Genomic DNA, 86,040 nt, shown 5'->3' with positions numbered 1-86,040 from the left:
GTCCTGAGAGATGAAGTGTCACCGAAGTCCTGAGGCAGAACTGTCACCAAACTCCTGAGACATCACAACCGGCCGTGCAGGGCGGCCGGTACGCAGACGTAACTTCCAGGAGAGGGCTCCAGGGGTGGGGCTCCAGGAGGGGGCTCCAGGGGTGGGAGCCCCCTCGAAGGCGGTGAGGGGTGGGCCGTGGAAGCTCCCACGTCCCGGGGACGCGGCGGAGAGGCGTCAGAGGGTGTCGAGGAGTGCTGCGCCGGGGTCCGCGGCTGCGGCTTTGAGCAGGGTCCGCATGCCCTGCTCGCGGGCCTCGAAGGCGGACATCCGACCCCCGGCCGGCAGGAACCTCACCGCGTACAGGACTGCCCAGAGGAAGCTCGCGAGCCACTCGGGGTCGACGGCGGGGTCGATGCTGCCGTCCGCCCGCCCACGGAGAAGCGCCGAGGAGATCGCGGCGTCCTCCGGATCCGGTGAGTCGCAGTCCCCGCTGGTCTCCTCGGCCAGATCCGGGGAGATCATCCACCAGGCGAGCACATCGAGCCGGCCCAGCACCTCCCCGCACAGGCGCCGGAACGCCTCCAGCCCCGTCCCCTCGTCGAGACGCGCGTCGTGCACCGCCGCCTGCCACTGCGCAGCGGCGAGCTCGTCGAGGGCCCCCTTGAGTGCGGACCTGTCCGCGAAGTAGCGGTGCAGCGTGCTGCGGGAGACGCCCGCGGCCTCGGCGATCTCCGTCATGGGCGCCTCCGGCCGGGTCGCCAGGAGTTCGATCGCGGCCGTCATGATCGCCGTACGCGTGCGCCTGGCGGTGGGGGTGAGGCCACGCGGCGCATCGCCTGTGGGCGGAGGTGTCTCGGACATGCCCCACAGAGTATTGGACGCCCGCGCAATCACTCAATACACTCCTTGACATAATTGGGACATCTATGTCCCAATTATGTCTATGCCTGACTCACCCCTCCCAGACACCCCCGAAGGCGCCGCATCCCTGAGTTCCTCCCCTGAGCCGGCCACCGCCTCGGGAGCCTCTCCTCCCGCCGACGACCAGCAGACCACTACCCGCGAACGGCTGCGGATCCTCTGGTCCTTCACCCGTCCGCAAGCTCCCCGCCTCGCGCTGGGGCTGCTGCTCTCTCTCGCGGTCTCCGCGATGGCGCTGACCTCGCCCATGGTCACCAAATGGGTGCTCGACTCCCTCGACGCGGGCGCCTCGCTCCGCGATCCGGTCCTGCTGCTGACCGCCCTCCTCGTGGTGGGCGCCGCAGTCGGATGGTTCCAGTGGACGCTCATGGGGCGGGTCGCCGAGGACATCGTCAGGGACGCGCGCCGCCGCATGATCGTGCGCTACCTGGGCGCCCGCGTCTTCGCCCTCCTCTCCCGAGGCCCGGGCGAGCTCGTCACCCGGGTCACCTCGGACACCGTGCTGCTGAACCAGGCGGCCTCCTCCGCGGTGATCGGACTCATCAACGGCTCGATCATGCTCGTGGGCTCGCTGCTCCTCATGGCCACCCTGGATCTCGTGCTGCTGGGGGCCACGCTCCTCGTCGTCGCCGTGGTCTTCCTGCTGTTCCTCGTCCTCATGCCGCGCATCGCCACCGTCGAGGAGCAGTCGCAGGCCGCGCTCTCCGATCTGGGCACCGAGCTCGAGGGCACCGTCCGCGCCATCAAGACGGTGAAGTCCTCCGGCGCGGAGACCCGGCGCCTCACCGCACTCATGAAGCACGTGGACGAGTCCCGCCGCCACGCACTGCGGTCCGTGCGCATCCAGGCCGGGGCATGGGCGATCGCCGGCACCGGGCTGGAGACCGCCGTCATCCTGGTGCTCGCCTTCGGCGCATTCCGCGTGAGCAGCGGCGAGATCACCGTCTCCACGCTGGTGGCCTTCCTGCTCTACGTCTGGGGACTGAGCGGACCGCTCATGGAGCTCACCCAGAACCTCAGCACGCTGCAGTCCGGGATGGCCGCCGCCGGGCGCATCAGCCAGATCGAGCAGCTGCCGCAGGAAGCGCGGGCGCGGGTGAGCGCGCCCGCAGCCCCTCGGACCACCTCCTCGGCCTCCCCCGGCTCCCGCACTCCGGGCAGCGACCGGCCGGGCGCTCCGGACACCGCCGGAGCCGCACCGGCTCCCGCCCCCTCCCCCACAGAGGCGCCGCCCGCCCTGGAGTTCGCCGGCGTCACCGCCGGCTACGACGGGGCGGCAGAACCGGCCGTGCGGAACCTCGACCTGCGCATCCCGGCACGCGGGCACATCGCACTGGTGGGCACCTCGGGGGCGGGGAAGACCACCGTCTTCAACCTGATGATGCGGTTCCTCGACCCGGAGGAGGGGTCCATCCGCCTGTTCGGGCAGGACTACCGGGAGCTCAGCCCCGCACGGGCTCGGGCCTCCTTCGCCTACGTGGAGCAGGAGACGCCCGTGGTCCCGGGCACCATCGGGGAGAACCTCCTGTTCACCAACCCGGAGGCGAGTCCCGAGCGTCTGCGCCGGGTGACGGAGCAGCTGGGGCTGGACACGCTCCTCGCCGGCCTGCCGAACGGGCTCGACACACCGCTGACGGACACCAGCACCTCCGGTGGGCAGAGACAGCGCATCAGCCTGGCACGCGCCCTGCTGGCGGACGCGCGCATCCTGCTCCTCGACGAGGCGACGGCACAGGTGGACGGGATCACCGAGGCCGCGGTGCAGCAGGCGATCGCCGGCGCGGCGGCGGAGCGGGCGGTCGTGACCATCGCCCACCGGCTCTCCACCGTGGCGGATGCGGACGAGATCCTCGTGATGGACGCAGGCAGGATCACCGCGCGCGGCACCCACGCGCAGCTCCTGCAGGGGAACGACCACTACCGCGGCCTGGTGGCCGCGCTCCGGATGAGCACCGAGGCCCCGGCTGTGTGAGACGAGGGCGGCTGCGACGGAGAGCGGTTCTCACGGAGGCAGACGGACCTCACGGAGGAACGGGAGGCATAGGCTGTGCGCATGCCGGCAGAGAAGCAGCCCACCACTGCGCCCACGGGCGCGGACCCGCTCGAGTACGTCCGCACACTGGAGGCGCCGCGCAGGCGCGCCCACGGCGAACTGCTGCTGGAGCTCTACGGCCGCGCCACCGGAGAGCCTCCGGTGATGTGGGGCGAGAGCATGGTGGGCTACGGCAGCTGTGACTACACCTATGCGAGCGGCTGGTCGGGCACCGTCTTCCGGGCCGGCTTCAGGCCCGGCAGGGCGAAGATCTCGCTCTACGGCCTGCCCTCGCACGAGGCCGCCCCGGAGCTCTGGGAGAAGCTGGGCAAGCACTCCCGCGGAGCCTCGTGCACGTATATCAACAAGCCGGAGGACATCGACCTCGACGTCCTCACCCAGCTCATCCGCGTGGGCTGGGAGGGCGGGGACGGCGGCTGCTGAGGCGGCCCCGGGCGGCGGGCAGCAGACGGGAACGCTCCCGTGGAGCTTCCCGTCTGCGGATCCGCCGTCTCTCCCCGCCGTTCGCGGCCGATCCGCAGACGCGAGCGGGCTCACCATCGGTTCCCGTCTGCGTAGCCGGCCGGACGGCCTCAGTGCCCAGCCGGCCGGTCCCTGGCGCAGCCGGCCTGCCGCATCACTCAGCCGGCGAGGGACGACGCCGCGGGTGCCTCGGCCGCCGACCCGTTGCGGCCGGAGGCGTACCTGCCCAGCACCCAGGCGAGCACGAGCGCCACGACGATGCCGTTGAGCGGCGCGATCCCCACGGCGTACTCGTTCGAGAACCATGCGACCACCGCGCCCAGTGCGTAGGGCACGAGCGCCTGCCAGCGCACCTTCTCCGTGAGCGTCTCCAGCGGCGGCTGCCCGTGCCGCCAGCGAGCGATCCAGTCGCCCACCAGCACTCCGCCCAGCGGCGGCACGAACACTCCCAGCAGGCTGAGGTAGCCCACGATGTGCCCCTCCACTCCGGTGAGCGCGAGGACCGTGCCGATCACCACGCCGCCGATGATGTAGGGGCCCTTCCGCTTGTCGCTGGCGATCTCCGCGCCTGCCACGCCGAAGGCGTAGGCCGCATCCGCATTGGACTTCCAGAGGTTGCCGAACAGGAAGAACAGACCCCAGCCGATCATCCCCATGCTGATGAGGAGCGTGGTGAAGTCGCCTTCACCGAAGGCCAGCGCCGCGACCGCGCCGAAGAACACCATGAGCCCGTTGCCCACCACGAAGCCGATCCCGCAGGCCACCACGGCGTGCCGGCCGCTGCGCGCGAACCGCGTCCAGTTGGCCGCCTGCGTGCCGGCGGAGGCGAAGGTGCCCACGATGGTCGTCACGGCCAGTGCCCAGCTCATGGACGTCGCCGGCTCCATCGCGAAGATGCCGGACAGGCCGCCCACCTCCGCGAACCCTCGGAAGGTCAGCCAGACCGCGAGGATGAGGATGAGCGGGGTGGAGATCATCGACACCCAGTACATGCCCTCGTAGCCGAACAGCGCCGTGAGCATCATGAGCCCGGACACCACGATCATGACGATCGCCGGAGCCCACCAGCCGGACCAGCCGAAGGCGAGCGCCGTCATCTGCCCGATCGTGCCGACCGCCACGCCGTACCAGCCCACCTGGGTGCCGCCCAGCAGCAGCGAGGCGAGCTTGGAGCCCACCGTGCCGAAGCTGTAGCGGGACATGACGACGGTGGTCAGCCCCGTGCGGGCGCCGAGGAAGCCGATCGCCGCGACATAGGCGCCCAGCACCAGCGATCCCACCGTGAGCACCAGGAGGAACTCGGAGAAGCGGAACGCCGCCCCCACGGAGGCACCGGCCATGAGGGTGGGGGCGAAGATCGTGAAGCCCACCAGCACCACGGTGATGGAGAAGGCCGAACGCCGGGCCGCCCGCGGCACCGGGGTGAGGGGGTAGTCCGGGTCGACCGGCGCCTCGGAGGCGAGCTGCGCCTCGGAGGCGACCGGCTCCTCGGGCGCGCTCTGCGGTTCGTGCTTCACCGCGCGGCCTTCGCGGTCTCGCCTGCCTCCACGCCGATGTCCTCGCTCCAGAGGGCGGGACGCTCTGCGAGCATCCGCTCCATGAGCGCGAGGCACGCAGGGTCGTCGAGGACGTCCACCTGGACGCCGCGCTCCGCAAGCAGGGCCTCGGACATCTCGAACGTGCGGTTCTCGCCCACGACGATGCGCGGGATCTCGTAGAGCAGAGCGGTGCCGGCGCACATGATGCAGGGCGAGAGGGTGGTGTAGAGGACGCTGCTGCGGTAGACGCTCGCAGGGAGGCGGCCGGCCTTCTCGATGGTGTCCGTCTCACCATGGAGGATGGCGCTGTCCTTCTGGAAGCGCTGATTGTGGCCGGCGGCCAGCACCTCACCGTCATGGACGAGCACGGCGCCGATGGGCACTCCGCCCTCGTCCCAGCTCTTGCGCGCCTGTGCGAGCGCGAGATCCATGAAGCGACGGTCGTCCTCGGGGGTGGGCGTCCAGGGCATGGCGGTTTCCTTCCGTTCGGTTCCGCGTGGATGGGCGCGCCGCGGCGAAGCGGGGCCACAGGTCTCCCGGATGCCGCGGCTCGGTCCACCGGTACGACCACGGACAAGGGTAAGCCCCCGCTCCCGGCGGCTCCTCCACCTGAGTGCCCGCGCTCCCCGGTGCGTCCCGCGCATTCCCGCGCGTCGCCGCCCACCCACCCGCAAGTTACGTCTGCGTAGCGGCCACCCGTCACGGCCGCTACGCAGACGTAACCTACGGAATCCACCACGCTCACCCCGCAGCGCGGAGTGCCCGTGCCACCTCCCGGCGCTGCGCCTGCTCCGCCGGGTCCGGCACCGGCAGCGAGGCGATGAGCCGCTTCGTGTAGTCGTGCCGGGGACTGCGCAGCACCTCCGTGCCCGGCCCCTGTTCCAGCAGCTGTCCGCGGTAGAGCACGCCCACCCTGTCGGAGAGCATGTCCACCACCGCGAGGTCGTGCGAGATGAACAGCGCGGCGAACCGGAACCTCTCCTGCAGCTCGCTGAACAGCTCCAGCACCGCCGCCTGCACGGAGACGTCGAGCGCGGAGGTGGGCTCGTCCGCCACCAGCAGCTCCGGATCCAGCGCCAGACCGCGCGCCAGCGAGCACCGCTGCCGCTGACCGCCGGAGAGCTCGTGCGGATACCGCCGGGCGTACTCCGCCGGCAGCTGCACCGCGTCCAGCAGTTCCGCGACCCGCTTGCGCCTCTCCGCCTCCCGCATCTGAGGGCGGTGCACCGTGAACGGCTCGCCCACGCAGTCCTCGATGGTGAGGTGCGGGTTGAAGGAGGCGGCCGGGTCCTGGAACACGAAGCCGATCCGCTTCCGCAGCGGCCGGAACGCCCTCTCACGGTAGCCCACCATCTCGTGGCCGAACACCGTGAGAGAACCACCCGTGGCCCTGTTCAGGCCCGCGATCGCCCGGCCGATCGTCGTCTTGCCGGAGCCGGACTCGCCCACGAGGCCGAACACCTCGCCCGCGGCGATGTCGAAGTCCACCCCGCGCACGGCGTGGAAGTCCGGCTTGCCTATTCCGCCGGGGAACACGATCTGCAGCCCGCGTGCACGCACCACGGGTTCGCCCCCGCCGGGAGCACCTGCGTCAGGCGCAGTCCCACCGGACTCAGATGAGCGCGGCCCGGCACCGGCCTCGGGCACATCCGCACCCGAGGCGCCGGTCGCCTCACGGGAGCCGGCACCCGCCCCGGTACCGACCTCGGGCGCACCTGCACCACCGGCACCGGCCGCCTCACGGGAGCCTGCCCCGGGCCCGGCACCGGTCCCGGGCGCGCCCTCGCCGGAGCCCGCCCCGGGCTCCCCCGCGCCCTCCACCAGGTCCGACACCTCGGTCACGGACAGGCGCGGCACGGCGGCGAGCAGCTGCTTCGTGTACTCCTCCCGCGGGGCGGAGAACAGCGTCTGCACGTCCGCCGTCTCCACGAGGTCGCCGCGGTACATGACCGCCACCCGGTCTGCGAGGTCCGCGACGACCCCCATGTTGTGCGTGATGAGCACGATCGCGGTGTCCGTCTTCTCCCGCAGCTCGCGCAGCAGGTCGAGGATCTCCGCCTGCACCGTGACGTCGAGCGCGGTGGTGGGCTCGTCCGCCACGATGACCTTGGCGCCCAGGGCGAGCGCCATCGCGATGACGATCCGCTGCTTCTGCCCGCCGGAGAACTGGTGCGGGTAGTAGTCGTACCGGCTCTCCGCATCCGGGATGCCCACCTGCTCCATCGCGGCGACGGCGGCGGCCCGCAGCTCCTTCTTCTTCGCGCCCGGCCGGTGCGCGCGCAGCCCCTCCGCGATCTGCCACCCCACCGTGTGCACGGGGTTGAGCGCGGTGGAGGGCTCCTGGAAGACCATCGAGACATCGGAGCCGCGCAGACTGCACAGTTCGTGGGCCGAGGCCGTGAGCACGTCCGTGCCCGTGAGCACCACCGCCCCACCCACCGTGGCGGTCTCCGGGATGAGGCCCAGGACAGTCCGGGCGGTCACGGTCTTGCCGGAGCCGGACTCACCCACGATGGCGAGCACCTCACCGGCGGCCACCTGCAGGGACAGATCCTTGACCGCGTGCACGTCGCCGCCGTCCGTGGCGAAGGTGACGTCCAGCCCGGAGATGTCCAGGACGGGCCCGTTCGCGTTGCGCCGCTCAGCCATTCGCAGTCTCCTTCTCCGTGCGGACCCTCCGCGAGCGCCGCCGGCGCAGGCGCGGGTCCGCGAGGTCGTTCATCGACTCGCCCACGAGCGTGATGCCCAGGACCGTGAGCACGATCGCCAGGCCGGGGAACACGGCGGTCCACCAGATGCCGCTGGTGACGTCCGCCAGAGCCTTGTTGAGGTCGTAGCCCCACTCCGCCGCCGAGGTGGGCTCGATGCCGAAGCCCAGGAACCCGAGTGCCGCGAGGGTGAGGATCGCCTCGGAGGCGTTGAGGGTGAAGACGAGCGGGATGTTGCGGGTGGCGTTGCGGTAGACGTGCCGCGTGATGATCTTCAGGGACGGCTCGCCCAGCACCTGGGCGGCCTCGACGAACGGCTCGGAGCGGAGACGGACCGCCTCGGAGCGCACCACGCGGAAGTACTGCGGGACGAACACCACGGTGATCGAGATGGCCGCCGCGAACACTCCGCCCACCACGTTGGACTGCCCGCCGGAGATCACGATCGTCATGACGATGGCCAGCAGCAGGGAGGGGAAGGCGTAGATCGCATCCGCGACGACCACGAGGATCCGGTCCAGCCACCCGCCGAAGTATCCGGACAGCAGTCCCAGCGCCACGCCGATGAAGAGGCTCATGACGACGGCCACGACGATGACGAAGACGGCGGTCTGCGTCCCCCAGATCACCCGGGAGAGCACGTCGAAGCCGCCCACCGTGGTGCCCCACGGGTGCTCCGCGCTGGGCGGCTGCTGCGCTCCGAAGTAGCCGTCCGCGTTCGCGAGCTGGTTGTACTTGTAGGGCGCGATGAGGGGCGCGAGCACGGCGCAGAGCACCACCGCTCCCACGATCACCACGCCCGTGAGCAGCATGCCGCGCTGCAGTCCCACCGAGCGGCGGATGTCCCGCACCACCGGCAGCCGCAGGAGGAGGGGCTCACGCCTCACCGCTGCGGCGGGGGCGAGCGCGTCCGTCTCCGCGGCGGAACCGGCACGCGGGTTCTCAGTCCTGTTCTCGTCTGCCATGTCAGTACCTCACTCGCGGGTCGATGAGCGCGGCGATGATGTCCACGATGAAGTTGGTGACGGCGACGACGACCGCCAGCAGCACCACGATGCCCTGCACCGCGACGAAGTCGCGCGCCGTGAGGTACTCCGCGAGCTGATAGCCCAGACCGTTCCATTCGAAGGTGGTCTCCGTGAGCACCGCGCCGGCGAGCATCATCGCCACCTGCATCCCCATGACCGTGATGATGGGGATGAGAGCCGGCCGCAGCGCGTGGCGGGTGACGAGGCGGAACTCGCTCACGCCTCGGGAGCGGCCGGACTCCACGTACTGGGACTCCAGCGTGCCGATCAGGTTGGTCCGCACCAGCCGCAGGAAGGTGCCGCCGGTGAGCAGGCCCAGTGCGACGGCCGGGAGCACGGCGTGGGACATGACGTCCGCGAACGCCGGCATGCTGCCGATCCGGAGTGCGTCGAGCGAGTAGATGCCGGTGGGGGCGACCACGCCGGACATCAGCAGCTCCGTGCTGGACGAACCGCGGCCGGAGACCGGCAGCACCGGCCAGAACGCGCCGAAGATCAGCTTGAGGACGAGGCCCGCGAAGAACACCGGCGTGGCGTAGCCGAGGATCGCGAGGATGCGCAGGACGGCGTCCGGCCAGCGGTCGCGGAACCGGGCTGCGAGCATGCCCAGCGGCACCCCGATCACGAGCGCGACGATCACGGCGTAGAAGACCAGCTCGAGCGTGGCGGTGCCGTGCTGGAGGAGGATCTGCGTGACCGGGCGGCCGTCGGAGATCGCGGTGCCGAAGTCACCGCGCAGCAGCCCGCCCATGTACTCGAAGTACTGGACGAGGAGCGGCCTGTCGTACCCGGCGGCCTCGATCCTCTCCGCCAGCTGCGCCGGGGTGAGGCGGCCGCCGAGCGCTGCGGTGATGGGGTCGCCCGTCACGCGCATGAGGAAGAAGACGAGGGTGGTGAGGATCCAGACGGTGGGGATGATGAGGAGGAACCGGATCACCAGGTAGCGCAGCAGTCCGGAACCGGCGGACTTCCCGGAGGAGACGGGGGCGCCGGGCTCCGGGGCGCCGCCGGCCGCCTCGGGAAGGGCGACTGTGGTTGACATGGGGGCTTCTTTCGGGAGGAGGAAGCGGGCTGGCGGGCGGGGCCGCACCGGCACGCCCGAGGCGGTGGTCCGCGGGGGACCACCGCCTCAGTCGGGTGGCAGACACCCGGTGGAGCACACGCTCAGCACCTCAGCGCCGTGCGGTTCCGGGGCCGGTGCCGCGCGCGGCGGGGCGCCTCACTTGCCCAGCAGCGCCAGGCGGAACTGGAAGGAGGGATCGAGCGCGTTGTCGACGCCCTGCACGTCCGTGCCGGACACCGCGATCTGCTCGCCCTGCAGGAGGGGCACGGTGGAGAGCTGCTCCGCCAGGTCCGTCTGCAGGTCCTCGATGAGGGCCGCGCGCTTCTCCGGGTCCTCCTCGGAGACCTGCTCCACCAGCTTCTCGTTGATCTCCTCGTCGCGGAAGTGGTTGCCGAGGAAGCTCGCGGAGTCCTCGGTGTCGTAGAAGAACGGCACCAGGTAGTTGTCCGCATCGGAGTAGTCCGGGAACCAACCCAGCTGGTAGGCCGGGTAGACGTCCTTGGTGCGGTCCTCCGCGTACTGCACCCACTCCGTCGACTGCAGATCCACGGTGAAGAGGCCGGAGTCCTCGAGCTGCTGCTTGATGAGGGCGTACTCGTCGCCGGAGGACGGGCCGTAGTGGTCCGGGTTGTACTGCAGCTTGAGGTCCACGGGCGTCTCCACGCCCGCGTCCTCGAGGCGCTTCTTCGCTCCCTCGACGTCCGCGCCGCCGTCGTCTGTGAGGTAGGCGTCGGCCACCGCATGGTTGGCACCGGCCAGGCCCTCCGGCACGTGCGAGAGCAGCGGCGTGTAGGTGCCCTTGTAGACCTGGTCCGCGATGCCCTGGCGGTCGATGCTGCCGGCCACCGCCTGCCGGACGGCCAGCGCCTTGTCCTCGTCCGCCTCGTCCGTCTTCGCACCGTAGGGCATGGTGTCGAAGTTGAAGACGATGTAGCGGATCTCGCCGCCGGGACCGTGGTGGACCTCCACCGCGTCGTCGCCCTCAAGGTCCTCGATGTCCGTGGCGGACAGCGAGCGGTAGGCCACGTCGATCGTGTTCTGCGAGATGTCGAGCTTCATGTTGTTGGCGTCGGAGTAGTACGTCATGTTGACGGTCTCCGACTTCGCCGGCTCCAGGCTGCCCTGGTAGACCTCGTTCTTCTTGTAGGAGACGAGGTTGTTGAAGTCGTAGCTGTCGATCCGGTAGGGGCCGGCGAAGGCGTCGCCGTCGACGATCTCCTGGTCCTCCGTGACCGCGTCCGCGGCGAACACGTCCTCATCGACGATCGGCCCGGCCGGCCCGGCGAGCACCTGCGGGAAGGTCTGGTCCGTGGGGCGGTTGAGGTTGAACACCACCGTGGTGTCGTCCGGGGTGTCGATCGAGTCGAGGGAGCCCAGCAGCGAGGAGGGACCGTTGGGGTCGGCGATCTCCTTCTGACGCTCGAACGAGAACTTCACGTCCGAGGAGGTGAGCTCGTTGCCGTTGGAGAAGGTGAGCCCCTCCTTGAGCTTGACCTCGTAGGCGGTGTCCGAGGTGTACTCAGCGGACTCCGCGATGCCGGGCGCCACATCGGCGGTGCCGGGCTGGTACTCCATGAGGAACGGGAAGACCTGCGTCATCACGAAGAAGGAACCGTTGTCGTAGGAGCCGGCGGGGTCGAGTTTGGTGACCTTGTCCGTGGTGCCGACGGTGAGTGTGCCGTCGTCTCCGCCTCCGCCGCCCTCACCCGTGGTCGAGGTGGAGCAGGCGGAGAGGATGAGCGCGCCCGCCAGTGCGGCGGCCGCGAGGGATGTGCGCTTCATACGTCCTTCTCGAGGTCTGCGCCGCACGTGTGTGCGGCGTCACTGTTCTGGAATGTGAGACAGACCATACCTGAGATGCCCCTTCGCGGACCATTCGAGTTCCCTGAATGCGTCACGGAAGCTACCCGCGGGTCACCCCGGGGCGCCGTCGTGAGCGCGACGAAGGCGGCAGCCTCCCGCACGCGCCGGGCCTTGAGCACCGCCCCGTGCTTCCCGTCTCCCGCGCCTCACACTTCACACCCCACACCCCACACGCCACACCCGGAGGTTACGTCTGCGTACCGGCCGTGGTGGGCGGCCGCTACGCAGACGTAACCTACGGAACCCGAGGCCGGGGCCAGGCCCGAGGCCGGGTACAGAGGAGACCGGAAGGGCTCGAGGTGGGGACGGGGGCAGGGGCCGAGGCTGGCCCGAGACTGGAGCTGGCCCGAGGTGGGCCAGGGCCCGAGGCGGGAGCTGGCCCGAGGTGGGGGCAGGGCGGGGCGGCCTCGGGTTCCTCCGCCTCGGGTCACTCGGCGGCGGTGTCGCCCTCGGCGAGACGGCGCCTGCGCTGGCCCGCCCCGCGGCCTCGGCGCGCCTCCTGCACCTTCCTGAACTCCCGGCGGACGGCGCGCTGCCGCTCCTTCACCGCGGTGAGGCGCGCCTTCTCCTCGCGCACCTGCACCCTGGTGGGCTCATGGTTCCGCATGCCCACCTGCAGGTCCTCGGGAATCTCCTCCAGCATCCCGGCACGGGCGCGGGTCCGGTAGCGCAGGATCTCCAGGCGCACGATCCGCGAGAGGAAGTAGATGCCCAGCAGGTTCGGCACCGCCATGAGGAACAGCATCGCGTCGGAGAAGGCGATGACGGAGCTGAGGGAGGCCGAGGCGCCCAGGACGATCGCCAGCACCCACGCCACCTGGAAGATCTTGTCCGCCCTCCGGCTCTCACCCGTGAGGAAGCCGACCGCGCGCTGCCCGTAGTAGGCATAGGCGAGGATCGTGGAGAAGCCGAACAGGATGACGCACACCGTGAGCAGCGTGCCGAACCACGGGGTGACGGAGGAGAAGGCGCTCGTGGCGAGCTGCACCCCGGCCTCGTCCGAACCGTCCGTCTCCACGTCGTAGAGGCCGGATGTGATGATGGCCAGAGCGGTGAGCATGCAGATGATCATGGAGTCGACGAGCGGCTCCCACATGGCCGTGTAGCCCTCCGTGGCCGGGTCGGTCGTCTTGGACGCCGAATGCGCCATCCCGGCGGTGCCGACGCCGGCGACGTTGGAGAACAGCGCGCGCTGGATGCCCACGATCGCCACGCCGACGATGCCGCCGGCGACCCCCTCACCGGTGAAGGCCCCCTCGAACATGAGGACGAACGCCCCCGGCAGATTCTCGATGTGCACGAGGATGACGGCGACGGCCCCCACGAAGTAGAGGACCGCCATGAGAGGGGTGATGGCCGAGGTCCAGTCCGCGATCTTCCTGATGCCGCCCAGGATCACGAACCCGGTGAGGACCGCGATGAGCACTCCGACGATCCAGAGCTTGTCCGCGAGCCAGCTGGAATCCCCTCCCGTGGCGCCTACGACGGCCGCGGTGACCTGGTTCGCCTGGAAGAGGTTGCCGGCGCCAAACACTCCGATGAGGGTGGCGACGGCGTAGAAGATCGCGAGGAACCTCCCCAGCCTGGGCCTGCCGATCTCCTTGAGACCATCTCGCAGGTAGTACATGGGACCACCGGCCACACGGCCGTCCGCCTCGATGCGCCGGTACTTCACGCCCAGCGTGGCCTCCGCCATCTTCATGCTCATGCCGAAGAAGCCGAACGCGAAGATCCAGAGCGCCGCACCGGGACCGCCGATCGTGATGGCGACCGCGACACCGGCGATGTTCCCCAGGCCCACGGTGCCGGAGAGCTCCGTGGCGAGGGCCTGGAAGGACGAGACCTCGCCGGGGTCCGTCTTGCGCGTGGCCTTCCCCCGGATCACCCGCAGGGAGTGCTTGAGGCCTGTGATGGGCTGGAAGCGCAGGTAGACGGTGATGAACACCGCAGCGACCATCAGCCAGAGGACGATGAGCGGGAGGCCGAAGCCGCCCGGCAGGGGGAGCTCGTAGAAGACGACGGCCGAGAGCGCATCCGCGACCGGTCCGAAGTAGGTGTCGATCGCGCCGTCGACGCCGCCGGCGAGGATCTGGTCGCCGGTGGCCGGATCTCCGGCGACCGGGCTGTCCCCGGCGGCCGGGCTGCCTCCAGCGACCGGGTTCACGGCGAGGGGAGCATCGGCCTGGGAAGTGGGAGCTGTGTCGGTATCCATCTGTATGGGCGCGGGGTAGCGATACGGCCGGAGTGTCGGTCCGGCATCGGCGCCTGTCCTGAACAGTAGCAATCCGCCTTGCGCTCAGCGCCCGCATGGCAGGACATCTAAGTCCGCAAAATGGGATGGGTCCACATATCCGCTGGTGAGAGGCACTGGGATCCCATGAGGAATTGAGTGCCTCAGGTCACTCCACCGTCACCCTCCTGTCACCCGCACGGACACACGAGCGAAGAGCGGACCCTGAGCCGGGAGGGCCTCGGGGACGAAGTCGAGGATCCGGGAGACACACGCGGGACGACTCGCCAGACCAGCACCCCTCGGGGCGGATGGCGGCACACAACCGTCCTCGGGGCGGATGGCGACGCACCCCTGCCGGAGACGCGAAGAAGGCCCCGGATTCCTCCGGGGCCTTCCGCTCACTGTGCGCGAGGGGGGACTTGAACCCCCACGACCTTGCGATCACTGGCACCTGAAGCCAGCGCGTCTACCAATTCCGCCACTCGCGCAAACAACGAGATTGAACATTACCAGCGCCCGGAACGGAGCGCCAACCGGAGAGCCGTGACCTCCCTCACATGCATGCGGGCGGGTTCGCTCACGGGCGCTCTCACCGGAAACACCGCCCACCGCAGCGCTTTCCACGCCCACGTGTCGCACCTTTGCACGGTGTGCATAGGCGTGCACATGCGCACAGCATGCAAAGGTGCGACACGTGCGGAGCAACGAACCCGCGAGGCGCCCTCCCACGCACTCAGCTCGCCTGGACCGCGCTCTCATAGTGAGGTCCTAGGCTCATCGCGTTAGCATGGAGTGCTGACGTGTCGCTCTTCCCGCGGTAGTGCGCTCGACATCCGGCCGTGGTCCGCCCAGGACCTGCCCCGCACGCGCCCTCCGGCGCCGGCGGCCCGGCCGCCTGTCGGACCTGCTCCGCGGCGAGGGGCGAGCGGCCCCGCTGGAGCTGAGGGAACGCACGCGCACACCGGCCACCCGCCGGCGGGCGCACCGGGCCTCCCGCTCCAGCGGAGACCGAGCCGGCAGGGAAGCGGATCGACGGACGGAGTTCGGCCCGCCCCGGCCTCGGAAGCATTGCACGGACGACAGCCCCCGGCTGTCCACAAGGTGAAGGAAGGAGGCCGCGTGGGAGTTTTCGACGCCTTCGAGAAGGGCATCGACCGCGTTGTGAACGGCGCCTTCGCCAAGGCCTTCCGCTCACAGGTGGAACCCGTCGAGCTCGCCTCGGCCATCCGCCGGGAAGCGGACAACCGCGCCGCCGTGGTCTCCCGCGGTCGCACCCTCACGGCCAACGCCTACGCGGTGGAGCTGTCGAACGCGGACTTCGAACGTCTGGAGCCGGTCTCCTCCGAACTCCGCCAGGACCTCCGGCAGGTCGTGGGCGAGCACGCCATCGAGCAGGGCTACAGCTTCGTGGGCCCCGTCTCCGTCACCTTCGAGGTGGCCGACGACCTGGACACCGGGATGTACCGCGTCCGCGCCGCCACCCGCCGACCCGACGGCTCACCCGCCGCACAGCCGGCCAACCGCGGCGGCTACGATCCGCCGTCCCGCTCCAACCCCGTCGTGCCGGAGGAGTACGCCGCTCAGTCCGGTCCCACACCGATCTCCAGCGGCGGCCACCCGGTCCAGCCCGCGGCGCCCGCCGTGCAGCCCTCCCCCGGCCGCCCCCGAGGCGCTGCCCCCGCCGCCCGCCCGGCACCGGCGCCCAGCGTCTGGGTGAACGGCGCTCAGCACAGGCTGCAGCCGGGCACCACCGTGTTCGGCCGCTCCGCCAACAGCGCGGACATCGTCATCGACGACCCCGGAATGTCCCGGCGGCACTTCGAGATCACCGTCTCCGGGCCTCGCGCCACCGCCACAGATCTGGGCTCCACCAACGGGACCCTCGTGGACGGCCGGCCCATCACCTCGATCGCCCTGTCCGACGGCATGGTGCTGACTGCCGGCGACACCCCTGTCACCTACTCCGAGGCGGTCACCTTCAGTGAGTGAGTTCACCGTCACAGTGCTGCGGTTCGCCCTGTTCGGGCTGCTCTGGCTCTTCGTCTTCCTCATCGCCGGAGTGCTGCGCCAGGACCTGTTCGGTCCCCGCGTCCCGCGCAACCGCAGCGCCCGCAGGAAGGGACGCGCCGCCGCGGAGTCGCCCGTCGCCGCGGCGATGTCCGGCGGCTCCCGCGCCTCCGCGCCGGTGCAGCCCGGTGCGCCTCCCGCCGGAGGCGGCTACACGGCCTCGCCCACGCTCGTCCTCACCTCCGGCGCGCAGGCCGGGATGTCCCTCATGCTCGGGACGGGCCAGCTCACGATAGGCAGAGCGGAGGACTGCGGCCTCATCATCGACGACGACTACGCCTCCTCCCATCACGCCCGGGTCTATCCCCAGGCCGGCTCCTGGGTCCTCGAGGACACGAACTCCACGAACGGCACCTACGTGAACGGCGCGCGTCTCACCGCGCCCGTCCGGCTGGGCCCCGGCAGCCGCTTCACCATCGGGAGCACGACGATGGAGCTGCGCGCGTGAGCGGCGCAAGTGGGCCCAGGCCTCCGGTGTTCCGCTTCGCAGCGCGCTCGGACACCGGTCTCGTCCGCAAGAACAACCAGGACTCCGGGTACGCCGGGGCGCACTTCCTGCTGATCGCGGACGGCATGGGCGGCCACGCCGGCGGCGACGTCGCCAGCGCCATCACGGTCTCCCGCCTCACGTTCCTCGACGAGCCGGATGCGCCCGCCGACGATCTCGAGACCCTGCGCAACGCAGTGCTCGCCGCCAACGAGCAGATCATCCGCGCCGTCCAGGAGCGGCCGGAGCTGGCCGGGATGGGCACCACCGTGTCCGCGCTCCTGCAGTCCGGGGACAGGCTGGCGCTGGCCCACATCGGCGATTCCCGCGGCTTCGTCATGCACAAGGGCGAACTCAAGCAGGTCACCCACGACCACACCTTCGTGCAGATGCTCGTGGACGAGGGGCGGATCTCCCCCGAGGAGGCGGAGACCCACCCGCAGCGCAGCGTCGTCATGCGGGTGCTGGGCGATGTGGGTGCTGCGCCGGAGCTCGACCTCTCCTTCCACGAAGCCATCCCCGGCGACCGCTGGATGCTCTGTTCCGACGGCCTCACCGGTTTCGCGAGCCTCGAGGACATCCACGAGGCCCTCGCCACCATCGAGGACCCGGGTGAGTGCTGCGAGAAGCTCATCTCCCTGGCCCTGGCCGGCGGCGGCGCGGACAACGTCACCGTCGTGGTGGGCGATGTCCTGGACCCGGCGGCGGACGTGGACATCGACGACTTCGGCGAGGCCGTGGGCAGCGTGCGGATCAACCCCGCCTACGCGCTGCTGGGCAGCACCGGCCCGGAGGAGTCGGACGTCGACACCGGCCAGTACGACGTCATCCTCGACAGCACCCACGACGTCCCGACCGCGGAGGTGCCGATCGAGGACGTCGCCACGCAGCCGCTCGACGCCCACCACATCACTGCGGGCTCCGCAGCCGCGGGCGCCTCACCCGAGGGCTCGGTGACGGCAGCGGGCGTGCCGGAGGACCTGCCGGCAGCCGCGGACGCCGGCACCGCGGAGGACACGGAGGCCGGCGAGGCCTCCACCCGTGAGCTGGCCCCCGCCGCCGGCGCGGCCGGGGACGAGACGGCGGACGCAGGGACGGACTCCGCCGGCACCGCCACGGAGTCCCGCCGCTCCCGCCGCCGGCGCAGGCGCTCCGCCGATCCGGACGACGACCTCGCCGACTGGGGCGAGGAGCCTCCGCGGCCCCGGCGACGCTGGGGCGGTGCCGTCATCACCCTCGTGGTGGTGCTGGCGGTGGCGGCAGCGGCCTTTGCCGGCTGGCGCTATGTCCAGTCGCAGTACTACGTGACGGAGAACGAGGGCCACGTGGCCGTCTACCAGGGCCTGCCGCAGACCCTGGGCCCGATCGAGCTCTCCAGCCTCGAGGAGGACACCGAGGTGTCCGTCTCCTCCCTCTCCACCTTCTCCCAGCAGCGCCTCACCGCGACGATCCCCGCGAACTCGCGTGACGCGGCCCTCGCCGTCGTGGACACCTTCCGCGCGGAGGCCGAGCGGAACGCGCTCTCCAGCGACGGACAGGCCTCCGAGGCGGAGTCCGAGGACCCGGCGCCCTCACCGTCGCCCACAGAATCGCCCGGAGGCGACGTGAGCGGCGGGGTCGCCGACGAATCGGGCAGCGGCACCCGCGGCGCCTCCTCCGCGATCTCCCCGGTGGAGGACGAGGGGGCGACCCGATGACGCTGAGCCCCTCGCAGACGGAGACCCCCGCTCCCTCCGCCGAGGCGACGCGGAGGCGCACACGGAGCCGGATGACGGAGCTGCTCCTCATCCTGCTCGCCGTCGTCATCTCCGCCGGCGCCTACATCCTCACGAGCATGGGCGCGGAGGGGGAGGTCCCCGCCAACGCCTACACCTACACCGCCTGGCTGGCCGTGCTGGGGCTCGGTCTGCACGCCGTGGTGTGGTGGCGGGCCTCGTACGCGGACCCCGTCCTCGTGCCCATCGCCGTGCTGCTCAACGGCGTGGGCCTGGCGATGATCTACCGGATCAACATCGCGAAGCCGGACAGCTCCTCCTCCGCGGACAACCAGCTCATCTGGATGACGCTGGGCACCGTGCTGGCGGCCCTCGTCCTCGTGTTCCTCCGGGACCACCGGCTCCTGCGCCGCTTCACGTACACGTGCGGCCTCGCCGCGCTCGTCCTCCTCCTGCTCCCCCTGGTCCCCGGTCTGGGCACCACCATCAACGGCGCCCGGATCTGGATCCGCCTCGCGGGCATGTCGTTCCAGCCCGGCGAGATCGCGAAGATCCTGCTCGCGATCTTCTTCGCCGGCTACCTCGTGAGCTTCCGCGACCAGCTGGTGCTCGCCGGCCCCAAGATCCTGGGCATCCGCTTCCCGCGCCTGCGGGACATGGGGCCCATCCTCATCGCCTGGATCGCCAGCGTGGGCATCCTCGTGTTCGAGCGCGACCTGGGCACCTCGCTCCTCTTCTTCGGCATGTTCGTCGCCATGCTCTACATCGCCACGGCCAAGAAGACCTGGATCTTCCTGGGGCTCGGCATGTTCGGCGTGGGCGCGTTCATCGCCTCGCGGATCTTCTCGCACGTGGGCCAGCGCATCGACGGCTGGTTGAATGCGCTCTCACCGGAGGAGTTCAACAAGTCCCCCGGCGGTTCGTACCAGCTGGTCCAGGGCCTCTTCGGCATGGCCGACGGCGGCATGCTGGGCAACGGCCTCGGCCAGGGCAGGCCGCAGGTGGTCCCGTACGCGGAGTCCGACTTCATCTACGCCTCGCTCGGCGAGGAGCTGGGGATGATCGGGCTGTTCGCCCTCCTCATGCTCTACGTCCTCCTCTTCGCCCGCGGGATGAAGATCGCGGATCAGACGCGCGACGGCTTCGGCACCCTGTTCGCCGCAGGCATCTCCTTCACGATCGGCCTGCAGTGCTTCATCGTGATCGGCGGGGTCACGCGGCTCATCCCGCTCACCGGTCTCACCACCCCGTTCATCGCCGCCGGCGGCAGCTCCCTCGTGGCGAACTGGATCATCATCGGCCTCCTTCTGCGCATCTCCGACAACGCCCGGCGTCCGCAGGAGGAGTTCCACACCGGCGTGCTCAGCTTCGTCGCGGACGATCTGGACAAGCCGGAGCCGGAGAAGCCCGCTGCCGAGGCGCCCTCCGGTGCCCAGCACCGGCAGGTCACCGCGCCGGCGGCCTGGGAGGGTTCCGAGGCCCTCACCGAAGCCCGCCCCGCAGTCCGCGGCCGCTTCCCCGCACCGGCCGACGACTCGCCCACCCAGGCCCGCCCCGCCGTCGGTGACGACGGCCCCCACCCGAACGGAGGAACGCGATGAGGAAGCCCCTTCGCCATGTGGCGCTGGTGGGTCTCGTGATGTTCGCCCTGCTGTTCGGCTCCACCAGCTACGTGCAGTTCTTCTCCGCGAAAGCGCTCAACGAGGACCCGCTCAACTCCCGGTCGTTCTATGCGGAGCTCACCCGCGAACGCGGCGCCATCCTCGTGGACGGCACGCCCATCGCCTCCTCCGTGCCCACGGACGACGCCTACAAGTTCCAGCGCACCTACGGGGGCGAGGGCCTGCCGGCGGAGCAGTACGCCTCGCTCACCGGCTACTTCTCGATCGCCTCCGGCAGCAGCGGGCTGGAGCGGACGGAGAACGGCCTGCTCAGCGGCACGGACGACGCACTGTTCTACGACCGCGTCCGCAGCGTGTTCACGGGCGAGGAGCCCATGGGCGCCGCCGTGGAGCTCACCATCGACCCTGAGGCGCAGCGGGCGGCCTGGGAGGGCCTCGGCGGACAGCGCGGCGCCGTCGCCGCGCTCAATCCCAAGACCGGTGAGATCCTCGCGATGGTCTCCACACCGGGCTGGGACCCCAACGCGCTGGCCTCCCATGACACGGAGACGGCCCAGAACGCCTACAACAGCCTCATCGACGACGAGGCGAACCCCGCGTTCAACCGCGCGATAGGCGGCAACCTCTACCCGCCCGGGTCCACCTTCAAGATGATCACCGCGGCGGCGGCCCTGGAGTCCGGCGACTACACGAAGGACTCCGAGCTGGACGCCCCGGACGTCCTCTCCCTCCCGCAGACCAGCGCCACCATCCGCAACGCGGGCGGAGCCTCCTGCGGCGGGGGCGGCAAGGCGACCCTGGAGCACTCCCTCGTCGTCTCCTGCAACACCTCCTTCGCCCAGCTGGGCATGGATCTGGGCGCGGACGCACTGGACGAGCAGGCCCGGAAGTTCGGGTTCGGCCAGGACATGGAGATCCCGCTGCGGGTGACCCCGTCCTCGTTCCCGGCGGACCCCAACCCGCCGCAGACGGCACAGTCCGCTCTGGGCCAGTTCGAGGTCCGTGCCACGCCCCTGCAGATGGCGATGGTCGCCTCCGGCATCGCCAACGACGGTGTCGTCATGCAGCCGCAGCTCATCGACAACGTCCGCAACTCGCGCACCCTGGACACCATCTCGGAGTCCCGCCCGCATGAGTTCTCCCGCGCGCTCAGCGGGGACAGCGCGGAGCAGATGCAGGAGATGATGGTGGAGCAGGTGCGCTCCGGCACGGGACAGGTCGCGCAGATCCCGGGTGTGGACGTGGGCGCCAAGACCGGCACCGCCCAGCATGCGGAGGGTGCTGCCCCGCATGCCTGGTTCACCTCCTTCGCCCCGGCCGACGATCCCGAGATCGCCGTGGCCGTGGTCGTGGAGAACGGCGGCAACGCCGGCAGCGAAGCGTCAGGTGCCCGCGTCGCAGGGCCCATTGCGAAATCGGTCATGGAAGCGGTGATAGGCGAATGAGGCCCCAGCCCGGCACGGTCCTAGGAAACAGGTACGAGCTCACCGCACGCATCGCCGTGGGCGGCATGGGCGAGGTGTGGCGCGGCCGCGACAGCGTCATCGACCGCGAGGTGGCCGCGAAGATCCTCAAGGAGGAGTACCTCACCGACCAGGGCTTCCTCGCGCGCTTCCGGGCCGAGGCCCGCAGCATGGGCGCGGTCTCCGATCCCGGCATCGCCGCCGTCTACGACTACGGCGAGGAGAACGGCTCCCCGTACCTCGTCATGGAGTACGTGCCCGGTGAGCCGCTGTCCGCGCTCATCGACCGCAACCGCGTGCTGCCGGAGAACGACGTCCTGGAGCTCGCCGCGCAGACGGCGCAGGCCCTCGACGCCGCGCACCGCGCCGGCGTGGTCCACCGCGACATCAAGCCGGGCAACATCCTCGTCACCCCGGACTTCCGGGCCAAGATCACGGACTTCGGGATCGCCCGGGTGGCGGACCAGGCGCCGCTGACCAAGACCGGTCAGGTCATGGGAACCGCGCAGTACCTCGCTCCGGAGCAGGCCACCGGCAAGGGCTCCACGCCCAAGTCCGATCTCTACTCGCTGGGCATCATCATGTACGAGGCGCTGGCCGGGCAGCGGCCCTTCACCGGCGACTCGCAGGTGGCGATCGCGATCGCCCAGGTGAACAAGCCGGCTCCGGACCTGCCGGACACCGTCTCCGAGCCCGTGCGCAGGCTCGTGTCCTCCCTCCTGCGGAAGAAGCAGGACGAGAGGCCGCCCTCCGGCGCCGCGCTGGCCACCGCCGCCCGCTGCCTCATCGCCGGTGACGTGGCCGGAGCGGAATCGGCGGTGCCGCAGATGGCCGCCCAGGCCGCCACCGCCTCGGAGGCCGTGACCCGGGTCTTCAGCGAGCCTGACACGGGCGCCACCCGCGTCATGGCTCCGCACCAGGCGCAGGCCGCTCCGGAGCCGTCCGGCGACACCCGCGCCCTCCCCGTCCAGCAGGACGGGGAGCTGGCGGAGGAGGAGAAGTCCTCCGGCTCCATGAGCACCGGCATGAAGTGGACGATCGGCGTCCTCGCCGTGCTCGTGGCCGCAGGTCTGATCTGGGTCCTCTTCCTGCTGTTCGGTCCGCGGGGAGAGGCGGAGCCGGAGCCCGCGCAGACCGGTACGCCCACGGCCGAGGCCACGCCGGAGACCATCACGCTGAGCCCGTCCGACTACATCGGGCTGTCCGAGGCGAGCGCCACGAGCAACCTCGAGCAGCTGGGCCTCGAGGTCCGGAGCGTGAACGTGGCGTCCGACCGTGCCGAGGGCACCGTCTCCGACGTGCGCGAGGGGAACAACGGCTACGAGTTCACCGAGGGCGAGACGGTGACGATCGAGGTCTCCGCCGGTCCCGCACAGGACGGGGGCTCGGGATCCGGCAGCGGTGACTCCGGCTCGGGGTCCGGTTCGGGCTCCGGCAGCGGTTCAGGAAGCGGCTCCGGAAGCGGCTCAGGCTCAGGCTCCGGGAACAACGGAGGCGGCTCCGGGAACGGCGGCGGGGGGTCCGACAACGGGAACACGCAGCCTGATCCGGAACCCAGCGCCCCCGACAACGGTGGGCAAGAGGGCAACGGTAACGGTAACGGTGATTCAGAAGACGACACCGGCAGCGAACAAGACCCCGACCTCGGCAGCGGGGGCGAGTGATGATGCGCCCCACCCGCCCCGGCCTCGGCGCGCCCGGCCCACAGCGGCCCGGCCTGCGCCGCCGTCTCGACCACACTTTCGATTTTCATACGCATTCTGCACACACGAGCGGCACACCGCCGCTCTGGGAGGTCCCCGATGAGTGACATCCGCATGCTGTCCAACCGCTATGAGGTGCGACGCCTCATAGGCCGGGGTGGGATGGCCGAGGTCCACGAGGGCGTCGACACGCGCCTGGGGCGCCGAGTGGCGATCAAGCTGCTCCGTTCGGACCTCGCACGGGACCCCAGCTTCCACATCCGCCTCGAGCGGGAGGCGAAGTCCGCGGCGTCCCTCAACCATCCGGGCATCGTCGCCGTCTACGACTCCGGCGAGGAGAAGTACACGGAGACCGGCGGCAGCGAGATCACCGTCCCCTTCATCGTCATGGAGTACGTGGAGGGGCAGACGCTGCGGCAGGTCCTGGGCGAGCACGGTCCGCTGAGCGTCACCGAGGCCCTCGACGTGGCCGCGGGCGTCCTGGCCCCGCTGGAGTACAGCCACCGGCACGGGATCGTCCACCGCGACATCAAGCCCGCCAACGTCATGCTCACGCCCGAGGGCGACATCAAGGTCATGGACTTCGGGATCGCCCGCGCGCTGGAGGACACCGGCTCGCTCACCCAGACGCAGTCCGTGGTGGGCACGGCGCAGTACCTCTCCCCGGAGCAGGCGCGCGGCGAGGTCGTCGACGCACGCTCCGACCTCTACTCGACCGCGTGCCTGCTCTACGAGCTGCTCACCGGACGCCCGCCGTTCGTGGGCGAGTCGCAGCTCGCGGTGGCCTACCAGCACGTGGGCGAACAGCCTGCTCCCCCGTCCTCCCTGGTGCCCGGCCTGCCCCGCGACGTGGACCGCGTCGTCCTGCACGCCCTCACGAAGGACCGCGACGAGCGCTATCAGGACGCCCACACCTTCCGCGAGGACGCGCTGGCCGCCCGCGACGGCCGCCCGCTCACCCTCGACGGGGACGCTGCGGCGACGCAGGTGATGGGCGCGGCCCCCTGGACCTCCGCGGAGCCCACCGTGGCCTTCCCCGCGGCCCCGCCTCCCACCGGGGCGATGGCGGCGGCACCGGGCCCCCACACGGAGATGCTGGGTCAGATCGAGGAGGGCCAGGACGAGGACAGGAAGAAGTCCAAGACCTGGATCTGGGTGGGCTCCGCCCTCCTGGCGATCGTCCTCGCGGGCCTGGGCCTGTGGATCTATGCCATGAACCGGGAACCGGAGATCGTCACCTTCGAACTCGCGGACGTCACGGACATGGAGGCCAACGAGGCCGAGGCGCAGCTGGAGGGCCTGGGCCTTCACGTGACCCGGGACGAACAGCCGGACGACGAGATCGACGAGGGCAATGTCGTCTCCACGGACCCGGCGGCGGGCACACAGGTGGAGGAGGGCTCCGACGTCACGATGATCGTCTCCACCGGCCCGGATTCCATCGAGGTGCCGGACGTCGAGGGGGACACGGAGTCGCTGGCCCGGCAGACGCTGGGCGACGCCGGCCTGACGGCCGGATCCAACATCGAACAGGACTCGCCGGACATCCCCGGGGGCCAGGTCATGGAGACCAAGCCCGAGGCCGGCACAAGCGTGCCGAAGGGCTCGAACGTGGACCTCGTGCTCTCCTCCGGCCGCGTGGAGGTCCCGGACGTCACCGGCCTCTCCGAGGCCGACGCCTGCTCGCGCCTGGAGAGCGACGACTACCAGCTCTCCTGCAGTGTGGAGAAAGTCGAGACCAATGACGAGACGGCCGGTGAGGTGTTCGAGCAGAACGCGCCGGCGGGCACCAAGGTGGACCAGCACTCGAGCGTCACCATCAAGGTCGCCGAGGAGGAGCCCACGCAGGAGCCCACCTTCGACCCGCCGTTCACCGTGAACCCGCCCAACCCCAGCCCGGACGACGAGGACGACGCGGACAACCAGGGCACCGGCCCCGGTTTCGGCAACGGAAACGGCCACGGGAACGGCAACGGCCGGGGCAACGGGTTCCGTGACAGCGCCGATGCATTCGGCGGTCTGCGGGAGTTCGCCTCACGCCTGTGGGACAGCTCCGCGAGCGCCCTGCGCTAGAACCGGCAGGCGCGCTGAGCTGAGGTGCCCGTCCCCGCGCCGGGAACCGCAGATGCCGAGCGCGAACGGCGCCGAGCGCCCACTGTGCCGCTGACACGGCCCCCGCCCTCCTTCCCGAGGAGGGCGGGGGCCGTTCGCGCAGACGATCGGGCCGGGGCTCAGCCGCGGAGGTCCCGGCTCCTCACCGCTCGGCTCCCGCAGAGGGGCCGTTCTGCTCTCCGCCGCTCCGCGCTCCCCCGCTCTGCTCCGGGAAGCGCGGCATCCAGTCGGGATAGTCGGCCGGAACCGTGAGGTCGAACTGCGGCGGGCGCTTCTCCAGGAAGGAGGTGACTCCCTCCGCCGCGTCCGCGCCGCGGCCCAGCTCGTAGATCGCACGGGAATCGAGCCGGTGCGCCTCCCAGGGCGAGGGTGCCGTGAGCATCGACCACAGCAGCTGGCGGCTCACCCCCAGGGACACCGCCGAGGTCCCCTCGGCGATCTCCTGTGCAAGGCCCACGGCCGTGTCCCTCAGCTCGGCGGCCGGGACCACCCGGGAGACCAGGCCCTTCTCCAGCGCCTCCTGTGCGGAGAAGACGCGGCCGGTGTAGATCCAGTCGAGGGCCTGCGAGATGCCCACGATCCGGGGCAGGAACCAGCTGGAGGCGGCCTCGGGCGCGATGCCCCGGCGCGCGAACACGAACCCGAACTTCGCCTCCTCGCTGGCGATCCGGATGTCCGTGGGCAGGGACATGGTGGCCCCCACGCCCACGGCCGCGCCGTTGAAGGCCGTGATGATGGGTTTGCGCATGCTCGCGAAGGTCAGCGCCACACGGCCGCCGCGGTCCCGGTGGATGCCGTCGATCGTCTCACCGTCCGCACGCTCCCCGGCCGTGACCCCTGCGGCCTCGCCGTCCGCGCCGCCGGCCGGTGTCGCATCGCCCCGGGCCTCCAGGTCGAAGGTGTCCGAACCCGCGGAGAGGTCCGCGCCGGGGCAGAAGAAGCGACCGGTGCCGGTGAGCACCACGACGCGCACGGCATCGTCGGAATCGGCACGACGCGCAGTGGCGATGAGCTCCTCGGACATCCGGGGAGTGAAGCCGTTGTTGTTCGTGGGGCTGTCGAGGGTGATGACGGCCACGCGGCCCTCCACCTCGTACCTCAGGGTCTGCAGGACTGGTTCTGCCATGGGGTCCGTCTCTCCTTCGTCAGCGCATCATTGCGGGAACTGCTCTGTCAGCATATGTCCGGGCCGTACCCCGGATTGGACACTGCGAGGCGCAGGCGGGACGCCGTCTTCAGCACCGCCACGATCCCCCGCACCTCCGCATTCTCCGCCGCGGTGTCCGGCAGGGCGCGGATGCGCTCGGCCAGCTCCTCCTCACCGGAGACGCCCAGCGCATGCAGCTGCGCGGCATACCACCGCTCCGCGGCAGGTCCCAGGCGGCGTTCGCGGCGCAGGAGGGCCACGACGTTCTTCGCCACACGGGCCTTGAAGCGGTTGGGCGCGCCCTCGCCGGCGACCAGATCCGCGGCGAGATAGCTCTCCAGTCCCGCGAGAAGCCGGTCCGCCGAGGGCTGGGAGAAGAGGCCGGGGGCGGACCCGGCCTCGGGCACGGGGACCTGTGCGGGGATACCCTCCCGTTCCCCGACGGGCAGGGGCACGACGGAGGGGTAGAGGAGGTCGAGGAGGTCGTACTCCTGCTCGGCCGCGCGCCTGCCGATCGCCAGCAGCTCGAGCTCGTTGTCGTGACCGGGCACGGAGCGCTGCATCTGCCGGAGGCAGCCCACTCCCCACCAGGCGGTGGCGCGCGCCTCCCACCAGAGCAGCTGCTCCGCGGTGGGCCGGGGCCCGCCTGCGGCCTCATAGGCGTCGAGGAGCTCCTCGACATCGCCCATGCCCGCCACGCGCCCGGCCCCGCCGAACCGCCAGGCGCGCATGCACAGGTAGCCCAGGTCCTCGAAGGGATCACCCGTGTGCGCCATCTCCCAGTCGAGGACCGCGACGAGGCCGCCCTCGTCCACCATGAGGTTGCCGAGGCGGAAGTCCCCGTGCACCAGGGTGCGGCGCGGGGCAGGAGGAGGGGTGCTCCGCTGCAGCTCGCGCAGCCCCAGGAGAAGGGCGGGTCGCTGCAGTCCCAGCCGGCCGTAGTCCGTGAGCAGCGTGCCGATGGGATCGTCGAGGCCTGTCAGCCCCAGACCGTCCGGCTCGACACCGGCGATCCGTGCGGCCGCCTCGCCCAGCTGGGCGGGGAGGAACGCCCGCGCCGCCGCGAAGCGGTCGTCGCGCAGGATCCGCCGGGCGATCGTCTCTCCCTCCACGAAGGCGAGCATGAGGAAGGGCGTGCCGAGCACCGCGGGGTCCGCGGAACTGTCCAGCACGGCCGGACAGAGGACGCCCGCAGCATGAGCCGCTGTGAGGACGGCGGCTTCACGCTCATTGCCCGCAGGATCCGGATCGCTCGGATGGTCCCGGCGGAGGACGAACACCGACCACGCGCCCCGGTCCGCTGTGCGCACCCGCCACATCTGCCGGCTCGCGCCGCCGGTGAGCAGCGTCAGTTCGGTGACGGCGGGCGACGCGCAGCCCAGTGCGGCCAGTCTGCGTTCGATCCCGGCCCGGAGGTCCTCATCCACGGGCTTCCCTCAATCGTGCCGGCTCCAGTCCCGGATGTCCCGGCCCGGATCCAGGCCCCGCGCCCCGCCCGGATCCGGGCCCCAGCTGCAGCCCCAGCCCCGGCCTCGGTCCGGCGGCCGTGCCCATGAGCGGGAGGCGCACGCCCATCAGGCCTCCTGCTGCGTGGCGTACGCGTCCGTGGTCACGCCCTTGGGCGTGCGCTGACTCATGAAGCCGAACATGTAGCCCGCGATGCGCCGCATCTGGATCTCGTCCGCACCCTCTGTGATCCGGTAGCGCCGGTGATGGCGGTAGATGTGCTCGAACGGCTTCTTCCGGGAGTAGCCCAGGCCGCCGTGCACCTGCATGGCCTGGTCCGCGGCGTCGCACGCCAGACGGTTGCCCTGGTAGTTGGCCATCGAGATCCGGTCAGAGACGGTGAAGGCGCCGTCCTCATCCATGAGCCACGCGGTCTCCCGCACGAACGCCCGCAGCATGGCCGCCCGCGCCTGCAGATCCACGAGGGGGAACTGCACCCCCTGATTCGTCGCCAGCGGCTCGCCGAAGGGCTTGCGCTCCTTCGCGTACCGGACGGACTCGTCGATGCAGTACTGTGCCGCACCGAGGCTGGAAGCCGCCTGCCGGATGCGGTTCTCGTTGAAGAAGTGCTGGACGATCTGCAGGCCGCGTCCGTACTCGCCGAACAGGTCCGCTTCCGGCACGCGCACGTCCGTGAAGCGGACGTGCGCGTGATCGGAGGGCATGTTGAAGGTCCAGGTGTACTCGAGCACCTCCACTCCGGGCGCGTCCATGGGGACCAGGAACGCCGTGATGCCCTCCGCGCTGCCGGGTTCACCGTGCGTGCGGGCGAAGACGATGTCGCGCTCCGCGATGTGCACGCCGGTGTTCCACATCTTCTCCCCGTTGAGCAGCCAGCCGCCCTCCGTCCGGGTGGCGGTGGTCTCCATGTAGGTGGCGTCCGAGCCGTGGTCCGGTTCCGTGACCGCGAAGGAGAAGTGCGCGTCCCCGGAGGCCACCTTCTCCTTCCACTGCGCGATCTGCGCCTCGGAGCCGTAGTTGGTCAGCAGCATGAGGCCCACGTTGTTGCCCACGATGCAGTGCTCGTTCTGCAGATCGCAGTGCAGACCCAGCCCCTGGGAGGCGAAGTGATCGCGGATGACGGCCATCTCCAGATTGCCCAGGCCGCGCCCGCCCAGGTGCGTCGGCAGCTGCGCCCGGTAGTGGCCCGCCCGGTCCGCCCTCCGGCACGCCTCCGCCAGCAGCGCCTCCCACTCCGCGGAGGGGATCCCGCCGCGATCCCAGTCCGTCCGGGCGAACTCGCGGCGGTGGTCGAAGAAGCGGGCGTTGTCGTCCTGCCTCTCCAGCGGACGGATCTCCTCCTCGATGAACGCATCGAGCTCACGGAGGTAGCTCTGCAGGCCGGCGGGTATGCGGAAATCCATGATGCGCCTCTCTGGTGGGGCCCCTTCGCCCAGGTGCAGTGGCTGTCGAACACTGACCGGCTCATCGACGTGCGTACGCATGGCACCCGCGCCACGAGCGCAGGAGAATGATCGATCGATCAGCGGTGGTGGCTGCGACGCTACCCGCTCGCCCACAGGACTGCAAGGGAGTGCGGGGGCGCCGGCGAGCCCTCACGTCGCGCGGCTGCCGCCGGGTCTCCTCAGCTGCCGGCGGAGACCAGCGGCGTGCGGCCTCGGGCGGCCTCCACGGCCTGCGGCATGCCCGCGGCGGCGAGGAAGTTGCCCACCATGAGGTAGCCGTCCTCCGTGAGCACGGACTCGGGGTGGAACTGGACACCGGCCAGCGGGGCGGTGCGGTGCTGGATGCCCATGACGATGCCCTCCGGCGTCTGCGCGGTCACCTCGAAGACGTCCGCGTCGATCGTCTCGTCCACGATCGCGAGCGAGTGGTAGCGGGTGGCGGTGAGCGGATTGCGGCAGCCGGCGAACACGCTGGTGCCGTGGTGCTCCACGACGGAGGTCTTGCCGTGCATGAGCTGCGGGGAGTGTCCCACCGTCGCGCCGAACACCTCGCCGAGCGCCTGATGGCCCAGACACACGCCGAACAGCGGCGTGGACGTGCGCGCGGCCTCGCGGATGAGCTCCGGGCAGACGCCGGACTCCGCGGGCACGCCCGGCCCGGGTGAGAGCAGGACGCCGTCGTGCTCGGCCAGCAGCGCACACGCCCGTGCGGCGTCGACGGCGTCGTTGCGGATGACCGTCGTCTCCGCCCCCAGCTCGCGCAGATAGCCCACGAGCGTGTAGACGAAGCTGTCGTAGTTGTCGATCACGAGGATCCGCGCCGCGCGGCCGTCCGTCGTCACCTCTGCGTCCATCGGCTCAGCCCTCTCCGTGCCTGTCGTCATCCGCCCTCCTCGACCGTCGCGTCGTTGAACGGCATGTACGGTGCGATCTCCGGGAACACGTACTCCATGAGGAGGTACACGGCGCCTGCGATCAGCAGGAGAGCCAGGATGAGCTTGACGAACCAGGGGCCGGGCAGCAGTCGCCAGATGAGTCCGTACATCACGCATCGCCTCCGACCTTCTCATAGGCGTCGAAGTCCCGGATGGACTCCGGCGCCCCGTCCGCCGCGGGCTGCCAGTCCGTGAGCTCCGAGTACGCCACGTAGCGCTCCCGCGCGGAGAACATGGGGTTGCAGGCGGTGAGCGTCATGATGCGGTCCTTGCCCTTGTACTCCGGCATCGCCGGAACCGCGGAGAGGACCTCCGTGGCGTCCGGCAGGACGATCTCGAAGTTGCGGAAGGTGTAGGTGTAGAAGCCCTCCGCCGTCTGGATGACGATCTCGTCGCCCGGCCGCAGCTGATGGATCTGGTTGAGCGGCTTGCCGTAGGTGACGCGGTGCCCGGCCATCGAGAAGTTCCCGACCTCGCCCGGCATCGCGGAGGTGGGGTAGCGGCCCATGCCCATCCGGTTGAGGACGGGCTCCAGGGACACGCCCTCCGCGATGGTGCGGTAGTAGTCCTGGCCGAACCTCGGCACGTACATGATGCCGAACGCCGAGTTCTCCTCCACCGGCTCCCCCACGACGGGGGTGTCCGGGTCGTCCGGGAGCTCGTTGGCCGGATTGTCGCGCCACTCCGTGATGAGCTGGTCCGCGAGCACCTCATTGTCCTTGTTGGCCGCGATGTCCGTCCACCACAGCTGCCACACGACGAAGAGGATGAGCACGAGCCCAGCGGTGATGCACAGCTCTCCGAAGGTCCGCACCGTCGCGCGCACAGGCCCCAGCGGCTGGTACTCCTTCTTGCGGTTCCGATCAGTGCGGTGCGGGCGACCGCCCGAGGCCGCGCGCCCGCGGGGAGGTTCCGCTCCGCCCGCACCGGAGCCGCCCTGCGCAGCCGCGGAGTGCGCCGTGGGCCCGGTCGCGCCCTCCGCCGAGGCCGCGAACACGGACTGCGCATCAGTCCGGAGACCCGCGCCTCCGGTCTGGGCGGGGTCCTGCACGGGCATGCCCTGTCCCCGCTGACCGAACGTCTGCTGCGCCGGGGCCTGCACGGGAATCTGCTGAGTGGGCTGGCCGGCGGTGAACCGCGGATCCGCCGCAGGCGAGGCCGGACGGGGCGAGCCCACTCCCTGCGCACCGGGCGCAGCACCGCTGGGGGCGGCGCGTCTGATGACGGGACGTCCCGCACCTCCTGAACCCGCAGGGGCGGCTCCGGGCACCCCTGAACCCCCGGCGCCTCCCGGCCATGCCGGAGGAGGGGGCGCGGAAGGGCTCGCCGGAGCCTGAGGACCCTGCTGTCCGTCAGGGTGCGGCTGTCCGGAAGGGTGCAGCCCCTGGGCGCGCGCGGCCGCCTCAGCGCGCTCGCGCTCTCTGCGCTCGCGCCTGGACATCGGCTGGTCCACTCATCCACCTCCGGTGCACGCCAAGCGGCGGCCTGTCTCCTGCGACCGGCGTCACGGGCTCTGCACCGGCTGACTCCGCACAATGATAAACGCACGCACACGCGGCGAAGGTCGCCTCAGCCTGAACAGACGCTGGGCATGGAAGCGGGCGACCGGCCTCCCGCGGGCCCGGCCGCCGGGATTCCCACCGCCTTCGCACGAGCCCCTCACCGCACGATGACGGTGCGACCGCCCTCGGACGCTAGACTGTCGTCGTTCACCAGCTTCAGCCCAGCAGCGCGGAAGGCCGCAAGGCCCGCCGCCCAAGGAGAGACGTGGCCAAGTCGAACCGCACCAACCGGGTCCGCCGGACGCAGCGCACCACCGCCGCTCCGTCGTCCGCTCCTCGTGAGGACGAGCTCGTCACCGACGACGAGAGCACACCCGCGGCCGCCGTCCGCGCAGAGGACGCCTCCGCCGAGGAGACCCCTGAGGGCGCCGCCGCTGGGACGGACGCCGCGGACACGACCGCCGGCGCCCTCGGCGAGTCCGATTCCGGCTCCGCGGATTCGGATCCCGCGTCGGACTCCACCGGTTCTCACGCGCAGGCCTCCGAGGAGGACACCGAGGCGGGCGCCGCATCGGCGACGAAGAGCTCCGGAACCAAGGCGAAGGCCGCCGAGGCCGGATCGGGGAAGAAATCCGGCAGGGCGGAGACCGGCAGGAAGGCCGCCCGGTCCGGCAACCCCGCGAAGCGCCAGGCGGCGCGCTCCTCCTCCCGCAAGACCTCCGCCTACACCTCGACGCCGGGCGCGCAGACCATCAAGCCCAACGGCCGCTGGTTCCTGCCCACCCTCCTCGCGCTCCTGCTGGTGGGGCTGGCATGGCTCGTCGTCTTCTACATCTCCGGCGCGCAGTACCCCGTCGCCGCCTGGGGGAACTGGAACCTGGGCGTGGGCTTCGCCTTCCTCGTGGTGGGCCTCATGATGTCCACCCGATGGCGCTGACCTCCGTCCCGATGCCATCGTCCACCCGGCCCTGACATGGCGGGGCCCTCGAACTTCCGGCTCCTCGCGGACCGGCCCCTCCCGCTCCGGCTCCTCTCCCTCTACGGCGGTCTCGCCCTCTTCGGCTTCTCCGGCGGCCTCGTCATCGAGTCGCGCCTGGGCAACTTCCCCTGGGACGTGCTGCACGAAGGAGTCGCGCTCCAGCTCGCGGACGCCGGATGGCCCGTCTCGATCGGCGCCATCGCGGTCGCGGTGTCCTTCCTGCTGCTGCTCGTGTGGATCCCCATGCGCCAGCGCCCCGGCCTCGGCACGATCTCGAACGCCCTGCTCGTGGGCGTCTTCATGGACCTCACCATGGCGGTGGTGCCGGACCTCGAATCCCTCTGGCTGCGGATTCCGGCTCTCGTCGCGGGAATCGTCCTCAACGGCATCGCCACGGTGCTGTACATCATCCCCAACTTCGGCCCCGGCCCCCGTGACGGCCTCATGACCGGGCTGGTGCAGGTCACCGGCCGGCCGGTCTGGGTGGTGCGGCTGGGCATCGAGATCCTCGTCCTCGCAGTGGGCTGGCTGCTGGGCGGCACCTTCGGCCTGGGGACCCTCGCCTACGCCGTGGGGATCGGCTACGTCACGCAGCTCTTCCTGGGACTCGCGGAGAAGCTCCTCGGCCGCCCGGATCCGCTCACCGGCGCCGCAGACTGAGCCGCAGCCCGGCCTCCCCCGCGATGAATGGCCACATCCGCGGGCGGCGCGCAAGCACCTACGGGCCGCCCACCTGTTCACAAAAGCCGCACGCCAGTGGAAACCCGCCTCCCCACGTCCACACACACCCGCGAATACTGCGTGAGACCCCACACTACGACAATCGTTACACCTCTCTCACCTGCGTAAACACACATGTGTAGTCTTATCCACCGCTGTGCATAACCCTGTGGAGAAAGATCTGTGGAAAACCTGTCACGCGGCCGGGCGCGCCGGATTTCCGCCGCGCGAGGACGGCGGGGGCGCACCATCCACAGTCAGTCCGGAAGGTGATCGGATCGACAGGAGAGCTCGTTTTCCGATTGCGAGAGAGCGGAGGAGACACCGCACGTCTGCGGCGGCGCGCCGCCGGGAGGGCAGGCGGAGGTTCGCAGGCCTGAGGAGAGGTCAGCCGAGCATCGCGGCAGCACGCAGATGCGGCCAGCAGGCGAGGAGGAGGGTGCCCGCGACGATCAGGGAGGCGGGCCAGAACCACAGACTCGCGACGCCGGCATGGGCACCGGCTCCGCCGCGGACACGGCCATCCGTCCCGGCATCCGCGTGAGCGGCGGCCGCGGCGGTCCTGCGCGGGCGCGGCAGCAGCGCCGCACACCCCAGGGCGAAGCCCACGACGAGGCCGCCCAGATGCGATTCCCAGGAGACCCCGGGAGTGACGAACGAGAACACGAGGTTGAGCACCAGGAAGGCGAGCGCGCCGCCCAGGTTCCGGTCCAGCCTGCGTGTGGGCGTGAGCACCACGCCCAGCAGGCCGAACAGCGCACCGGACGCTCCCACGTGAAGGGTGACCCACGAAGGGTCGAAAGGGGAGGCCAGCAGCAGGACGGCGGCGGAGCCGCCCAGCGCGGAGAGCGCGTAGACGACCAGAAACCGCCACGGGCCCAGTGCGCGCTCCAGGAAGCTCCCGAACACGAGGACGCCCACCATGTTGAACAGCAGGTGGAGAGGCGAGGGAGAGTCGTGCACGAGCACCACGGTGAGTGCCCGCCACGGTTCGGAGACGGAGACCGCCGGTGCGAAGCCCAGCCATGAGGCGAGCGGCACGCCGGGGATGAGCCCCACGAGCCAGCAGGCCACCGTCACGACGACGATGGCCTGCGTGGTCCGGGCACCGACCCAGCGACCGGGGCGCACGGTGCGCCGCGCTCCCGGCGCGGGGAAGCGCCCGGAACCAGCAGGGTCCTCAGGATCGCGACGATCCTGAGGACCCTGAGGGTCAGGCGGAGGGAGGGTCACGCCTCGACGATCTCCACGGACTCCATGACGATGGGCTCTGCCGGACGGTCCATGGGACCGGTCTTCACGGCCTCGATCTCGTCGACGACCTTGCGGGAGTCCTCGTCCACGACCTCGCCGAAGATGGTGTGCTTGCCGTTGAGCCACGGCGTGGGGACGGTGGAGATGAAGAACTGCGAACCGTTGGTGCCGTGCGGGCCGCGCTTGCCAGCATTGGCCATGGCGAGCAGGTAGGGGCGGTCGAACTGCAGCTCCGGGTGGATCTCGTCGTCGAAGGCGTAGCCGGGGCCGCCGGTGCCGGTGCCCTGGGGGCAGCCGCCCTGGATCATGAAGTCCTTGATGATGCGGTGGAAGCCCACCCCGTCGTAGAAGGGCTCCGTGATCGTCACGGTCTTCCCGGACTCGTTGTCCGTCGCCGTGTGGTCGCCCTTGGCGAGCCCGGTGAAGTTGGCGACGGTCTTGGGCGCGTGGTGCCCGAAGAGCTCGACGACGATGTCGCCCTTGTTGGTGTGCAGGATGGCCTTGCCAGTTGAAACGGTCATGGCCTCATTGTTCCACGGCCCACCGACGCACGCCCAGTTCAGAGGACACTCAGCAGAACGGGTGCCGCGTCCGCCCGGCCTACCCCATAGGATGGGGGACACGGCAGTCTCCGGGCCTGCCCCGGGTGCACACAACCGAGATCTTCGGAGGGTGACATGTTCAAGAAGAGGTCCAAGCCCCAGTCCGCCGGCTTCATCGACGAGGTCGGCGAGAAGCTGCATCTCGTGGGGGATGCGGTGCGCGAAGGCTCTGCCCATGCGCTGGAGGCCTCCGGCCCCTATCTGGAGCGCGCCAACGAATGGGTGGGAGAGGCCAGCGAGGCGGCCGCCCCCCGCCTCCGCGATGCCAGTGCACGTCTGTCCCAGGTCGCAGAGTCCGTCCGCCCGCAGGTCGAGGGTGCCCTGGACGAGGTCCGGGAGCGCTTCGCGGAGGGCCGGTCCAAGCTCGAGGAGGGCTTCCGCACGCAGGTTGCTCCCGCACTGGAGTCCGGCACCGCAGAGGCCAGGGTCCGTGCACGCGCCGCCGCAGAGCGCGCAGGCGACTCCGTCTCCAAGGCCGCGGGCCTGCTGGCCGCCGCGGAGACGTCCAAGGGCTTCGACGACGCCGTCACCCGGCTCACCGGTGACAAGAAGGCCGTGAAGAAGGCACGCAAGGCGCTGAAGAAGGCAGGCAAGGACGTGAAGGCCAGGACCTCGAGCAGCAACGGCAAGTCCGGCGGCAAGTGGTTCTGGATCATCCTGGGACTCGCCGGTCTGGGCGGCATCGTGTTCTACGCCGTGCGCCGTCTCGCGCCCGTCGAGGACCCCTGGTCGACCCCGCTGCAGGGCAACCGCCCGGCGGATGCACGCCCCGTGGGCTCCACGCCGCGCTCCGAACAGGCGGGCCCGGTGGCCTCGGTGACCTCCGAGGTCCCCGCCCCGGAAGAGGCCGCCGTCGAGGACGACGAGGATCCGGAGGGCACCGAGGGCGCCGGTACGGACAGGTGAGCACCTGCTCGCGGCCGTGAGTCCACGCGCCGCGGGCCCGTCGCAGGCGTGAGCGCACTGCAGGCGTGAGCCGAGGCGGGTCCGTCCCCATGGAGGGCGGGCCCGCCTCCCGCATACCCGGTGCCGATACGGCGAGCCCGCTGACGAAGGAGGCCGTACGGATCAGGAGACCCTGCGATCCGGATCGGAAGACCGTGCAGAAGGGAAGCGACCATGGCCGGGGAGACCTACAGGAGCGTCGACTACCACACGGGCGGCGAGCCCTTCCGCATCGTCACGGAGCTCCCGTTCGCACTCGAGGGCGCGGACGTAGCGGAGAAGCGGATCCGGGCGATGGCGTCCGCGGAGGTGGAGCGGGTCCGGCGGCTCCTGTGCCACGAGCCGCGCGGGCATGCGGACATGTACGGCGGCTTCGTCGTGGAGCCGAACGACGCGGGCGCCCACCTCGGCGTCCTGTTCTGGCACAAGGACGGGTTCTCCACCGCCTGCGGCCACGGCACCATCGCACTGGGCACCTGGGCGGTGGAGAGCGGCCTGGTGGCACCGGATCCCAGCGGGGTGACGGACGTCGTCATCGACGTGCCCTCCGGCAGGGTCACGGCACGTGTCCGCACGGATGCGCAGGCGCAGGTCACCGGCGTGGATTTCATCAACGTCCCCAGCTACGTCCTCGCCGTCGACGTGCCCGTGCGGACCTCGCGAGGAGAGCTGCGGGTGGACATCGCCTTCGGCGGTGCGATCTACGCGCAGCTCGACGCCGCGACCGCCGGCCTGACGGTGACACCGGGCGCGGTCGAGGAGATCATCGCGCTGGGACGGGAGATCAAGTGGCGCCTCGCTGACACGGAGTTCGCCCGCCACCCTTTCGACGACCGCCTCAGCGGGATCTACGGCACGATCGTCTTCGAGCGTCTGCCCGAGGCGGAGGCCGGGCCCGGCGCACGCGCGCTCCGGCAGCGCAATGCCACCGTCTTCGCCGACGGGGAGCTCGACCGCTCGCCCTGCGGATCCGGGACCTGTGCGCGGGTGGCGACACTGACCTCGGCCGGAGAGCTGGGGGACGGCCAGGAGCTGCACCATGAGTCCGTCGTCGGCTCGGGGTTCACCGCAGTCGCGCTCGAACGCACGCTGGTGGAGGGCATCCCCACCTCCCAGGCGGTCATTCCGCAGGTGACCGGCACGGCCCACCGCACCGGGGAGCACACGTTCGTCGTCGATCCGCGCGACGAGCTGGTCCCCGGCTTCGTCCTGCGCTGAGCGGTGACGCTCCGGCGAAGCCCGGAGGTGGGCCGGAGCACGTGCACAGAGTGCGCCGAACTGCCACTGGAGGAAGCTCTGGTGGGAATGCGCACCCCGGCCCTCACCCGAGCTCCTCCGTGCGCAGCCAGATGAGCGCGGCGTGCAGCGAGGTGCGTGACTCCGCATCCTCGAGCGAGACGCCCAGCCGCTCCTCCAGACGGCGGACGCGGGCGTAGACCGCCGGGCGGCTCAGATGCAGGGCCTCGGCGACCGCGGTCTTGTTCCCGCCCTCCTGCAGCAGCACCTCGAGGAACCGCAGCGCCTCGGGATCGCCGCCCTCCCCCACATCGCCCCGTCCGGAACCGCCCCGTCCGGAACCAGGACCGCTTCGTCGCGCGCTCGCGCCCCGCGCGCTCGTACCCCGTGCACCGCCGCCCCGCGGGGCGGACCGGGCGGGCAGCAGCGGCCCCAGCTCGGCCTCGGCGAAGGCTCGCAGCACAGGCACCTCCCGCAGCCGCGCGATCACTCCCCGCAGCCGCACGTCCGCGAACCGGTGGAACAGGCGCCGGTGCACCTGCATGGTCGCGACGATGCCCGCCACCTGGATCGCGCTCTCGAGCTCCGCCCCCGCCTCCGTGATCCGGTCCGAGGACCGCCCCACTCCCACGTCGAGCAGCTGTGAGGGCTGTCCGAAGGACGCGTTCACCCTCGTGAGGACCGCCGTGAGCACGGCATCGCAGTCCTGGTCCGCGGACAGCCCCAGGATCGCGACGAACACGCCGGACCGCAGCCCTCCGGAGAGCAGGGGCACACCCGCCTGCCGTGCGGCCGCTCCGAACTCCTCTCGCAGGGCGCGCTCCCGCAGCTGCGCGTCACGCGGCTCGGTGCCGCCGTGGTCGCCGAGGCGGATCGCGACGGGGACGTAGACCTCGCCGCGACGCATCCCCAGCGAGCCCGCACGCGCAAGGGCCCGCTCCTCACCCATGCTGCCGGGCGGCATGAGCTCGTGGAGGAACTCCACCGTGGCCTGCTGCAGCAGGTCCCGCTCGCCCTGGCTGGCCATCCGCGCCATCGTGATCGCCTGTCCCGCACGCTCGAGTACCTGCGCGGCGTCCGCATCCCCGGTCACCGCCCGGGGCGCGACGAGGCGGCCCCAGCGACGGCCCTGCACGCCCACGGGCACCTGGATTCCTGCGGCCTCACGCGGCCAGTCGGCCAGGAGCGCGTCCATCGGCACCCCGCCTCCGTCGAAGGCGAGCACGCGACGCCGCGCATCCTCGAGCACCACCGGCGTGTCCGCCAGTTCCGCCGTCACCGCCACGATGCGCTGCTCGTCCGCACCGTCCAGGGAGAGCGAGGTGAACACCTCGTGGATGCGGTGGGCGAACTCCACCCGCGCCAGCTGCGCCCCGATCAGCAGACGATGGGCGGCCTGAGTGATCCGCACGAAGCGGGTGCGCGCGGTGAGGACGATGACCGGCAGGGCGACCCCCTCGGCAGCCGCGGCGACGACGCCCCGGGCCTCCATGTCCGGCCGGCCCTCCGCGTCCACCACCTCGATGACGAAGGCCGCTGCACCGGCGGCGGCGAGCCTGCGCAGGAAGGTCCGCGTACGCGCCGGCGAGGACCGGAACATCTCACTGCTGGAGAGGATGACCTCGCCGCCCTCCAGCAGCGAGGCGACCTCCTCCGTCTCCGCGATGTGCACCCAGCTGACGGCCTCGCTCAGCCTCCGGGCACCGGTGAGCACCTCGGGACGCCCGCGGCGCACCTCCTCGAGGTCGAGCACCGCCTGCACCGTCACCGGGGCCACCGTCGCTGGTGTGTCTGCCATACCTCGGATGCTACAGAGTGTCAGCGCAACGCTGGTGAAAGTTACAGTCCGTCACTTCCGGGCCTCAGTGGGGACGGTCACACTGAGCGCAGCACCCCACCCTCGAAGACCCCGGAAGGGAGAACCCGTGACCGTCCTCAGCCACTGGATCGACGGAGCACCCGCCCCCGCACCTGCAGATTCGCGCCTCGCGGACATCGTCAACCCCGCCACCGGAGTCGTCTCCGGCCAGGTGCCGCTGGCGAGCGCGGAGCTCACCCGCAAGGCCGTCGCCTCCGCAGCCGCCGCCTTCCCCGGCTGGCGCGACACCTCGCTGTCCAGGCGCACCCAGATCGTCTTCCGCTTCCGCGAGCTCCTCAACGAGCGCAAGGAGGAACTCGCCGCCATCCTCACCGCAGAGCACGGCAAGGTCCTCCCCGACGCGCTCGGGGAGATCAGCCGCGGCCAGGAGGTCGTCGAGTTCGCCTGCGGTATGCCCCACCTCCTCAAGGGCGGGCACACCGAGAACGCCTCGACGGGCGTGGACGTGCACTCGGTCCGCCAGCCGCTGGGAGTCTCCGTCATCATCTCTCCCTTCAACTTCCCCGCGATGGTGCCCATGTGGTTCTTCCCCGTCGCGATCGCCGCCGGCAACACCGTCGTCCTCAAGCCCAGCGAGAAGGACCCCTCCGCCGCCAACTGGATGGCCGAGCTCTGGCGCGAGGCCGGCCTGCCGGAGGGCGTCTTCACGGTGGTCCACGGCGACAAGGAGGCCGTCGACGCCCTCCTCACGGATCCCCAGGTCTCCTCCGTCTCCTTCGTAGGCTCCACTCCCATCGCGCAGCACGTCTATGAGACGGCTGCGGCTCACGGCAAGCGGGTCCAGGCGCTCGGCGCCGCCAAGAACCACATGCTCGTGCTGCCCGACTCGGACCTCGACCTCGCCGCGGACTCCGCGGTCAACGCCGGCTACGGGGCCGCGGGCGAGCGCTGCATGGCGATCTCCGTCGTCGTGGCGGTGGATTCCATCGCCGATGAGCTCGTGGACAAGATCGCCGAGCGCACGCGCACCCTCAAGGTGGGCGACGGCACGCGCGGCACGGACATGGGTCCCCTCATCACCGCCGCGCACCGGGACAAGGTGGCCGGCTACATCGACGCGGGCGTCGAGGCCGGGGCGAAGCTCGTGCTCGACGGTCGTCAGGTGAGCGTCGACGCGGACAGCGAGCGCGCCTTCCTCAACCCCACCCTGTTCGACCGCGTCACCCCGGACATGTCGATCTACACGGACGAGATCTTCGGCCCCGTGCTCTGCGTGGTCCGCGTGGACAGCTACGACGAGGGTCTCGCGCTCATCAACGCCAACCCCTACGGCAACGGCACCGCGATCTTCACCAACGACGGAGGTGCGGCCCGCCGCTTCGAGAACGAGGTGCAGGTGGGCATGGTCGGCGTGAACGTGCCGATCCCCGTACCGATGGCCTACTACAGCTTCGGCGGCTGGAAGAACTCGCTGTTCGGCGACACCCACGCCCACGGCACGGAGGGCGTGCACTTCTTCACCCGGGGCAAGGTGGTCACCAAGCGCTGGCTGGATCCCAGCCACGGCGGCCTCAACCTCGGCTTCCCCACCAACGCCTGAACCGCCCCTGCCCACCGCACACGCCCGAGGAGGCGACATGACAGTCACACAGGAGGCACTCGCCCGGGGCCGGCGCGCCTACGAGCTGGACCGGAAGCACGTCTTCCACTCCTGGCAGGCGCAGGGGCCGTTCGACCCCATGACGATCACGCGCACGGCCGGCTCCAGGGTGTGGGACGGTGAGGGCCGCGAGCTGCTCGACCTCTCCTGCCAGCTCGTGAACACGAACATCGGCCACCAGCACCCCGCCGTGGTGAAGGCCATCCAGGACCAGGCCGCGGACATCTGCACGATCGCCCCGCAGCACGTCAACGACGCCCGCTCCGAGGCCGCCCGCCTCATCGCGGAGCTGGCGCCCGAGGGCCTGGACCGCGTGTTCTTCACCAACGGCGGCGCGGACGCCAATGAGCACGCGATCCGCATGGCGCGGCTGCACACCGGCAGGCAGAAGGTGCTCTCCGCCTACCGCAGCTACCACGGCGGGACGCAGCTGGCCGTGAATGTCACGGGGGATCCGCGGCGATTCCCCAACGACTCCCCCGGCGAGGGCGTCGTGCACTTCATGCCCGCCTACACCTACCGCTCGCACTTCGGCTCGGAGACCGAGGCCGAGGAGACCACGCGCGCGCTGCGCCACCTCGAGGACATGATCACGCTGGAGGGCCCGGCGAACATCGCCGCGGTCATCCTCGAGACCGTGCCCGGCACGGCGGGGATCTACGGGCCGCCGCCGGGATACCTCGCCGGAGTCCGCGAGCTGACCCGGAAGCACGGGATCATGTACATCGCGGACGAGGTGATGGCCGGCTTCGGGCGGACCGGGGCATGGTTCGCAGTGGACCACTGGGACGTCGCCCCGGACCTCCTCACCTTCGCCAAGGGAGTGAACTCCGGATACGTGCCGCTGGGCGGTGTGGTGATCTCCGAGCCGGTCTACGAGACCTTCGTGGACCGGCAGTACCCCGGCGGCCTCACCTACTCCGGGCATCCGCTCGCCTGCGCCGCCGCGGTCGCGACCATCACCGCGATGCGCGAGGAGGGCATGATCGAGAACGCAGCGCGACTGGGCCGCGAGGTGATCGGCCCGCGGCTGGAGGCGATGAAGGCCGCGCACCCCTCGGTGGGCGATGTGCGCGGGCTGGGCTGCTTCTGGGCGATCGAGCTGGTGAAGGACAGGGAGACCCGCGAGCCGCTGGCCCCCTACGGCGGGAGCTCGGACGCGATGAACGCCGTGCTGGGTGCGATCAGGGCCGGGGGCGTGCTGCCCTTCGCCAACTTCAACCGCATCCACGTGGTCCCGCCGCTCAACATCGCCGATGCGGACCTGCACACGGGCCTCGACGTCATCGACCGCGCGCTGAACGAAGCGGACGCACACGTGGGGTGAGGGGCTGGGGATGAGCCGCAGCTGATCAGGCCGCGACAGCAGCGCACTCGGTTCGGGGCCGGTTCCGCATCAGCGGGACCGGCCCGAGCCGCATCTCGCGAGCGGCACCCGGCTCTTGATTTAACGAGTCGAACAGTCTAGAAAAAGGGTATGACATCGTCGTCCGCCGTGCTCCCGCAGGAGAACAGCACTGTTCGCCGGAAGCGCGGCCGTCCGCCCAAGGACCAGAGCCTGCCCGGTGCCCCACGCCAGAGAATGCTGCGCGCCGGGAAGGCGATCCTCACGGAGAAGGGCCTGAGCACCGTGGGGATCGAAGAGATCCTCACCGCCGCAGGCGTTCCCAAGGGCTCCTTCTACCACTACTTCCCCAGCAAGGAGGCCTTCGGCCTCGCCGCCGTGGACTCCTATGCGGAGTACTTCGCCGCCAAGCTGGACCGCTGGTTCACAGATGCCTCGCTCAGCCCGCTGGAGCGGCTGCGCGGCTTCATCGCAGACGCCACCGCCGGCATGGCGAAGTACGACTACCGGCGGGGCTGCCTGGTGGGGAACCTGGGCCAGGAGATGGGCGCATTGCCCGCCTCCTTCCGCACGCGGATCATCGCCGCTCTGGAGGACTGGGAGGAACGGACCGCTGCCTGCCTGCGAGCCGCCGAGGCCGCAGGCCAGATCCGCGCGGGCGCGGACTGCCGGCAGCTCGCCCACATCTTCTGGGTCGGCTGGGAGGGCGCGGTGCTCCGCGCCAAGCTCGAAAGCCGCCCCGATGCCCTGCGCGCGTTCGAGGAGGGCTTTCTGACCATGATCGGCGCGGAGACGGCGTTGAGCACACCGCAACCCACACAGCGCGGCGACGACGCCGCAGAGAAGGAGGACGGAGCATGAGCGACAGCTTCAGGGCAGTGCTGATCAGCGAGGACGAGGGAGGCCAGCGGGTCGAGGTCGCGGACGTCCCCGTAGACCGGCTGCCGGCAGGGGACGTCACCGTGGCGGTGGAGTGCTCGACCCTCAACTACAAGGACGCCCTCGCCCTCACCGGCAGCGGCAAGATCGTCCGGAGCTTCCCGATGGTCCCCGGCATCGACTTCGCCGGCACCGTGACGGAATCCTCCAGCCCGGACTACGCACCGGGTGATCGCGTCGTCCTCAACGGCTGGGGCGTGGGCGAGCGCCACTGGGGCGGACTGGCCGAGCGTGCGCGGGTGAGCGCGGACTGGCTGGTGCCCCTGGAATCCGCGTTCACCCCGCAGCAGGCGATGAGCATCGGCACCGCCGGGTACACCGCGATGCTGTGCGTCATGGCCCTCGAACGCCACGGCGTCACCCCGGACAGCGGCGAGGTGCTCGTCACGGGAGCCTCGGGCGGTGTGGGCAGCATCGCCGTCGCCGTGCTCGCGAAGCTCGGGTACACGGTCGTCGCCGTCACGGGCAGGCCGGAGGAAGAGGAGTACCTCACCGGACTGGGCGCTTCCCGGATCCTCCCGCGCTCCGATTTCGAAGGACCCGGCAGGCCGCTGGCCAAGGAGCAGTGGGCCGGTGCCGTCGACGTCGCGGGCGGTCATGTGCTGGCCAACGTCTGTGCCTCGACCAGGTACCGGGGGACGGTGGCCGCCTGCGGTCTCGCCGCCGGCATGGACCTCCCCGCCACCGTGGCCCCCTTCATCCTCCGCGGCGTCACCCTGGCCGGGATCGACAGCGTCATGTGCCCGCAGGAGGACCGCCGGGAGGCGTGGCGCCGGCTCGCCCAGGACCTCGATCCCGCCGTGCTGGAGCCGATGACCGAGGCGATCTTCCTCGACGAGTGCGCCTCCACGGCGGAGAAGCTGCTGGCAGGCCGGGTGCGCGGCCGCGTGATCGTGCCGATCGCGGGCGACTGATCTGCACCCGGCCTGACCAGCACCCGGCCTGAGCCGCCTCGGCCTCCTGCCCGATCGACCTGCACCGGGCCTCCACCCGCAGTCCGCACACACCGGGACTCACCCACCGAATCAGCGCAAGGAGTCACGCCATGACCGAACAGACCGCACCCGCGCATCCCATCAGCCGCTTCCCCGTCCCCGAGCTCGCCGAGCTCCCCGAGGACATCCGCGAGCGGATCCTCGCCGTCCAGGAGAAGTCCGGCTTCGTCCCCAACGTCTTCCTGGCGCTCGCGCACCGCCCGGAGGAGTTCCGCGCATTCTTCGCCTACCACGACGCGCTCATGGAGAAGCCCGCCAACCTCACGAAGGCGGAGCGGGAGATGATCGTCGTCGCCACCTCGGGCCTCAACCAGTGCCAGTACTGCGTGGTGGCCCACGGCGCCATCCTCCGCATCCGGGCGAAGGATCCCCTCATCAGCGACCAGCTCGCGACCAACTACCGCAAGGCGGACATCACGGACCGCCAGCGGGCCATGCTCGACTTCGCAGTGAAGGTCTCGCAGGAGGCGTACGCCGTGGACGAATCCGACTACGCGGCGCTGCATGCGCACGGCTTCACGGACGAGGACGTCTGGGACATCGCCGGGATCTCCGCGTTCTTCGGCCTCTCCAACCGCCTGGCGAACGTCACGGGGATGCGCCCCAACCCCGAGTTCCACAGCATGGGCCGAGGCTGAGGCACCCACGGCCCCGCCGTCGCCCCCATCCGGCGACCTCGTGAAAGACCCGCCCGGCGGCAAGGGCCTGCGGGCCGAGGCCGATGCCCGCCTGCGATAGGAGGACCCCATGTCACTCGTCAGCGTCATCGATTCCGGAAACATGTGCACCGTCCGCCTCGAACGGCCCGAGCGGAAGAACGCCCTGAACTTCGATCTGGTCGAACAGCTCTGCGCCGCAGTGGAGGCAGCCGATGCCCGTCCCCGTATCCGCCTCATCGAGATCCGAGGAGCAGGCACAGGATTCTGTGCGGGCGATGACATCCGGGGCATGGGCACCGAGGAGCATCCCCTGCCGAGCGACCCCTTCGTGCGCGGCGGCAAAGGCTACGTGGCCGTCGTGAGGTGCATCCGCAGATGCAGGAAGCCGGTCATCGCGAACCTGCACGGATTCGCCATCGGCGCAGGCCTCCTCGTCGCACTCGCTGCCGACCTCATCACGGCCGAGCCGACGACGAAGGTGGCCGCACCGTTCGCCCGCCTCGGCATCGCGGCAGGCGCACTCATCGCGGAATCCGGCGTCCCGCACCGGGTCGCGAACGAGATGGTCCTGGGCGGGCGCCGGCTCGATGCGCGAAGGCTGTACGACCTCGGTGTGGTCAACCACATCGGTGAAGAGGAGCAGCGCGAGGGCTGGATACGGGAGATCGCGGAGTACCTCTCCACTGCGGCCGCACCGGCCGTCCGCGCCGTCAAGCATGCGGGGACGGCGAGCGGGCCGGCGGCCACCGAACGATCCTGCCAACTGGAGGAGTTCCTCCTCGCCGGCACGTACGGCAATCCGAACTACGCCGAGGGCAAGGCCGCGTATCTCGAGAAGCGGGAGCCGGACTTCACCGACACCGGCACGGAGATGCTGCGGTGATGAGGGCGCCCGGCCTCGATCGTGCTGACCGTCCTCCCTCCGCAGAGGTGAACCGGCGGGCTGAACCCTCACGGGTGCGGAGCGGATGCCGGCCGGCATCCGCTCCGCGCGCCCGTCACTCCGCGTCCGCGGCCTCCCGCTCCGGCAGGCGAGGATCGTCGAGCGCGGGAACCACCAGGACCGGCCCCTCCGCCTTGTAGAGGACGCCGCGGGAGGTGGAGCCGAGCAGAGCGCTCACGAACGCGCCGCGGCCGCGTGAACCCAGCACCGTGAGCTGCGCCTGGCTCGTCATCTGCTTGAGCAGCACGGAGGGCTCCCCCACCTCCACCGTTCCGCGGATCTCCACCGAGGGGAAATGGCCCTTCAGCCAGGCCACCTCCTCGTCGAGGTGCGCGCGGAGTTCCTCGGTCCGCTGCGTAGTGACGCGGTCGACGTCCGAGGCCAGCTCCGGATACCAGGCCATGTTGGTGTCCAGCGGCGGCAGCGCCATGAGCATGACGAGCGTCGTATCGCGTTCCTGCGCGGCGGCCGCCGCATAGAGCGCCGCCACCCGGCTGAGGTTCGACTGGTCCACACCCACGACGACCGGTGCATCGGAGCGCACGGGAGTGAAGTCGGGGCTCTCGAGGGACTCGCCCTTCCCGTAGTCATGCGGGACGACGACGGTGGGGCACTGCGTGTGCGAGGGCAGCGCCGAGGCCACGGAGCCGAGGATGCGTCCGAGGAACCCGCCGCGGCCCCGCGCACCCACGACGGCGAGCTGGGCCTGGGAGGTGAGTTCCGCGAGCGCCCCCACGGAGTCGCCCTCGACGGCGCGGTAGTAGACCTCACCGGGATAGTCCTTGAGGAACTCCGCAGCCGCATTCAGCAGAGTCTGCGCATCTGCCTTCTTGGCCTCGTCCTCCGGAACCTGCGGGAGTGCCGCATAGGTCGTGTAGATGGCGGTCGGCACCCGGTAGACCGTGATCACGTTGAGCACGGCCCCGCGCCGGCCGGCGGCCCGCGCGGCGTAGTGGAGCGCTCGTGTGGCGTTCTCGGATCCGTCGTAGCCGACGATGACGCCCAGCTCACGTGCGGCGGGGTCGAAGGGGATCAGGTGTGAGTCAGAGTGAGCTCCGCTGTTCATGGCTCGTCCTCTCACGGGGACTCGCGGTGAAGACGACGATGGCGCCCCCGTTCGAGTCCATCCTCGTCAGTACCCATGCTACTCCCCCTTCTACGGTCCGTAGAAGGGAAGAATGGCGCGGGACTCCCCTGCTCGGCCCGCGGACGGGGCGCCGCTACCGCACAGGGCTCGGTGCGGCGGGCCGGCGATCAACCACCCGAGCAGCCCACAGGACAGGGAAGCGCTGCGCCCCGCGGGACGCGTTCACTCACCGCTCAGCAGCTCATGGACGTCTGCGGCGGAGAGCGCATCCGAGAACGCGAGGTCCTCCCCCTCGCCCACGAGTGAGGAGAACAGCTGAGCCTTCCGCTCCTGCAGCGCCAGCACCTTCTCCTCGATCGTGTCCTCCGCAACCATCCGGTACACCATCACCCTCTTCGTCTGACCGATTCGGTGCACCCTGTCCACGGCCTGCGCCTCCGCCGCCGGGTTCCACCACGGGTCCAGGAGGAACACGTAGTCCGCCTCCGTGAGGGTGAGCCCGAAGCCGCCCGCCTTGAGGCTGATGAGGAACACCTGTGCCTCGCCCTCACGGAACTCCCGGATCACCGCATCGCGGTCACGCGTGGAGCCGTCCAGCTGCACGGAAGAGACGCCCCTCGCCTCCAGCTGCACTCCCACACGCGTGAGGAAGGTGGTGAACTGGCTGAACACCAGCACCTTGCTCCCGCCCTCCAGCACAGGGCCGAGGTTCTCCATGAGCGCCGTGAGCTTGGACCCGCGCACGTGCGCATGCGCCTCATCCACCAGCGAGGGTTCGAGCGCGAGCATCCGCAGCAGCGTGAGCGAGCGCAGCACGGCGAAGCGGTTGCCCTCGATCCCCTCGTCCAGCATCCCCATCACCTTGAGCCGTTCCTTCTGCAGCACGGCGTCGTAGAGCTTCCGATGGGCACCGGTGAGCGGGATCCGCGCCACCTGGTCCTGCTTGGGCGGAAGAGCGGACGCCACCTGGTCCTTGGTGCGCCGCAGCATGAACGGGCGCAGCCTGCGCCGCAGCAGTCCCAGCCGCTCTGCCGCCACGTCCGGGCCCTCCGCGTTCTTCTCGATGGCGGCGACGAACCGTTCCGAGAAGCTCGTGGGTGAGGGGAAGAGTCCGCCGGCCGTGAGTGAGAGCAGCGCCCAGAGGTCCCGCAGCGAGTTCTCCACGGGGGTGCCGGTGATGGCCAGCCGGAAGGGAGCACGCATCTTCGCGATGGCCCGGTTCCCCTTGGAGACGGGGTTCTTCACGAACTGCGCCTCGTCCATGATGAGGCCGTCCCACTCCGCCGCCTGGAACTCCTCGGAGTTCATGCGAGCGATCGCATAGGAGGTGACGACGATGTCCGCCTGCCGGCACTCGCCCCAGGAAGGTGCGTCCTTCCTGCCGGGTGCGGTGCGCAGCGCCCGGACGTCCAGGTCCGGAGCGAAGCGCTGTGCCTCCTGCACCCACACCCCCACGACGGACGACGGCGCGATGACGAGGAACGGCGGAGCCTGCGGGTCCTGCTGCCGGGCATGGGCGATGAGCGCCAGGGTCTGCACCGTCTTCCCCAGCCCCATGTCATCGGCGAGGATCCCGCCGAGTCCAGTGGCATGGAGCATGCTCAGCCACGCGTAGCCCTCCTGCTGATAGTCGCGCAGCTCCGCGCGGAAGCCCTCCGGCACCGGCGGAGGCGTGAAGGAGTCCAGGGCACGCAGCCGGTCCACGCCCGCCTGCCACTCCGGTGGGGCCTTCACGGTGTCTGCCAGTTCAGCGAGGTCGGAGAGCATCCCCAGCTGCATCTTCGAGACCTGCTGTCCGCCGGCCTCCCAGTCCGCCACTGCGAGACCCTCGCGGATCAGCACACGCAGCTCCTCGAACTCCGGCGTCGCCAGGGCGAGCAGGTTTCCATCCGGCAGGAGCAGCCATTCCTCTCCGACGGCGAGTGCGGCGAAGAGCTCCTTGAACGGAATGCGCTGGCCCGCCACGGCCACCTGGAAATCCAGACTGAACCAGTCAGGCTGCTCCGCCTGGTTCACCTGGAGATCGATCGCTGCCTCGCCCTCCAGCTTCCGGAAGTCCCGCACCTGGCCGGAGACTTCGACGCGCACCCCGTCCAGCTCCTCGATCCGCGGCAGCGCCTCCGTGCAGAAGCGCGCGGCCGGCACGCCGTGCAGGGAGTGGACCGGAGACGTGGCCGCGCCGGGCCATGCGGAGCGCACGTCCTCAAGGACCGTCCGCTCCAGCTCCGGGTGCCGGGGAAGCGCCGGAGCGGGCACCACGGGGACGTCCTCGTCGAATTCCACCACGTCCCACGACCAGTGCAGAACCACGGCGTCCCCCTGCCCGTGCACCACCCGCAGCCGCAGGCGGGGCGGCCGGGGCGCGGGCACCTCCACGGAACCGTCCGGGCTGTCCAGCCGGAGAGTGCGCAGCAGGCGTGGAACGTACTCCGTGAGGAACTCCGGGGCATCCTCACGCGGCACCAGGAGCTGCAGCGGTGCGGCCAGCGCCTGCCGCGCCGCCGCATCGAGCGGATGCGCGCTGGGTGCCAGCAGCAGGGTGGGGCGGTCCCGGTCCGGGCGGCGCCCGCGGGTTCGGGGGGACTGCGGAAGGGGCTCCAGGAGGGACTGTGCCTCGTGATGACCGTCATCGTCAGGAGTCACGAGAGCGGCGATACCGTTCTCCCCCACCGGGCGCGCTCCCTCCACGGGGGCCTCATCGACACGCACACCGCCCGTGAGCCGGAGCCCGCCCTCGCCCTCATCCGTGAGGTCTGCGGCGAGCTCCGCCTCCCGTCCCAGCTTCACAGCACCCAGGGCGCTTCCCGCCAGGAAAGCGACTCCGGCCTCCCTGAGGCGCTGCAGCACCTCCCAGACCAGACCGCCGGTGAAGGAGTCCAGCCGGATGTCCTCGCTGCCGCCGTAGACCTGCGACGGCAGGCGTTCGCTGCCGCTGAGCCGGTAGAGCTGAGCCATGAGCGCGGACTGGTGCGCGGCATATGGGAGGAACCCGGGTGCTGCGAAGCTCGACCAGGAGAGGTTTCCACGCCGCCAGGTCCCCGGCCGCGCACCCTCCTCCACCACACGCATGACGGGGGTCCACTCCACGCCGTGCGGCACCTCGTCGGCGATGTCCCAGATGGGGTAGCCGTAATGCGCCCGCTTCTGCACCATGAGGGAGAACTGGATGCCGAGCCTGCGCACCTGTGTCCCGTCCGCTCCCTGCCGGCCGCCGTCCCCTCGCTGCGCGGCAGCGCTGCGGCTTCCACCCGTGAACGTCCGCAGAACGGCCTTCCAGCCCGCTTCCGGCTCGTCCGCGCCTGCACCGCCGCACCCGGAAGTACCGTCCGTGCCGCCGTGAGAAGCATGGACGGCGTCTCCCTGTGCCGCTGCCGCCTGCCGCCCGTGCGTCCTGCTGTCCGCGGCCAGGAGTCTGCCGAGGGCATCAGAAGCCCCGAGGTCCGCCTCCGGCGGCGGACTGCCCGGCATGTCCAGCTGCTCCACGATGCACAGCATCGCCACGGCGTGCTTGCACGCCTCGCCCACCGGACAGGTGCAGATCGATCCCTCGTACAGGTAGGCGGGCTCATCAGGCGCCACGGTGCCGTCCGCGCCCGCGGTGCGGCTCACGTCCAGCATGAAATGGGCGAGGACGCTGTAGGTCTTCCCGCCCGATCCCGCGACGCGGCCGATGAGCACGCTCTGCTCCTCGTTCCAGACGATCGACTGCACACGACCGGCGACCGCATAGCCCTCACCGCGCTCCAGGGGCCCGTCGTCGAACCACTCCTCCATGGCACTGACGTCCAGGAGGGGCAGGAGTCCCGAGGAGGAACGCACCACGAGCTTCGTCATGGCCCCATCCTTCCACCCGCCGCCCCTTCCAGACGTTCCCAGGAGCCGTCCGCCCCCGGCCCCAGATCACGTGCTGCGAGATCGAACGCATGGAGGACTCCCGAGGCGTGCGCACAGTCGCTGCCCGTGCCGCAGGTGCAGATGCTCCCGGTCAGTTCGTACTCGAGCCCCTCCCCACACGGCACCGGGGTGAACTGCACGAGCACGCGGGCCTCGGGCTCCTCGCGGCGGGCCGGGGCACCCGCACCGCTCCGGGTCCCGCCCTCCGCATGTGCTCCCGGAGCTTCCCGCCCGGCCGCGGCGCGGACCGTGCCCGTGAGCGCCGCACGTGCCGCGTCCCAGGTGAGTGTGCTCACGTCCCCGCGGACCGCATGGCGTGCGCCGCCTTCCAGCGCTTCGTCGTCGAAGCGCTCCTCCATGCCGTGCAGTGCGAGTGAGGGGAGTGTCCCGGACGGTGAACGAACCACGATCTCTGTCATGGCGGAAAGTCTGGCACGAGGCACGGACACAGAAAGGGATACACTGCCCCCTTCCGGCATCCACGTGGAGGACTATACGAATATTCTCATCGAACACGATGGCCAGACGCGCAGATGCGACCCGGACACGCCGCGACACTCGTCACTCCTCCGCGAAGAGCCCCCGCATCTCCTCCGCCGTGAGCGGCCGGGAGAATCCGCCTCCGCCCTCGCCCTCCAGCAGGGACTCGGCCAGCCGCGCCTTCCTGCGCTGCAGCTCCAGCACCTTCTCCTCGATCGTCCCGCGCGCCACCATCCGGTACACCATGACGGATTCGGACTGCCCGATCCGGTGCGTGCGGTCGACGGCCTGCGCCTCTGCCGCGGGGTTCCACCAGGGGTCCATGAGGTAAACGTAGTCCGCCTCCGTGAGGGTGAGGCCGAAACCGCCGGCCTTGAGGCTGAGCAGGAAGACTCCCGCGTCCCCCTGCCGGAAGCGGTCCACCACCTCCTGCCGGCGGCGGGTCGCCCCGTCGAGCCGCACACAGCGGATGCCGCGCGCCTCCAGCGCCTCCTCGACCCTGTCCAGATAGGAGGTGAACTGACTGAAGACGAGCACCCGGTGCTTCTCGCCCAGCACCTGCTCCAGCTCCTCGAGCAGAGCGCGCAGCTTCGAGGACTCCACTCCCGCGTGCTGCTCCTCGTCCACGATGGAGGGATCGAGGGCGAGCATCCGCAGCAGCGTGAGGGAGCGGAACACGATGAAGCGCGTGCGCTCCATCCCCTGCTGCTCCAGATCCTCCAGCAGGCCCAGCACCTTCTTCCGCTCCCGCTGCAGCACGGCGTCGTAGAGCTTCCGGTGCTCCGGCAGCAGCTCCACCTCGCGGATCTGCTCCTGCTTGGCGGGCAGCTCCGCAGCCACGTCCTCCTTCGTCCTGCGCAGCACGAACGGGCGGATCCTGCGGCGCACCCGCTGCAACCGGTGCGCGGAGCCGCCCTTCTCCACCGGCAGCGTGTACTGCTGCCGGAAGGCCACCGGCGAGGGGAAAATGCCGGGCGCGGTGAGCGCCAGCAGCGCCCACAGGTCGTCGAGCGAGTTCTCCACCGGGGTGCCGGTGAGCGCCAGCCGGAAGGGAGCGCGGATGTCCCTGAGCGCCTGGTGGGCCTGGGTGCGGCGGTTCTTGGCGAACTGCGCCTCGTCGAGGACGAGACCGCTCCAGGAGCCACGGGCGTACTCCTCCGCGTCGAGGCGCAGCAGGGTGTACGAGGTGAGCACCACGTCCGCCCCGCGCGCCTCCTCGGCGAGTACCTCCCGCCGCCCGGCGGTGCGGGCGGCGGCACGCGTCTGCTCGATCACCCGCACGTCCAGACCGGGTGCGAACCGCTCCGCCTCGCCCTTCCAGACGCCTACCACCGAGGCCGGTGCGACCACGAGGAACGGTGCCTGTGGGTGCGCGAGGGACCCGGGTACCCCCTCCCCCGATGCCTCGGGCACGGGCTCCTGCGGGCTCACCGCAGGCGCAGCACCACCCTCGCGCGGACCGGCCGCGGACGGACCGCCGCCCTCCCGGGCCCGCACGATGAGCGCGAGCGTCTGCAGGGTCTTGCCCAGCCCCATGTCGTCGGCGAGGATGCCTCCCAGACCGTGGTCGTACAGCAGGCTCAGCCAGGCGAAGCCGTCGTGCTGGTAACCGCGCAGCTGCGCACGCAGACCCGCGGGCACCGGTGGACGCGGCACCTCCGCCAGCCGCTCCAGCGCTCCCACGGACCGCCGCCAGGCGAGCGCGGCCTCCGAGCTGTCCGCGAGGTCGACGAACTCCTCCCACAGGTCCACCTGATAGCGAGAGATCCTGGGGGCCTCCGGATCCCACTCCCCCAGCGCCTCCGCCTCCCGCAGCAGCGTGCGCAGCCCGTCGAAGGCCGGATGGTCGAGGCTCAGGTACGACTTGTCCGGCAGGAGCAGCCGCTTCTGTCCCCTCGCCAGCGCCCGGAAGAGCGAGGCGAAGGGCACCGTCCGCCCGGCCACCGTCACCTGGAAGGCCAGATCGAACCAGTCCCGGTCCTCCGTCTCCTCGCTCTTCACCGTCACCGCGGGAGGCTCCGTGAGTTCGCGGTAGTCCGCACGCCGCCCGCTGGTCGTCACCCGCACGCAGTCCAGGCGTTCGAGCTGCGGCAGGGCGCGCACCGTGAAGGCCGCGGTGTCCGTCCCCGTGAGGTCCTGCCTCTCCACGGTCCCCGCGCCCGCCCAAACGCGGCTCGCGCGGGCGGCGACGGCGGCCTCGGCGGCGGGATCCCTGGCCGCCCCCGCGCTCGAGGCCACCGAGTACTCCCGCCGCGGTCCCTCGTACAGCCACGACCAGTGGAGGGCGACGGTGTCCTCCTCGCCGTACACGGCCAGCAGGGACAGCCGAGGCGGAACGTCCGCCGGCAGCTCCACACTGCCGTCCTCGCTGGTGACGGGAACCGCGGAGCGGAGAACCGGGAAGTACTCCGCCGTGAACTCCTCCGCCTCCCGGGCAGGGACCACCACGGGCGCGCGCAGTCCGCGCACGGCCTCCGCGCCGGGAACCGCCGGCGCCTCCGCAGGGGCGAGCGTGAGGGTGAGCGCACCGCCCACGGCATCCAGCTCACCGCTGAGACCCGCGAACCCGTGATCGCCCACCACGCCCGAGGCCGCCATCGGCTCCCCGTCGATCCGCAGCCGGGGCTCGAGGTGGAGGCGACCGTGCGCATCGCGGTGCAGGTCCACCCGCTTCTCCGCGGCGCCGCCCACGCGCACCGCGGTGAGCAGGCCCGCACCTACGAAGGAGACCCCAGCGGCCCGGAGCCGCTCCAGCAGGGGCCAGAGCAGGGCCGAGGGATAGCGGTCGAGCCGCAGCAGGCCCGCCTCGCCCGGGTTGAGATTGCGCTCATCGCGGGAGAGACGGTGGAGCTGGTCCAGCAGGGAGCGGACCCGGCGCTGCGGGCCTGTCCCGGGGTGGGCGAAGGAGCGCCAGGTGAGCCCGCCCCGGCGCCAGGTGCCCGGCCTGCTCCCGGCCTCCACCGGACGGATGCCCACGAACCATGCGGCCCCGTCGGCCAGATGCGCGCGTTCCAGCGGGACGGGCGCGGAGTCGTAGAACCAGCCGCGGGAGTCCTCCGCGCACAGCTCGAAGGAGATGCCGAGCGCGGCGGGCGCCTCTGCCGCGGAGCGGGCACCGTCGTCCGCACGGGCCCTGGCCACAGGGGCGAGCAGCCGCTTCCATTCCGGGTCACGGGGACTCTCCGGGTCGCGAGCCGGCCGCTCCGATGCCGCGTGCTCCGGGTCGCGGGCCGGGCGCCCCCGGTCACCGCGTGCAGGGTCACTGGATGCCATGCGCCCATTCTCCGGCACGACACGGACACAGGACCGGTGAGCCGCGGCACGAGAGGCCCGGATGTCCGATCCTGCGGACACGATCTCCACAGCAGGCCTTGCGCAGAAGCTCCGGCGCAGCGCGGAAATGACACGAATTGACACACGCTCGCGTGACCTGCTTCACTTCCGAACGAAACGTGAGCGCCACCACCCCTGGTGGCGCTCCGCATATTTCTCTCATCGGAGCAGAAGTGACAGCATTCATCGATTGGCTCAACGGCGTCGTGTGGGCGCCCCCGCTCGTCTATCTGTGCCTGGGCGCGGGCGTGTTCTTCACGATCCGCACCCGGATGATCCAGATCCGCCAGATCCCGGCGATCTTCAAGCAGATGTTCACCGGGCAGAAGTCCGAGGACGGGGTCTCCTCCTTCCAGGCGCTCACCATGTCCCTGGCGGGGCGCGTCGGCACCGGGAACATCGCCGGCACCGTCACCGCCATCGCCTTCGGCGGACCCGGCGCCGTCATGTGGATGTGGATCTCCGCGCTGCTCGGCGCCTCGACGAGCTTCGTCGAGTCGACCCTGGGACAGCTCTACAAGGAGCGCGACAAGGACACCGGCGAGTACCGCGGCGGTCCTGCGTACTACATCGAGCGCGCCTACCGCCACACCAAGGCCCACGGCCTCTTCAAGGTCTACGGCACGGTGTTCGCCTTCGTCACGATCCTCTCGATGAGCTTCCTGCTCCCCGGCGTGCAGGCGCAGTCCATCGCGAGCGCTGCGGAGAACGCCTGGAGCATCCCCCACTGGGCCACCGCGATCGCCGTGGTCATCGCGCTCGGCTTCATCGTGATCGGCGGCGTCAAGCGCATCGCGACCTTCGCCAGCTACGTCGTCCCCTTCATGGCGATCCTCTACATCCTGGGCGCCATCGTCATCGCCTTCGTCAACATCGACCAGCTCTTCGACGTCATTGGCCTCGTCGTCTCCTCCGCCTTCACCACCACCTCCGCCGTGGGCGCCATGGTGGGTGCGGCCGTGGAGTGGGGCGTGAAGCGCGGCATCTACTCCAACGAGGCCGGGCAGGGCACGGGCCCCCACGCCGCCGCCGCGGCGGAGGTCTCCCACCCCGTCAAGCAGGGCCTCGTACAGGCCGGCTCGATCTACATCGACACCCTCTTCGTCTGCACCGCCACGGCCTTCATGGTCCTCTCCACCGGGATGTACCGGGTGTTCCCCAGCGGTGCGCAGTTCGACGCGGACGGCAACCCCGCGGAGACGCTCGAGCGCGTGGGCGGCGGAGTGAGCGCCCAGGTCGAGGTGGGCGTGCCCTACGCCCAGGCCGGATTCGACGCGGTCTTCCCCGGTTTCGGTGCGAGCTTCGTCGCGATCTCGCTGGCGTTCTTCGCCTTCACCACGATCGTCGCCTACTACTACATGGCGGAGACGAACCTCAAGTACGTCCTCCGCAATGTGCGCAACCGCCGCGTGAGCTCGGCGCTCACCCGCTTCCTGCAGCTGTTCATCCTCGTGGCCGTGGCCTACGGCTCCATGTCCACCGCTGGTGCGGCATGGGCGCTGGGCGACATCGGCGTGGGCCTCATGGCATGGCTCAACATCGTCGCGATCCTCATCATCCAGCAGCCGGTGTTCAAGGCGCTGCGAGACTACGAGCGGCAGAGGAAGCACGGCCTCGATCCGGAGTTCGTCCCCTCCGAGGCCGGCGTGGTCGGCGCGGACTTCTGGGACCAGCGTGCCACGGAGAAGGGCCTGGCCAAGGAAGGGGCCCCTGCTCAGTGAGACCGCGGTCGCCTCGCCGGCGCCCGCGCTGAGCTGAATGACGCAGAGGCAGGACACTCCCACCGGGGAGTGTCCTGCCTCTGCGTCAGTCCTTCTCCTCCGGCGCCTCCCCGTCGGTGGGCGCTTCCCCTGCGACAGGTGCTTCCCCTTCGGCCGGCTCGGCCCCGTCCGTGCCAGGCACAGCATCCTCCGCAGAGACCCGGTCGTCCGCAGAGACCTCGCTCTGCGCCGCATCGTCGCCGCGGTCCTCCGCCCACCGCATGGTGGAGACGACGGACTTCTGGCGCGTGGGATTGTCCACCGAGGTCGCCGCGCCCACGTAGGGCTCGATCGTCTGCAGCAGCTTCTGCGGGGTGGCCAGCACGAGGTGGAAGCCGAACTCCACGAACACGTCCAGCGCCATCCGCGTGTAGCGCGTGTCCGCCTTGTCGAAGGCCTCGTCCAGCACGATCGTGCCGTAGCGGGAGACCGTCTCCTCCGGCTCCGCCAGCTGGTACCGCAGCGCCGCCGCCAGGCAGAACACCACGAGCTTCTGCTGCTGTCCGCCGGAGAGCGCAGCCCCGGAGTCGTAGGCGACGTGGGCGCGCCCGTTGTCGTCGACCTCCTCGGCCAGGAACGTGACGTGCAGGCGGGTGTCCAGGCATGTGGTGCGCCACACCCGGTCCACGGCCTCGTTGGACCCCAGCCGGCGCATGAGCTCGGCGAGGACCTCGAACGCGGACTCCGCCGTCTGCAGGTCCGCTTCGTCCCAGCCGCCCTCGGCCACCGTCCGCAGGTCCGCGATGAAGCGGTTCACGGTCTCGCTGCGACGGACCTTGGGCTTGATCCGCAGATACCGGCCCTCGTCGAACTTGGACCGCCCCAGCGAGTCGTTGACCCGGTCCACCCGGTCCTCGATCTCCCGCGGAGCGCCCAGGATGTCGCTGAGCAGCTCACCGATGAGGTCCCGCGAACGCTCCTTGAGCATCGTGAGGAAGCGGGCCTCGTGATCCGGCAGGCCCTGCGTCTCGATGGCCTCCAGGATGGCGAGGTAGCCCGCCCGGTCCGCCGCGTCCGCCGTGAGATCCGCCGAGGCGCCGGGCCACCGCTCCTTGAACTGCACGGCCAGCCGGGTCACGGTGCTCTCCGCCCGCGCCGCGGCGTCCTGGGCGGCGTCCTGCTCGGCCCGCAGCCGGTCGGAGACGATCTGGCCGGTCTCCGCCAGCCCCGCCCGGCCGGAGCCCATCGGGCCCGCCGCACCGGCGGCCTCGGCGTGCCCCTCAGCTTCCGCCTGCTCGAGCTCCGCCCGGACCGCGGCGAAGCGCTGCGTGAGCGTCACCGCGGTGTGCTCCTCGAGCTCGGGGATGCGACCGGAGGCGATCCCGGTCTCGAGCCTGGTCCGCTCCGCGGCGAGGTCGTCGCGGCGGTCCTGCTCCGTGAGCAGCAGGTGACGGGCGTCCTCGGCCTCCTGCCGGGTGACGTCGCGCAGGTGGCGGGCGTCCGCCACGGCGTCCACGGCGGCCTGCAGATCCCCGTCGTCGTCCGTGAGCTCTGCGAGCCTGCGCTCCAGCTCTGCGACGATCCGGTCCGCGGACTCGCGGTCCACCGAGCTCCACGACAGCTCGCGCAGACCCGCCAGCACGCCGGAGCGGCGCTGCGCGGCATCGCGGGCGCGGTTGGCCGCGTCCACGACCTCGCGGGCGGCCTCGAGCTCCTCGGCCACCTGCCGGCGCCGCTCGAGGTAGGCCTCGAGCTTGGCCTCCCGGTCTCCCAGCACCCAGCTGCTCCGGTCGTCGATCGCCCGCCGGTCGTCCTTCTCGTACCGCGTGCGCGAGGACTTGAGCTGGCCCGCGCGGGTGACCGCACGGGAGTGCTCGGCGAGTTCCGCGGCGCTCTCCACGCAGGCCAGGTCGAAGCGCTCGGCGAGCGCGGCGCGCACCCACCGGCCGAACCTGCCGTCCTTCACGCGCACCCGGTGCACGAGGGAGAGCTCGCTGCGCGGCTGGCGCACGGCGGCGGGCTCGCTGCCCACCTCCTCGAACACGAGGCGCGCGCGGATCCGCTGCGCGTCCACCCAGGCGCGCACGGCCGGGAGGTGCTCGCTGCGCACGAGGACCGTGAGCGCCAGCGGTCGCAGCACCCGTTCGATCGCGCCGGTCCAGTCGCTGTGCTCCTCGCGGACATCGACCAGCTCAGCGACGAACGGCAGCGCGCTCTCGGGCAGGTCCGTGCCCGCGCAGATCTGGCGGCGCACCTCCAGCAGGGGCGAGGGCACGGTGGAGCCGCTGCGCCGCACCTCTGCGATGTCCGCATCCAGGCGGGCCAGCTCCTTCCGCGCGGAGAAGAACCGCTCGTGCTCCTCGTGGGAGGGACCTCGCCGGCCGTGCGCCTCACCGGAGGACTCCGCGGACTCGGCGGCGTCGAGGGTGCGGGCGATCTCCGCCTGGAGCTCGGCGAACTCCGCGGCCGAGGCCGGGGCCCGGTCGATGCCCGCCTGCGCCAGCTGCCGCTGCAGGGTCTCCCAGCGATCACGGGTGGCGAGCGCAGCCTCCTTCGCGTCGCGGATGCGCATCTGCAGGGCCTCTGCGTCCGCTCCGCCGGCGGCCATGCTCCGGCGCTGTGCGGCCTCGAAGTCGTCCTCGGCGGCACGGGCGGCCGCGAGCGCCTCCTCCGCGTCCGCGGCGAGACCGGCCAGCCGCTCCTCGGCCCGCGTCAGCTCCTCCCGGGTGAGCTCGAGGCCCCGGCGCTGGATGAACGGCTGGACGGCGGCGGCGAGCACCCGGGCCTGCTCCGCCGTCTCCTGCGAGGACTCGTAGGCGCGGGCGGCGGTGCGCAGCTGGGCGAGGTGGTCGCGCTGCATCCGCAGCTGGGAGACGTGCGAATGGGCGTCCGCGAGCTCGCCGAACTGCTCCACGGCGGTCTCCGCGAGCTCGAAGGTGCCCGGCCGCTCCAGCATGTGCTCGCGGAACAGCTGGTCGAGGCTCTCGAGGCTCTTGGCCGACTGCGTCTTGTGGAGCAGCTGCAGGGCGGACTCGTGGCGGATCCCGAAGACGCTGCGGAGCCGCGCGTAGAACTTGCCGTGCGTGCCCGCCGTCGTGACGACGGCGTCCGGGTACGCGGCCTTGACCCGGCGCGCCTCGATGCCGGAGCGCACGTGCTCCTGGAGGTCGGCGAGGTCCACGGCGGAGCGGTCCAGCAGGCAGAGATCCGAGACGTCGGAGCTCGAGGTGCCGGTGCCGCGGATGAAGAAGAGACGGACGAGCGAGACCGGCTTGTGCCCGGGGTTCTCGTAGCGCAGGACGATGCCGCTCCAGGTGGCCCCGGGACGCAGGTAGCGGCTGACCACGCGGTCTTCGGTCGAGTCCGCGGTACGCGACCACGCGCCGCGGACGTAGGACACGATGCTGCGCTGGTCCGCCCGCGCGCCCGCGGACTGCGCCGCGACGTTGAACCGCAGCCACTTGTCCGGGGTGAGGACGGCGGCGATCGCGTCGAGCAGCGAGGACTTGCCGGAGCCGGAGGGGCCGGTGATGAGGTGCCCCCGGCGGGCGATGGGCAGCCGGTGGATCTCCTTGTCGAAGGTGCCCCAGTTGGCCAGCTGCACCTCCGCCAGGCGCCACTGGTCGCCGGGCGCGGCCTCGGAGTACGCGGGGTTCTCCGGGGAGAGGTCGAACAGGGTCGCTGTGCTCACTTAGGCGTTCTCCTCTGCGGTCTGCTGGGCATCCTGCTCCTGCTGCTCCGCGGCCCGGGCCTGGACCCTCTCACCGGCGATCCGGCGGTACACCTCCGTGAGCTCGCGCACCCGGTCTTCGTCCACGAGGAAGCGGATCATGGGTGAGATCTGCGCGCGGTCGTCGTCGACGGTGTGGAGCACGCGGACCTTGTTGAGCATGCGGGACCAGGAGCCGTTGAGGTTGCGCTTGAAGGTGGCCTCGTCCCCGTCGCGGTAGACGCTGAGCAGGTCGTAGACCTCCTCCTGGCCCACGATCACACGGGATTCCCCCGGTGCGGCGAGGAGCAGCTGACGCAGCACGAGGAGCATGGCGGTGTCGAGGAAGGTGAGGCGCTCGGACCGCAGGGCGCTGGGCGCCTGGATCTCGTGCGTGTCGACCTTCCTGGTGAAGGCGAACTCGTCGACGGGATCGAGCACGAGCTCGAGGAAGAGATCGTGGAGGCGGGAGCGGATCGCGGTCTCGTCCGCGATGAGGGCGGCCCACAGGCCGGGGTTCTGGGCACCGGAGACGTAGGGGCCCTTGAGCAGCTCCAGCAGCACCCGGCGCGAGGCCTCGGCGAGGGTGCCGGTGTCACCGCGCCACAGACCCATGGTGGCCTCCGGATTCTGCAGTGCGGTGCCGACCGCCGAGGCCGAACCCACGCCGGCCGTGTCCTTGGTGCTCATACATCCACTTCCTTCGTGAAGACGTGCCGCTGGACGACGGCGCGGCGCAGCACCCCGTCCGTGCCGTGCCAGGAGAGCTCCTCCGCGGCGTCCATGTCGATCTCGCCCTGAGTGGCGGCCAGCGAGATGAGGCCGATCACGCTCGCCACGCCCTGGGTGGCGGGGTGGTGCTCCAGCACCTCCGCGACGGAGGCCGGTGTGCCGCCCCCGTCTCCCAGCACGGCGTTGACGTTGTCCGTGAGCTCGTCGAAGTCGATCTCCGACTCCCGGGCGATCGCGGAGAGCGCGGCGAAGTCCACCGTCACGGCCTCGGCCTCGTCGAGGGTCTGGCCGGTGTCGAAGTCCGCGGGATCGTGGAGGATGAGCGCACCCACGCTGCTCATCCGCATGGAGGAGAGCTCCATCTCCTCCCCCACCGGGGTGAAGGGCCGCACCTCCAGACGCGCGGGCACGGCCTGTGCGAGCGCCTCCTGCAGGAGGCTCCGCATGGCGCGGTCGCTCATGTACTCGTGGGAGTGCACGTAGCGGCGCAGACCGCGGGCGAACTCCGTGAGGACGCCCTGCACCACGCGGCTGCCGTCCTTCATGTCCCGCATGAGGCTGCGCAGGGCCTGGCGGGAGCGCAGCGGCAGGTCCTGGGCGAAGTCGCGGCTGAGGATCGCGGAGATGTCCTCCTCGAACGCCGCCGACTGCTCGGGATCGCGCACGAAGGAGGAGAACGCGGCGAAGGTGCGGCCCTCCTCGGAGTCCTCGATGAGGTCCATGCCGTGGAACACCTCGTCGAGGACGGAGCCGTGGAGTTCGTCCGCCTCGAGGATGCGGGTGCGCAGCTCGTGGTTGAGCTCCTCGAACCGCGCCCGCACACGGGCGAAGTCCGCCGGCATCCCCTGGGCCTGGTTGAGCACGTCGATGACCCGCTCCTTGGCGCGCTTGCCGCCCAGCACGCGGGCCTTCGCGTCCCCCTTGCGGATCCGGGCGATCTCCGCGTCGATACGGCGGCGCTGGCTCTCCAGTGCGCGCAGCCGGCGCCCCGTGTCCGGGTCCGTGTCGATCGCGAGCTGGTGCAGCGAGGTGGCGAGCGCCACCAGCCGGGACTCCGTGACGGTGGTCTGGGGCTCCTCCAGCTGTTCGAGGATGCGCAGCGCGTCGAATCCCGCGGCGGAGAGTTCGTAGGTCTCGCCGCGGGAGTCCGTGGCGGGGCGGCGGATGAGGATGCCGGCGCCCCGCCAGTCGTCGCAGTAGGCCTTGGCGGAGCGACCGGACAGGTCGAAGTGGTCGCGGAGCTCGAACAGGTCGTCGTCGACGAGTTCGTGGAGGTCGACCGTGTCGATGCGGGCCCCGGGGGCGCCCAGATGCTCGCCGAGGATCGCGGCCATCACCGCGACGTGGTCTGCGCGGAGCATCCGCAGCGTCGCGCTGGAGTCGACGAGGCGCCGGAACGAGAGCGCGGAGGCGAGTGCGGACATGCGAACCATTGTGCCGCGTACCTGCACCGGCGGTCGCGCTGAGCGCCCGCGGCGTGCGCGAGGTCACGTATGCGCTCCGCGTCCCACCTTTCGCACTTCTCAACGGTGTGCGCATGCGCAGCCCCGTGAACACCGGTGAGAAGTGCGAAAGGTTGCGCGGTGCGGAGATGCGTGACAGAACTGAGGTGCACGGCAACGACGAGGCGCACGCAGGGATTTCCTTCCCTCTCCGAAAGGACACGGAGCGGCGATGACGATGTTCACCGGCCTCAGCGCATTCCCGCTCACCCCGCTGGCGGACGATGCCGTGGATGAGGAGGCGTTCAGCGGCCTCGTGCGGAGGCTCGCAGCAGCCGGCGTCGATTCGATCACCGCACTGGGCTCCACCGGGTCCTACGCCTATCTCACGCGGGAGGAGCGCGCCAGGGTCGTCCGGCTGGCCGTGGACGGCGCCGGCGACACCCCGGTGTTCGCGGGTGTCGGAGCGCTGCGCACCTCGCAGGTGCGGGCGCACGTGGAGGACGCGGAGGCAGCCGGAGCACAGGCCGTGCTGCTGGCACCGCTCACCTACCAGCCGCTCACCCACGACGACGTCTTCGAATTGTTCCGCACCGTCACGGAGCACACGGACCTGCCGGTGATCGTGTACGACAACCCGGGCACCACGCACTTCACGTTCACCCCGGAGCTCTACAGCCGCATCGCGGAGCTGCCCGGCATCACCTCGATCAAGATCCCCGGCGTTCCGGCAGACCCCGCCGAGGCCCGGGATCACGTGACCGCGATCCGCGCCGTGGTGCCGGAGCATGTGACGATCGGCGTCTCCGGTGACGCGTATGCGGCCGCCGGGCTGAGCGCCGGATGCGAGGCCTGGTACTCGGTGGTGGGCGGAACACTGCCGGAGCTCGCGCTGGAGATCACACGGGCCGCGCAGCGCGGTGATGCCGCCGAGGCCGCGGCCGCCTCGGCGCGCATGTCGCCGCTGTGGGAGCTGTTCACGGAGTTCGGCGGGAGCATCCGGGTCATCGCCGCGATCGCCGAACATCTGGGGCTGGCCCCACGGAAGTGCCTGCCTCTCCCGCTCCAGGGCCTCACCGAGGCACAGCGCCGCAGGGTCGCCGAGGTGGTGGAGGCGCTCGGCCTCGGGCGCTGAACCTGCCGCCGACTTCTCTCTGTCCACCGTCCACTGCTCCCTGCACCCTGTTCCCCGCATCCCGCATCCCGCATCCCGCATCCCGCATCCCGCATCCCGCCAGGAGGCTCCCATGCCCGCCCGTACAACCAGATCGCGCACCTCTGCGAAGAACGGCTCGTTCGCCGCACCGCGGATCGACGCCCTGCGCCTGCCGGAGCTCGACGAGGCGGACGCGGCGGAGATCCGTGCGGGCGGCGTCTGCGATCTGCGCCGCTACGCGCACGCGGACCTGACGGAACGCGACCTCACCGGGGTCAGCTTCACGGAGTGCGAGTTCCTCGGCCTCGAGGCGCACGAGGCGCAGCTGCGCGGCTCTCGCCTGCTGCAGACCCGGGTGGAGCGGCTGAACGCGCCGGTCCTCGGCCTCGCCCGCTCCACTCTGCGGGAGGTGCGCATCGAGGATTCGCGTCTGGGTGCCGTGGAGCTGTTCGACGCCTCGCTGGAATCGGTGGAGATCAGGGGGAGCAAGCTGTCGTGGGTGAATCTGCGCGCGGCAGAGCTGACCGACGTCCTCTTCACCGACTGCGTGATCGAGGAGCTGGATCTCTCCCAGGCGACGGCGGAACGCGTCGCGTTCCGTGACTGCACCGTGCGCTCGCTGCAGCTCGAGGGGGCACGGCTGAGCAGTGTGGACCTGCGCGGAGTGGAGCTGCGGTCTGTGAGCGGAGTCGAGAGCATGCGCGGCACGGTCGTCTCCTCCGCGCAGGCTGCGGAGCTCGCCGCTCTGCTCGCCGCGCAGCTGGGCATCACGATCGCAGAGTGAGTGCACGCCGACAGACGCAGCGCTCCCTTCTTCAATTGGGGTCAATCGAGAGCAGGAGACGAAGCAATGACGTCGATGATCTGCTCAAGCCAGTGGCGCGCCGCCGCAACGTCGGGCAGCACTGATGTCCTGCCACCGACCTCGGTTTCTGCTCGTGCCTCGGCGTATGCGAGTTCCCAGCCATCCATCGGACGCAACGGGAGCGGGGGCCAAGCCTGCTGGCGCCGCCAACCGAACGTGCGCACGCACAACCCCTGCAGGACCGGCAGATCGGGGCCAGCGTTCCACAGCAGCTGCAGGTCGACCAGATCATGCGCTCGCACATAGGCAGGATCGCTGACGGCGTGAAGCTTCTGCGCGAGCTGGTACTCAAGATCGACCAGCTCGACTGGTTGCAGATCTCCGAAGCCGAAGTGGGCCCCGAACTGCACGAGTTCGCCGTCGATCTCCTTCCGCGTGTGCGCGTAAGGATCGATCTCTGGATCGGAGACTTCGACATCGAGCGCACCCCAGGCTGTGCCGAGGAACATGATCGATACCCGATACGGGTGCATCACATACTCCGGCCGAGCAAGCCCCGGATCATGGAGCCGCGCAGCCCGCACAGTCGCCGTGAACGCGACGCGTTCCGGCGCATCCGGGTCGCGACGCAGCTCACCCTTCGACGCCGGCAGCCTCCCCCAGCCCTCGGCCAGACGTGTGCGGAATTCCTGCTCGAACTCCTCACCGCGGGCGCGGGTGGAGACATCGAAGTCGGAGGTCGCGCGCGTGCCACGCTCACCGAACCGCAGCTTCACCCCCATGCCACCCTTGACAGCGACAGCCTCGGGGAGCATCTGCGACACGATCAACGTGCAGAGCATCACACGCGCACGCGCAATCGGAATGCTCAGCTCGGCAGCAGCCTGGGCGAGTCTGGCGTTGAGCTGAGTCACGTTCAGCGGCGGCATCACTTTGCTCATGCCGATGCCGCATCCCGCTCGCCTATCAGGTCTCGCCTGAGCGCCTCATCGACCACAGCCTTCCATCGATCGGGCGGCATCCGATCCCGCACGTCGTCCAGTGCCCGCCGAACCGTCGTCGCCGGGACGCCCTCGTAGCGAGTGAGATCCTCATCGGGCACGTCAGGCCGCCTCTCCAACTCCATCCACTCCGGCAGCCTGCGCCGCACACGGCGGCGCGTGCCCACACACACCTTCGGTGGATTGAACTGTCCGAGCCTGAGCAGACTGAGCACGGACTGACGGTGCAGGAACGCGCCTCCTCCAGCAAGGTCCACAGCGATCGTCGGCTCGGTGAACGAGGTCATCGGCACATCACCGTGTGTGTAGACGCCCTGCCCATACCCGCGGAGCGCACCACGGGCAGCAAGCTTCCGCACCTCGACGGCGGGCACGCCCGCATCCTCCGCCTCCGCGACGGTCACCACACCGTTGCGGGATGCAGCGATCTCCCATAGATCCTGCCGATAGCTCACCGGTACACCTCCTGGCAATACAGTACCAAAAATGGTACTCAGTTGACACGCTCCGTGTTGAGCCAATCCCGCATCCGGTTCACCCCAAGGGTGGGAAGGCGGGATGCAGACGACGGCTGAGTGAGAACCCTCCCTCCCGGCCGGGCACCCCCCAAGGAGCGACCATTTCGATCCGCACTCAGTCCCGCGGCCGGCTCCGCACCCGCACTGCCAGCAGCGCGCAGGCGATCACCGCCGCGCCTCCGAGGACGGTGACTCCGCTCAGGTACTCCCGCAGGAGGAGCGCCGCCCAGCCGAGGCTCATGATCGGCTGAGTGAGCTGGACCTGGCTCACCTGCGCCATCGGGCCGATCGCCAGGCCCCGGTACCACGCGAAGAACCCCAGGTACATGCTCACGACAGCGAGGTAGGCGAAGGCTCCCCACTGCGCACCCGAGACCACCGGCGGCTGCTGCACGAGAGCACACGCGGTGAGCACGGCCATGAGCGGTGACGCCAGCACGAGGGCCCAGGAGATGGTCTGCCAGGAGCCCAGGCTGCGGGAGAGCACACCGCCCTCCGCATAGCCCATCGCGCAGGCGAGCACGGCCGCGAACAGCAGCCAGTCCGCGCGGTGGAGCCCGCCGAGGCCCTCGCCCTGCACCGCGGCGAAGGCCACTGCCGCAGCAGCACCGCAGACCGCGGCGATCCAGAACCCCGCCCGAGGCCTCTCCCGCGTCCGCAGCACCGCGATCACCGCCGTCGCGGCAGGCAGGAGCGCGATGACCACCGCTCCATGGCTCGCCGGGGCTGTGGTGAGTGCGTACGAGGTCAGCAGCGGGAATCCGATGACCGCCCCTGCGGCCACGACCGCCACCTGCGCCCCCTGCCCGCCGCGGGGAAACGGCTGCCGGGTCAGCATCAGCACCGCTGCAGCGAGGACGGCCGCGATCACGGCCCGGCCGGCACCCACGAACAGCGGCGACATGTGCCCGCCGTCCACGGCGATGCGGGTGAGGGGGACGGTGAAGGAGAAGGCGGCGACGCCCAGGAGGCCCCAGAGGAGGCCGACGCGCGGAGAGTGTAGCGGAGTGGGTGTGCTGACAGTAGCGCTACTATGTGTCTTCATGAGCAATGGTAGCAGTGAGAGGATCGCCGAGGCCCTGCGCACCTGGATCTCCACGGCTCCCGCAGGGGCGAAGCTGCCGTCCACACGCGCTCTCGTCGCGCAGCACAGTGCGAGCCCGGTGACAGTGCAGCAGGCACTGCGCCTCCTCGCCGCGCAGGGTCTGGTGGAGACGCGGCCGGGTGCCGGAACCTTCGTCCTGGCGGCGCGCACGGCGAGACCCCACGACTACGGATGGCAGACCTCGGCACTGGGGACACCTCCCCGCCGGGTGCATGGCGGACCTGCCGCTCTGCGCACAACGCCTGTGGACACCATCGCCCTGCACGCCGGCTACCCCGACCGCGAACTGCTGCCTGAGCGCCTGGTGCGCCCCGCGCTCACCCGTGCCGCCCGCAGCGACGCCGCCGTGACGCGGCCACCGGCGGCGGGCACGGCTGAGCTGCGGGCCTGGTTCGCCGCAGAGCTGAGTGCGCTCGCTCTGCCTCACATCTCAGCTCCCACCGCGAACGACGTCGTGGTCCTGCCCGGCAGCCAGAGCGGGCTGAGCGCGGTGTTCCGTGCGCTGGTGGGCGAAGGCGGGACCCTGCTCATCGAATCGCCCACCTACTGGGGAGCGATCCTCGCCGCAGAGCAGACAGGCGTCCGGCTCATACCGATCACCAGCAGTCCGAACGGCCCGGACCCGGAGGAGCTGGACCGCGCATTCGCGCAGACCGGCGCCCGCGCCTTCTACGCCCAGCCCTCCTTCGCCAATCCCACCGGTGCCTGCTGGTCACCGGAGCTCAGCAGACAGGTGCTGGAGGTGGTGCGCGAGCGCCGGGCATTCCTCATCGAGGACGACTGGGCGCACGACTTCGGGATCACGGCAGACGCCTCGCCCCTGGCCGCGCAGGACGAGAACGGACACGTCGTCTGGCTGCGGTCGCTGACGAAGAGCGTCTCCCCCGCAGTCCGGGTGGCCGGGCTCATCGCGCGCGGGCCGGCGCGGGACCGCATCCGCGCCGAGGCGGAGGCGCAGTCCCTGTATATCAGCGGAGTCCTGCAGGCGGCGGCCCTCGACGTCGTGACGCAGCCTGCTTGGCGGACGCACCTGCGCGGCCTGCGGCGAGAGCTGCAGTCCCGCCGCGACCTCCTCGCAGGAGCGCTCCGGGAACATGCGTCGAGCGTCTGCCTCGACGCCCTCCCTCACGGCGGGCTCAACCTGTGGGTGCGGGTGCCCGACTCCACGGATCTGTCCGAGCTCACACGCGACTGCGGAGCCCGAGGCCTCCTCATCGCCGGCGGCGACGCCTGGTTCCCGGCAGAGCCCACCGGCCGATTCCTGCGCCTCAGCTTCGCGGGCCCTGATCCTGGCGCGTACCCCGAGGCCGCTCGCATCCTCGAAGCCGCGCTCAGTGAGCAGCGGGGCTGAGCACCCCGCTACGCCGTGAACTCCCGCACCGTGCGCTCCAGCACGCGGCTCAGCGTGACGAGGGAGTCGAGGCTCACCCATTCCTCCGCCGCATGCGCGCCGGCCCCCACGGGACCGAACAGCACCGCGTCGATCCCCGCCTCGGCCAGCAGGGCGCAGTCCGTCCACGCCTGCATACCGGTCACCTCGGCCTCACGCCCGGTGACCTGCGCGTACGCCTCTCTGACCACTGGCACCACAGCGGAGTCCTCCCCTGCGTCGAAGGGCGGCCGTTCGAACGTCACCCGCACCTCCGCAGAGAACTCAGGATCACGGGCGGCGAGTTCATCGACGATCTCCCGCAGCTCCGCCTCCACGAAGGCCGCGTCCTCGCCGGGAACGGTGCGCCGCTCCAGCGTCACGGTGCACGCGTCCGGATAGCTCGAGACCTCCGCTCCGCCGGAGATGAGCGAAGCATGGACGCTGCCGGTGCCCAGCAGCGGCGTGCGCGGCCCGGCGGCCAGCCGCTCGCCGAGTTCACCCAGCGCAGTGAGGAAGGCACCTGCCCTGACGATCGCGTCCACACCCAGGTCCGGCCGCGAACCGTGCGCCGCCACACCGCGCACAGTCACCTCGGCCCACACGAAGCCGCGGTGCGCGGGCATGACGACCTCATCCGTGGGCTCGGGGACCACTGCGGCATCGATGCGGATGCCCTCCGCACGCAGATGGTCGAGGACCTCCTCCGTCCCGCCGCTCACGTCCTCCTCGTCCGCCACGAGCGCCACCACGATGTCCCCGCGCCGCAGCTCGCCTTCTGCCGCCCGCGCAGCCGCGAGCATGACCGCCGCCACCCCGCCCTTCATGTCGTAGGCGCCCCGGCCGTACAGCCTTCCGTCCACTATGCGAGGCTGCAGACCCGCGCCATCCGCGTAGGTGGTGAGGGAGACGGTGTCGAGGTGCCCGTTGAGCATGAGGGTCCGGCCGCGGTCCTCGCCCGCCGCCGAGGCCGTGCCCGCCGCAACACTGCCCGTCCCCCGTGCAATGCCCACCACGGACGGACGACCCGCGTTCCGCTCCAGCCGCACGCACTGGAAGCCGCGCGCGCTCAGCCAGTCCGTCACGAAGTCCGCGATGTCACCCTCCCCCGCGCCTCCCGGCACCAGGCCCGCATTCACGGAATCGATGCGGATGAGATCCGCCGTCAGCGCCTCGAGGTCCGTGCGCATCCGGCCATCCCCGTGCTGGAGTTCCGGTGATCGAGTCTCTGGTGCCGTCATCGCCTCGCTCCTGCCTGTCGTCTCTGCCATCGTCATCCGTCCACCGCAGGACCCACGGCCTCCCGGCCCGCTGCAGCCTCAGCCTCCCGGCCTGCCGCAGGACCGGCCGCAAGCCCCGCCTCAGGCAGCCCCACCGCTTCACGCAGCTCCACCGGCAGCGGGTTCGCGCTCCGTCCCTCCGTGCTCAGCAGCAGGATACGCGCACCCTCCGGCAGCAGCCGGCGCGCATGGAGCAGCCTCACACCTGCGAGCGAGGCAGCACCGCACGGCCCGGCGTCCACACCCACAGCTTCCAGGTCCACCACCGCACGCGCGGTCTCCTCATCCGTGACCACTGCGGCGAGGTCCACACCGGCGTGCAGCATGGGCCAGGAGGCGGCCGCGGGCGTGCCGCAGTTGAGGCCGGCCATGATCGTCGTGCCCGTCTCCACCGTGACCGGCCTCCCGGCGAGCAGCGAGGCGGTGAGCGAGGGAGCTGCGGAGGGCTCGACCGCGAGCACATGCGGCGCCGCACCGTCCGTGAGCGAGCGACTGTGCCTCACCACAGCCTCGGCGAAGGCACCCACACCCGTGGGAGCCGTGACGAGGGTGGGAGCAGGAGCGCCCCTTTCGCTCAACTGGCCGTATGCCTCCGTGAGCACCGTCCCGTAACCGTCCACGATCCACGCCGGGATGTCCTCGTAGCCCTCCCAGGAGGTGTCCTGCACGAGCAGAGAGCCCCCGCCCTCCGCCTCCCGGGCGGCATGGGCGACCACCTCGTCGTAATCCGATTCCAGCTCCGCCACCTCCGCGCCCTCACCGCGGATGGCGGCCACGGCCTCGGCGGAGATGCCCACCGGGGTGAAGATCCGCGCAGCCAGCCCCAGCATCGCCGCGGTCCGGGCCACCGCCCGGCCGTGGTTGCCGTCCGTGGCCGCCACGAGCTCGCACACCCCGGTCTCGCTGATCCGCTCACGGATCTCCTCCAGGGACAGCACCGCGTCCGAGGCCTCGCGCAGGTCGGGTGCACCCGGAGCCCCCTCCAGGCGCGCGGTCAGTGCGCGGGCGATCGCATAGCCGGCACCCAGCATCTTGAAGGCGGGCAGCCCGTAGCGTGCGGCCTCCTCCTTCACCCACACACGTTCGGCGCCCAGCTCCTCAGCGAGCTGCGGGAGCTCGATCAGCCGAGTGGGTGCGTACCCGGGCACGGAGCGGTGGAAGCCGCGGAGGTCCGCGGGCGGGGCGGTGCGCCAGAGGCGAGCGCGCGGGCGGGAGTGCACAGTGCTGGTCATGCGGGTGCTCCTGTCGATTCGGGGGCGGAGGGACCGGCAGCCGAACCCTCCGGCAGCTCCTGTGCCAGTCGCAGCACGGTGCTGGCCAGCACCGAGGCCCCTGCGGCGCAGTCCTCGGGCGTGGAGTACTCGCGCGGGTTGTGGCTGATCCCGTCGTACTGGCCGCGGACGAACACCATCGCGGCCGGTGCTATGGCGGCCATCTCCTGTGCATCATGGCCGGCGCCGGACATGAGACGCCGGACGGGATGGCCCAGATCCGCAGCGGCCTTCTCCATCGTGTCCTGGATGCCCTCGTCGAACGGCACCTGCGTGGTCCGCGCCATCCGCTGCGTCTCCACCCGCAGGCCGGGCTGGGTCTCCGGCAGCGTCTCGAGGAAGGCGGCGAGGTCACGTTCGGCGGCCTCCATGCGGCGGTCCTCCGGATTGCGCAGATCCACGGTGAGCTCCGCGCGGTCCGGCACCACACTGGGCAGACCGGGCGAGGTCGCGATGTGCCCGACCGTGGCCCGCAGCCTGCCGTATCTGCCGGAGTCCACCATCTCGCGCACCTTCACGACGATCTGCGCGGCGGCGAGCCCGGCGTCCACACGCAGCTCTGTGGGGGTGGTGCCGGCATGGGCGGCACGCCCGTGGAGGGTCACGCGCTGCCAGGCGATGGCCTGCACTCCGGTGACGACCCCCACGGAGAACTCCTCCGCCAGGAGCACCGGACCCTGTTCGATGTGGCATTCGACGTAGGCGTGCGGCGCGTCCATGCGCACTGGCCGCGTGCCCTTGAAGCCGATCCGCTCCAGCTCGTCGCCCAGCCGCAGACCCTGGGCATCCGTGAGTCCGTAGGCGTACTCGAGGCTGAGTCTGCCGGCCGCCACCGCGGAGCCGAGCATGTCCGTGCCGAACCGCACGCCCTCCTCCTCCGTGAACGCCGCGACGACGACGGGACGCTGGGTCTCGATGCCCAGCGCATCGAGCGTGCGGACGGTCTCGAGGCCGCTGAGCACCCCCAGGCACCCGTCGAACGCACCGGCCGTGCCCACCGTGTCGATGTGCGAGCCCACGAGCACCGGCGCGAGCTCCGGGCGCAGTCCCTCGCGTCTGCCGAAGATCGTGCCCATCTCGTCGACGGTCACGGCGAGCCCCGCCTCCTCCATCCAGGCGATGAGAAGCCTGCGCCCGGCGGCGTCGGCGTCCGTCAGCGACTGCCGGTTCACGCCCGTGAGCCCCGTGGCCGCGTCCTCGTAGGCGCCTATCCGGGCGAGTTCCTTGAGCGAGGCCCAGAGCCGTTCGCCGTCCACCGTCACCGTGTGCGCAGACATGCCTGCATCCGTCATCGCCATCCCTTCCTGCGGTTCTCCGGGCCCTGATGGTGCTCCGCACCCTGGTGGTTCTCCGCACTCCCGCGCGATCCCCTTGGCCCTCTGTGGTCCACCCTAGGAAGCACTCGCAGTTCGGTCGATACGATGATTCCGAACATGACCAGTCGGCCCAGCCGATGTATCAGAGGAACACCCATGTATGACCTCCACCGGCTCCGCCTCCTGCGCGAGCTGAAGTACCGCGGCACTCTCGCGGAGGTCGCCCGTGCCCTCGGCTACAGCCCGTCCTCCGTCTCCCAGCAGCTGAGCATCCTCGCGCGGGAGGCTGGCACTCCCCTGCTCGAGGCGGCCGGACGCGGGGTCGCCCTCACCCCGGCGGCCGAGGTCCTCGTGGAGCACACGGAGCGGATCCTCGCGGAGATGGAGAGCGCACGCGCGCAGGTGGCCGCGAGCCGCGGGACGGTCTCCGGCAGCGTCAGGCTGGCCGCCTTCCAGACCGCCGCGCACACCTTCGTACCGGGGGCCGTGGCGGCTCTGCACGCCGCACATCCCGGGGTGCGGGTGCGGGTGAGCCACATCGGGGCCGAGGCCGCCCTCCCCGCGCTCATCGCCGGTGACTTCGACCTGGTCCTGTGGGAGCGGTACCCCGGTCGCCCCCTGCACACCACGACCGGAGCCGAGGACGAGGTCCTGGGAGAGGATCCCCTCCACCTCGCCGTGCCGTCAGCGTGGGTGCGGGAGACGGGCGATCCGAGCCCCTCGGCGCTGACCGGGCATCCCTGGGTCATGGAGCACCCGGGCTCCGATCCGCGCGAATGGGCGGTGGCGGAGTGCAGGCGGGCGGGCCTCGAACCGGAGGTGGCCTTCGAGTCCGCGGATGTGCTCCTCCATGCGCGGCTGGTGAGCGACGGGTATGCGGCGGCGTTCCTGCCGCGGCTCGGGCTGCCTGTCTCCCCATCGTTCCGGGTGGGCGCACCGGTCGCCGCGCGCACCGTCCTCATGTCCCGCCGGTCCGGCCGCAGCAGCGACCCCGCGGTCCGCGCCCTCGCGAGCGCATTGCGCGAGACCTCCGCCCCGCTGCTGCAGTGAGCCGGCGCCGAGGCACGGACCGAAGGGCTCGCTCAGCCGGACGGCGCAGTTCCCATCGCTCAGCGGTTCAACGTTTCGCAGTTTCCAACGGTGTTCATACGTGTACGCGTGCGCACACCGTTGGAAACTGCGAAACGTCGGCGCTACGACTCACCGCAGCTTCCCGCACAGCTCAGTCCCGGCGCCGCAGGCGCTCCCGCATCCGGCGGCTCGCCTCGTTCAGCCCCACGATCTCCACCGTCGTCCCGTGCTGGGCGTACTTGTCCGTCACGGACTCCAGCGCCGTCACCGTCGAGTAGTCCCACACGTGGGACCGGTCCATGTCGATGACGACCCGCTGCGGGTCCCCGGCGTAGTCGAACATCGTGTAGAGGTCGTTGGAGGAGGCGAAGAACAGTTCGCCGGTGACGGTGTACCGGGCCACGGCCTCGGCGCCCGCAGCCTCTGCAGGCACGAGCTCCCGCTCCACCTGCACGAAGTGGGCGACCCGGTTGGCGAACGCGACCATCGCCACGAGCACGCCGAGGATCACTCCCACCGCGAGGTTGTGGGTCCACACCGTGCCCACCACCGTCACGAGCATCACCGCGAGTTCCGACTTGGGCATGCGGCGCAGCGTGGCCGGCCGGATCGAGTGCCAGTCGAACGTCGCCCAGCACACGAACAGCATGACGGCCACCAGCGCGGCCATGGGGATCAGCGCGACCACGTCGCCGAGCACCACCACGAGGACCAGGAGGAACACCCCGGAGAGGAAGGTCGAGATGCGGGTGCGCGCACCGGAGGCCTTCACATTCATCATCGTCTGCCCCACCACGGCGCAGCCGCCCATACCGCCGAGGAAGCCGGTGACGATGTTCGCCGCGCCCTGCCCCCAGGCCTCACGGGTCTTGTCCGAGCGGGTGTCCGTGATGTCGTCGACCAGCTTGGCCGTCATGAGCGACTCCATGAGCCCCACCAGCGCCATGGCCAGCGAGAACGGCGCGATCACGGTGAAGGTCTCCCACGTGAGCGGGACGTCCGGCAGGAACAGCACCGGCAGCGCATCCGGCAGTTCGCCCTTGTCCCCCACCGTCGGCACGTCGAGGTCCGTGACCGCCACCGTGACCGTGAGCAGCACGATCACCACGAGCGGAGCGGGCACGGCCTGCGTGAGCCGCAGCAGCACGAACACGAGGAGCAGGCCCACGGCCGCCAGCGCATAGGCGATCCACGGGCTCCCCCATATCTCCTGCACCTGCGTGAGGAAGACGAGGATCGCCAGGCCGTTGACGAACCCCACCATCACCTGCCGCGTGATGAAGCGCATGAGGCGGGCCGCTCCCAGCAGGGCCAGCACCACCTGGAACACACCGGCGAGGATCACGGCTGCAATGAGGTGCTGGAGCCCGTGTGAGGCCATGAGCGGTGCGATGACGAGCGCCACGGCCCCGGTGGCCGCGGAGATCATCGCGGGCCGGCCGCCCAGCACGGCCGTCGTCACCGCCATCGTGAAGGAGGCGAAGAGACCCACACGCGGGTCCACCCCGGCGATGACGGAGAAGGCGATGGCCTCCGGGATGAGGGCGAGCGCCACGACGAGACCGCCCAGCACCTCGGTCCTCAGCCAGCCCGGTCGCCGCAGGGTCGCGCGGACGCTCCGGCGCTCCAGGGGAGCGGGCAGCGCGGAGGAAGACCCCGCGCCCGAGGCCGCCTCGCCGGTGCCCGCATGCTGAGGAACGGCAGGGTCAGGGAAGGTCTCGGACACGGGTGCTCCTGGCTGGGCTGAACGGGAACGGACTGCAGCGAACTGCGTGGGGCGAAGCGCCGGGATCCGGCACTCCAACATTGACGCGCGGTCAAGGTTCAGCGGCAACCTTATCCCCGCGTTAAGGTTGAGGCCAGCCAGGGCAGCCGCACCGGCGGGCCGCTGCGCACATCCACCACGCACCCGCACACCACCGCAGAGGTACCGGTTTCCATGCACATCGGGGAGATGGCCGAGCGCTCAGGCCTGTCGTCGCGCACGCTACGCCACTACGAGAGCATCGGCCTCATTCCGCCCACCGGCCGCACAGAGGGCGGCTACCGCCTCTATTCGGAGGACGACCTCCGCAGGCTCATGACGATCCGGCGGATGAAGGCGCTGAGCTTCTCCACGGCGGAGATGGGCGAGCTGCTGACACTGCTCGACGTCATCGAGGCGGAGGAGACCGGCGGGAGCACCGAGGCGGTGGCGGATACCTGTTCGGCGCAGGAGACCACCGCGGAGGCCGGAACGGAAACCTGCGCGCGGGCCGCCTCCCTCACCAAGGAGCAGGCGCGCGCACAGCTGCTGGCGATGCAGGCGGAGGCGCAGGCCCGCCGCGAGAAGCTCGCCCGGCAGGTGGAGCGCGCCGACGAGTTCCTCGGCATCCTCCGCGACCGCCTCGCATGAGGTGCCCGCGCCGCCGCTCGCCGCGTTCCCGCAGCGCACCGGGCCCCGGCGATCCCGGCCCGGACCGCACGATCCTGCCCCGCGGCGCCCTGCCCCGCGGCACCCTTTCCCGCGAGGCGCTCGAACGGCATCAGGTGTGGTGGTATCTCACCGCAGTGCTCATCGGGGCGGCTCTCGGACTGCTGCTCCCGGAGGCCTCGGCACACCTGGACCTCGCCGTCTGGCCGGTGCTCGGCCTTCTCCTGTTCGCCACGTTCGCGCAGATCAGCATGCGGGACATCCCCCGCGCACTGCGCGACCGGCGCTTCCTCGCCTCCGCCCTCGTCGCCAACTTCGTCCTGGTGCCGCTGCTCGTGACCGGGATCGTGCGGCTGGTCCCGCAGGAGGATCCCCTGGTGCTGGGTCTCCTGCTCGTCCTGCTCGTGCCGTGCACGGACTGGTTCCTCACCTTCACGCACCTGGGCGGCGGGGACACAGCGCGCGCCTCCGCACTCACCCCGCTGACGCTGTGCCTGCAGCTGCTCCTGCTCCCGCTCTACATCCGCCTCTTCACGGGCCTCGGCGGAGTCTTCACGCCGGAGTCCCTGGCGCCGGCGCTCGGCGTGCTGGGTCTGCCGCTGCTCGCCGCGGTCATCGCCGAGGCCGCCGCGCCGCGCGCACCATTCCTCCAGCGCGTGCGCTCCGGCTCCGGGATCCTGCCTGTGCCCCTGCTGGCGCTGGTGCTCCTCCTGGTCTCCGCCTCCCACATCACACAGGCGGCGCGGAGTGCGACCGCACTGCCCTGGGTGCTCCTGGCTGCGCTGCTCTACCTGGCGGGAGCGCTGCTGATCGCGGTGCTGGTCTCCCGGACGGTACGCCTGCCGGTGGAGCAGGGCAGGACGCTGGCCTTCTCGCTGGGCACGCGCAACTCCTTCATCGTCCTGCCGTTCGCACTGTCGCTGCCCGCCGGCTGGGAGGTGTCGGCCGCCGTGATCGTCACGCAGTCGCTCATCGAGCTGCTGGGCATGATCGCGTGCGTCCGCCTCATCCCGCGCGTGCTGTTCCGAGAGCGGACTCACTATTAGACAGGGTACCTTTACACTAAGCGTACTTAGACCAAGTACACCGCGCATCAGACGTTCTGCATCTTCTCACGCTCGCCGTGCTCGTACACAAGTGAATGCGACCAGAAGGTGCAGAACATTCCGGACGCATCCCCTCACTCGAAGTACCGCCGGATGTTGTCCACGAGCATGGTCTCGATCTGCTCCTCGCCCACGCCCCTCTCGCGGAGCGCCGGGAGCACGTCCTCGCTGATGTGGCGGAAGTTCCACTGCGGCGAGACCTGTTCCTTGGCCTCCGGGTCGAACCAGTCGATGAAGCAGGAGGCGTCGTGGGCGAGCACCATGCGCTCCGCGTACCCGGCCTCGGCGAGCGCCGCCACGGTGTTCACGCGGTCCTCGAACGGCAGCAGCACGTTGAGGCCGAACCTGTCCATGCCCAGCAGTGAGCCTGCGTCCGCGAGCTCCTTGAGGTAGTCCAGGTCCGTCGTGTCCCCGGAGTGGCCGATCACCACCTTGGTGAGGTCCACCCCCTCCTCACGGAGCACCCGCTGGGCGACCAGACCGGACCGGGTGTGCGGATTGGTGTGCACCGTGATGGGCGCGCCGGTGCGCACGTGGGCCTGGCCCACGGCCCGCATGACCCGCTCGACCCCCGGTGTGAGGCCCTGCTCCTCGATGGCGCACTTGAGGAACGCCGCGCGCACCCCGGTGTCCGCGATGCCCTCGGTGAGGTCGCGCACGAAGAGCTCCGTGAGCGGTTCCGGCTGGTCGAAGAGCAGGCCCGGCCCGGAGTAGTGGAACTGGAAGGGGATCTCGTTGTAGGTGTACAGCCCGGTGGCGGGGACGATCGTGAGGTCCGTCTGCGCGGCGATCCGCTGGATGCGGGGGATGTAGCGCCCGAGGCCCAGGACGGTGGGATCGAGGATCGTGTCGAAGCCCAGGCCCTTCAGTTCGTTGAGATCCGCGACGGCCTGGGCGACCTTCTCCTCCTCGTCCCAGTCGTCCTGGTAGTTGAGCCTGTGCTCCTCCCCCAGGACGAACACGTGCTCGTGCGCCAGCGTCCTGCCCAGCTCCGCGCTGTCCACCGGGCCCGTGACGGTCTGCACCTCTGCCATGAGCTTCTCCTCCCGCGACTCAGCCACGCCCTCGTGGCCGCCCACAGCTCTGTGGGTGGCCTCACCGTAGCAACTGCAGGGCAGGGAGCTCAGAGCCGAGGCACCCTGTCCGGTCTCATCCCGGCCGCCCCTCGGCCACCCGGACGTCGATCTTCTGCACCCGGCCGAAAGGACTGAGCTGCATGCGCACCTCTCGCACCCCGCGCGGACCCCGCACCGACCAGCTCGCTTGAGCGGCCGTGGACCAGGTGATCCCGCGGCCGGCCTCCCCGAGGTCCGGGCCGCTCCCGCCGCCCTCCGGCGCATCCACGGCGCCCGTGGCCGCTCCACCCTCCACGCCGAGGTCCTCACCCGTGGCACGCAAGGCCTCTGCGAACTGCGCCCTGCGCTCCCCGCGCGGGAAGTCGCGGTCCATGTTTTCCGCGAAGACCTCGTCAGCGATCGCATCGTCCCAGTGCTGGATGAGCGCCTCCACCCGGCATGCGATGCGATGTGCGCTCTCACTCGGAGGATTCCTCCAGACGGCGTGGCCCGCCTTCTGCGCCACCGGCGGGAGCCTGTAGCCCAGCGCGGCCACACACTCATCCAGCGCCGCCGCCGCGTACTCCTCTGCGGAGAAGTACGTGAGGTTCCCCATCACGACCACGGCGCTGCGCGTCGCGGGGTGCCAGCGCATATGGGAGCCGAAGCCCGGGTACCCGCCCGAGTGGTAGAGGATCTCCCCCGCCCGCCGGTCCGCGCGGTGGTGGAGCCCGTAGCCGTAGGACTCCGCGACGGCGCCCTCGGCGGATTCCCGCAGTTCGTAGAAGCGCTGCGGCTGCTGCATGTCCCGCAGCGGCCGGGCCCACGGTCCCTCCGCGTCGAGCGGACCGCTGATCGAGACGGCGTCGAGCAGCCAGCCGATCCACACCATGAGATCACGCACGGTCGAGAACATCCCGCCGATGGCGGAGAAGGCCCCCGGAGCGCTGTACGGCAGCTCCTCCAGTCCGCCGTACACCGTGCGCCGGAAGCCGGTGACCAGCGCGTCCTCCGGCAGCTCACGGAAGTCGAAGCCGGAGGAGCGCATCCCCAGCGGGTGCAGGAGCTCGTGCTCGACGACCTCGCGGTACGGCTTGCCCGTCAGCTCCTCCACCAGCCGGCCGAGCAGCGCATAGCCGAAGTTCGAGTACTCGTAGGCGGTGCCGGACAGTGCCGTGGTGAGCGGACGCCCCTGCAGCAGGTCGTCCATCTCGGTGCGGGAGATGCTCTCCAGCCGGTCCGCCCAGGGATCGTCCGTGGGGAGACCGCCCGCCATCGCCAGTGCGTCCCGCACCGTGATCCGGCTGAGCGCCCCCTGCTCTCGGATCCGGGGGATGTGATCCCCCAGAGGCGCGTCGAGGTCCAGTCCGGCACCCGCTCCGATGAGGCCGTGCCTGATCCCGAGGACGGCCGCCGCGGTGAACGACTTGGTCATCGAGGCGATCCGGAAGATCCGGTCCGTCCTCTCTCCGTCGACCAGCCTCCCGTCCACCATCAGCCCCCAGGCGATCTCGGGGGTGCTCAGCAGCGGGAGCGAACGTTCGAGGCCTGCCCGGACGCGGGTGCGGGCGGCCTCGACGAGCTGTGCGGAAACGCCTCTCATCGGAGGGAGCCCCGTTCCAGCATCGAGTAGGAGTCGCCGAGGAGCGACTGCAGCGCGTCAGTCCTCGTCCTGGGCCTTGCGACCAGGTACAGGAGCAGGCCGAGGACCAGCCATACACCCAGGATGATGTACTCCGCGGGCCAGACCAGCGACGCCCCCGAGTTGGGCACAAGCGCCCAGACGATGACCGCGACGGCCCCCAGGGCGCCGATGGCGGGCAGGAACCAGAGCCGGGAGACGTAGGGGCGCTCGAGGCCCGGATAGCGCCGCGGCAGGAGGTACTTGGAGAGCACCACCATGAACCACACGAGCCCCAGGTAGACGCCGCCGGTGTCGAGGAACCACACGACCGCTCCCGGTCCCAGCCACCCGAGGCCCAGGGTGACCGCCGCAGTGAAGAGGAGCGCGACGTGCGGAGTCCGCCTGCGCGGGTGGACGGCGGAGAGCCCTTCGGGGAGAAGCCTCGCCCGGCCCATGGCGACGAGGACCCTGGAACTGGCGACGAAGAGCCCCAGGAAGCTGGTCAGCAGGCCGAGGAAGGCGATGAGATACGCGCCCACGGCGAGGACCGGGAACCCCGCCGCCTGGAATGCGGACACCGTGCCCAGCGGCATCGCCGCCGTCTCCTCCCAGGGGAACACCCAGGCGGTGGCTGCGAGGACGAGGCAGTAGAAGCCTCCCGCCGCCAGGACGGTGATGACCACAGCCCGCCCGATGCGGCGCGCGGGGATCTTCGCGTCCTCCGCGAGCACGGAGACCAGGCCGAAGCCGGCGAGGAAGGTCATGCTCGGGATCACGAACCGCAGCGTGTCGGCGAGCGCGTTGGAACCGGGATGGTAGGCGGGCAGGAAGTTGTCCGCGGAACCCGCCGAGAAGCCGGTCACCGCGAGGGCGGCTCCGATGATGACGATCGCGGCGAACATCGCCAGCTGCACCTGGGCGCCGACCTCGATCCCGTACCAGTTCAGCACGAGGAACAGCAGCGTGAGCGCCACACCGACCAGCAGGACGGGGAGGTACACGGTCTCGCCGTTGATCGTGTAGAGCGGAATCGTGTTGAACACAGGGAAGAAGTTGCCGAGCAGATAGCCGAAGGCGGTGACGTAGAAGGCCAGGGAGGAGACGTAGGCGCCCAGCAGCATCCAGCCGGTGAAGAAGGAGGCCCTGCGGCCCAGCGCCGTGTACGAGAACACCACCTCCCCGCCCGCCCGTGGGAATGCGGAGGTGAGCTCGGAGTAGGCGAGGGCCACGCAGGTTGCGAGCAGCACACCGATCGCGAGGCCCAGGACCACTCCTCCGGCCCCGTAGGAGTCGAACAGGAGCGAGTTCGTGTAGATCCAGCTCGAGCCGACCACTCCGGCTATCCCGAACGCCAGGAGCTGTAAGAGCCCCAGAGACTTCTTCAGTTCCGCCATGTCATTCTGCTCCCGTTCGACGTCGCGGTGCGAAGACGTCCGCGCGGCCTCGCATCCGTATCACCTTTTAAGGTATGGCAAAAATACCTTTCATGGTTGCGAATGTCACCCCCTGATCACGTGGCGGAAGCCGGCATCGGCGGAGGATCCGCACCGCCGCCACGGCAGCACGAGCCGCGGGCGGCGAACACCCGCCCCGGTGCGAATGCACACATCCCTCTCAGCACACCGCCGCGTAGAATCGGAAGGCCGCAGCGACGATCGGACACCCGTGGCGAAGGAGGCAGGGAACCGGTGAGAGAACGAGAGCAGGACGGCACCGATGCGGAGATGCTCGCCTTCGCCCGCCGCACCCGCGCGAGCTTCAGCCGGTTCATGATGGAGTACCGGTTCGCCGTGGACACGGTCCTCACCAAGGTGAACATCCTCCGCGACGAGTTCCTGCACCTCCACGAGTACAACCCCATCGAGCACGTCACCTCACGGGTGAAGACACCGCAGAGCATCCTGGAGAAGGTGGCGCGCAAGGGCTGTGAGCCCACGCTGGACTCCATCCGGGAGACGATCACGGACATCGCCGGAGTCCGCATCACCTGCGCCTTCATCGCAGACACCTACCGCATACTCGATGCCCTGACCAGCCAGGACGACGTCCGCATCATCGAGATCAAGGACTACATCGCCCGCCCCAAGGCCAATGGGTACAAGAGCCTCCACGCGATCATCGAGGTGCCCGTGTACCTCTCCACGGGAGCGGTGCCGGTCATCGTCGAGGTGCAGATCCGGACCATCGCGATGGACTTCTGGGCGAGCCTGGAGCACAAAATCTTCTACAAGTACTCCGGCGAGGTGCCCTCGCACCTCTCCGACGACCTCTCCCAGGCGGCGGCCACCGCGGAGCAGCTCGACCTCCGCATGGCGGAGCTGCACTCCGAGACCCGCGGCGCGGAGCTCGAGGTCAGCAGATCCGCCGAGGTCGTGGATGAGGTGGACGAGAAGGTGCTGGCCCAGCTCTGGGAGCTCACCCGGCGGGCCGAGCGCGACGACGTCTGAGGGCCGCGGAACGGCGGGGAGATCCCGCACATGTCGCTGCGTTGCGGCGCGTGACGTCCGATGACGGCGGCGGGTCCTGCACCGTCACCCGCACGGAAGGATGAGGCGCAGTAGTTGTGCCATCCAGAGCGACCGAGAGATCTGGCTCGATGACGTCGCAGCAACCGCCGTGATCTGCTCAGGCAGCCCGTCCCGGCAGACCGATCCGCCCGGCGGCAGGTCTGCCGGAGCACGCAGGCCTGCCGTGCGGATCCGGAACCGGTGCTACCGCCAGCTTCGATGGAGTGTTGCGATGATCTCCCTGCGCCGCGTCTCGACGTCCTTCCCCTCGCGGGGCGGGACGAGCCTGCTCGCCGTCGACGATGTGAGCCTCGAGGTGCCCCGCGGGAGCATCCAGGGGATCATCGGATTCTCCGGCGCGGGCAAGTCCACCCTCCTGCGCAACATCAACCTGCTGGAGCGGCCCACCGCCGGCGAGGTCTGGATCGACGGCACGGAGCTCACCGCCCTGAGCGAGGAGCAGCTCCGGCAGGCCAGGCACCAGATAGGGATGATCTTCCAGGGCTTCAACCTGGTGAATAACCTGACGGTGAGCCAGAACGTCGCCCTCGCCCTCAGGTTCGCCGGGGTGAAGGACAGGACGGAACGCCGGCGGCGTGCGGCCGAGTCGCTGGAGATCGTCGACCTCGGCGAGAAGGCGGACTCCTATCCGGCGCAGCTCTCCGGCGGGCAGAAGCAGCGCGTGGCGATCGCCCGCGCGCTCACCACGCGACCCCAGGTGCTGCTCTGCGACGAGCCCACCAGTGCCCTCGATCCCTTCACCACCGCGACGGTCCTCCAGTACCTGGCGGACATCAACCGCGAGCTGGGCATCACGGTCGTGGTGGTCACCCACGAGATGGAGGTCGTCAAGGCTCTGGCCGACACCACCGCGGTCATGGAGGGCGGACGGATCGTCGAGCGGTTCACCGCCGCGGACTTCGCGCGCACGGACTTCACCCCGCAGACCTCGATCGGCCGCTACCTGGTGAGTGACGGCATCAGGATCGACCGCGGGGACCGCGACGCGCACACCGAGGCCGTCCTCGCGCCCGCAGAAGCGAACGAGACCTCGGAGGCCCCAAGGGCAGTCTCCCCTGCGCCCACCTCGGGCTCCGCGGTCTTCGCACCCACAGGAGGCGCACGCTGATGGACCGCATCATGGAACTGCGCCCCGAACTGCTCGAGGCGCTGGGGCAGACCTTCGTCATGATCGGCGTCGCGATCCCCCTCGCCGTCCTCGTGGGCACGCCGCTGGGCATCTGGCTGTTCGTCCACGCCCCCGGGAGCATCTCGCCCTCGCCCAAGACCCACGCGGTCGTGGACACGATCGTGAGCATGCTGCGCTCGTTCCCCTTCCTCATCCTCCTCATCGCGATCATCCCGATCACCCGGTTCCTGGTGGGCACCACGGTGGGCACGGCCGCGGCCATCGTCCCGCTCACGGTCAATGCGATCCCCTACTTCGCCCGGCTCGTGGAGCAGAACATCTCGCAGCTGGGCACGGGTGCCGTCGAGGCCTCGCGCGCCATGGGCGCCACCCAGGGCCAGATCATCCGCAATGTGCTGCTGGTGGACGCCCGCCCCGGCATCATCGGCTCCATCACCGTCACGACCGTCAGCTTCATCTCCTACTCCGCGATGGTGGGCCTGGTGGGCGGCGGCGGGATCGGCGACTTCGCCATCCGCTACGGCTACTACCGCTACGAGACCGGCGTGATGCTGGTGGCCGTCGTCCTCATGGTCGTCCTCGTCTCACTCGTGCAGTGGGGTGGCAACCGTCTGGTGAGGGTCGCGGACAAGCGCCTCTGACCGGCCCGTACCCGAGGCCCCGAGCGGGTGCGCGGATCCGTCCGGCTCCTGCTCCGCCTCCGGCGCCCAGCCCCTCCCCACTCACACTCCGGCCGCGCACACGGGCCGGTCCCCACACCCTTCATCCGCACCCCTTCCCTCAGGAGCCCCCATGCCGCACCCACCCCGTCCTCACCGCACCGGTCGTGCCCTCCGCACCTCCCTCCCCCGGCGCGCCGCCCTCGCCGCGACCGCGGTCCTCGGCCTCGCCTCGTTCACAGGCTGCGGTCTGGTCAACGCCGCGGGCGGCGGGGACGACAGGACGATCCGAATGATCGTCACCGAGTCCGCGCCGTACCAGGAGCCCACGGAGATCGCCAAGGAGCTGCTGGCGGACGAGGGCTGGACCCTGGAGACCACCTACGTCACGGACATCATCCAGCCCAACCAGGTGGTGCAGCAGGGCGAGTACGACGCGAACTTCTTCCAGCACCTCGCCTATCTCCACCAGTTCAATCAGGACAACGACACCGAGGTGGCACCGGCGTTCTCCGTCTACTACGCGCCCAGCGGCATCTTCTCGCTCAAGCACGACAGCATCGAGGACCTCCCCGACGGCGCCACCATCTCCCTGCCGGTCGACACCGCCAACAACGGCCGCGGCCTCAAGCTCCTCGCGGAGGCCGGTGCGCTGGAGATCAACGAGTCCGTGCCCGTCACCGAGCTCTCCCAGCGCGACATCACCGACAATCCGCACGGGTTCGAGTTCGTCGAGATCGATCAGCAGTCCACCGCGCAGACCCTGCCGGACGTGGACGCCGGCCTCGCATTCGCGCGGCTGGTGGCCGAGGCCGGGCACGACGTGGAGAAGACGGCGCTCATCCTCGAGGACGACGAGGAGACGCAGGTGCCCTACACCAACGTCGTCGCCGTCACCCCCGACGAGGTGGCCTCGGAGAAGACCCGCGCACTGCAGGACGCCTTCCAGTCCCCGGAGGTCGAGGAGTGGTACGCCGAGTACCTGGGCGGCGCACTGGACTACGTGGACACCGTCACCGTCGACAACGCCGGCGAGACCTGGAAGGAATTCACCTCATGACCCCGCGCCCGCTCATCCTCTCCGCGTTCCTCATGAACACCACGAGCCACATCGTCGGCGGCGCGTGGCGCCGGGAGGAGGCGCAGCAGCACCGCTTCAACGAGCTGGCGCTGTGGGTGGACCTCGTGCAGGACCTCGAGGCGGCCGGCTTCGACATCGCCTTCTTCGCCGACGTGGTGGGCCTCTACGGCGACCACGAGGGCGGCTGGGCCTCCCACGTGCGGCGCGGCCTGCAGGTGCCCTCCAACGACCCGCTCGTGCTCCTCTCCGCCCTCGCCGCGGTGACGGACCGGATCGGCCTGGCGCTCACCTCGGCGGTCATCCAGGCGCACCCGTTCACCTTCGCCCGCCAGCTGTCCACCCTGGACCACCTCTCCGACGGGCGCGTGGGCTGGAACGTCGTCACCTCCGCCCTGGAGAACGCCCACCGCAACTACGGCGGTGCCGGCCTGGCCGCCCACGGGGACCGCTACGACCTCGCGGAGGAGTACCTGAACGTCTCCTACAAGCTGTGGGAGGGCTCCTGGGAGGACGGCGCCCTGCTGGCGGACAAGACGCGCGAGCACGCGCGCGGCACCGGCCTGCACGCGGATCCGGAGAAGATCGCGAAGATCCACCACTCCTCCGCGAACTACTCGGTGGAGGGCCCGCACCTGTCCTCCCCCTCACCGCAGCGCACGCCGTTCCTCTTCCAGGCCGGCTCCTCGCCGCGCGGGCGCGACGTGGCCGCCAAGCACGCCGAGGCCACGTTCTCGATGGCCCCGCGCCGGGACATCGCCGCGGAGCACGCGGCGGACATCCGCCGCCGCGCCGTGGAGCACGGCCGCGCGGCCGGCGACGTGAAGTTCATCCAGGGACTCTCCTTCGTGGTGGGCTCCACGGAGGCCGAGGCCAAAGCGCTGGCCGCAGACCTCGACGCCTCGATCGACGACGACGCGCTCATCGCCCACACCGGCGGCAGCATGGGTGTGGATCTGGGCTACCTTCCGCTGGACACGCCCATCGGCGAGCTCTCCACGGAGGGCGCGCAGGGGCACCTGGCGGAGCTGCGGAAGATGGCCCCGAACGGGAACACGACACTCCGGGACATGGCCCTCTTCCGTGCGCGCGCCACGCGCATCGTGGGCACGCCGGAGCAGATCGCGGACGAGCTGGCGGCCTGGCAGGAGGCGGGGATCGACGGCATCAACGTCATGAACTCCACCATTCCGGGCAGCTACCGCGAGTTCATCGACCACGTCCTCCCGGAGCTGCGCCGCCGCGGCCTGGCCAGGGCCCCGGAGGAGAAGGGCTCCGCGGCCGAGGCCCCGCGCACCCTGCGCGGCTCGCTCACCGGGCAGGACCGCCTCCCGGACACCCACCCGGCGGCGCGCTACCGCGGTGCCTTCCGCGAGTACAGCGCCGCGGCCACGGAGCTCTCCCGCGAGGAGCTGCGCGGCTGAGATGCGCGGCTGAGATGCCGGCTGAGATGCGCGGCTGAGATGCCGGCATAACACCCGTTTGTCGTCCGGCACACCCGCTTTTCTCCGCAGAGAAGCGGGCGTCCGGGGCGAGAAGCGGGAGTCATGGTCGCGTG

65 protein-coding genes and 1 tRNA gene are annotated in these 86,040 nt (G+C 70.6%); 31 read left to right on the top strand and 35 right to left on the bottom strand.

Annotation, left to right across the window (positions count from 1 at the left end; all coding sequences use genetic code 11):
• Nucleotides 1–225: 225 nt before the first annotated feature.
• Nucleotides 226–852: a TetR/AcrR family transcriptional regulator gene (locus tag ABD240_RS07605; RefSeq protein ID WP_344336669.1), complete on the bottom strand. Its 627-nt coding sequence runs from the start codon at nt 850–852 to the stop codon at nt 226–228.
• 82 nt (nt 853–934) lie between these two features.
• On the opposite strand from ABD240_RS07605, the gene ABD240_RS07600 reads away from it, so the two are divergent.
• Both ABD240_RS07600 and ABD240_RS07595 read left to right on the top strand, forming a co-directional pair.
• A complete protein-coding gene (locus ABD240_RS07600; protein WP_344336667.1) occupies nt 935–2,884 on the top strand; it encodes an ABC transporter ATP-binding protein in 1,950 nt (649 codons plus the stop codon).
• Nucleotides 2,885–2,965: 81 nt separating this feature from the next.
• Complete coding sequence (locus tag ABD240_RS07595; RefSeq protein WP_344336665.1) at nt 2,966–3,388, top strand: DUF1801 domain-containing protein; 423 nt, start codon at nt 2,966–2,968, stop codon at nt 3,386–3,388.
• A 197-nt stretch (nt 3,389–3,585) separates the two neighbouring features.
• Here ABD240_RS07595 and codB read toward each other — a convergent pair whose 3' ends face one another.
• The 8 genes from codB to ABD240_RS07555 all read right to left on the bottom strand — a co-directional run bounded on the left by codB (nt 3,586) and on the right by ABD240_RS07555 (nt 14,348).
• Nucleotides 3,586–4,944, bottom strand: coding sequence for a cytosine permease (gene codB / locus ABD240_RS07590; RefSeq protein ID WP_344336663.1), 1,359 nt, complete (start codon nt 4,942–4,944; stop codon nt 3,586–3,588).
• Nucleotides 4,941–5,435, bottom strand: a complete 495-nt coding sequence (locus ABD240_RS07585) for a nucleoside deaminase (protein WP_291795118.1) — start codon at nt 5,433–5,435, stop codon at nt 4,941–4,943. Before ABD240_RS07585 ends, codB begins: the two co-directional genes overlap by 4 nt.
• A 271-nt stretch (nt 5,436–5,706) precedes the next feature.
• A complete protein-coding gene (locus ABD240_RS07580; protein ID WP_344336661.1) occupies nt 5,707–7,614 on the bottom strand; it encodes a dipeptide ABC transporter ATP-binding protein in 1,908 nt (635 codons plus the stop codon).
• Entirely contained in the window at nt 7,607–8,638 is a 1,032-nt protein-coding gene (locus tag ABD240_RS07575; RefSeq protein WP_291797592.1) for an ABC transporter permease, read from the bottom strand. Before ABD240_RS07575 ends, ABD240_RS07580 begins: the two co-directional genes overlap by 8 nt.
• A 1-nt stretch (nt 8,639) precedes the next feature.
• Nucleotides 8,640–9,743, bottom strand: a complete 1,104-nt coding sequence (locus ABD240_RS07570; protein ID WP_291797595.1) for an ABC transporter permease — start codon at nt 9,741–9,743, stop codon at nt 8,640–8,642.
• Between the two features lie 177 nt (nt 9,744–9,920).
• Entirely contained in the window at nt 9,921–11,546 is a 1,626-nt protein-coding gene (locus tag ABD240_RS07565; protein WP_344336658.1) for an ABC transporter substrate-binding protein, read from the bottom strand.
• A 508-nt stretch (nt 11,547–12,054) separates the two neighbouring features.
• Nucleotides 12,055–13,839 (bottom strand): alanine/glycine:cation symporter family protein, encoded by a 1,785-nt coding sequence (locus ABD240_RS07560; RefSeq protein ID WP_344336656.1) that lies wholly within the window; start codon nt 13,837–13,839, stop codon nt 12,055–12,057.
• 425 nt (nt 13,840–14,264) lie between these two features.
• Nucleotides 14,265–14,348, bottom strand: a tRNA-Leu gene (locus ABD240_RS07555).
• 631 nt (nt 14,349–14,979) lie between these two features.
• On the opposite strand from ABD240_RS07555, the gene ABD240_RS07550 reads away from it, so the two are divergent.
• From ABD240_RS07550 to pknB, 7 genes are all read left to right on the top strand, one after another.
• Complete coding sequence (locus ABD240_RS07550) at nt 14,980–15,849, top strand: DUF3662 and FHA domain-containing protein (protein ID WP_344336654.1); 870 nt, start codon at nt 14,980–14,982, stop codon at nt 15,847–15,849.
• Nucleotides 15,842–16,375 (top strand): FHA domain-containing protein FhaB/FipA, encoded by a 534-nt coding sequence (locus tag ABD240_RS07545; protein ID WP_344336652.1) that lies wholly within the window; start codon nt 15,842–15,844, stop codon nt 16,373–16,375. The genes ABD240_RS07550 and ABD240_RS07545 overlap by 8 nt, the downstream gene beginning before the upstream one ends.
• Nucleotides 16,372–18,111, top strand: coding sequence for a PP2C family protein-serine/threonine phosphatase (locus ABD240_RS07540; RefSeq protein WP_291796586.1), 1,740 nt, complete (start codon nt 16,372–16,374; stop codon nt 18,109–18,111). The genes ABD240_RS07545 and ABD240_RS07540 overlap by 4 nt, the downstream gene beginning before the upstream one ends.
• Nucleotides 18,108–19,730: an FtsW/RodA/SpoVE family cell cycle protein gene (locus ABD240_RS07535; RefSeq protein WP_425547000.1), complete on the top strand. Its 1,623-nt coding sequence runs from the start codon at nt 18,108–18,110 to the stop codon at nt 19,728–19,730. Before ABD240_RS07540 ends, ABD240_RS07535 begins: the two co-directional genes overlap by 4 nt.
• Nucleotides 19,727–21,196, top strand: coding sequence for a peptidoglycan D,D-transpeptidase FtsI family protein (locus ABD240_RS07530; RefSeq protein WP_344336649.1), 1,470 nt, complete (start codon nt 19,727–19,729; stop codon nt 21,194–21,196). Before ABD240_RS07535 ends, ABD240_RS07530 begins: the two co-directional genes overlap by 4 nt.
• Entirely contained in the window at nt 21,193–22,878 is a 1,686-nt protein-coding gene (locus ABD240_RS07525; protein WP_344336647.1) for a protein kinase domain-containing protein, read from the top strand. Before ABD240_RS07530 ends, ABD240_RS07525 begins: the two co-directional genes overlap by 4 nt.
• A 138-nt stretch (nt 22,879–23,016) precedes the next feature.
• A complete protein-coding gene (gene pknB / locus ABD240_RS07520) occupies nt 23,017–24,990 on the top strand; it encodes a Stk1 family PASTA domain-containing Ser/Thr kinase (RefSeq protein WP_291795661.1) in 1,974 nt (657 codons plus the stop codon).
• Nucleotides 24,991–25,171: 181 nt separating this feature from the next.
• Here the strand turns inward: pknB and ABD240_RS07515 are convergent, their stop codons facing one another.
• The 6 genes from ABD240_RS07515 to ABD240_RS07490 all read right to left on the bottom strand — a co-directional run bounded on the left by ABD240_RS07515 (nt 25,172) and on the right by ABD240_RS07490 (nt 31,080).
• A complete protein-coding gene (locus ABD240_RS07515; RefSeq protein ID WP_291795664.1) occupies nt 25,172–26,155 on the bottom strand; it encodes an enoyl-CoA hydratase-related protein in 984 nt (327 codons plus the stop codon).
• Nucleotides 26,156–26,202: 47 nt separating this feature from the next.
• The gene (locus ABD240_RS07510) at nt 26,203–27,603 is read right to left on the bottom strand and encodes a phosphotransferase family protein (RefSeq protein ID WP_291795669.1); all 1,401 of its coding nucleotides are present in this window, start codon (nt 27,601–27,603) and stop codon (nt 26,203–26,205) included.
• A gap of 147 nt (nt 27,604–27,750) precedes the next feature.
• On the bottom strand, nt 27,751–29,046 hold the full coding sequence (locus tag ABD240_RS07505; protein WP_344336644.1) for an acyl-CoA dehydrogenase family protein: 1,296 nt from the start codon (nt 29,044–29,046) through the stop codon (nt 27,751–27,753).
• A 221-nt stretch (nt 29,047–29,267) separates the two neighbouring features.
• A complete protein-coding gene (locus ABD240_RS07500; protein WP_291795699.1) occupies nt 29,268–29,942 on the bottom strand; it encodes an anthranilate synthase component II in 675 nt (224 codons plus the stop codon).
• 26 nt (nt 29,943–29,968) lie between these two features.
• Nucleotides 29,969–30,136, bottom strand: a complete 168-nt coding sequence (locus tag ABD240_RS07495; RefSeq protein ID WP_291795702.1) for a hypothetical protein — start codon at nt 30,134–30,136, stop codon at nt 29,969–29,971.
• Entirely contained in the window at nt 30,133–31,080 is a 948-nt protein-coding gene (locus tag ABD240_RS07490) for a class E sortase (RefSeq protein ID WP_291795674.1), read from the bottom strand. The genes ABD240_RS07495 and ABD240_RS07490 overlap by 4 nt, the downstream gene beginning before the upstream one ends.
• A gap of 710 nt (nt 31,081–31,790) precedes the next feature.
• Here ABD240_RS07490 and ABD240_RS07485 point away from each other — a divergent pair.
• Both ABD240_RS07485 and yczE read left to right on the top strand, forming a co-directional pair.
• Entirely contained in the window at nt 31,791–32,462 is a 672-nt protein-coding gene (locus ABD240_RS07485; protein ID WP_291795678.1) for a cell division protein CrgA, read from the top strand.
• 36 nt (nt 32,463–32,498) lie between these two features.
• Nucleotides 32,499–33,164 carry a membrane protein YczE gene (gene yczE / locus ABD240_RS07480; RefSeq protein ID WP_291795681.1) on the top strand — a complete coding sequence of 222 codons (666 nt, stop codon included), beginning with the start codon at nt 32,499–32,501 and terminating at the stop codon, nt 33,162–33,164.
• A 447-nt stretch (nt 33,165–33,611) separates the two neighbouring features.
• Here yczE and ABD240_RS07475 read toward each other — a convergent pair whose 3' ends face one another.
• The gene (locus ABD240_RS07475) at nt 33,612–34,355 is read right to left on the bottom strand and encodes a rhomboid family intramembrane serine protease (RefSeq protein ID WP_291795684.1); all 744 of its coding nucleotides are present in this window, start codon (nt 34,353–34,355) and stop codon (nt 33,612–33,614) included.
• A gap of 98 nt (nt 34,356–34,453) precedes the next feature.
• Nucleotides 34,454–34,999 carry a peptidylprolyl isomerase gene (locus tag ABD240_RS07470; protein ID WP_291795687.1) on the bottom strand — a complete coding sequence of 182 codons (546 nt, stop codon included), beginning with the start codon at nt 34,997–34,999 and terminating at the stop codon, nt 34,454–34,456.
• A gap of 156 nt (nt 35,000–35,155) precedes the next feature.
• Between ABD240_RS07470 and ABD240_RS07465 the strand changes: the two genes are divergently transcribed.
• Both ABD240_RS07465 and ABD240_RS07460 read left to right on the top strand, forming a co-directional pair.
• A complete protein-coding gene (locus ABD240_RS07465) occupies nt 35,156–35,986 on the top strand; it encodes a hypothetical protein (RefSeq protein ID WP_291795690.1) in 831 nt (276 codons plus the stop codon).
• 213 nt (nt 35,987–36,199) lie between these two features.
• Complete coding sequence (locus tag ABD240_RS07460; RefSeq protein ID WP_344336639.1) at nt 36,200–37,243, top strand: proline racemase family protein; 1,044 nt, start codon at nt 36,200–36,202, stop codon at nt 37,241–37,243.
• A gap of 103 nt (nt 37,244–37,346) precedes the next feature.
• On the opposite strand, the gene ABD240_RS07455 is transcribed toward ABD240_RS07460, so the two are convergent.
• Nucleotides 37,347–39,059 carry a PucR family transcriptional regulator ligand-binding domain-containing protein gene (locus ABD240_RS07455; RefSeq protein WP_344336637.1) on the bottom strand — a complete coding sequence of 571 codons (1,713 nt, stop codon included), beginning with the start codon at nt 39,057–39,059 and terminating at the stop codon, nt 37,347–37,349.
• Nucleotides 39,060–39,186: 127 nt separating this feature from the next.
• Here ABD240_RS07455 and ABD240_RS07450 point away from each other — a divergent pair, with 127 nt between their 5' ends.
• The 6 genes from ABD240_RS07450 (at nt 39,187) to ABD240_RS07425 (ending at nt 45,561) form a co-directional block, all read left to right on the top strand.
• Nucleotides 39,187–40,680 carry a CoA-acylating methylmalonate-semialdehyde dehydrogenase gene (locus ABD240_RS07450; RefSeq protein ID WP_344336635.1) on the top strand — a complete coding sequence of 498 codons (1,494 nt, stop codon included), beginning with the start codon at nt 39,187–39,189 and terminating at the stop codon, nt 40,678–40,680.
• A gap of 37 nt (nt 40,681–40,717) precedes the next feature.
• Nucleotides 40,718–42,067, top strand: a complete 1,350-nt coding sequence (locus tag ABD240_RS07445; RefSeq protein WP_291795739.1) for an aspartate aminotransferase family protein — start codon at nt 40,718–40,720, stop codon at nt 42,065–42,067.
• Nucleotides 42,068–42,217: 150 nt separating this feature from the next.
• The gene (gene acuR / locus ABD240_RS07440) at nt 42,218–42,946 is read left to right on the top strand and encodes an acrylate utilization transcriptional regulator AcuR (RefSeq protein ID WP_344336633.1); all 729 of its coding nucleotides are present in this window, start codon (nt 42,218–42,220) and stop codon (nt 42,944–42,946) included.
• Nucleotides 42,943–43,938: an acrylyl-CoA reductase (NADPH) gene (gene acuI, locus ABD240_RS07435; protein WP_291795745.1), complete on the top strand. Its 996-nt coding sequence runs from the start codon at nt 42,943–42,945 to the stop codon at nt 43,936–43,938. The genes acuR and acuI overlap by 4 nt, the downstream gene beginning before the upstream one ends.
• A 131-nt stretch (nt 43,939–44,069) precedes the next feature.
• Nucleotides 44,070–44,657 carry a peroxidase-related enzyme gene (locus ABD240_RS07430; RefSeq protein ID WP_291795748.1) on the top strand — a complete coding sequence of 196 codons (588 nt, stop codon included), beginning with the start codon at nt 44,070–44,072 and terminating at the stop codon, nt 44,655–44,657.
• 109 nt (nt 44,658–44,766) lie between these two features.
• Nucleotides 44,767–45,561: an enoyl-CoA hydratase/isomerase family protein gene (locus ABD240_RS07425; protein WP_291795751.1), complete on the top strand. Its 795-nt coding sequence runs from the start codon at nt 44,767–44,769 to the stop codon at nt 45,559–45,561.
• A 115-nt stretch (nt 45,562–45,676) separates the two neighbouring features.
• On the opposite strand, the gene ABD240_RS07420 is transcribed toward ABD240_RS07425, so the two are convergent.
• The 4 genes from ABD240_RS07420 to ABD240_RS07405 form a co-directional block, all read right to left on the bottom strand.
• Nucleotides 45,677–46,687, bottom strand: coding sequence for a universal stress protein (locus ABD240_RS07420; RefSeq protein ID WP_344336629.1), 1,011 nt, complete (start codon nt 46,685–46,687; stop codon nt 45,677–45,679).
• Nucleotides 46,688–46,930: 243 nt separating this feature from the next.
• Entirely contained in the window at nt 46,931–50,542 is a 3,612-nt protein-coding gene (locus ABD240_RS07415) for a DEAD/DEAH box helicase (protein WP_344336627.1), read from the bottom strand.
• Nucleotides 50,539–51,021 carry a hypothetical protein gene (locus tag ABD240_RS07410; protein WP_291798388.1) on the bottom strand — a complete coding sequence of 161 codons (483 nt, stop codon included), beginning with the start codon at nt 51,019–51,021 and terminating at the stop codon, nt 50,539–50,541. Before ABD240_RS07410 ends, ABD240_RS07415 begins: the two co-directional genes overlap by 4 nt.
• Nucleotides 51,022–51,163: 142 nt before the next feature.
• A complete protein-coding gene (locus ABD240_RS07405) occupies nt 51,164–54,355 on the bottom strand; it encodes a DEAD/DEAH box helicase (protein WP_344336626.1) in 3,192 nt (1,063 codons plus the stop codon).
• A gap of 233 nt (nt 54,356–54,588) precedes the next feature.
• Between ABD240_RS07405 and ABD240_RS07400 the strand changes: the two genes are divergently transcribed.
• Nucleotides 54,589–56,136 carry an alanine/glycine:cation symporter family protein gene (locus tag ABD240_RS07400; RefSeq protein WP_344336625.1) on the top strand — a complete coding sequence of 516 codons (1,548 nt, stop codon included), beginning with the start codon at nt 54,589–54,591 and terminating at the stop codon, nt 56,134–56,136.
• 85 nt (nt 56,137–56,221) lie between these two features.
• On the opposite strand, the gene ABD240_RS07395 is transcribed toward ABD240_RS07400, so the two are convergent.
• From ABD240_RS07395 to ABD240_RS07385, 3 genes are read right to left on the bottom strand one after another with little or no spacing between them, the layout of a single operon-like run.
• Nucleotides 56,222–59,806 carry an ATP-binding protein gene (locus tag ABD240_RS07395; protein WP_344336623.1) on the bottom strand — a complete coding sequence of 1,195 codons (3,585 nt, stop codon included), beginning with the start codon at nt 59,804–59,806 and terminating at the stop codon, nt 56,222–56,224.
• Nucleotides 59,807–60,514 carry a DUF4194 domain-containing protein gene (locus ABD240_RS07390; protein ID WP_344336621.1) on the bottom strand — a complete coding sequence of 236 codons (708 nt, stop codon included), beginning with the start codon at nt 60,512–60,514 and terminating at the stop codon, nt 59,807–59,809. It abuts the gene before it with no gap.
• On the bottom strand, nt 60,511–61,980 hold the full coding sequence (locus tag ABD240_RS07385) for a DUF3375 domain-containing protein (protein WP_291798378.1): 1,470 nt from the start codon (nt 61,978–61,980) through the stop codon (nt 60,511–60,513). The genes ABD240_RS07390 and ABD240_RS07385 overlap by 4 nt, the downstream gene beginning before the upstream one ends.
• Before the next feature lie 256 nt (nt 61,981–62,236).
• Here ABD240_RS07385 and ABD240_RS07380 point away from each other — a divergent pair, with 256 nt between their 5' ends.
• A complete protein-coding gene (locus ABD240_RS07380) occupies nt 62,237–63,133 on the top strand; it encodes a dihydrodipicolinate synthase family protein (RefSeq protein WP_291798393.1) in 897 nt (298 codons plus the stop codon).
• Nucleotides 63,134–63,245: 112 nt separating this feature from the next.
• Nucleotides 63,246–63,938: a pentapeptide repeat-containing protein gene (locus ABD240_RS07375; protein WP_344336618.1), complete on the top strand. Its 693-nt coding sequence runs from the start codon at nt 63,246–63,248 to the stop codon at nt 63,936–63,938.
• 41 nt (nt 63,939–63,979) lie between these two features.
• Here ABD240_RS07375 and ABD240_RS07370 read toward each other — a convergent pair whose 3' ends face one another.
• The 3 genes from ABD240_RS07370 to ABD240_RS07360 form a co-directional block, all read right to left on the bottom strand.
• On the bottom strand, nt 63,980–64,900 hold the full coding sequence (locus tag ABD240_RS07370; protein ID WP_344336616.1) for a nucleotidyl transferase AbiEii/AbiGii toxin family protein: 921 nt from the start codon (nt 64,898–64,900) through the stop codon (nt 63,980–63,982).
• Complete coding sequence (locus tag ABD240_RS07365) at nt 64,897–65,415, bottom strand: type IV toxin-antitoxin system AbiEi family antitoxin domain-containing protein (RefSeq protein WP_344336614.1); 519 nt, start codon at nt 65,413–65,415, stop codon at nt 64,897–64,899. The genes ABD240_RS07370 and ABD240_RS07365 overlap by 4 nt, the downstream gene beginning before the upstream one ends.
• A gap of 178 nt (nt 65,416–65,593) precedes the next feature.
• Nucleotides 65,594–66,523 carry a DMT family transporter gene (locus tag ABD240_RS07360; RefSeq protein WP_344336612.1) on the bottom strand — a complete coding sequence of 310 codons (930 nt, stop codon included), beginning with the start codon at nt 66,521–66,523 and terminating at the stop codon, nt 65,594–65,596.
• Between ABD240_RS07360 and ABD240_RS07355 the strand changes: the two genes are divergently transcribed.
• A complete protein-coding gene (locus tag ABD240_RS07355; protein ID WP_344336610.1) occupies nt 66,522–67,934 on the top strand; it encodes an aminotransferase-like domain-containing protein in 1,413 nt (470 codons plus the stop codon). The two genes, ABD240_RS07360 and ABD240_RS07355, sit on opposite strands and share 2 nt — an antisense overlap.
• An 8-nt stretch (nt 67,935–67,942) precedes the next feature.
• On the opposite strand, the gene ABD240_RS07350 is transcribed toward ABD240_RS07355, so the two are convergent.
• The 3 genes from ABD240_RS07350 to ABD240_RS07340 are packed head-to-tail and all read right to left on the bottom strand — an operon-like array spanning nt 67,943 to nt 71,780.
• Nucleotides 67,943–69,223, bottom strand: a complete 1,281-nt coding sequence (locus ABD240_RS07350; protein ID WP_344336608.1) for an ArgE/DapE family deacylase — start codon at nt 69,221–69,223, stop codon at nt 67,943–67,945.
• A 2-nt stretch (nt 69,224–69,225) separates the two neighbouring features.
• Nucleotides 69,226–70,464: a diaminopropionate ammonia-lyase gene (locus ABD240_RS07345; protein ID WP_344336606.1), complete on the bottom strand. Its 1,239-nt coding sequence runs from the start codon at nt 70,462–70,464 to the stop codon at nt 69,226–69,228.
• Nucleotides 70,461–71,780 (bottom strand): M20 family metallo-hydrolase, encoded by a 1,320-nt coding sequence (locus ABD240_RS07340; RefSeq protein ID WP_344336604.1) that lies wholly within the window; start codon nt 71,778–71,780, stop codon nt 70,461–70,463. Before ABD240_RS07340 ends, ABD240_RS07345 begins: the two co-directional genes overlap by 4 nt.
• 195 nt (nt 71,781–71,975) lie before the next feature.
• Between ABD240_RS07340 and ABD240_RS07335 the strand changes: the two genes are divergently transcribed.
• Nucleotides 71,976–72,869 (top strand): LysR family transcriptional regulator, encoded by an 894-nt coding sequence (locus tag ABD240_RS07335; protein WP_291791461.1) that lies wholly within the window; start codon nt 71,976–71,978, stop codon nt 72,867–72,869.
• 172 nt (nt 72,870–73,041) lie between these two features.
• Here ABD240_RS07335 and ABD240_RS07330 read toward each other — a convergent pair whose 3' ends face one another.
• The gene (locus tag ABD240_RS07330) at nt 73,042–74,697 is read right to left on the bottom strand and encodes a SulP family inorganic anion transporter (RefSeq protein WP_425546999.1); all 1,656 of its coding nucleotides are present in this window, start codon (nt 74,695–74,697) and stop codon (nt 73,042–73,044) included.
• A gap of 132 nt (nt 74,698–74,829) precedes the next feature.
• On the opposite strand from ABD240_RS07330, the gene ABD240_RS07325 reads away from it, so the two are divergent.
• Nucleotides 74,830–75,285 carry a MerR family transcriptional regulator gene (locus ABD240_RS07325; RefSeq protein ID WP_291791458.1) on the top strand — a complete coding sequence of 152 codons (456 nt, stop codon included), beginning with the start codon at nt 74,830–74,832 and terminating at the stop codon, nt 75,283–75,285.
• Entirely contained in the window at nt 75,282–76,349 is a 1,068-nt protein-coding gene (locus ABD240_RS07320; RefSeq protein WP_291791455.1) for a bile acid:sodium symporter, read from the top strand. Before ABD240_RS07325 ends, ABD240_RS07320 begins: the two co-directional genes overlap by 4 nt.
• A gap of 134 nt (nt 76,350–76,483) precedes the next feature.
• Here the strand turns inward: ABD240_RS07320 and ABD240_RS07315 are convergent, their stop codons facing one another.
• From ABD240_RS07315 to ABD240_RS07305, 3 genes are all read right to left on the bottom strand, one after another.
• On the bottom strand, nt 76,484–77,443 hold the full coding sequence (locus ABD240_RS07315) for a phosphotriesterase family protein (RefSeq protein WP_344336601.1): 960 nt from the start codon (nt 77,441–77,443) through the stop codon (nt 76,484–76,486).
• Between the two features lie 115 nt (nt 77,444–77,558).
• Complete coding sequence (locus tag ABD240_RS07310; protein WP_344336600.1) at nt 77,559–79,067, bottom strand: serine hydrolase domain-containing protein; 1,509 nt, start codon at nt 79,065–79,067, stop codon at nt 77,559–77,561.
• The gene (locus ABD240_RS07305; RefSeq protein WP_291791445.1) at nt 79,064–80,482 is read right to left on the bottom strand and encodes an APC family permease; all 1,419 of its coding nucleotides are present in this window, start codon (nt 80,480–80,482) and stop codon (nt 79,064–79,066) included. Before ABD240_RS07305 ends, ABD240_RS07310 begins: the two co-directional genes overlap by 4 nt.
• A gap of 330 nt (nt 80,483–80,812) precedes the next feature.
• On the opposite strand from ABD240_RS07305, the gene ABD240_RS07300 reads away from it, so the two are divergent.
• The 5 genes from ABD240_RS07300 to ABD240_RS07280 all read left to right on the top strand — a co-directional run bounded on the left by ABD240_RS07300 (nt 80,813) and on the right by ABD240_RS07280 (nt 85,906).
• Nucleotides 80,813–81,535 (top strand): GTP pyrophosphokinase, encoded by a 723-nt coding sequence (locus ABD240_RS07300; RefSeq protein ID WP_344336684.1) that lies wholly within the window; start codon nt 80,813–80,815, stop codon nt 81,533–81,535.
• Between the two features lie 292 nt (nt 81,536–81,827).
• Nucleotides 81,828–82,724 carry a methionine ABC transporter ATP-binding protein gene (locus ABD240_RS07295; protein WP_344336597.1) on the top strand — a complete coding sequence of 299 codons (897 nt, stop codon included), beginning with the start codon at nt 81,828–81,830 and terminating at the stop codon, nt 82,722–82,724.
• Nucleotides 82,724–83,386, top strand: a complete 663-nt coding sequence (locus ABD240_RS07290) for a methionine ABC transporter permease (RefSeq protein ID WP_344336595.1) — start codon at nt 82,724–82,726, stop codon at nt 83,384–83,386. The genes ABD240_RS07295 and ABD240_RS07290 overlap by 1 nt, the downstream gene beginning before the upstream one ends.
• Nucleotides 83,387–83,537: 151 nt before the next feature.
• Nucleotides 83,538–84,464: a MetQ/NlpA family ABC transporter substrate-binding protein gene (locus ABD240_RS07285; protein ID WP_344336594.1), complete on the top strand. Its 927-nt coding sequence runs from the start codon at nt 83,538–83,540 to the stop codon at nt 84,462–84,464.
• Nucleotides 84,461–85,906, top strand: a complete 1,446-nt coding sequence (locus ABD240_RS07280) for an NtaA/DmoA family FMN-dependent monooxygenase (protein WP_344336593.1) — start codon at nt 84,461–84,463, stop codon at nt 85,904–85,906. The genes ABD240_RS07285 and ABD240_RS07280 overlap by 4 nt, the downstream gene beginning before the upstream one ends.
• The last annotated feature ends 134 nt before the right edge of the window (nt 85,907–86,040 follow it).

Origin of the sequence: Brevibacterium salitolerans, assembly GCF_039531405.1 — a bacterium.
Lineage (GTDB): Bacteria > Actinomycetota > Actinomycetes > Actinomycetales > Brevibacteriaceae > Brevibacterium > Brevibacterium salitolerans.
This window is presented reverse-complemented; position numbering and strand designations above follow the sequence as displayed.

Excerpts from the sequence above, each read along its gene's own strand:
- ABD240_RS07325 (WP_291791458.1), top strand. The coding sequence starts at position 74,830 with ATGCACATCGGGGAGATGGCCGAGCGCTCAGGCCTGTCGTCGCGCACG.
- ABD240_RS07535 (WP_425547000.1), top strand. The coding sequence starts at position 18,108 with ATGACGCTGAGCCCCTCGCAGACGGAGACCCCCGCTCCCTCCGCCGAG.
- ABD240_RS07360 (WP_344336612.1), bottom strand. The coding sequence starts at position 66,523 with ATGAAGACACATAGTAGCGCTACTGTCAGCACACCCACTCCGCTACAC.
- ABD240_RS07280 (WP_344336593.1), top strand. The coding sequence starts at position 84,461 with ATGACCCCGCGCCCGCTCATCCTCTCCGCGTTCCTCATGAACACCACG.
- ABD240_RS07600 (WP_344336667.1), top strand. The coding sequence starts at position 935 with ATGCCTGACTCACCCCTCCCAGACACCCCCGAAGGCGCCGCATCCCTG.
- ABD240_RS07585 (WP_291795118.1), bottom strand. The coding sequence starts at position 5,435 with ATGCCCTGGACGCCCACCCCCGAGGACGACCGTCGCTTCATGGATCTC.
- ABD240_RS07570 (WP_291797595.1), bottom strand. The coding sequence starts at position 9,743 with ATGTCAACCACAGTCGCCCTTCCCGAGGCGGCCGGCGGCGCCCCGGAG.
- ABD240_RS07345 (WP_344336606.1), bottom strand. The coding sequence starts at position 70,464 with ATGACCAGCACTGTGCACTCCCGCCCGCGCGCTCGCCTCTGGCGCACC.
- ABD240_RS07415 (WP_344336627.1), bottom strand. The coding sequence starts at position 50,542 with ATGACGAAGCTCGTGGTGCGTTCCTCCTCGGGACTCCTGCCCCTCCTG.
- ABD240_RS07330 (WP_425546999.1), bottom strand. The coding sequence starts at position 74,697 with ATGTTGGAGTGCCGGATCCCGGCGCTTCGCCCCACGCAGTTCGCTGCA.
- ABD240_RS07525 (WP_344336647.1), top strand. The coding sequence starts at position 21,193 with ATGAGGCCCCAGCCCGGCACGGTCCTAGGAAACAGGTACGAGCTCACC.
- ABD240_RS07370 (WP_344336616.1), bottom strand. The coding sequence starts at position 64,900 with ATGAGCAAAGTGATGCCGCCGCTGAACGTGACTCAGCTCAACGCCAGA.
- ABD240_RS07380 (WP_291798393.1), top strand. The coding sequence starts at position 62,237 with ATGTTCACCGGCCTCAGCGCATTCCCGCTCACCCCGCTGGCGGACGAT.
- ABD240_RS07385 (WP_291798378.1), bottom strand. The coding sequence starts at position 61,980 with ATGTCCGCACTCGCCTCCGCGCTCTCGTTCCGGCGCCTCGTCGACTCC.
- ABD240_RS07305 (WP_291791445.1), bottom strand. The coding sequence starts at position 80,482 with ATGGCGGAACTGAAGAAGTCTCTGGGGCTCTTACAGCTCCTGGCGTTC.
- ABD240_RS07350 (WP_344336608.1), bottom strand. The coding sequence starts at position 69,223 with ATGGCAGAGACGACAGGCAGGAGCGAGGCGATGACGGCACCAGAGACT.
- ABD240_RS07390 (WP_344336621.1), bottom strand. The coding sequence starts at position 60,514 with ATGAGCACCAAGGACACGGCCGGCGTGGGTTCGGCCTCGGCGGTCGGC.
- ABD240_RS07565 (WP_344336658.1), bottom strand. The coding sequence starts at position 11,546 with ATGAAGCGCACATCCCTCGCGGCCGCCGCACTGGCGGGCGCGCTCATC.
- pknB (WP_291795661.1), top strand. The coding sequence starts at position 23,017 with ATGAGTGACATCCGCATGCTGTCCAACCGCTATGAGGTGCGACGCCTC.
- ABD240_RS07445 (WP_291795739.1), top strand. The coding sequence starts at position 40,718 with ATGACAGTCACACAGGAGGCACTCGCCCGGGGCCGGCGCGCCTACGAG.
- ABD240_RS07595 (WP_344336665.1), top strand. The coding sequence starts at position 2,966 with ATGCCGGCAGAGAAGCAGCCCACCACTGCGCCCACGGGCGCGGACCCG.
- acuI (WP_291795745.1), top strand. The coding sequence starts at position 42,943 with ATGAGCGACAGCTTCAGGGCAGTGCTGATCAGCGAGGACGAGGGAGGC.
- ABD240_RS07580 (WP_344336661.1), bottom strand. The coding sequence starts at position 7,614 with ATGGCTGAGCGGCGCAACGCGAACGGGCCCGTCCTGGACATCTCCGGG.
- ABD240_RS07505 (WP_344336644.1), bottom strand. The coding sequence starts at position 29,046 with ATGGATTTCCGCATACCCGCCGGCCTGCAGAGCTACCTCCGTGAGCTC.
- ABD240_RS07470 (WP_291795687.1), bottom strand. The coding sequence starts at position 34,999 with ATGACCGTTTCAACTGGCAAGGCCATCCTGCACACCAACAAGGGCGAC.
- ABD240_RS07405 (WP_344336626.1), bottom strand. The coding sequence starts at position 54,355 with ATGGCATCCAGTGACCCTGCACGCGGTGACCGGGGGCGCCCGGCCCGC.
- ABD240_RS07315 (WP_344336601.1), bottom strand. The coding sequence starts at position 77,443 with ATGGCAGAGGTGCAGACCGTCACGGGCCCGGTGGACAGCGCGGAGCTG.
- ABD240_RS07355 (WP_344336610.1), top strand. The coding sequence starts at position 66,522 with ATGAGCAATGGTAGCAGTGAGAGGATCGCCGAGGCCCTGCGCACCTGG.
- ABD240_RS07295 (WP_344336597.1), top strand. The coding sequence starts at position 81,828 with ATGATCTCCCTGCGCCGCGTCTCGACGTCCTTCCCCTCGCGGGGCGGG.
- ABD240_RS07515 (WP_291795664.1), bottom strand. The coding sequence starts at position 26,155 with ATGGCAGAACCAGTCCTGCAGACCCTGAGGTACGAGGTGGAGGGCCGC.
- ABD240_RS07560 (WP_344336656.1), bottom strand. The coding sequence starts at position 13,839 with ATGGATACCGACACAGCTCCCACTTCCCAGGCCGATGCTCCCCTCGCC.
- ABD240_RS07575 (WP_291797592.1), bottom strand. The coding sequence starts at position 8,638 with ATGGCAGACGAGAACAGGACTGAGAACCCGCGTGCCGGTTCCGCCGCG.
- ABD240_RS07285 (WP_344336594.1), top strand. The coding sequence starts at position 83,538 with ATGCCGCACCCACCCCGTCCTCACCGCACCGGTCGTGCCCTCCGCACC.
- ABD240_RS07455 (WP_344336637.1), bottom strand. The coding sequence starts at position 39,059 with ATGGCAGACACACCAGCGACGGTGGCCCCGGTGACGGTGCAGGCGGTG.
- ABD240_RS07320 (WP_291791455.1), top strand. The coding sequence starts at position 75,282 with ATGAGGTGCCCGCGCCGCCGCTCGCCGCGTTCCCGCAGCGCACCGGGC.
- ABD240_RS07425 (WP_291795751.1), top strand. The coding sequence starts at position 44,767 with ATGTCACTCGTCAGCGTCATCGATTCCGGAAACATGTGCACCGTCCGC.
- ABD240_RS07465 (WP_291795690.1), top strand. The coding sequence starts at position 35,156 with ATGTTCAAGAAGAGGTCCAAGCCCCAGTCCGCCGGCTTCATCGACGAG.
- yczE (WP_291795681.1), top strand. The coding sequence starts at position 32,499 with ATGGCGGGGCCCTCGAACTTCCGGCTCCTCGCGGACCGGCCCCTCCCG.
- ABD240_RS07410 (WP_291798388.1), bottom strand. The coding sequence starts at position 51,021 with ATGACAGAGATCGTGGTTCGTTCACCGTCCGGGACACTCCCCTCACTC.
- ABD240_RS07430 (WP_291795748.1), top strand. The coding sequence starts at position 44,070 with ATGACCGAACAGACCGCACCCGCGCATCCCATCAGCCGCTTCCCCGTC.
- ABD240_RS07300 (WP_344336684.1), top strand. The coding sequence starts at position 80,813 with ATGCTCGCCTTCGCCCGCCGCACCCGCGCGAGCTTCAGCCGGTTCATG.
- ABD240_RS07605 (WP_344336669.1), bottom strand. The coding sequence starts at position 852 with ATGTCCGAGACACCTCCGCCCACAGGCGATGCGCCGCGTGGCCTCACC.
- ABD240_RS07375 (WP_344336618.1), top strand. The coding sequence starts at position 63,246 with ATGCCCGCCCGTACAACCAGATCGCGCACCTCTGCGAAGAACGGCTCG.
- ABD240_RS07310 (WP_344336600.1), bottom strand. The coding sequence starts at position 79,067 with ATGAGAGGCGTTTCCGCACAGCTCGTCGAGGCCGCCCGCACCCGCGTC.
- ABD240_RS07460 (WP_344336639.1), top strand. The coding sequence starts at position 36,200 with ATGGCCGGGGAGACCTACAGGAGCGTCGACTACCACACGGGCGGCGAG.
- ABD240_RS07290 (WP_344336595.1), top strand. The coding sequence starts at position 82,724 with ATGGACCGCATCATGGAACTGCGCCCCGAACTGCTCGAGGCGCTGGGG.
- ABD240_RS07530 (WP_344336649.1), top strand. The coding sequence starts at position 19,727 with ATGAGGAAGCCCCTTCGCCATGTGGCGCTGGTGGGTCTCGTGATGTTC.
- acuR (WP_344336633.1), top strand. The coding sequence starts at position 42,218 with ATGACATCGTCGTCCGCCGTGCTCCCGCAGGAGAACAGCACTGTTCGC.
- ABD240_RS07500 (WP_291795699.1), bottom strand. The coding sequence starts at position 29,942 with ATGGACGCAGAGGTGACGACGGACGGCCGCGCGGCGCGGATCCTCGTG.
- ABD240_RS07335 (WP_291791461.1), top strand. The coding sequence starts at position 71,976 with ATGTATGACCTCCACCGGCTCCGCCTCCTGCGCGAGCTGAAGTACCGC.
- ABD240_RS07340 (WP_344336604.1), bottom strand. The coding sequence starts at position 71,780 with ATGTCTGCGCACACGGTGACGGTGGACGGCGAACGGCTCTGGGCCTCG.
- ABD240_RS07420 (WP_344336629.1), bottom strand. The coding sequence starts at position 46,687 with ATGAACAGCGGAGCTCACTCTGACTCACACCTGATCCCCTTCGACCCC.
- ABD240_RS07490 (WP_291795674.1), bottom strand. The coding sequence starts at position 31,080 with ATGCCCGTGCAGGACCCCGCCCAGACCGGAGGCGCGGGTCTCCGGACT.